At 39.0% G+C, this 115,343-nt stretch carries 110 protein-coding genes, 21 tRNA genes, 1 rRNA gene, 1 pseudogene, 1 riboswitch and 2 other annotated features (1 of these 136 running past the window's edge); of the genes and pseudogenes, 31 read left to right on the top strand and 102 right to left on the bottom strand.

What is annotated here, in order from left to right; all coding sequences use genetic code 11:
- The 3 genes from ald to M3610_RS15270 all read right to left on the bottom strand — a co-directional run.
- On the bottom strand, positions 1–516 hold the 5' end (the start) of the coding sequence (ald, locus tag M3610_RS15280) for an alanine dehydrogenase (protein ID WP_251460234.1). It extends 603 nt beyond the left edge of the window; the window shows 516 of its 1,119 coding nt (coding positions 1–516); it begins with the start codon at positions 514–516; the stop codon falls past the left edge of the window.
- A gap of 160 nt (positions 517–676) precedes the next feature.
- Positions 677–937 (bottom strand): hypothetical protein, encoded by a 261-nt coding sequence (locus M3610_RS15275; protein ID WP_251460432.1) that lies wholly within the window; start codon positions 935–937, stop codon positions 677–679.
- A 208-nt stretch (positions 938–1,145) separates the two neighbouring features.
- Positions 1,146–1,307 (bottom strand): hypothetical protein, encoded by a 162-nt coding sequence (locus tag M3610_RS15270; protein WP_180230122.1) that lies wholly within the window; start codon positions 1,305–1,307, stop codon positions 1,146–1,148.
- A 102-nt stretch (positions 1,308–1,409) separates the two neighbouring features.
- Between M3610_RS15270 and M3610_RS15265 the strand changes: the two genes are divergently transcribed.
- Together M3610_RS15265 and M3610_RS15260 are read left to right on the top strand one after the other, a co-directional pair.
- Positions 1,410–1,862, top strand: a complete 453-nt coding sequence (locus M3610_RS15265) for a universal stress protein (protein ID WP_251460232.1) — start codon at positions 1,410–1,412, stop codon at positions 1,860–1,862.
- Between the two features lie 321 nt (positions 1,863–2,183).
- Positions 2,184–2,498, top strand: coding sequence for a hypothetical protein (locus M3610_RS15260; protein WP_251460230.1), 315 nt, complete (start codon positions 2,184–2,186; stop codon positions 2,496–2,498).
- Positions 2,499–2,536: 38 nt separating this feature from the next.
- Here M3610_RS15260 and M3610_RS15255 read toward each other — a convergent pair whose 3' ends face one another.
- From M3610_RS15255 to sppA, 9 genes are all read right to left on the bottom strand, one after another.
- The gene (locus M3610_RS15255; RefSeq protein WP_251460228.1) at positions 2,537–3,049 is read right to left on the bottom strand and encodes a MogA/MoaB family molybdenum cofactor biosynthesis protein; all 513 of its coding nucleotides are present in this window, start codon (positions 3,047–3,049) and stop codon (positions 2,537–2,539) included.
- Positions 3,046–3,888 carry an EcsC family protein gene (locus M3610_RS15250; RefSeq protein WP_251460226.1) on the bottom strand — a complete coding sequence of 281 codons (843 nt, stop codon included), beginning with the start codon at positions 3,886–3,888 and terminating at the stop codon, positions 3,046–3,048. The genes M3610_RS15255 and M3610_RS15250 overlap by 4 nt, the downstream gene beginning before the upstream one ends.
- A gap of 115 nt (positions 3,889–4,003) precedes the next feature.
- Entirely contained in the window at positions 4,004–5,197 is a 1,194-nt protein-coding gene (locus M3610_RS15245; protein ID WP_098574458.1) for an acetate kinase, read from the bottom strand.
- Positions 5,198–5,429: 232 nt separating this feature from the next.
- Positions 5,430–6,413 carry a class I SAM-dependent methyltransferase gene (locus tag M3610_RS15240; RefSeq protein ID WP_251460225.1) on the bottom strand — a complete coding sequence of 328 codons (984 nt, stop codon included), beginning with the start codon at positions 6,411–6,413 and terminating at the stop codon, positions 5,430–5,432.
- Between the two features lie 115 nt (positions 6,414–6,528).
- The gene (gene tpx / locus M3610_RS15235) at positions 6,529–7,029 is read right to left on the bottom strand and encodes a thiol peroxidase (protein WP_098574463.1); all 501 of its coding nucleotides are present in this window, start codon (positions 7,027–7,029) and stop codon (positions 6,529–6,531) included.
- A gap of 182 nt (positions 7,030–7,211) precedes the next feature.
- Entirely contained in the window at positions 7,212–7,688 is a 477-nt protein-coding gene (gene ytfJ / locus M3610_RS15230) for a GerW family sporulation protein (protein WP_251460223.1), read from the bottom strand.
- 17 nt (positions 7,689–7,705) lie between these two features.
- Entirely contained in the window at positions 7,706–8,398 is a 693-nt protein-coding gene (locus M3610_RS15225) for a DUF2953 domain-containing protein (protein WP_098574469.1), read from the bottom strand.
- Positions 8,399–8,480: 82 nt separating this feature from the next.
- Complete coding sequence (locus tag M3610_RS15220) at positions 8,481–8,948, bottom strand: RDD family protein (RefSeq protein ID WP_098574472.1); 468 nt, start codon at positions 8,946–8,948, stop codon at positions 8,481–8,483.
- Between the two features lie 11 nt (positions 8,949–8,959).
- Positions 8,960–9,970 (bottom strand): signal peptide peptidase SppA, encoded by a 1,011-nt coding sequence (sppA, locus tag M3610_RS15215; protein ID WP_251460221.1) that lies wholly within the window; start codon positions 9,968–9,970, stop codon positions 8,960–8,962.
- A 164-nt stretch (positions 9,971–10,134) separates the two neighbouring features.
- On the opposite strand from sppA, the gene M3610_RS15210 reads away from it, so the two are divergent.
- Positions 10,135–10,938, top strand: coding sequence for an NAD kinase (locus tag M3610_RS15210; protein WP_098574477.1), 804 nt, complete (start codon positions 10,135–10,137; stop codon positions 10,936–10,938).
- Positions 10,939–10,992: 54 nt separating this feature from the next.
- Here M3610_RS15210 and rarD read toward each other — a convergent pair whose 3' ends face one another.
- From rarD to refZ, 7 genes are all read right to left on the bottom strand, one after another.
- Positions 10,993–11,925, bottom strand: coding sequence for an EamA family transporter RarD (gene rarD / locus M3610_RS15205; RefSeq protein WP_251460219.1), 933 nt, complete (start codon positions 11,923–11,925; stop codon positions 10,993–10,995).
- A gap of 189 nt (positions 11,926–12,114) precedes the next feature.
- Positions 12,115–13,701: an acyl-CoA synthetase MbcS gene (gene mbcS / locus M3610_RS15200; RefSeq protein WP_251460217.1), complete on the bottom strand. Its 1,587-nt coding sequence runs from the start codon at positions 13,699–13,701 to the stop codon at positions 12,115–12,117.
- Between the two features lie 170 nt (positions 13,702–13,871).
- Positions 13,872–14,078: an alpha/beta-type small acid-soluble spore protein gene (locus M3610_RS15195; RefSeq protein ID WP_088089259.1), complete on the bottom strand. Its 207-nt coding sequence runs from the start codon at positions 14,076–14,078 to the stop codon at positions 13,872–13,874.
- Positions 14,079–14,178: 100 nt separating this feature from the next.
- Positions 14,179–15,384 (bottom strand): tRNA uracil 4-sulfurtransferase ThiI, encoded by a 1,206-nt coding sequence (gene thiI, locus M3610_RS15190; protein ID WP_251460215.1) that lies wholly within the window; start codon positions 15,382–15,384, stop codon positions 14,179–14,181.
- Positions 15,385–16,527, bottom strand: coding sequence for a cysteine desulfurase family protein (locus M3610_RS15185; RefSeq protein ID WP_098574503.1), 1,143 nt, complete (start codon positions 16,525–16,527; stop codon positions 15,385–15,387). It abuts the gene before it with no gap.
- Positions 16,528–16,648: 121 nt separating this feature from the next.
- Entirely contained in the window at positions 16,649–18,337 is a 1,689-nt protein-coding gene (gene ezrA, locus M3610_RS15180) for a septation ring formation regulator EzrA (protein WP_098574506.1), read from the bottom strand.
- 170 nt (positions 18,338–18,507) lie between these two features.
- Complete coding sequence (gene refZ, locus M3610_RS15175) at positions 18,508–19,140, bottom strand: forespore capture DNA-binding protein RefZ (RefSeq protein ID WP_098574509.1); 633 nt, start codon at positions 19,138–19,140, stop codon at positions 18,508–18,510.
- Between the two features lie 158 nt (positions 19,141–19,298).
- Between refZ and M3610_RS15170 the strand changes: the two genes are divergently transcribed.
- On the top strand, positions 19,299–19,781 hold the full coding sequence (locus tag M3610_RS15170; protein WP_098574512.1) for a GAF domain-containing protein: 483 nt from the start codon (positions 19,299–19,301) through the stop codon (positions 19,779–19,781).
- A 350-nt stretch (positions 19,782–20,131) separates the two neighbouring features.
- On the opposite strand, the gene megL is transcribed toward M3610_RS15170, so the two are convergent.
- Positions 20,132–21,316, bottom strand: coding sequence for a methionine gamma-lyase (megL, locus tag M3610_RS15165; protein ID WP_251460208.1), 1,185 nt, complete (start codon positions 21,314–21,316; stop codon positions 20,132–20,134).
- 99 nt (positions 21,317–21,415) lie between these two features.
- Positions 21,416–22,846 carry a sensor domain-containing diguanylate cyclase gene (locus tag M3610_RS15160; RefSeq protein ID WP_251460206.1) on the bottom strand — a complete coding sequence of 477 codons (1,431 nt, stop codon included), beginning with the start codon at positions 22,844–22,846 and terminating at the stop codon, positions 21,416–21,418.
- Between the two features lie 380 nt (positions 22,847–23,226).
- Here M3610_RS15160 and rpsD point away from each other — a divergent pair, with 380 nt between their 5' ends.
- The gene (gene rpsD, locus M3610_RS15155; protein ID WP_026563299.1) at positions 23,227–23,829 is read left to right on the top strand and encodes a 30S ribosomal protein S4; all 603 of its coding nucleotides are present in this window, start codon (positions 23,227–23,229) and stop codon (positions 23,827–23,829) included.
- A gap of 108 nt (positions 23,830–23,937) precedes the next feature.
- Here rpsD and M3610_RS15150 read toward each other — a convergent pair whose 3' ends face one another.
- Both M3610_RS15150 and M3610_RS15145 read right to left on the bottom strand, forming a co-directional pair.
- Positions 23,938–24,864, bottom strand: coding sequence for a response regulator (locus M3610_RS15150; protein ID WP_251460204.1), 927 nt, complete (start codon positions 24,862–24,864; stop codon positions 23,938–23,940).
- A 6-nt stretch (positions 24,865–24,870) separates the two neighbouring features.
- Positions 24,871–26,100, bottom strand: a complete 1,230-nt coding sequence (locus M3610_RS15145) for a sensor histidine kinase (RefSeq protein ID WP_251460203.1) — start codon at positions 26,098–26,100, stop codon at positions 24,871–24,873.
- 207 nt (positions 26,101–26,307) lie between these two features.
- On the opposite strand from M3610_RS15145, the gene M3610_RS15140 reads away from it, so the two are divergent.
- A complete protein-coding gene (locus M3610_RS15140; protein WP_098574524.1) occupies positions 26,308–27,555 on the top strand; it encodes a cation:dicarboxylate symporter family transporter in 1,248 nt (415 codons plus the stop codon).
- Positions 27,556–27,672: 117 nt separating this feature from the next.
- Here the strand turns inward: M3610_RS15140 and tyrS are convergent, their stop codons facing one another.
- On the bottom strand, positions 27,673–28,926 hold the full coding sequence (gene tyrS / locus M3610_RS15135) for a tyrosine--tRNA ligase (protein WP_098574526.1): 1,254 nt from the start codon (positions 28,924–28,926) through the stop codon (positions 27,673–27,675).
- 47 nt (positions 28,927–28,973) lie between these two features.
- Positions 28,974–29,198 (bottom strand) — a binding site (T-box leader).
- A gap of 144 nt (positions 29,199–29,342) precedes the next feature.
- Here tyrS and M3610_RS15130 point away from each other — a divergent pair.
- Entirely contained in the window at positions 29,343–32,183 is a 2,841-nt protein-coding gene (locus tag M3610_RS15130) for a transglycosylase domain-containing protein (RefSeq protein WP_251460201.1), read from the top strand.
- Between the two features lie 67 nt (positions 32,184–32,250).
- Here M3610_RS15130 and acsA read toward each other — a convergent pair whose 3' ends face one another.
- Positions 32,251–33,969, bottom strand: coding sequence for an acetate--CoA ligase (gene acsA, locus M3610_RS15125; RefSeq protein ID WP_098574530.1), 1,719 nt, complete (start codon positions 33,967–33,969; stop codon positions 32,251–32,253).
- Positions 33,970–34,193: 224 nt separating this feature from the next.
- Between acsA and M3610_RS15120 the strand changes: the two genes are divergently transcribed.
- Genes M3610_RS15120 through M3610_RS15110 form a run of 3 tightly spaced genes read left to right on the top strand, consistent with a single transcriptional unit; the run spans position 34,194 to position 36,680 of the window.
- Positions 34,194–34,826 (top strand): GNAT family N-acetyltransferase, encoded by a 633-nt coding sequence (locus M3610_RS15120; protein ID WP_251460199.1) that lies wholly within the window; start codon positions 34,194–34,196, stop codon positions 34,824–34,826.
- A gap of 37 nt (positions 34,827–34,863) precedes the next feature.
- Positions 34,864–35,511 (top strand): acetoin utilization AcuB family protein, encoded by a 648-nt coding sequence (locus M3610_RS15115; RefSeq protein WP_098574535.1) that lies wholly within the window; start codon positions 34,864–34,866, stop codon positions 35,509–35,511.
- Positions 35,508–36,680, top strand: a complete 1,173-nt coding sequence (locus M3610_RS15110; protein ID WP_098574538.1) for an acetoin utilization protein AcuC — start codon at positions 35,508–35,510, stop codon at positions 36,678–36,680. The genes M3610_RS15115 and M3610_RS15110 overlap by 4 nt, the downstream gene beginning before the upstream one ends.
- Before the next feature lie 40 nt (positions 36,681–36,720).
- Here the strand turns inward: M3610_RS15110 and ccpA are convergent, their stop codons facing one another.
- The 5 genes from ccpA to M3610_RS15085 form a co-directional block, all read right to left on the bottom strand.
- A complete protein-coding gene (gene ccpA / locus M3610_RS15105) occupies positions 36,721–37,719 on the bottom strand; it encodes a catabolite control protein A (protein ID WP_026563283.1) in 999 nt (332 codons plus the stop codon).
- A 246-nt stretch (positions 37,720–37,965) separates the two neighbouring features.
- On the bottom strand, positions 37,966–39,045 hold the full coding sequence (locus M3610_RS15100) for a bifunctional 3-deoxy-7-phosphoheptulonate synthase/chorismate mutase (protein WP_098574541.1): 1,080 nt from the start codon (positions 39,043–39,045) through the stop codon (positions 37,966–37,968).
- Between the two features lie 253 nt (positions 39,046–39,298).
- Entirely contained in the window at positions 39,299–39,631 is a 333-nt protein-coding gene (gene ytxJ, locus M3610_RS15095; RefSeq protein WP_098574544.1) for a bacillithiol system redox-active protein YtxJ, read from the bottom strand.
- Positions 39,632–39,725: 94 nt separating this feature from the next.
- Positions 39,726–40,220, bottom strand: a complete 495-nt coding sequence (locus M3610_RS15090) for a YtxH domain-containing protein (protein WP_251460197.1) — start codon at positions 40,218–40,220, stop codon at positions 39,726–39,728.
- A gap of 22 nt (positions 40,221–40,242) precedes the next feature.
- A complete protein-coding gene (locus M3610_RS15085) occupies positions 40,243–40,704 on the bottom strand; it encodes a DUF948 domain-containing protein (protein WP_098574547.1) in 462 nt (153 codons plus the stop codon).
- A 224-nt stretch (positions 40,705–40,928) separates the two neighbouring features.
- On the opposite strand from M3610_RS15085, the gene M3610_RS15080 reads away from it, so the two are divergent.
- Positions 40,929–42,044 (top strand): aminopeptidase, encoded by a 1,116-nt coding sequence (locus M3610_RS15080; protein WP_098574548.1) that lies wholly within the window; start codon positions 40,929–40,931, stop codon positions 42,042–42,044.
- Between the two features lie 5 nt (positions 42,045–42,049).
- Positions 42,050–42,283, top strand: coding sequence for a hypothetical protein (locus tag M3610_RS15075; RefSeq protein ID WP_251460185.1), 234 nt, complete (start codon positions 42,050–42,052; stop codon positions 42,281–42,283).
- Here M3610_RS15075 and murC read toward each other — a convergent pair.
- The 6 genes and pseudogenes from murC to M3610_RS15045 form a co-directional block, all read right to left on the bottom strand.
- The gene (gene murC, locus M3610_RS15070) at positions 42,276–43,577 is read right to left on the bottom strand and encodes a UDP-N-acetylmuramate--L-alanine ligase (RefSeq protein WP_098574549.1); all 1,302 of its coding nucleotides are present in this window, start codon (positions 43,575–43,577) and stop codon (positions 42,276–42,278) included. The two genes, M3610_RS15075 and murC, sit on opposite strands and share 8 nt — an antisense overlap.
- Positions 43,578–43,813: 236 nt before the next feature.
- A complete protein-coding gene (locus M3610_RS15065; protein WP_483870109.1) occupies positions 43,814–46,057 on the bottom strand; it encodes a DNA translocase FtsK in 2,244 nt (747 codons plus the stop codon).
- A 467-nt stretch (positions 46,058–46,524) separates the two neighbouring features.
- On the bottom strand, positions 46,525–47,313 hold the full coding sequence (locus M3610_RS15060; RefSeq protein ID WP_251460427.1) for a DUF1444 domain-containing protein: 789 nt from the start codon (positions 47,311–47,313) through the stop codon (positions 46,525–46,527).
- A 145-nt stretch (positions 47,314–47,458) separates the two neighbouring features.
- Positions 47,459–47,797: pseudogene (locus tag M3610_RS15055) on the bottom strand (thioredoxin family protein); the annotation flags it as partial.
- 58 nt (positions 47,798–47,855) lie between these two features.
- On the bottom strand, positions 47,856–48,362 hold the full coding sequence (locus tag M3610_RS15050) for a DUF84 family protein (protein ID WP_251460179.1): 507 nt from the start codon (positions 48,360–48,362) through the stop codon (positions 47,856–47,858).
- A gap of 62 nt (positions 48,363–48,424) precedes the next feature.
- Positions 48,425–49,498 carry a M42 family metallopeptidase gene (locus M3610_RS15045; protein WP_098574553.1) on the bottom strand — a complete coding sequence of 358 codons (1,074 nt, stop codon included), beginning with the start codon at positions 49,496–49,498 and terminating at the stop codon, positions 48,425–48,427.
- A 179-nt stretch (positions 49,499–49,677) separates the two neighbouring features.
- Between M3610_RS15045 and M3610_RS15040 the strand changes: the two genes are divergently transcribed.
- On the top strand, positions 49,678–50,007 hold the full coding sequence (locus M3610_RS15040; RefSeq protein WP_251460177.1) for a PepSY domain-containing protein: 330 nt from the start codon (positions 49,678–49,680) through the stop codon (positions 50,005–50,007).
- Positions 50,008–50,048: 41 nt separating this feature from the next.
- Here M3610_RS15040 and M3610_RS15035 read toward each other — a convergent pair whose 3' ends face one another.
- Positions 50,049–50,891 carry a YtnP family quorum-quenching lactonase gene (locus M3610_RS15035; protein ID WP_098574555.1) on the bottom strand — a complete coding sequence of 281 codons (843 nt, stop codon included), beginning with the start codon at positions 50,889–50,891 and terminating at the stop codon, positions 50,049–50,051.
- Between the two features lie 97 nt (positions 50,892–50,988).
- Positions 50,989–51,630, bottom strand: a complete 642-nt coding sequence (gene trmB / locus M3610_RS15030; RefSeq protein ID WP_144555169.1) for a tRNA (guanosine(46)-N7)-methyltransferase TrmB — start codon at positions 51,628–51,630, stop codon at positions 50,989–50,991.
- 166 nt (positions 51,631–51,796) lie between these two features.
- On the opposite strand from trmB, the gene M3610_RS15025 reads away from it, so the two are divergent.
- On the top strand, positions 51,797–52,075 hold the full coding sequence (locus tag M3610_RS15025; protein ID WP_098574557.1) for a YtzH-like family protein: 279 nt from the start codon (positions 51,797–51,799) through the stop codon (positions 52,073–52,075).
- On the opposite strand, the gene M3610_RS15020 is transcribed toward M3610_RS15025, so the two are convergent.
- The 4 genes from M3610_RS15020 to thpR form a co-directional block, all read right to left on the bottom strand.
- Complete coding sequence (locus M3610_RS15020) at positions 52,076–52,849, bottom strand: phosphotransferase family protein (protein ID WP_251460169.1); 774 nt, start codon at positions 52,847–52,849, stop codon at positions 52,076–52,078. It lies immediately after the preceding gene.
- A 217-nt stretch (positions 52,850–53,066) separates the two neighbouring features.
- On the bottom strand, positions 53,067–55,199 hold the full coding sequence (gene pulA, locus M3610_RS15015) for a type I pullulanase (RefSeq protein WP_251460163.1): 2,133 nt from the start codon (positions 55,197–55,199) through the stop codon (positions 53,067–53,069).
- Positions 55,186–56,169, bottom strand: coding sequence for a diacylglycerol/lipid kinase family protein (locus M3610_RS15010; RefSeq protein ID WP_251460162.1), 984 nt, complete (start codon positions 56,167–56,169; stop codon positions 55,186–55,188). The genes pulA and M3610_RS15010 overlap by 14 nt, the downstream gene beginning before the upstream one ends.
- 11 nt (positions 56,170–56,180) lie before the next feature.
- Positions 56,181–56,768, bottom strand: a complete 588-nt coding sequence (gene thpR, locus M3610_RS15005) for an RNA 2',3'-cyclic phosphodiesterase (protein WP_251460160.1) — start codon at positions 56,766–56,768, stop codon at positions 56,181–56,183.
- Between the two features lie 167 nt (positions 56,769–56,935).
- On the opposite strand from thpR, the gene cysK reads away from it, so the two are divergent.
- Positions 56,936–57,865, top strand: coding sequence for a cysteine synthase A (gene cysK / locus M3610_RS15000; protein WP_251460158.1), 930 nt, complete (start codon positions 56,936–56,938; stop codon positions 57,863–57,865).
- A gap of 119 nt (positions 57,866–57,984) precedes the next feature.
- On the opposite strand, the gene dat is transcribed toward cysK, so the two are convergent.
- Positions 57,985–58,857 carry a D-amino-acid transaminase gene (gene dat / locus M3610_RS14995; RefSeq protein ID WP_251460156.1) on the bottom strand — a complete coding sequence of 291 codons (873 nt, stop codon included), beginning with the start codon at positions 58,855–58,857 and terminating at the stop codon, positions 57,985–57,987.
- 367 nt (positions 58,858–59,224) lie between these two features.
- Here dat and M3610_RS14990 point away from each other — a divergent pair, with 367 nt between their 5' ends.
- Together M3610_RS14990 and M3610_RS14985 are read left to right on the top strand one after the other, a co-directional pair.
- Complete coding sequence (locus tag M3610_RS14990; protein WP_081825309.1) at positions 59,225–59,446, top strand: DeoR family transcriptional regulator; 222 nt, start codon at positions 59,225–59,227, stop codon at positions 59,444–59,446.
- A 467-nt stretch (positions 59,447–59,913) separates the two neighbouring features.
- Positions 59,914–61,269, top strand: a complete 1,356-nt coding sequence (locus M3610_RS14985; protein WP_098574564.1) for an amino acid permease — start codon at positions 59,914–59,916, stop codon at positions 61,267–61,269.
- A gap of 54 nt (positions 61,270–61,323) precedes the next feature.
- On the opposite strand, the gene M3610_RS14980 is transcribed toward M3610_RS14985, so the two are convergent.
- The 3 genes from M3610_RS14980 to speD all read right to left on the bottom strand — a co-directional run bounded on the left by M3610_RS14980 (position 61,324) and on the right by speD (position 63,175).
- Complete coding sequence (locus tag M3610_RS14980) at positions 61,324–61,674, bottom strand: ArsR/SmtB family transcription factor (RefSeq protein ID WP_251460153.1); 351 nt, start codon at positions 61,672–61,674, stop codon at positions 61,324–61,326.
- Positions 61,675–62,100, bottom strand: a complete 426-nt coding sequence (locus tag M3610_RS14975; RefSeq protein ID WP_098574566.1) for an SRPBCC family protein — start codon at positions 62,098–62,100, stop codon at positions 61,675–61,677.
- A gap of 265 nt (positions 62,101–62,365) precedes the next feature.
- A complete protein-coding gene (speD, locus tag M3610_RS14970; protein WP_098574567.1) occupies positions 62,366–63,175 on the bottom strand; it encodes an adenosylmethionine decarboxylase in 810 nt (269 codons plus the stop codon).
- 173 nt (positions 63,176–63,348) lie between these two features.
- Between speD and M3610_RS14965 the strand changes: the two genes are divergently transcribed.
- On the top strand, positions 63,349–63,783 hold the full coding sequence (locus tag M3610_RS14965) for a Dps family protein (RefSeq protein WP_251460151.1): 435 nt from the start codon (positions 63,349–63,351) through the stop codon (positions 63,781–63,783).
- Positions 63,784–63,851: 68 nt separating this feature from the next.
- On the opposite strand, the gene M3610_RS14960 is transcribed toward M3610_RS14965, so the two are convergent.
- On the bottom strand, positions 63,852–64,571 hold the full coding sequence (locus M3610_RS14960; RefSeq protein ID WP_251460149.1) for a 16S rRNA pseudouridine(516) synthase: 720 nt from the start codon (positions 64,569–64,571) through the stop codon (positions 63,852–63,854).
- The gene (locus M3610_RS14955) at positions 64,561–66,192 is read right to left on the bottom strand and encodes a putative polysaccharide biosynthesis protein (protein WP_251460147.1); all 1,632 of its coding nucleotides are present in this window, start codon (positions 66,190–66,192) and stop codon (positions 64,561–64,563) included. Before M3610_RS14955 ends, M3610_RS14960 begins: the two co-directional genes overlap by 11 nt.
- Positions 66,193–66,398: 206 nt before the next feature.
- Between M3610_RS14955 and M3610_RS14950 the strand changes: the two genes are divergently transcribed.
- Positions 66,399–67,673: a BaiN/RdsA family NAD(P)/FAD-dependent oxidoreductase gene (locus M3610_RS14950; RefSeq protein ID WP_251460145.1), complete on the top strand. Its 1,275-nt coding sequence runs from the start codon at positions 66,399–66,401 to the stop codon at positions 67,671–67,673.
- A gap of 7 nt (positions 67,674–67,680) precedes the next feature.
- Here M3610_RS14950 and M3610_RS14945 read toward each other — a convergent pair whose 3' ends face one another.
- The 9 genes from M3610_RS14945 to M3610_RS14905 all read right to left on the bottom strand — a co-directional run bounded on the left by M3610_RS14945 (position 67,681) and on the right by M3610_RS14905 (position 75,704).
- Entirely contained in the window at positions 67,681–67,866 is a 186-nt protein-coding gene (locus M3610_RS14945; RefSeq protein WP_026563254.1) for a sporulation protein Cse60, read from the bottom strand.
- A gap of 198 nt (positions 67,867–68,064) precedes the next feature.
- Entirely contained in the window at positions 68,065–68,379 is a 315-nt protein-coding gene (locus tag M3610_RS14940; protein WP_098574572.1) for a rhodanese-like domain-containing protein, read from the bottom strand.
- 53 nt (positions 68,380–68,432) lie between these two features.
- Positions 68,433–70,850 (bottom strand): leucine--tRNA ligase, encoded by a 2,418-nt coding sequence (gene leuS, locus M3610_RS14935; protein WP_098574573.1) that lies wholly within the window; start codon positions 70,848–70,850, stop codon positions 68,433–68,435.
- The gene (locus M3610_RS14930; protein ID WP_251460143.1) at positions 70,847–71,059 is read right to left on the bottom strand and encodes a hypothetical protein; all 213 of its coding nucleotides are present in this window, start codon (positions 71,057–71,059) and stop codon (positions 70,847–70,849) included. Before M3610_RS14930 ends, leuS begins: the two co-directional genes overlap by 4 nt.
- Positions 71,060–71,081: 22 nt before the next feature.
- Positions 71,082–71,303: a binding site (T-box leader), on the bottom strand.
- 148 nt (positions 71,304–71,451) lie between these two features.
- Entirely contained in the window at positions 71,452–72,645 is a 1,194-nt protein-coding gene (locus M3610_RS14925) for an MDR family MFS transporter (protein WP_251460142.1), read from the bottom strand.
- Between the two features lie 357 nt (positions 72,646–73,002).
- Complete coding sequence (locus M3610_RS14920; RefSeq protein ID WP_251460140.1) at positions 73,003–74,454, bottom strand: ammonia-forming cytochrome c nitrite reductase subunit c552; 1,452 nt, start codon at positions 74,452–74,454, stop codon at positions 73,003–73,005.
- Between the two features lie 2 nt (positions 74,455–74,456).
- A complete protein-coding gene (locus M3610_RS14915; RefSeq protein ID WP_251460137.1) occupies positions 74,457–74,969 on the bottom strand; it encodes a NapC/NirT family cytochrome c in 513 nt (170 codons plus the stop codon).
- Positions 74,970–75,258: 289 nt separating this feature from the next.
- Positions 75,259–75,438, bottom strand: a complete 180-nt coding sequence (locus tag M3610_RS14910) for a glycogen biosynthesis protein GlgD (protein ID WP_251460135.1) — start codon at positions 75,436–75,438, stop codon at positions 75,259–75,261.
- On the bottom strand, positions 75,435–75,704 hold the full coding sequence (locus tag M3610_RS14905) for a YtzC family protein (RefSeq protein WP_098574578.1): 270 nt from the start codon (positions 75,702–75,704) through the stop codon (positions 75,435–75,437). Before M3610_RS14905 ends, M3610_RS14910 begins: the two co-directional genes overlap by 4 nt.
- A gap of 211 nt (positions 75,705–75,915) precedes the next feature.
- Between M3610_RS14905 and mnmL the strand changes: the two genes are divergently transcribed.
- On the top strand, positions 75,916–76,881 hold the full coding sequence (gene mnmL / locus M3610_RS14900; RefSeq protein WP_251460133.1) for a tRNA modification radical SAM protein MnmL/YtqA: 966 nt from the start codon (positions 75,916–75,918) through the stop codon (positions 76,879–76,881).
- Complete coding sequence (gene mnmM / locus M3610_RS14895; protein WP_251460130.1) at positions 76,878–77,450, top strand: tRNA 5-(aminomethyl)-2-thiouridylate-methyltransferase MnmM; 573 nt, start codon at positions 76,878–76,880, stop codon at positions 77,448–77,450. Before mnmL ends, mnmM begins: the two co-directional genes overlap by 4 nt.
- Positions 77,451–77,473: 23 nt before the next feature.
- Here the strand turns inward: mnmM and M3610_RS14890 are convergent, their stop codons facing one another.
- Together M3610_RS14890 and M3610_RS14885 are read right to left on the bottom strand one after the other, a co-directional pair.
- A complete protein-coding gene (locus M3610_RS14890) occupies positions 77,474–78,568 on the bottom strand; it encodes a tetraprenyl-beta-curcumene synthase family protein (RefSeq protein ID WP_285851248.1) in 1,095 nt (364 codons plus the stop codon).
- Positions 78,569–78,573: 5 nt separating this feature from the next.
- The gene (locus M3610_RS14885; protein WP_251460126.1) at positions 78,574–79,377 is read right to left on the bottom strand and encodes an alpha/beta hydrolase; all 804 of its coding nucleotides are present in this window, start codon (positions 79,375–79,377) and stop codon (positions 78,574–78,576) included.
- Positions 79,378–79,520: 143 nt separating this feature from the next.
- On the opposite strand from M3610_RS14885, the gene M3610_RS14880 reads away from it, so the two are divergent.
- A complete protein-coding gene (locus M3610_RS14880; protein WP_251460124.1) occupies positions 79,521–80,033 on the top strand; it encodes a gamma carbonic anhydrase in 513 nt (170 codons plus the stop codon).
- Positions 80,034–80,321: 288 nt separating this feature from the next.
- Here M3610_RS14880 and asnB read toward each other — a convergent pair whose 3' ends face one another.
- A complete protein-coding gene (gene asnB, locus M3610_RS14875; protein WP_251460122.1) occupies positions 80,322–82,226 on the bottom strand; it encodes an asparagine synthase (glutamine-hydrolyzing) in 1,905 nt (634 codons plus the stop codon).
- A gap of 247 nt (positions 82,227–82,473) precedes the next feature.
- The gene (gene metK / locus M3610_RS14870; protein WP_251460120.1) at positions 82,474–83,673 is read right to left on the bottom strand and encodes a methionine adenosyltransferase; all 1,200 of its coding nucleotides are present in this window, start codon (positions 83,671–83,673) and stop codon (positions 82,474–82,476) included.
- Positions 83,674–83,876: 203 nt separating this feature from the next.
- Positions 83,877–84,016, bottom strand: a riboswitch (SAM riboswitch).
- 247 nt (positions 84,017–84,263) lie between these two features.
- On the opposite strand from metK, the gene pckA reads away from it, so the two are divergent.
- Positions 84,264–85,850, top strand: a complete 1,587-nt coding sequence (gene pckA / locus M3610_RS14865) for a phosphoenolpyruvate carboxykinase (ATP) (protein ID WP_251460118.1) — start codon at positions 84,264–84,266, stop codon at positions 85,848–85,850.
- 32 nt (positions 85,851–85,882) lie between these two features.
- Here the strand turns inward: pckA and M3610_RS14860 are convergent, their stop codons facing one another.
- The 4 genes from M3610_RS14860 to M3610_RS14845 all read right to left on the bottom strand — a co-directional run bounded on the left by M3610_RS14860 (position 85,883) and on the right by M3610_RS14845 (position 88,542).
- Positions 85,883–86,836, bottom strand: coding sequence for a hypothetical protein (locus M3610_RS14860; RefSeq protein ID WP_251460116.1), 954 nt, complete (start codon positions 86,834–86,836; stop codon positions 85,883–85,885).
- Entirely contained in the window at positions 86,817–87,341 is a 525-nt protein-coding gene (locus M3610_RS14855) for an RNA polymerase sigma factor (protein ID WP_251460115.1), read from the bottom strand. Before M3610_RS14855 ends, M3610_RS14860 begins: the two co-directional genes overlap by 20 nt.
- A gap of 123 nt (positions 87,342–87,464) precedes the next feature.
- Positions 87,465–87,707: a DUF2584 domain-containing protein gene (locus M3610_RS14850; protein WP_098574589.1), complete on the bottom strand. Its 243-nt coding sequence runs from the start codon at positions 87,705–87,707 to the stop codon at positions 87,465–87,467.
- Between the two features lie 37 nt (positions 87,708–87,744).
- Complete coding sequence (locus M3610_RS14845; protein ID WP_251460113.1) at positions 87,745–88,542, bottom strand: alpha/beta hydrolase family protein; 798 nt, start codon at positions 88,540–88,542, stop codon at positions 87,745–87,747.
- Positions 88,543–88,716: 174 nt separating this feature from the next.
- On the opposite strand from M3610_RS14845, the gene M3610_RS14840 reads away from it, so the two are divergent.
- From M3610_RS14840 to M3610_RS14830, 3 genes are read left to right on the top strand one after another with little or no spacing between them, the layout of a single operon-like run.
- Positions 88,717–89,682: an ABC transporter substrate-binding protein gene (locus tag M3610_RS14840; protein WP_396953652.1), complete on the top strand. Its 966-nt coding sequence runs from the start codon at positions 88,717–88,719 to the stop codon at positions 89,680–89,682.
- Between the two features lie 20 nt (positions 89,683–89,702).
- Positions 89,703–90,479: an ABC transporter ATP-binding protein gene (locus tag M3610_RS14835; protein WP_098574591.1), complete on the top strand. Its 777-nt coding sequence runs from the start codon at positions 89,703–89,705 to the stop codon at positions 90,477–90,479.
- Entirely contained in the window at positions 90,460–91,266 is an 807-nt protein-coding gene (locus M3610_RS14830; protein ID WP_251460109.1) for an ABC transporter permease, read from the top strand. The genes M3610_RS14835 and M3610_RS14830 overlap by 20 nt, the downstream gene beginning before the upstream one ends.
- 24 nt (positions 91,267–91,290) lie before the next feature.
- Here M3610_RS14830 and ytkD read toward each other — a convergent pair whose 3' ends face one another.
- Positions 91,291–91,812: an RNA deprotection pyrophosphohydrolase gene (gene ytkD, locus M3610_RS14825; protein ID WP_311315826.1), complete on the bottom strand. Its 522-nt coding sequence runs from the start codon at positions 91,810–91,812 to the stop codon at positions 91,291–91,293.
- Between the two features lie 83 nt (positions 91,813–91,895).
- Complete coding sequence (locus M3610_RS14820) at positions 91,896–92,213, bottom strand: hydrolase (RefSeq protein ID WP_098574594.1); 318 nt, start codon at positions 92,211–92,213, stop codon at positions 91,896–91,898.
- Between the two features lie 202 nt (positions 92,214–92,415).
- Between M3610_RS14820 and M3610_RS14815 the strand changes: the two genes are divergently transcribed.
- Positions 92,416–92,673: a DUF6154 family protein gene (locus M3610_RS14815; protein ID WP_026563229.1), complete on the top strand. Its 258-nt coding sequence runs from the start codon at positions 92,416–92,418 to the stop codon at positions 92,671–92,673.
- A 113-nt stretch (positions 92,674–92,786) separates the two neighbouring features.
- Positions 92,787–92,948, top strand: coding sequence for a YtzI protein (ytzI, locus tag M3610_RS14810; RefSeq protein ID WP_098574595.1), 162 nt, complete (start codon positions 92,787–92,789; stop codon positions 92,946–92,948).
- A 41-nt stretch (positions 92,949–92,989) separates the two neighbouring features.
- Here the strand turns inward: ytzI and M3610_RS14805 are convergent, their stop codons facing one another.
- Positions 92,990–93,463, bottom strand: coding sequence for an S-ribosylhomocysteine lyase (locus M3610_RS14805; protein WP_026563228.1), 474 nt, complete (start codon positions 93,461–93,463; stop codon positions 92,990–92,992).
- A 140-nt stretch (positions 93,464–93,603) separates the two neighbouring features.
- On the opposite strand from M3610_RS14805, the gene yidD reads away from it, so the two are divergent.
- Entirely contained in the window at positions 93,604–93,831 is a 228-nt protein-coding gene (yidD, locus tag M3610_RS14800; RefSeq protein ID WP_098574596.1) for a membrane protein insertion efficiency factor YidD, read from the top strand.
- Here yidD and M3610_RS14795 read toward each other — a convergent pair.
- The gene (locus M3610_RS14795) at positions 93,828–94,400 is read right to left on the bottom strand and encodes a beta-class carbonic anhydrase (protein ID WP_251460107.1); all 573 of its coding nucleotides are present in this window, start codon (positions 94,398–94,400) and stop codon (positions 93,828–93,830) included. The two genes, yidD and M3610_RS14795, sit on opposite strands and share 4 nt — an antisense overlap.
- A gap of 211 nt (positions 94,401–94,611) precedes the next feature.
- On the opposite strand from M3610_RS14795, the gene M3610_RS14790 reads away from it, so the two are divergent.
- Entirely contained in the window at positions 94,612–95,547 is a 936-nt protein-coding gene (locus tag M3610_RS14790; RefSeq protein WP_251460105.1) for a metal ABC transporter solute-binding protein, Zn/Mn family, read from the top strand.
- A 60-nt stretch (positions 95,548–95,607) separates the two neighbouring features.
- On the opposite strand, the gene menC is transcribed toward M3610_RS14790, so the two are convergent.
- The 6 genes from menC to M3610_RS14760 form a co-directional block, all read right to left on the bottom strand.
- The gene (gene menC, locus M3610_RS14785; RefSeq protein WP_251460421.1) at positions 95,608–96,714 is read right to left on the bottom strand and encodes an o-succinylbenzoate synthase; all 1,107 of its coding nucleotides are present in this window, start codon (positions 96,712–96,714) and stop codon (positions 95,608–95,610) included.
- Positions 96,710–98,209 (bottom strand): o-succinylbenzoate--CoA ligase, encoded by a 1,500-nt coding sequence (locus tag M3610_RS14780; protein ID WP_251460103.1) that lies wholly within the window; start codon positions 98,207–98,209, stop codon positions 96,710–96,712. The genes menC and M3610_RS14780 overlap by 5 nt, the downstream gene beginning before the upstream one ends.
- 101 nt (positions 98,210–98,310) lie before the next feature.
- Positions 98,311–99,129, bottom strand: a complete 819-nt coding sequence (gene menB / locus M3610_RS14775; RefSeq protein WP_098576401.1) for a 1,4-dihydroxy-2-naphthoyl-CoA synthase — start codon at positions 99,127–99,129, stop codon at positions 98,311–98,313.
- Positions 99,130–99,143: 14 nt separating this feature from the next.
- Positions 99,144–99,971, bottom strand: a complete 828-nt coding sequence (menH, locus tag M3610_RS14770; protein ID WP_251460101.1) for a 2-succinyl-6-hydroxy-2,4-cyclohexadiene-1-carboxylate synthase — start codon at positions 99,969–99,971, stop codon at positions 99,144–99,146.
- Complete coding sequence (menD, locus tag M3610_RS14765; protein WP_251460099.1) at positions 99,972–101,720, bottom strand: 2-succinyl-5-enolpyruvyl-6-hydroxy-3-cyclohexene-1-carboxylic-acid synthase; 1,749 nt, start codon at positions 101,718–101,720, stop codon at positions 99,972–99,974. It lies immediately after the preceding gene.
- 1 nt (position 101,721) lies between these two features.
- Positions 101,722–103,125, bottom strand: a complete 1,404-nt coding sequence (locus M3610_RS14760) for an isochorismate synthase (RefSeq protein WP_251460097.1) — start codon at positions 103,123–103,125, stop codon at positions 101,722–101,724.
- Positions 103,126–103,488: 363 nt separating this feature from the next.
- On the opposite strand from M3610_RS14760, the gene M3610_RS14755 reads away from it, so the two are divergent.
- On the top strand, positions 103,489–104,424 hold the full coding sequence (locus tag M3610_RS14755) for a 1,4-dihydroxy-2-naphthoate polyprenyltransferase (RefSeq protein WP_098576404.1): 936 nt from the start codon (positions 103,489–103,491) through the stop codon (positions 104,422–104,424).
- Positions 104,425–104,459: 35 nt separating this feature from the next.
- Here M3610_RS14755 and M3610_RS14750 read toward each other — a convergent pair whose 3' ends face one another.
- The 27 genes from M3610_RS14750 to rrf all read right to left on the bottom strand — a co-directional run bounded on the left by M3610_RS14750 (position 104,460) and on the right by rrf (position 115,338).
- Positions 104,460–106,856 carry a glycogen/starch/alpha-glucan phosphorylase gene (locus tag M3610_RS14750; RefSeq protein ID WP_251460095.1) on the bottom strand — a complete coding sequence of 799 codons (2,397 nt, stop codon included), beginning with the start codon at positions 106,854–106,856 and terminating at the stop codon, positions 104,460–104,462.
- The gene (gene glgA, locus M3610_RS14745) at positions 106,846–108,297 is read right to left on the bottom strand and encodes a glycogen synthase GlgA (protein WP_251460093.1); all 1,452 of its coding nucleotides are present in this window, start codon (positions 108,295–108,297) and stop codon (positions 106,846–106,848) included. Before glgA ends, M3610_RS14750 begins: the two co-directional genes overlap by 11 nt.
- Entirely contained in the window at positions 108,294–109,325 is a 1,032-nt protein-coding gene (locus M3610_RS14740; protein ID WP_098576407.1) for a GlgC family sugar phosphate nucleotidyltransferase, read from the bottom strand. The genes glgA and M3610_RS14740 overlap by 4 nt, the downstream gene beginning before the upstream one ends.
- Positions 109,326–109,347: 22 nt before the next feature.
- Positions 109,348–110,493 carry a glucose-1-phosphate adenylyltransferase gene (locus M3610_RS14735; protein WP_251460091.1) on the bottom strand — a complete coding sequence of 382 codons (1,146 nt, stop codon included), beginning with the start codon at positions 110,491–110,493 and terminating at the stop codon, positions 109,348–109,350.
- Positions 110,435–112,384, bottom strand: coding sequence for a 1,4-alpha-glucan branching protein GlgB (glgB, locus tag M3610_RS14730; RefSeq protein ID WP_251460089.1), 1,950 nt, complete (start codon positions 112,382–112,384; stop codon positions 110,435–110,437). Before glgB ends, M3610_RS14735 begins: the two co-directional genes overlap by 59 nt.
- A gap of 723 nt (positions 112,385–113,107) precedes the next feature.
- Positions 113,108–113,179: transfer RNA gene (locus tag M3610_RS14725), tRNA-Glu, on the bottom strand.
- Positions 113,180–113,187: 8 nt separating this feature from the next.
- Positions 113,188–113,278: transfer RNA gene (locus M3610_RS14720), tRNA-Ser, on the bottom strand.
- Between the two features lie 3 nt (positions 113,279–113,281).
- Positions 113,282–113,356 (bottom strand) — tRNA-Asn (locus M3610_RS14715).
- Between the two features lie 8 nt (positions 113,357–113,364).
- Positions 113,365–113,441, bottom strand: a tRNA-Ile gene (locus tag M3610_RS14710).
- A 4-nt stretch (positions 113,442–113,445) separates the two neighbouring features.
- Positions 113,446–113,519: transfer RNA gene (locus M3610_RS14705), tRNA-Gly, on the bottom strand.
- A gap of 16 nt (positions 113,520–113,535) precedes the next feature.
- A tRNA-His gene (locus tag M3610_RS14700) sits at positions 113,536–113,611 on the bottom strand.
- A gap of 27 nt (positions 113,612–113,638) precedes the next feature.
- Positions 113,639–113,714: transfer RNA gene (locus M3610_RS14695), tRNA-Phe, on the bottom strand.
- 6 nt (positions 113,715–113,720) lie between these two features.
- A tRNA-Asp gene (locus M3610_RS14690) sits at positions 113,721–113,797 on the bottom strand.
- 2 nt (positions 113,798–113,799) lie between these two features.
- A tRNA-Met gene (locus M3610_RS14685) sits at positions 113,800–113,873 on the bottom strand.
- Between the two features lie 168 nt (positions 113,874–114,041).
- A tRNA-Ser gene (locus tag M3610_RS14680) sits at positions 114,042–114,134 on the bottom strand.
- A 19-nt stretch (positions 114,135–114,153) separates the two neighbouring features.
- Positions 114,154–114,230 (bottom strand) — tRNA-Ile (locus M3610_RS14675).
- Positions 114,231–114,246: 16 nt separating this feature from the next.
- Positions 114,247–114,323: transfer RNA gene (locus tag M3610_RS14670), tRNA-Met, on the bottom strand.
- Positions 114,324–114,343: 20 nt separating this feature from the next.
- Positions 114,344–114,419: transfer RNA gene (locus M3610_RS14665), tRNA-Ala, on the bottom strand.
- Between the two features lie 17 nt (positions 114,420–114,436).
- A tRNA-Pro gene (locus M3610_RS14660) sits at positions 114,437–114,513 on the bottom strand.
- A 6-nt stretch (positions 114,514–114,519) separates the two neighbouring features.
- A tRNA-Arg gene (locus tag M3610_RS14655) sits at positions 114,520–114,593 on the bottom strand.
- 22 nt (positions 114,594–114,615) lie between these two features.
- Positions 114,616–114,704, bottom strand: a tRNA-Leu gene (locus M3610_RS14650).
- Positions 114,705–114,714: 10 nt separating this feature from the next.
- Positions 114,715–114,786: transfer RNA gene (locus M3610_RS14645), tRNA-Gly, on the bottom strand.
- A 63-nt stretch (positions 114,787–114,849) separates the two neighbouring features.
- Positions 114,850–114,934 (bottom strand) — tRNA-Leu (locus tag M3610_RS14640).
- Between the two features lie 13 nt (positions 114,935–114,947).
- A tRNA-Lys gene (locus M3610_RS14635) sits at positions 114,948–115,023 on the bottom strand.
- 7 nt (positions 115,024–115,030) lie between these two features.
- Positions 115,031–115,106 (bottom strand) — tRNA-Thr (locus M3610_RS14630).
- Between the two features lie 30 nt (positions 115,107–115,136).
- Positions 115,137–115,212: transfer RNA gene (locus M3610_RS14625), tRNA-Val, on the bottom strand.
- A 9-nt stretch (positions 115,213–115,221) separates the two neighbouring features.
- Positions 115,222–115,338 (bottom strand): 5S ribosomal RNA (gene rrf, locus M3610_RS14620).
- Positions 115,339–115,343 lie beyond the last annotated feature (5 nt).

Genomic DNA, 115,343 nt, shown 5'->3' with positions numbered 1-115,343 from the left:
AATGGTAACAGTTCCTCTTTGGACCCCCGGGACACCAGATAAAAGAATTCCCATCCCCCCATGGACTTTTTCAAGGAATTGGGCACCTATTTGTGGTGCCATTCTGCCAGCTACCTCACTCATCGGCGTTAACAATGGTAAGCTTCTATTTGGCAGCTGCACCGTTTCATAGGCGATACCTATTACTTTTTGATCAATTAACGCCTTCGTTAATTCTGGTTCAGGTGCAAGATGTAAATATGTAAATAATATTAATCCTTCACGAAAGTATTTATATTCGCTTGGAAGCGGTTCTTTCACCTTCATCACCATTTCCATGGACCATGCTTCTTCTGCTGAATCTACAAGTTTTGCACCTGCTGATTCATAATCCTCATTTAAAAAACCAGATCCAAGCCCAGCTCCATTTTCAATAAAAACCTCATGACCAAATTTAACCAGGTTGATTACTCCGGCTGGTGTCATGGCTACACGGTTTTCATTATTTTTGATTTCTTTAGGTACTCCGATCCGCATGTACTTACCTCCAAATAAATTCAAATTAGTAAAATTAACCAAGACAATTTAATTATAACCTTTTTCCAAAGGAAGATGTAACTTCGTAACATTAACGAAGGAACATTAGATTTCGACAATAACTAAAGCAAAAGCTTTGCCAAATGGCAAAGCCCTTTTTTTAATAATACCAAGGATAATATGGGTATGGGTATGGCGGGTAGTAAGGATACCCGTATCCCCAACCTGGAGTTAATAAAGCACCTGCTGCTAAACCAGTTAAGAATGGGACCCCAAAGCCAAAACCAAATCCTGGGCGGCCAAAACCAAATCCAAATCCCGGGCGGCCAAAACCGAAACCAAATCCCGGGCGGCCGAAACCTCCATGGAAACCACCAAAATGTCCAAACCCTGGACGAATCCTTTCATCGTTAGGATCCATCACATTATAGTTCACGTCAATGTTGTTAGGCATTCCATACATTTCTGTGCTCATGTTTCTCCTCCTCATTTTTATTAATAGACACACTAAAGAATATGCATAAGTAAATGCATATTCTTGGGTATTTGCCCTTGATTTCGAAAATTCCAAGACATTTGTCCATAAAAAAAGAACTATCCCCTATAAGGACAGTCCGTACGACATTACATTAATTCTCGGTTCCTGCAAAATCATCACTATCAGCAATCGCTGTACCTTCGCCAATAAATCCACTGTTATATGAGTCCAAAATTAGCTGGCTAACTTCATTGGCACCATGCTCATTAAACTCAAACAAAAACTTTTTGTTTTGTTCATTTTTACCCATCATTCAATTCTCCTTTCCATTGAGGTTACCTCTATATTGTTCGAAAAGTTGCAACAGTTATTCCTTGTTAAATAATGTATAATTTAAGTAAGGAGATGATTAATCATGGGACTTAAATATAGAAATATTTTAGTCGCTATTGATGGTTCAAAAGAAGCTGATTGGGCTTTTAAAAAAGGGATTGAAATAGCCAAGAGAAATGATGCCACCCTATTATTAGTCCACGTTATTGACACTAGAACATTTGCATTAATTGAGGCTTATGACACGGTCGTTGGAGATCGAGCGGAAAAGGCTGCAAAAGATATGCTTGAAAATTACCGCAAGCAAGCCGAGGATGCGGGCCTAACTAAAGTGCAATATGAAATTGATTATGGTTCTCCAAAAATACGTATCCCAAGAGATTTAGCTAAAAAACACGAAGTGGATTTGATTATCTGCGGTGCAACTGGATTAAATGTTGTCGAGAGGTTTATTATCGGCAGCGTTTCTGAACATATTACTCGTTATGCACATTGTGACGTACTCGTAATTCGCACAGAAAAAGATATCGCCTAAGAGTCGAAAGCACGCAGCTGATTTTAAGCTTCGTGCTTTCTTTACAAATATACTGAGGTAAAGATTACTGTTGTTTTTGTACTCTGTTGATAGGAGTGGAAGGCACGAAGACTCCTGCGGGAGTACGGGTCAGGGGAGACCCCGCAGGCGCTAAAAGCGCCGAGGAGGCTCCCCGGCACGCCCGCGGAAAGCGAAGTGCCTGGAACGGAGATCAACAGACAAGTTTAACACAGCCCACAAATATTAAACATAGATTTGTAGTGAATGGGTGGTAAATCTATAGTAAAATAAAAAGTAGTCAGTCGGATTGGAGGCAATCGTATGGAAGAATATTTTTCTTTTGATCATCGTCTTGGTATTCCAGTACCCGAATTAACTTTGGAATGGGACCAATACAACGAGGAAACACAACAAAAGATTCTCTTTTACTGGGAACAAGTCCGCGGTTCGATCCCTGACCGGATTAGTGAACTTGAAACTGAAATTAATTTGAAACAAACACTTCTCTCCAATGAAAGTAATTTTCCACGTTCATGTCAACTGAACACGGAAATCGCAGAACTCGCTTCCATTATTAATGATTTATGGCTATGGTACCGAGCAAACGAAGTGCTTTCAACAAAAGCCCATCAATAGAAAACTCCCTTTCCATCGAAAAAGGGAGTTTTCTCTATTTAGAGGTCTTTTTGTATCTCGCTAACTACATGCCCTAGTTCAGGCAGAATTAATTTATTCATGGCGAGCTTCACGGCACCTGTGGAGCCAGGGGTAGAGAATACTGCTTTATTTTTTACCACACCAGCAATAGCCCTAGAAAGAATAGCTGCCGAACCAATATCTTCTTGAAAACTCAACATCCGGAATATTTCACCAAAACCGACAATCTCTTTATCAAGTAATTTTTCTACCGTTTCAATCGTTACGTCCCGCTTGGCAATCCCCGTTCCGCCATTTGTTAAAATGACATCAATTTCTTCCATTGCACATCCTTTTACGATTTCATCTTGGATGGGCTCAGCTTCATCTTTTACAATGACGTAATCAACAATCTTGTGTCCTGCATGTTCAAGCAATTCCATCATTAACTTTCCACTTTTATCTGTTTCCTTTGTTCTTGTATCACTAACTGTTATAACTTTGCAATTAACTTTTCTAGGTGCGGCCTTTTTATGTTCTTGAGTACTCATCCCATTAACTCCTCTTTTTCTCGTAGGTAACGTAGTTGATAATATTTATGAGCCACATCCGTTACTTTTCTAGTTAACTGATAATTTGCACTAGCACCAATGGCCATGCTGACAAGCGGTATTCCTTGAATCGTTTTTTTTCTGAACAGTGAAATGACCAGCGCTTTCATAAGTTGTTGAACCGGTTGTTCAAGCCAGGTGATATCAGTTATTTCTTCATTTCCTTCATAAAAATAATAGTCTTCCTGCGCCTCTAATTCTTCCATCAGCGAGGTCCAGCCTGCTCTTTGCAGTCTTGGAGGTAATGTAGCCGTGTGAAAGACCTTCAGAGAGGTCATCATTTCAAATGGGGTATTCACTTCCACCCCGTAAGTCATCGCTATTAATTGGACAACCCTTAAATTAATTACTGCTATCGCTGGTATATCTGTGCTTAATAGCAGTGGACCACCAGTCCCAGCTAACCCCCCTTGAGCAAAGGAATAAAACCGATGACGGGCAATTTGCTGCTCAGCAATATATTGTAATTGTTCAATGCTTAAATTTTTTAGATCTGCAATTTTTTCTAGATCCTTATAAAAGATTCGCCCCGATGAAAGAATTCTCTCCTTTGCATCCATTTGCAGCTGAGAACCTTGGATCATGCTATGTAAATGAAACAGCCAGCTATCGATCACTGAAAAGAATTGGCTTTGAACCTTTTCAGGCAATAATGAGAATGATTGCTGCAGAAATTTTTCATAGGTTAATTGGAAATCATTCGGCTCGAATTCAAATAAATTTCTTTCCCATTCCTGTATTTCATTCAAGACCATTGCTTCACGGTCTGTTAATGGCATGTTTGATTCCTCCCAGTGCAAGGCTTTCTTTTTCAAGTATATCATAAAGAATTACCTTGATAAAAAGACAAAAGACAAAAGCTATGCCCTAGCTTTTGCCTTTTAATAATATCGATTAATGAATGTTACCAAGACGTATAACGTCGCGGGCAATCATTACTTCTTCGTTTGTTGGGATGATTAATACTTTTACTGGTGAGTGTGGGTAGTTAATAAATGCTTCTTCGCCTCTAACTTTGTTAAGAGCTGGATCCCAATAAACACCCATAAATTCTAGACCTCTTAAAACATTTTCCCTAATGGTGTCGCTATTTTCCCCAATTCCTGCTGTGAAAATAATCGCATCGACACCGTTCATTCGTGAAGCATAAGAACCGATGTATTTATGAATTCGATTAGCAAAAACATCCAAGGCAAGTTTCGCACGCTCATTGCCTTTTTTCGCTTCAATTTCAATATCACGTAAATCACTTGAGAAACCGGACATGGCTAGCATACCACTCTTTTTATTAAGGACATCAAGTACTTCTTCAGCTGTTTGATTGGTTTTTTCCATAATATATGGGATCAATGCTGGGTCAATATTACCTGAACGAGTACCCATGGTCACCCCGGCCAGTGGTGTAAAGCCCATAGATGTGTCAATGGACATACCGCCTTCAATTGCTGCAATACTTGCACCGTTTCCTAAGTGACAAGAAATTAGACGCAATTGTTCAACAGGTCGCCCAAGAAGTTCTGCTGCACGTTGAGAAACATATTTATGAGAAGTTCCATGGAAACCATACTTACGAATACCATACTTTTCGTAGTACTCCATTGGTAAGCTGTATAGGTAAGAGCTGTCCGGCATCGTTTGGTGGAATGCCGTATCAAATACAGCTACTGCTGGAACATTAGGAAGTACGCTCATGAATGCCTTAATTCCTGTTAGATTGGCTGGGTTATGCAATGGCGCAAGTTCAGATAATTCATCAATTTTCTTTATTACTTCGTCAGTAATGAGCGCAGAATCATTAAATGTTTCTCCACCATGGACCACACGGTGTCCCATTCCAACAATTTCATTTAAGGATTTGATAATACCTAGAGTTGTTAATTTATCTAATAGCATTTTTACAGCTACTTCATGATCAGGAATATCAATTATTTCTTGGATTTTTTCACCATTAACCGTTATATTAAAAATTGAATCATTTAAACCGATTCTTTCGATTAATCCTTTTGTAATGACATCTTCACTTGGCATTTCAAACAATTGAAACTTCAAGGAAGAACTCCCCGCATTAATTGCAATAATTTTTGACATATTGTTACCGCTCCTTTTATATAACAACACTGGTTTGGCATTTTTTTTGAGTAGTACAACATTATTTTGCTCAAACCACTCTTGATTATTTTCATCCTTAATTGAATCATTGTGTATAGTTTATTTCAAGGCAAATTTCTCGTGGCAGCGGTTACATTACAAATGAAAATGTATTCTGATATTTCTTATTTTACAATATTAAAAAAGGATGAACCTAGAGAATAATCTCGGTTCATCCTTTGTTTTCTTGAAACCATTTATCCATTTTGAATAGTATTTTGTCCATCTCTACAGCACTTGAAAGATTTGGTAATTCAACCAGTAATGCTTGCTTAGGAGGCATTACACCTTCTCCTTTTTTTTGCAAGATAATGATACTTTTCGCTGTATTTTTATTTTTAAACATGCTTATTGGTAATTGGAGTAATCCTTGAACAATCACATGCTCTTTAAAAAATTCATGTAATTGTGGTGCTTGGTCACTTTCAAATAATCCATTAGGAATAAGAAAGAATAAATACCCGCCTGGCACTGTATGACGGACACTTTGTTCCATGAATAGATGATGAGAGTAAGTATGCCCTTCACTTACACTGACTTGATAATCTGCAGCTCTGACATCATTTGGATAAAAGCCTACGGGCAAATCTGCGATTACTGCATCAACAGGATCAATAAACATCGGTTCAAGACTGTCTTGATTGAAGAGTTGAATAGGATGAGCTTGTAAATTTGCATTAACATAGGCAAGCTTTATAAGAAGGTCATCAATCTCAACGCCGACAGAATCAATTTTTCTTTGAAGATGATTTAAAACAGTTGTTAGCAAATTTCCCGTCCCCACTGCTGGATCAAGCAAGCGGAAGTTTGACTGTTTCATAAATCTTTCAACTAAATAGCCAATAAGTATCCCAACAGAATCAGGTGTCATTTGATGGTTCGGTTGAACACTATCGTTCATGCCTTTTAAAATAGCCAGCTGAAAAGCTTTTCGAATTTCATCGTTTGAAAACTTTTCTAAATGAATCTGTTCATATTGTTTCTTCATTCTTTTTTCTGTTAGTTCGCTGACCTCATCTTGCAGGATTGATCCTTGGAATAAATTCTCTCCTGTCTCAGCGAGTGCCTCTAAATATGTACAATTTAATTCTTCCTGCAGAAGAAGTGCAGTTTCATTAAATAACGTAAACAGTTGTTCTACTGGAGAAACTCTCATTTGATCCCCACCCTCATTAATTTCCTTATTCATTTTAATGAGTATCGACATATTATACAAGTTTTAAGCATAGAAAAAGGCCCTGCAATACACAGAGGCCTTCTAAATCATTACATTATTTAGCTGCTTTAGCTGCTTCAAGTGCTGCTTCGTAGTTCGGGTGGTTGGTTGCTTCACTTACATATTCAACATATGTAACTGTATCGTTAGAATCAACAACAAATACAGCACGAGCCAACAGTCTTAATTCTTGGATAGCAACACCAAATGCTTCACCAAATGAGAGATCACGATGATCAGATAGTGTTTGCACATTTTCAATTCCACTAGCAGCACACCAGCGTTTTTGTGCAAATGGTAAGTCAACACTTACCGTTAATATTTTCACGTTACCTAAACTGTTTGCTTCTTCATTAAAACGACGTGTTTCCGCATCACAAACACCCGTATCCAATGAAGGGACAGAGGTAATTAAACGTACTTGACCTTTGGTACTTTCTAAGGTAACTTCTGACAAATCATTTGCCAATACAGTAAAGTTAGGTGCTTTGTCCCCTACCTTTACTTCATTGCCTAAAAGTGTAATTGGATTCCCTTTAAATGTTACATTTGCCATTTTACATCCTCCTTTGTCATGTTCAAGTTCTAGCGGATAATAGAAAACCGCTTCCCTTCAAATATGTACAGTGTAAATATATCTTTTCAAAATCTAATTTGCAATTAATAAGCTTTTGAATTTTCACATATTGCATGAAAAAAGTTAACCTTCCTCATCTTCTGGAAGATTAACCTTTTCTGCTATAATTCAAGTTCTTCTTTTGGTTTGTGCTCGTTTTTCAAACCTTGCAAACTATTTTGCTGTTGGCCTTGGTCCTTTTTTGAGAACATTTGCTGAATTTTATCTATCGCCTGTGGTGCCAGCTCTAATATTTTTTCATACAAATGAGTGCTTTCATCCAAATGCAGCATTTTTACGCCATGAGAGTTGACAATTAAAAAGGCAATTGGGGTAATCGAGACCCCGCCCCCGCTCCCGCCGCCAAATGGATGGGATGAACTTTGACTTTGACTTTGACCTTGCCCTTGACTTTGAGACCCCTCAAGCTTAAATTCACTACCACCTGCGGCAAATCCAAAACCTACTTTTGACACAGTCAGAATAACACTACCATCAGGGGTTTCAACAGGATCACCAATGATCGTATTCACATCAATCATTTCTTTAAGGCTTTCCATTGCAGTTGTCATCAAACCTTGAATTGGATGGTCAGACATGGCTGTTTCCTCCTTTTTCAAATGGATTTTGTTTTATCATTTGCAAAATTTGTTTTCTTTTTAAAGTGCGGAAGTCCGCCCCTCCAGAATATAAACAGTTTTAATCCTGCTAGAATAGCATGCCCGATACGAAACTGAATAATACATGTAAGTCTTGTTTGAATTACGGCTGCCTGAAAATGTGGAGTCACTGTTATTTTTGGCATTTCCTTCAGTTTTAAATAATGACTAATAAGACCTATGATACTCCCTTTAAATGCCCAAATGGCACCCGTTATCGTCCCTGTGTGTGCTGCATCTCCTAAACCTATCAAAGTATTCCACTCAAATCCTTTCATTGTAACTTTTTGAAAAAAATTCCTTACAATCCGATGCAGCCCAAATACATGATGCAGTAATTTTTTTGCATTTGATAAATTATTTTCAACTTCTTCAGCTGTGATTTGCTTGGAGTCTTCGCTAGTTGATTCAGTTGAGGAATCCCCCATTTTAGATTTACTTTTTACAACAATGCTAGGAGAATTATCATCCACTTTTATTAAAGGTACATTAATTGTATATTTTATTAATCCAAACCAAATCTTAAATTTTATCTTTAAATCATCATTGTCATTATGATGATAATAATTAATTAGTATTGTTAATTTAGTAAAAAGAATGAGAATGAAAAAGAGCAATAGAATTGATAAAACTACGAGCACCCAGAACACTTTCAATCACAACCTTTCAGCGGGTAGTATTTGCTTTTTCAAAAAAAAATAAACCTACCAACAAATGTTGATAGGTTTAAGATCACCGTTCCACATGTACGACCGTTGTGTCAGTGAATAGATCATGCAATCCTTGCTTTTTGGGTAAAAAAGCAATAATTATATATCCAACAATAATTGTTGATGAAATAAAACGGCCAATCCATTCACGAAAGAGAATCGTCCCCCATGTCATTTGGTCACTTCTTAAATCAACTACTTTCAATCCAAACACCATTTTTCCTAGCGTTTGATTTAGATACTTGGTCATTAGTACGAAATACAGGTAGAAGATTAACGCCGATATGATTGAGATTGGAGCAAACATGGACGATTCCGATAAAGAATAATTCACAATTCGAAAAACTGGTTTAATCAATATCCTAACGATACTTCCCACTACCACCAAATCAAGAAGATAAGCCCATAGGCGCATCCAGAAGCCCGCATATCGAAAGGAAAGTTCATCTTTTCTGTCGTTCGGGTATTCTTGATACTCATTCGTTTCCATGGATACTCCCCCTATTCCGCATACAGGTACATAAGCCGCGGAGAATTCGGTCTCGATAGAACCTTCAACAAGCCTGCCATTTCCATATCTTTACCCATTAATTTTTTTGCCTGCATTGTAAATAAGGATCCCAGCCCAAGTGAGTCTGAATAACGGACAACTTGTGCACCTTTAAGTTTCTCTTGTTTTTTCATATGTTTCACCACATCATCTAAGTAACCAAAACCATCAATTAACTGCAATTCCTTGGCTTGACGGCCATCATAGACACGACCATCCGCTATTTTTTTCACCTGCGTGATTGGGAGGTTTCGTCCCTCTGAAATAACTTTAACAAATCCTTGATATGAATTATTTATCATCGACTGTAAGATCTGTCGTTCTTCCTCGGTCATTTTTCTTGTTGGACTCATAATGTCCTTATGCTTACCACTTTTAATCGTAACGAAATCAACACCATATTTATCGGCAAGCCCTTTATAATTGACCCCTTCCATAATCACACCGAGACTGCCAGTCATTGTCTCGGGACTGGCATAAATCTTTTTAGCCGCTGTTGAAATATAATAACCTCCCGATGCAGCCATGGATCCCATTGAAATATAGACTGGCTTTTTGGTTTCTTTTTGGATTTCAGTTAATTTATCATGAATTTCTGCACTTTCAACCACTCCGCCACCGGGGGAATTGACTTTAATAATTATTCCCTTCACCGTATCATCTTTTTTAATATGGTTTAACTTTTTCATAAAGTCCTGATGATTGAAACTAGAGCTTTGCAGGATTGAACCTGTTTCCCCTGTATCCTGGATGACCCCATTTACATCAAGAATCACTATTTTCTTTAATTCATTCCCTTCATTGACAACCTCTTCTGTAAAAGGCTGTTCCGCAGAAGCCATAAAATCGGTGAAATTTGATTCCCATCCTTTAAAGGCAAAAGAGGATAAAAAATTAATGACAACCGAGATGAAGAATAACGCTGCTGCAATCCCTAGTGCGGCCCACCGCTTTCCATTCATAAATACGTAAGTCCCCCTTTTTGTTTATCTCAAAAAATCAAGTCCTATTTCATATTGTCTCAATAAAATGCTAAACTAATTTCAGACTAGCATTATTTCTTAGAGAAAATTTTTGTGATGGGGATAATGTTACAAAAATCTCATTAACTAGGGAGGTACATAATATGGAGAATAGACGCAATATTTACTTTTATCACAAACGCGATTCGGACATGCTGTCAAAAGTGGCTCCGCTTGTAGAAATAGCAAATCGATATGGATTTACAATTGTCACTGATTACCGAAACGCAAATATCATTGCTAGTGTCGGGGATGATGGAACATTTCTCCAAGCAGTTAGGAAAACTGGCTTCCGGGAGGATTGCCTTTATACGGGGATTTCAACCGAAGATAACCTGAGTATGTATTGTGATTTCCGAATTAATGATAGATCTAAAATGATTGATGCGATTGTCACCAATGAAAATGTAAAGGTGCGCCGTTATCCGTTAATTGAAGTAGAAGTTGATGGACAAGGGACGTTTCCTTGCTTAAACGAATTCAGTATTCGCTCTTCAATCATTAAGACACTAGTAGTAGATGTCTATATTGACCAGCTTCACTTAGAAACCTTCCGCGGCGATGGACTTATTGTCGCAACACCAACGGGTAGTACTGGCTATAATAAAGCGGTGAATGGTTCGATCGTTGATCCCCTTCTACCTTGCATGCAGGTGAGTGAAGTTGCCTCTGTTAATACCAATAATTATCGAACGCTAGGTTCCTCCTTTATTGTTGGCAGTGAAAGAACCCTTACGCTTAAAGTAATCTCTGAAGGTAATGACCATCCAACAATGGGCATGGATAATGAAGCATTAAGCATCCGTCACGTAGAGAAAATCAGTATAAAAATAAGTGATAAAAAGTTAAAAACTCTTAAACTAAAAGACAATTCCTTTTGGCAAAAAGTGAAGCGGTCTTTCCTTTAAAAACAGGCATTTCTCACAAAAAACCTTATCCAAGAAAGCGGATAAGGTTTTTCATTATATGCTAGTGCCCTTTTCTTTTCGCAAATGGAACCATTGTGCAGAAAATAGCTTTGTTTTTGATAAAGAATAAATCGTTAATGCGGACCATATGAACATAAAGGATAATAGCTGTATTTTTGAAAAATGTTCATGGTAAACAAATACGCCTAAAAGTAAGGTTAATGTTGGTGCAATATATTGGAGAAAACCTAATAATGATAAAGGGATCTTTTGTGCGCCTTTTGCAAAAAACAGGAGCGGTACTGCGGTTGCTATCCCTGCACCTATTAATAAAAGGTCGGTTTGTATCCCTTCCTTTAAAAAATCATTAGACCCATTAAGAAATAAGAAGCCTATATAAATCACAGCAATCGGTGTAATCACTAGAGTTTCTAAGGTTAACCCTACTTCAGAATCCACATTGATTAACTTTTTTGCTAATCCATATAATCCAAAGGAAAGGGCTAATACAATCGCAATCCACGGAAACTGCCCATGGGAAATAGAAATGATTAATACACCAATGGCTGCTAGGATAAATGAGACGTATTGATAAATCGTCAATTTTTCTTTTAGCACAATCATCCCTAATAAAATACTAATTAATGGATTGATGTAATATCCAAGGCTTGCTTCAATCATATGACCGCTGTTAACCGCCCAAATATAAATGAACCAGTTCACACTGATTAACAGGGAGGCAATCGTCAATGCAGCCATTTGTTTTTTATTTTTCGCAAACCCTTTAATTGTTTGAAGAAAAAGTCCCCATTTGTTGGTTAGGAGAAGAATGACGACCATAAAAATAAACGACCAAACAACACGACTGGCTAAAATTTCTTTAGCATTAACATGGTCTAAAAGCTTCCAATAGATTGGTAATAATCCCCAAAGTAAATAAGAAAATCCGGCATGTATGACACCTTTTTGTGTTTCTGTCTTATTCATATGTGTACGAGCCCCTATTCTTTCTAGTTTCGAAATAATTTCTATTATAACGCGAAACTTCATAAATAGGGGAAATTTTTGCTTTAAAGAAAGGCTGTGTTAAACCTGTCTGTTGATATCAACATTATTCTCTAACATAGCCTAAAGAAAAAAAGCAGACGAAATTTCGCCTGCTCGCTCCAACAAACTTTATGCTTGTTTCGCTCCCTCAAGTTCTTTTTTCCGAAGTTCAATCCGGCGAATTTTCCCAGAGGTTGTTTTTGGAAGTTCTGTGATATATTCAATTTTCCTTGGATACTTATATGGTGCTGTAAGCGTTTTTACATGCTCCTGTAATGTTTTTGTTAATTCAGGGTCGGAGGAATCAACATCTTCTTTTAAGACAACAAATGCTTTGACAATAAAGCCGCGAATCTCATCAGGACTTGCCACGACTGCACATTCCTTTACAAATGGATGTTTAACAAGTGCATCTTCCACTTCAAATGGTCCAATCGTATAGCCAGAGCTGATAATAATATCATCCCCACGGCCTTCAAACCAAAAATAGCCTTCTTCGTCCATCTTTGCTTTATCACCGGTTACATAATAATCACCGCGGAACTGCATTGCTGTTCTTTCCGGGTCTTTATAATAGTTTTTAAATAAGGCTGGCGTTTCTACATGGACAGCGATATCACCCACTTCACCGACTGCACACACCATGCCCTCTTCGTTTATAATTTCAACTCTGTTTCCAGGCGTCGGCTTGCCCATGGAACCAGATTTCAATTCCATTCCTTTGGTAACGCCTACAAGCAAAGTATTCTCTGTTTGTCCATAACCGTCACGGACATCAATATTAAAATGTTTTCTAAACGTGTCAATTACTTCTCGATTTAATGGTTCCCCTGCCGAGACAGCACTATGAAGATTTGGTAATTGGTAATCAGCTAAGTTATCAACCTTCGCCATTAGTCGATATTCCGTCGGTGTACAGCAAAGGACATTTACATCATATTTTTGGAGGAGACTCAAATATTTTTTCGGTTCAAATTTTCCGCTGTAAACTAAGCCAGTACCACCGGAGCCAAGAACGGATAAGAAAGGACTCCAAATCCATTTTTGCCATCCTGGGCCAGCAGTTGCCCAAACTGTGTCACCATCTTCAATACAAAGCCACTGTGGTGCAGCTGTTTTTAAATGTGCATAAGCCCAGCCATGTGTATGGACCACACCTTTAGGATTCCCAGTTGTTCCAGATGTATAGGATAAAAAGGCCATATCTTCTCTAAGGGTGTCTGCTTGTTCAAAGGATTCGGAAGCAGTTGCCATCTCAGTGTCCAAGTCAATCCAGTCCGGTTCACCTCCACCAATCGTAAATCTGAGCAATGGCTGGGTTTTGTTGATATTTTCAAATTGATCCGCGTATGGATAATGACTTATTACACCCTTTACATCACCGTGTGTTATCCGATATTGCAAATCCTTTTCCTTTAACATTTCCGAACTTGGAATAACGACCAATCCCGCTTTTAAAGCAGCCAAATAAACGACATATGCTTCAATGAGACGCGGTACGATGACAAGGACTACATCTCCCTTATTTAAGCCATTCCTAGCGAACACATTTGCTGCTTGATTCACTTTCCTCATTAATTGTTCATATGTAACTTGCTGGGTGTCACCTGCTTCACTCTCCCACTTTAATGCCACTCTGTTTGGATTCTTCGCAAAATGCTCCACTTCTGAGACTAGATTATACTTTTCCGGTGCAATCAAATCTTCCCGCTTCATGCTTCTCCCCCTAACAATATGTTATTTTTATCCCACAATATTAATTATACAAAATTATTAGATAATTTTAAATTATTATTCAGATACAATTATTTTTTACTATCTGGACCATAAAAAGAGAGCGTGGGGAAACCCCCACGCTCTCTGTAGCCATCGTATTAATTTTTTTATTAACGAGAGAATCCGCCGCCTAATTGTGATTCAGCCATTGCTACCAGACGCTTTGTGATTTCACCACCAACAGATCCGTTAGCGCGTGAAGTAGTGTCAGCTCCAAGATTTACACCAAATTCAGAAGCAATTTCATATTTCATTTGGCTTAGAGCTTGTTCAACACCAGGAACCAATAATTGATTTGAGTTGTTGTTGTTTGCCATGTGATATCACCTCCTTGTGAGTATAGAATGTGTAGAACTTAAGAACTTCATTCTATCTTACAATTGGTAATTGTTCACAAATTGTTCGAATTTTACCTTCTTAAAATAATTCGCTAAATTCTGAGTGCTGTTTTTGATCCGGTTTGACGACAATTGTCTCTGTCCCCTGTACTGCTTCATGGATCAAGGGTTCAAAATCAAAAAAACTTTCAAAATGCTGAACCTTTTCTCTTTTTGGCTTTGTTTTCGGTGAGGAAGGTACAAAGATGGTACAGCAATCTTCAAAAGGCCTGTTTGAGATTTCAAGTGTATCAATTTCTTGCGCAATTTTTATAATATCTGTTTTGTCCATTGTAATCAATGGCCGCAAAATAGGCGTATTGGTTACTTCATTGATTGCATACATACTTTCTAATGTCTGGCTCGCCACTTGACCTAGGCTTTCACCGGTAATAATCGCCAAACCTTCGTGTTTTTTTCGAATTTCATCTGTAATTCGCAGCATCATTCTTCTTGTGGATGTCATCGAGTAATTTTCTGGTATTTGTTCGCGAATCGTTTGCTGAATATTTGTAAACGGGACAATATGCAATTTCAGTGAGCCATATATTTCAGCTAGTTTTTTTGAAAGATCAATGACCTTTTCTTTTGCCCTTTCACTCGTAAATGGAGGACTGAAGAAATGGACTGCTTCGACTTCTACTCCTCTTTTCATTGCCATATACGCTGCAACTGGGCTGTCAATCCCACCTGAAAGCATGAGCATAGCTTTACCGCTTGACCCAACGGGAAGCCCGCCAGCACCTTGGATGGTTTGACATGATAGATAAATGGCTTCTTTTCTGACTTCAATTCGTAAATTAATATCAGGATTTTTCACATTCACTTTCAACCCTGGGATATTCTGCAATAAATAGCCGCCGATGGTATGATTGATTCCATCAGTATCCAACTCAAACGATTTATCCGATCTTTTAGGTGTTATCTTGAAGGTTTGTCCATCCCTATAAAGAGAGCGAACTAATTCTAGCGAGCTCTGCTTTAATTCCTCCAACCCTCTTTCTACCTTAATCGCAGGGCTAAAGGACTGGATTCCAAAAATATTCTCTAATTTATCAATAACTTCTTCGCAAGCTTCACCATTTAATAAGACATACATCCGGTCACGGCCTGCTTCCACTTTCACGTTCGGAAAAGGAGCAAGCGCGATTCTTACACTTTTTTTTAACTTATCAACAAATTTATTACGATTTCTGCCTTTTGTTGAGATTTCACCATAGCGTATTAGTATTCGTTCGTATTCCATTTATTTCATTACCTTCCTTAATTGGTCTGCAGATTCTTTGAAGCCTTCTAAAGCCGTAATTGCTTCTTCTATACTATTTTCAAAGGAAAGACTTATTCTGACGGCACTTTCCGCTAACGTCTCAGGAACACCCATTTCTAGAAGCGTCTTACTAGGCGATTTTTTCTTTGAGGAACATGCACTTGTTGTTGAAACATAGATGCCTTTCTGCTCAAGCGAGTGGATAAATACCTCCGACTTAATTCCTTTTAGTGAAAAATTTATGATATGCGGGGCTGCATGTTCATGTGGCGTATGAATTTGAACATCTTCTATTTCAGTTAATCCATTCCTGAGCATGCTTTGAATCTTCTTCATTCTTACTAACCCGGTTTCCGCTTTCGTTAAGGTCATCCTAAGTGCTTTGGCCATCGCAACTGCACCTGCCACATTTTCAGTACCACTGCGAAGTTTCCGTTCCTGATTCCCCCCAGAAAATAATGGAGCGAGTCTTGTACCTTCACGAATATAAAGGGCACCAGTCCCCTTTAAACCATGAAATTTATGGCCGGATATCGAGCAGAAATCCACCCTGCCTTCCTTTAGTAAAAGAGGAATTTTCCCTATACTTTGAACAGCATCCACATGGAATAAAATCGTCGGATATTTTTTTAATAGGTCACCAATTTCTTCTATCGGCTGAACCGTTCCCACTTCATTATTCACATGCATAATCGAAATTAAAATAGTATCTTTCCTAATCGCGCTTTCAAGGTCAGCGACACTAATCCTTCCATACCGGTCCACAGGCAGGTAGGTAATCTCAAAACCCTCCTGTTCAAGCTGTTCCATCGCAGATCGTACGGATGGATGCTCTACACTTGATGTAATCAAGTGGCGTCCTTTATTTTTATGCAATAATGCAGTCCCTTTAATTGCTAAATTATTTCCTTCAGTGCCTCCAGAGGTAAAATAAATCTCGGAGGGCTTCACCTTTAGGAGCTTGCTCACTTGTTCTCGTGCCTGGGATAACAACTTTTCTGCTTGTGCACCCATATTGTGTAGTGAGGACGGGTTCCCATAATATTCACTCGATACTGTAACAAAAGAATCTAACACTTCTTTAAACGGTTTAGTCGTTGCACTATTATCTAAATAAATCATTTTTTCTCCTCCGAACTTCCGAACCATTACACTTACAAAAATAAATCTTATCATAAAGATAAATAAAAGGAAAAACAAAAAACCGATTCAGCCAAAGAGTGCACTGATCGGTTTTAATTATTTACTCACTGACAAATGAAGCTTTTATTTTTTTCAAAGCATCGGGATCAATAACGTCCAGTGTTGCTGCCGCTCGTTCAAGAGCCTGTTGGTAATCATAATGTCTAAACGCAATTTCTGCTTCCTTTAAGCCTTTAGCTACTGCTGGGTACTGAGTTTTATATCGATTCCCATATTGAATAGCTTTTTCTGCAAGCATCACATTTTCTAATAGCTCAATCGTTGAATTAGTAAGTTTATCCACTGTTAAAACAGCAATTTCTAAATACTGATTTAATGCGGAAATGTTAAGCGGTTTTTCTTCAAGTTGGTATTTCACATTTTGAATACTCTCATTTGTATCCTCAAACAAATACTTATAATCCTCTGGTAAGCCTGGCACATTGCCCTTCGTCACGAGACGAACGGTCTCCCCCACTTTTTTAGTAAGTTCTTTAAGTGTCTCTCTTGCTTCAAATTCATCTTTCCTAAGGGCTTGGAGTTTTAAAGCAAAATCTTGCTGTCCCTCACGGATAATATCCAGCTGTTCTTTAATCTGAGCCAACTCTTCGCTTATGACACTTTGTGCTATTTCGTTTAATTTTACTTTTTCTATTAGGATTTCAAAATGTTTATAGACACTAGAAAGTTCCTTTTCCAGATGACGCTGTGTTTCAAAATCACTATCGGACAACTGGTAACTTTCTTGAACATGAAGGAGTTCACTTGAAAGATGACTATTTTCCTCATAGGCAGAAAGGAGGAGATCACTCGCAATTTGTTCATTTTTTAACACAAAATGCTTAGCATGAACTTCTTTTTCCAATTGATCGAATAGGATATCGATTCTTTCCTTTATTTCTGCTATACCTTCCACTGCCTCATCAATCTTCGTCGCTTCGATGAGTACTAAATTCTCAGACAGCTTTTCCTCTAAGCGTTTTAGCTCTTCATCCACGTTGATATGTTCTAAGTAATATTCTTGGCCAGACATTTCACGGTACCCTTCAAGAATATCGGATAGCTGATTCGGAAGAAGCGATTGACATTCAATTAATAGCTGCGGGATTAATTCCATATCTTTTTTTATCGTCCCCAGCTGACTTTGAATAGACAAAACTACTTCACGGGCTTCAAGATAATTACCTTGTTCCGTTTTTTCATCAAATTCCTGAAACTTTTGTGACACGCCATTAAGTTGTTCTTCTAAAGACTTTTCTGAATTGCCAAAACTGTGGCGGTGGGCAAGCAGCATTTTCTTAGATTCCCGATACTGATCTTTTAATCCCTCGATTTCAACACGGTTCTTTTCCTCGCTGCCAACCAATTCATGTAACTCTTCTAAAATACTTTTTATCTGATCCTCTGTTTCTTGTAACTTCCCTGCGATGGCTAGTTGGACACCTTTAGCTTTATTAAAACGATACTTATCTATGTACTCTTCTGCATCGAAAAGCATTTCTTCTAATTTAGGAAGTTGCACCGTAACAACCTCGTCCCACTGATTTCGCCAACGTTCGAAAAGCTCTTCCGTTTGCCCTGTCATATTAAGCAGCTTAACCTTTGACATTTCATCCAGTACTGGACGATTCATTAAATCGATTTTCCAAGCTTCCAATCGATCCATTTCCTTAAAGTACTTTTTCTTAATTAGATACCCTACTACGATTAAGGCCAGTATTAGGATAAAAAATCCAATGAAAAATTTCACAAGTAAGCCCCCTATTTCCAAAAACATTCTTTCCAAATGCAGTTATCGTACATCTATTTTAAATGAATCTAATAATGTTCTGTTCAATGCTATTATGATACCATGTAAACGACATTTTTTGACTATTAATTTCATTTTTTTTGTAAAATAAAAAAAAATAGCGATTGCCGCTATTTTACGACTGCCCCTAATTTCCTTGGCACATCCGAACATAATGTTTTATCAATCCATAAATTTATATCTTTTAAATATTTCTGTTCAAAAAATGGTTCATTAGGAAAAACATATAACACTTCCCTCATATAATGGGTGTTCATAAATGGCATCATAAGTAATCCTTTTAATTGAATAATTAAATAGGGAATCGAATGAGGACGAAACTCATTCCATTCAAAACCTCTCTCAAAGATTAATTGAAAATAGTATTTTTCTTTAAGTAAATAAGTAGACATGATTTCTCTTACTATTTGTGAGTCCATCGACATTTCTCGGTAAACCAAACTAGCCAATTTACTATTTTCACATTGATAGTGTAATAAATCCGCGACAATTCGTTTTAAACATTCCTTTGCTCCCCTTTCAATGGATGCATAGGCTTCTTCCATCTTACTAATATATTGTTCAAAAAAATGCGTAAAGCAATATTCTAATAGACCTGGTTTGTTTTCAAAATGGTAGGCAATGGTTGCCGTATTTACGTTAGCAAGACGGGCGATATCCCTTATGGACGTTCCTGTATAACCATTGGACGTGAACAATGTGATAGCAGCCTTTACTATTGCTTCTTTAGCATTTTTCTTCATAATAGTGGCCCCTTTCTGGAATACCCGATAATCCCCTTACTTAAAAATTCTTTGTTACACGACAGATTCCTTTATAAAAATATCGACAAAGTCTGCTTATATTCCTGTAAATTTGATAAAATACTTATATTAAATTGTTGAAACAAAGGGGAAATTTCATGTTTAACGTCGAAATGTATTCAGGGAGCCGCGAAGAAAATTATAATCTTGTCATAAAACAGTTGCATGCTCTCATTCATGATGAGGACAATCAAATCGCCAATCTTAGCAATGCAAGTGCCCTGCTGAATCAATTTCTTGATCGAGTTAATTGGGTTGGATTTTATTTAATGGATAAAAACCGACAGCTTGTCCTGGGGCCATTCCAGGGTCTTCCTGCGTGTGTCCGAATTCCGGTTGGTAAAGGGGTTTGTGGAACGGCTGCCTTAAAACAGGAAACGGTTCTAGTTGCTGACGTTCATCTGTTTCCAGGCCACATTGCCTGTGATGCTGCGTCCCAATCAGAAATTGTCGTTCCGTTGATAAAGGATGGAGAGCTACTTGGTGTTCTTGATATTGATTCCCCAGAAAAGAATCGCTTTGATGAGTTAGATCAACAAAAACTAGAAGAGTTTGTCGCTATTCTGGTTGAACATATATAGAGAGAGCACAGAGGAAGTTTCCTAATGGGATGCGTTTTCGGGTGCTTTATTATTAAAAGACAAAAGAATTGATGTATGAATGGGCATACGTCTTTTTCTTTATTCATCAAGGTTTCTTTCAGGTTAAGCACTCGAGCTAATAAATAACCGGAAAAATTCCGCTTATTTAGAAATTATCATTAAAAATAACCAAAATAGGCGGAGAGATTCCGCCTATTGACTCGAAAAACGTGAAAATGAGAGATTTTTGCCTTGCATAAGCGGAAAAACTTCCCTTATATACCCCGAAACCAGCTTCGTTATGCATTTAACAGGAAATTCTCCGCTTATTTACTTTTATGCTCTTTCTATTATATCTTATCCAGCGCTTGTTCGAGGTCTTCTTGAAGATCCTCCCATGCTTCTAGGCCAACAGATAGCCGCAGCAAGGTATCATCAAAGCCCATTTTTTTTCGTTCTTCCTCTGGTACAACTGCATGGGTCATCGTCGCAGGATGTTGGATTAATGACTCAGCATCACCGAGACTAACAGCAATTTTTATTAATTGGAGTTGATTCATCAACTGTTGTGCTGTTTCCTTTGTTCCCTTGATTGTAAAAGAAATAAGCCCGCCTGGTTGTTTCATTTGATTTTTTGCAATTGAAAAATCTTGATGCTCTGGATCGCCAGGAAAATAAACTGTTTCGATTTTCGGATGGTCTTTCAAAAATCGAAACAATTTCCTGGCATTTTCACAGTGGCGGTCCATGCGCAGTGGCAGTGTTTTCATCCCTCTTAATAAAAGCCAAGCATCAAAAGGTGAGATAATCCCACCAATGTCTTTTTGGGTCGTCTTTGATACTTGTCTAATAAACTCCTTCTTTCCAACGACAAGCCCCGCAATGACATCTCCATGTCCGCAGATATATTTGGTTGCACTATGAATGACAACATCGCACCCAAGTGTAAGAGGAGTTTGAATATAGGGGGAACAAAAAGTGTTATCCACCACAACAGGAATCCCTTTTTCATTGGCCACCCTCGCCACTAATTCCAAATCTACCAACTTCATTGTAGGATTTATCGGCGTTTCAATATAGATACATGCGGTGTTTGGACGGAGTTCTTGTTCTAATAAATCCGCTGAGTTCATTAAAGAAAAGTGGTGGTCTATACCATATTTCTCTTTTAATAGCTCTAACAAACCAAAGGTACAACCATATACTCCTTGTGAACAAAGAATATGATCCCCCGTCTTTGTTAAGGCCACTAACACGGCACTGACGGCTGCCATTCCAGACGAAAACGCTAAGCCCGCTTCACCTTGTTCAAGAACGGCGATCCTGTCTTCCAATATTTTCACGGTTGGATTTCCCAAGCGCGAATAAATAAATCCCTCTTCCTGACCAGCAAACCTTCTTTCCCCTTGTTCGGCGTTTGCAAAAGTGAAGGTGGATGTTTGATATAAAGGGGGAACTAAACTGTCTTGATGTTCATCCGCCTTGTAGCCTGAATGAATAACTTCCGTTTCAAACCGTGATTTCTTTTTCTCCATTTTTGATTCCTCCCGTTTGAAAACGTTTGCATTTTGTTGATTTATAATATGTCAGTTTGATAAATATCGTTAGGGCACTCTTCATATGAGTGCCCTCTCCTAACAAACTCTAATACTTTGCTTTTGAATGACAACCTTGTTCTTTCCTGTCCCCTTTGCAATATACAGTGCTTCATCTGCCCTTTTAAATAGGTAACTGTAGGCATCATCCTGCTCCTTATTCCAATAAGAAACACCACAAGACACCGTAATATGCGGCACAGAGGATTCAGCAATTTTTTTTACTAATCTTTCAGCTACAGCCGCTCCTTTGTCTAATCGAACTCCCGGAAGATAAAGAGCCAACTCTTCCCCACCCCAGCGGGCACCGATATCTTCTCCACGAATATTGTTTTTTATCAATTTTGCAACCTGTACTAGAACTTGATCTCCCACCTGATGGCCATATGTATCATTTATTTCTTTAAAATTGTCAATATCGAGCAGGATAAAAGTACCTTCTCCGGACTCTTTCATTGACCCCTGAATCCTCTCATCTAAAAATTTACGTGAATAGAGCTTTGTTAGATGATCGGTAATAATCATATGCTCCAACTCTTCTCTGAGCATGGAATTGGTTAGTGCAAGCGATGAATGATGAATAAGAGACTGAAGGAGTTTAAATGTATCAAAAGAAAAGAAATAGGGCTTTTGATGCATTACAATGGAAAAACCTTTTAATTTTTCGCTATGAATCATTGGTACTGCAAGAATCGAATGAAATCTTGGTGTATTTTTTATGTTTTGGAGGTTGAAATCTCCAATAAATAAAGGATTTTTTTCTCTTTCAATTTTTCCCTTTAAATAATCAATATAAAATTTGGCTTGTGGTGTGTAAAAGTAAGGAGTTGAACCTGGGAGTATTTTTACCTTAGCATGTTCGTTAGTGAATAAGAAAAATCCAACTTCTTGTGCATCAATGGATGAAATGATTTTTTCTGACATATATGACATTGTATCAACTAATCGCAAGTTAGAATTTAAGCAATGCGAAGTTTCGTTGATGAATTGCAAATTGGCGATTTCCTGCCTTGATTGTTGATAAAGATAGGCATTTTCCAAGGAACAACCCGCCGCACTCGCAAGTAAACAAATAAATTCCACCTCAAACTCATCGAATTCATCCGCGGCTGCTGACACTACCTGTAAGACACCATAGGTTACTTGTTTTCCTTTGAGGGGTGCATAAATAATCGCATGGTCACCAGTTGCAGAATACTCAAATTGAAGTTCTCCTGATCCATATGCTTTAATAGCTGCAATATTTTCACTATCATATTCAAGTTCAATAATCGGAAGTTCATTATGACTATATGTATCCTGTGAAAGTAATAGGGAAAAGGAGGAGTCAGGATATAATTCTTTCAAAATAACACATAATTCACCTAAAAGGTTCTCTACATCTAAAGATGAATGTAGTGTTTCTGTAATCTCTATTAATTGTTTGTATCTTTTTATTTGCCACTGTAAATCACACTCGAGAATATCCATTTAGGTTTCACCCGATCTAATTCCAGATATATACATAGTCTCTTAATTATAGTTAATGTTCAGACATTTTGGCGATATTAATTTGTATAAATTATTAACTTTTATTAAAATAATGTTTCTTACAAAATTCGTTTGTACTTATTCTTTAAAAATATTCTTGACTTTAGAGGAATAAAAATTATATAATACTTTTTGTGTAAAATATTGCAGCCTATTGTGTTCACTTTGAATAGTCTCATTTTATTCCTCATATTTAAATGATGGTGTATCTCGTAACCCTTAGCTGCAAGGGCGAAGGTGCATGAAAATAAAATGGCTGTCAAAGAGTCTCATAACGGTTTTTATTTTACCAAAATAAAAACACGAAGGAGGAGTCATTCATGGCTCGTTATACTGGCTCTAGCTGGAAAATTTCCCGTCGTCTTGGAATCTCTCTAAGCGGCACAGGTAAAGAATTAGAAAAGCGTCCTTACGCTCCTGGACAACATGGTCCAAACCAACGCAAAAAGCTTTCTGAATACGGATTACAATTACAAGAGAAGCAAAAGCTTCGTCATATGTATGGCGTAACTGAGCGTCAATTCCGTAATCTTTTTGATAAAGCTGGCAAATTAGCTGGTATCCACGGTGAAAACTTCATGGTTCTTCTTGAATCACGTCTTGACAACGTTGTATACCGTTTAGGTTTAGCACGTACTCGTCGTGGTGCACGTCAATTAGTTAACCACGGCCACATCTTAGTTAATGGTTCACGCGTTGATATCCCATCATTCCGCGTAACTCCTGGTCAAACAATCAGTGTTCGTGAAAAATCACGTAACCTTGATGTGATCAAAGAAGCAATCGAAGTAAACAACTTCGTTCCTGACTTCTTAACTTTTGATGCTGACAAATTAGAAGGTACTTTCACTCGCTTACCTGAGCGTTCTGAATTACCTGCTGAAATTAACGAAGCTCTTATCGTTGAATTCTACTCACGTTAATTGATTTGCTTATTAAACAGCAATCACAAAAACCCTAGAAGCGTTATATAACGCTTCTAGGGTTTTTTATTTTTACTTCGCTTAGTAGAGTATTCGAAATGAGAGAATCTACCTATGTGATAGTCTGCCTTTTGTCTCCATTAATAAAGCATAGAGGAATTTTTTGATATCGATTCGGGTAGTTGCTGTGTGGTTTTTTCCTTCCAGTTCGAGCATCTTCATTCTTACTTGGGTGTAGTCGAACAATTTGGATGAGTAGTACTCAAATGTTGGGTTGGCATAATCGGTTAATCCTAGTGAAGCAAGATGCTCGAGCACCTGTTGGAGGATTCGGCGGATCCGTTGTTCCACAGCCTTGGCTTCTTTTCTAATTTCCTCCGGAGAGACGGACGAACCAAGCCGCTTTTTGGCCGCTCGCTCATAAAGATCCTTCATAGGCGGGAGCTCCCGACTTCCCTCCATGTCCATTTGATGTAAAATTTCTAGAAGATCCAACAAATCCTTTTCACCGTTTTTGCCAACAATTCCAAGTTCAAGCAAGATGCTTTTGGCAGAGGACGGAAACATGGGTTGTTTACTTGGGAGTTCGTTCTCAATCTGCCGTTTTTTTGTATTATGCGTAGTTAAAAAGCTTAATGACTTTTGAATGTTATGAAGTGATTTTTCCAGTAAAAGATAGTCACTCACTTTCTTAATGACACTTACCACCTCAAGTCGGTTTATCGGCTTGGTGATATAATGCTCGACACCTAGGGAATACGCTTCACTAATCATATCCTTCGTTTCGACTTGGGAGATCATGATGATTTTTCCCCGAAAGGAGGGAGCAATTTCTCTGACTGTCTCAATCCCGTCCCTAATGGGCATGAGAAGGTCAATCATTAATATATCAACTTCCTGTATATCGAGGGTATGTGCATCTACTTCAGACCCGTCAGCTGCCTCCCCCACAACCGTACCCAATCCCTCTTCTTCAATAATATTGGATAACATCCCTCTGATAGTTGGGGTATCATCGACAATAAAAAATTTCACTGTATTTCACCCCTTTTTCATTAAATTCACAACCGGAAGCTGAACTTCAAAGGTGGTTCCTTTTTCTTTTGAAGACTCAATCAACTTAATTTTACCCTCAAGATCTTCAATGACATTTTTTGTGTAGGATAAACCAATTCCATTAGAAGCGATTCCTGCCTGGTCAAATTTCGTCGTAAAGCCAGGTTCAAAAATATACACTTTGTTCTTATTTGAAATCCCGTTTCCATTATCCTTTATAGTTATTTTGACTAGGTCTTGAACCTTTTCAGACGTTACCACAATCTGCCCCTCCTGATCGATGGCTTCCACAGCATTGGCGACAAGATTATTGATTAGGGAAAGGAGGATAAAAGTGCGGTACTCCGGATGGTCACCGGAAATTCTTACTTGGAAATCAATCGTTTTCCCAAGCAACTCACTATAATTTTTATTCGAGATAGTTGCAACAGAAATGATTTCCTGAATGTTCATAAAATCATCCAATTTTTCTTTGGTCATTAATTTGGACAAACCGGCATATATACGTTGATTATCTTTTTTAATCTCGTGTAATTCTCCGGCGATTTTCAACATCGCTTGTGCTTGATTCTGATTGTTTAGAGCTTTTAAATCACGATAAATTGCATAGCAGGCACTGGTTAAATTCTCCGCATCTTTCGCGGATTTTTCCAATTGAAACATTTCTACGTACAAATTTGAGACTAATAGTAAAACCTCTTCGGCCCTCTTTTTTTGCTGCTCTTCAGCCAACCTAGTTTCCCGCACTAAGATAGTATTGAAAAAACCGAGGACAAAGAAGCTGCGGATGATTGCTACCCCTATAATAATCAAGAAGCCCGAGGTTGTCATTTTCATATCGGTTGTAAAATGACGAATGGTCATTTCGGTAACATTCCCCAGGATTTCGAGCACCATGCCAAGCAGTCCAATAAGAAGCGGCCGATGATACAATTTCTTTACCTTGAAAATATGAAAAAACATGCCGAAGACCATGTAATAAAAAAACACGGGAAAATGGATAGGGAAATCGAATGAGCCAACCTGTACCTTGTCCAGCATAATCCGAAAACAAACAACTGCACTTCCCGTTAAAAAGCCGGCTAACACAGGATGGATTTTTCGAGACCATAACAAAATGAAGAAGAATACAGTTGTACTCATGCTGAATCTTAAATCAGCTCCGCTTAGGGGGTAAAACTTTAATTCTCCAGTAATGGGCACAGCAATAATCATAAATAAATACGCTAATAATTTATCGCGAATACAATTACTCCCTTTCTATCGTAAAAAAAATATTATAAATTGTAAAAATATTTTTATCCAATTTGTAGGTTTTTGTAGTTTATCGTAGTACTACAAGTATGATGTTAACGTTGGAAACGTTTACAGAATATACCCTACTCTAATACTATCAAAAAACTTACGATGGGAGAGAAGTGAATGAAAAAAATTAGTTTAGCATGGCAAATTTTTATTGGTTTAATTCTTGGGATTATTGTGGGTGCCATTTTTTTCGGAAATCCACATATTGAGGAATTCTTACAGCCTATTGGAAACATCTTTTTGCGATTAATTAAAATGATTGTCGTGCCGATTGTTATTTCATGCCTTGTTGTCGGTGTGGCTGGTACGGGAGATATGAAATCGTTAGGGAAGCTCGGGGGAAAAACACTCCTTTATTTTGAAATTATTACAACGATCGCAATCGTTGTTGGGTTATTAATCGCCAATGTTTTCCATCCAGGTACAGGCGTGGACCGTTCACAACTCGTTAAATCAGACATCAGCTCCTATGTAACGACTGAAAAAGCGACGGAATCACACTCCAAAATTGATACACTCGTGAACATCGTACCGACTAATGTGGTGCAGGCGTTCGCAAATGGGGACATGCTGGCTATTATTTTCTTCTCTGTAATGTTTGGACTTGGCGTTGCGGCAATTGGTGAAAAAGGTAAGCCGATTATCGCGTTTTTTAGGGGTACTGCTGATGCGATGTTCTATGTAACCAATCAGATTATGAAGATTGCTCCATTTGGGGTGTTTGCCTTAATTGGGGTTACAGTTTCGAAATTTGGGTTGGAATCATTAATACCGCTCGGAAAATTGGTAATGACCGTTTATGGAGCAATGATATTCTTTATTATTGTGGTCCTTGGCATTGTCGCAAAAATAGCCGGCTATAATATTTTTAAGCTATTAGCTTACTTAAAAGACGAATTAATTTTAGGGTATTCCACCGCAAGTTCGGAAACCGTCCTTCCGAAAATCATGGAAAAAATGGAGCGAATCGGCTGTCCGAAAGGGATTACTTCATTCGTGATTCCGACTGGCTATTCCTTTAATCTCGATGGTTCAACCTTGTATCAGGCAATTGCAGCACTGTTCATCGCACAAATGTATGGTATTCATATGAGCATTGGACATCAGATTACATTGGTCCTTATTTTAATGATTACCTCGAAAGGGATTGCGGGTGTCCCCGGTGTTTCAATTGTCGTCCTGCTTTCCACCTTAGGAAGTGTTGGTGTTCCTGTCGAGGGCTTGGCGTTTATTTTAGGCGTAGACAGGCTGCTGGACATGGCCCGTACATGTGTAAACATTGTTGGTAACTCACTAGCTGCTATAGTTATCACTAAATGGGAAGGTCATGAAGTTAAAGAACACATCGAAGAACAGGCTGCCTAAGCTGTCATATGGGAACAGGCACAACTAGTGAATATAGCTGGTTGTGCCTGTTTGGTTTTTTGCAAGGATTCTGTTCCAGCCCAAAAAAAGGGCTTTGAACCCAAAGCCCTTCTCCTATTAGTATTTGATTAATGTGTACTTCTTCTTACCTCTTCTAACAATTGTAAATTGTCCTTCGATCCGATCGGTTTCTGCTAATACATAAGCGGTATCTGTGATTTTTTCGCCATTAACTGTGACGGCACCATTTGAAATGTCTTCCCGTGCTTGACGCTTGGATGGAGAAATTTTCGCTGCAACTAAAAGGTCGACCAAATTCTCCTCATTTTGTGAAGTATATGCTGGTACATCTTTAAAACCCTGCGCAATTTCCGTCGCTGAAAGACTGCTTACATCCCCACTAAATAATGCCTGAGAAATTTTGATAGCCTGCTGTAAGGAATCTTCTCCGTGGATCAAACGAGTCATTTCTTCTGCTAATACCTTTTGGGCCTTACGAAGATGAGGCTCTTCCTGAACAGCACTTTCTAATTGTTCAATTTCCTCGTGCGAAAGGAATGTGAAAATCTTTAAGTATTTAACAACATCGGCATCTGCGGTATTAATCCAGAACTGGTAGAACTCGTATGGCGTTGTTTTTTCAGGATCTAACCAAATCGCACCGCTTTCCGTTTTCCCAAACTTAGTACCGTCTGCTTTGGTCACAAGCGGAATCGTTAACCCATATGCCTTCGAGCCTTCTGGTTGAACTTTACGGATTAATTCCAACCCTGTAGTGATATTCCCCCACTGGTCACTTCCTCCGATTTGCAATTTACAGTTATGGTTCTCATACAAATGAAGGAAATCCATCGCTTGTAAAATGGTGTATGTGAATTCAGTGAATGAAATTCCTGTCTCAAGGCGATTGGCAATAGTGTCTTTTGCAAGCATATAATTCACGCCGATATGTTTACCAATATCACGCAAGAATGTAACGACATCCATAGAGCCTGCCCAATCATAGTTATTAACCATAATAGCCCCATTTTCGCCTGCAAATTCGAAAATAGATTCAAGCTGCTTCTTAATTCCCGCTACGTTATCTTGAACTGTTTCAAGAGTTTGCAGCTTTCGTTCTTCGCTTTTTCCACTTGGGTCACCAATTAATCCTGTTGCTCCGCCAACTAAGACAATCGGACGGTGTCCATGCTGTTGAAATCTTCTTAATGTTAAAAACGGCAGTAAATGGCCGATGTGCATACTATCTGCGGTTGGGTCGACACCGCAATACAAAGAAATTGGCTCCTTACTTAAGGTATCCTTTAACCCCTCTTCATCCGTTTGCTGGTAAATAATCCCTCTCCAAGTCAAATCTTGTAATAAATCCATAAATATTCCCTCCAATAATGTAAAAAAATAAAAACGCCCCTGCAAAATGCAGGGACGTAAATTTACGCGGTACCACCCAGCTTGAGGAATAGGAACATTCCTCCAACTCATAAAATTAACGGTTTAGACCGTTCTCCACTACTGTCAATCAATCTTCACAGAGAAAGCTCAAGGACGTAATTCATTCTTCTATATGTATCAGCTTGCACCACCGCTGACTCTCTACAAACAGGGATAGAAGAACTACAGTTGGTTCCCTTCATAGCTTTTTATTAAATTAATGTATAGCTTTTTTTACCATAATTATAGTTACTTGTCAAACACAACTGGAAATTTCAGATAATGTAGAACTTTGTCAGTTTTTATACCTTTGATATGCTATAATGTATGTGATTTTAGATGAGGTGATACTATAGATGGTTGAAAAATTACAAGCATGGCTCGAAAAATCAAAATCCGTACTGAACATATTTACCCATAGAAAAACGGTTAAAAGTGCAAGAATCACATATCAAGTCGTTTGGAATCTGTTTCTCCTTGTACTAACAGTAGTAATTCTGGGTGGATCATTTGCAACAGGTGTCGGTGCTGGTTATTTTGCCTCACTTGTTAAAGATGAACCTGTCCGATCCTATGACAGCATGAAAAAGGACATTTATAACTACACGGAAACATCTGAGTTATATTTTGCTGATAATAAATATCTTGGAAAACTCCGTACAGATTTAGAACGAGAAGAAGTAAAGCTAGAAGATGTATCCGATTATTTGGTGAACGCAGTTGTTGCGACTGAAGACGAATACTTCTACAAACATAAAGGTGTCGTACCAAAAGCCGTATTTCGGGCAGTCTTCCAAGAAGTGACAAACTCCGCGGTACAATCCGGCGGTAGTACCTTAACACAGCAATTAATTAAAAATCAAATTTTAACCAATGAAGTTTCATTTCAAAGAAAAGCGAGTGAAATATTACTTGCACTTCGTTTAGAGAAATTTTTTGATAAAAAGGAAATTTTGGAAGCTTATCTAAACGTGTCTACGTTAGGAAGAAACTCGTCAGGACGAAATATTGCTGGTGTCCAAGCAGCGGCAAAAGGAATCTTTGGTAAAAAGGCAAGTGATTTAACACTACCACAAGCAGCCTTCATTGCAGGATTGCCTCAAAGCCCATTCGGATATACGCCTTTCACAAGAGAAGGGACGATAAAAGAACCAAAATATCTTGAACCAGGTCTTACAAGGATGAAAACGGTCCTAAAAAGAATGTTTGATGGTGGCTATATCACCCAAAAGCAGTATACAGAGGCCTCTGCCTATGATATTAAGAAGGATTTTATCAAACCTGTCGCAAATCCACTCGAAAAATATCCTTGGCTAACAGTCGAAATTGAAAAGCGTTCCACTGAAGTTTTAACTACCGTCTTAGCAAAAAATGATGGGATTTCAGAAAAAGAGTTAAAGAACGATGATAATCTCGCTTATAAATATCAAATTTTAGCTAGAAATGCTCTGCGTCAAAATGGATACAAGATTCATTCGACGATTGACAAAAAAATCTATGATGCTATGCAGAAGGTAAAGGATAATTATCAATATTACGGACCTGATAAACCTCAAGAAAAAAAGGATCCAGAAACTGGAGAGGTCAAAACGGTTATGGAACCTGCTGAGGTGGGAGCAGAGCTGATTGAAAACAAAACTGGAAAAATTATCAGTTTTGTGGCTGGAAGGAATTATGATGATCAACAGCTTAATCACGCAACCAATGCCATTAGACAAAACGGCTCCACAATGAAACCGCTTCTAGTGTATGCACCTGCGATTGAGTTAGGAAAAGCAGCTCCAGGCACACCGCTGCCTAACGTAGCATTAGCTTTAGCGCCCGGCAGAAGTGATCCATGGCCGCAAAACTATGACTATCGCTATAGCGGATTGGTTTCAGCACGATATGCTCTGGCGAAATCTTATAACGTTCCTGCTGTTAAACTATACAAGAGTATAGTAGAGCAGCGTCCTGCCAAGTATCTTGAAAAAATGGGATTTACCTCTTTACGAAAAGACGATTATACAAATCTAGCCACCTCAATTGGCTCGATGACAAATGGGGTAACAATTGAAGAAAATACCAATGCATTCAGCACCTTCGCTAACAATGGTAAATTTATTGATGCTTATATGATTGATAAAATTGTTGATAAAAATGGCAAGGTTATTTATCAGCATCAGGTAACACCCGTTAAAGTCTTTAAACCGCAAACAGCTTATTTAACCCTCGATATGATGCGAGACGTTGTTAAAATGGGAACGGCAGCAGGTGTTAGAAGCCAATTAAACTTTAACAGCGACTGGGCAGGGAAAACAGGAACAGGAAATCAATATATTGACTCCTGGTTTGTTGCTTCAAACCCTAATGTCACCTTTGGTCTTTGGAGAGGATATGATACACCAAAATCGCTTCAGACATCTGGAATGTCTTATAGTGCACGGACCAATAACTTATGGGCAAAGTTAATGAACGCTGCCTATAAAATTAGGCCAGATTTAATTGATCCAGACAAGTCATTTAAAATGCCAAAAGGAATCGTGAAACGCTCCTATTGTGCTGTTTCAGGAATGCTTCCTTCTGAAGCTTGTTCAAAAGCAGGTTTAATCGAAAGTGATTACTTTAATGTCAATAATGTACCTACAAAAGTAGACGATAGCTTAATTGAAGCAAACTATGTCACTGTAGGTGACAAAAAATATTTAGCCTTAGACTCTACACCAAAAGAGTTTTCCCAATTTGGTCTCGTCTTAAATCCTGATTTTATTAAGCGGATTGTTGGAAGTAACTTCCACAATTATAGTCAACTGATTCCACAGAAGGATCGTTGGGGAAAAATTCTTGTTTCAACCGCAAGAATGTACGATAACGGAAAAACTCCTGCTAGTGTTAGCGTAAACGCAAAAGGAAATACCATATCATGGTCAGCCTCAGGGGATAAGGATGTTGTTGGTTACCGCATCTATCAAGGTGGGGCAAGTGCTAAAAAAGTAGGAAGTGTAGTCAATGGCTCTAAGCGGTCATTTAAAGTGGGGACCGGATCTTTCTATGTAACGGCAGTTGATATTGCCGGCAGGGAGTCTGCTCCATCGAATTTAGTCGATGCAGGAGTGATTATACCAACGGAACCAACGAACCCCGTTGTACCGAATGACCCAAACGTTCCAGCTCAGCCGAATCAACCGACTAATCCGACTAATCCACCAACGCCGTAAATAATTAAAACGCACCGACTGCAATGTGTCGGTGCGTTTTATTATTTTCCTATTGTTCAGCTGGTTTTTAATCTTCCATCGTAGAAAGGTCACCAGTTGGAAGGTTTAGTTCCCATGCCTTTAGAACCCGTCTCATGATCTTACCGCTTCTTGTTTTTGGCAGTTTATCACGGAAGTCAATTTCACGTGGAGCAGCGTGAGCGGCTAGTCCTTTTTTGACAAACTGACGGATATCTTCTTTTAGTTCGTCTGTAGCTGAGTAGCCGTCCCGTAGTGCTATAAACGCCTTAATGATTTCCCCGCGAACTGGGTCTGGTTTACCGATGACACCAGCTTCTGCAACAGCAGGATGCTCAACAAGCTTGCTTTCTACTTCAAACGGTCCAACACGCTCCCCTGAAGTCATAATGACATCATCCACACGTCCTTGGAACCAGAAATAGCCATCCTCGTCCATATAAGCTGAATCGCCTGAAACATACCAATCACCTGGCATAAAGTAAGATTCATATTTCTCAGGGTTATTCCAAATTGTATGCATCATAGAAGGCCAGCCCTTTTTAATCGCAAGGTTCCCCATCCGGTATGGAGGCAGTTCGTTTCCTTGATTATCAACAATCGCTGCTTCCACACCTGGAATTGGTTTCCCCATGGAACCAGGCTTAATTTCCATACAAGGATAATTACTAATCAGCTGCGCACCAGTTTCTGTCATCCACCAGTTATCATGAATGCGCTTATTGAATACTTTTACTCCCCATTTAACTACCTCTGGGTTTAAAGGCTCTCCAACACTCAGGACGTGGCGGAGGCTGCTTAAGTTGAATTTCTTCACCAACTCATCACCTGCACCCATTAACATCCGGAACGCCGTTGGTGCACTGTACCAGACCGTTACTCCAAAGTCTTCAATCATTTGATACCAAGCTTCTGGACTAAACCGCCCTCCTACAATCACATTTGATGTTCCTGTAAGCCATGGTCCAAAGATTCCGTATGTTGTCCCTGTTACCCAGCCTGGGTCAGCTGTACACCAGTATACGTCGTCTTCTTTTAAATCGAGCACCCATTTTGCTGTTTGATAATGCTGAATCATGGCATTATGTACATGCAGTACGCCCTTTGGTTTCCCAGTAGACCCGGATGTATAATGCAGGATGAGACCATCGGTTCTGTCTACCCATTCAATTTGAAGATCTTTACTTGCAGATTCAAATTTTTTCAGAAAGTCAATGTATGGTCCTTGTTCATCTACATTCCCACCAATAAGGAAAATAGACTTAAGAGCTGGCAGCTCTTGAACAGGTACACGTTCCAACAGTTCAGGGGTGGTAACTAAAACCTTCGCCTCACTATCTTGCAAGCGGTCCCTGACAGCCCCTTCCATAAAAGCTTCAAATAATGGACCAACAATTGCCCCAAGTTTGATGGCACCTAATACCGTAAAATAAAGTTCAGGAGAGCGCGGCATAAAAATAAAAACACGGTCGCCTTTATCAACATCCCCGAATGTTTTTAACACATTGCCCGCTTTGTTTGATAGTTCTTTCATTTCCTTAAAAGTATACTTTTCATTTCTTGAACCATCTCGATAATATAGGGCTACTTTATTTTTCCGGAAGGTTTTCGCGTGACGGTCGATGGCCTCATAAGCCATGTTGACAAGACCTGTTTCACTCCATGTAAATTCCCCTTCCGTTTCTTTCCAATCAAAATCCCTATACTTTTCTTGATAATTTACTAGATTATGATCCCCTTGTACGACTGGTAACGCTTCCACTTTCATTCAATCTCCCCCTTTGAACTTATTTTAAAATTACTATAGTACAAATATATACTATTCGCAATTTTTTAAAAAGTAAATTATATACATTTTTTATTTTTACTTACTAAATGCCTAGAAAAATATTATTTTTATCTTACAGAAAATTTTGTGAAGTTACTTATCATTGATAGATTTTATGTATAATAGAATTAATATTGATGGATTTTCCCAAGGTAGGTGATCGTATGGAACACAAAAAGACATACAATGCCAAACAATTAAAAACACCCCATGGTTCTATAATTATTGAAGGACCCATTAATGCAGATAAACTGGCAGGATTTGATTTCCATGAAGACCTCATTGCATTCCGCCAGCCCCCGCAGCAGCATCAGGCCTTAATTGGAATAGCAAACCTTCCAGAAGGCAGAATTATTATTGCCAGACATCAAAATACTATTGTCGGCTATGTGACCTTCCTATACCCTGATCCGCTTGAACGATGGTCAGATGGCAAAATTGAAAATTTAATTGAACTAGGCGCAATCGAAGTCATTCCAAAATATAGGGGCTGTTCTGTGGGTAAAAATCTTCTTATCGTCGGCATGATGGATGATGCGATGGAAGATTACCTCATTATCACGACAGAGTATTATTGGCACTGGGATTTAAAAAGTACCAAATTGAATGTGTGGGAGTACCGGAAAATTATGGAGAAAATGATGAATGCAGGTGGTCTTGAATGGTATGCAACCGATGATCCTGAAATTTGCTCGCACCCTGCCAACTGTCTCATGGCACGGATGGGGAAAAGGATCGATCAAGAAACCATCCAAAAATTTGACCGCCTCAGATTTATGAACCGGTTTATGTACTAACTCAATGTTAAATGCTTATGAAAAGGAGGATGTTCAAATGATAATAGAACAAATTATGAAAACAGATGTCGCCACACTCCTTCCGACAGATACCATTGCAGACGCCATTCAATTAATGGAATCAAGAAAAATACGCCATATCCCTATTATCAACCATGAAAAACATTTAGTGGGCCTTGTAACAGTGGCAAAAATCCATGAAGCAACTCCATCTATTTTCCATGCCAATGAGCATCCAGAAGATATAAAAAAACCACTTAACTCAATTATGGAACGAAATGTTATTACCGGTCATCCCTTAGATTTTGTAGAGGAAGTAGCTGGCGTTTTTTATGAACATAAAATCAGTTGTCTTCCTATCATCAATAATGGGGAATTAGTCGGAATCGTGACTGAAACCGATTTACTTTGGACAATGGTGGAATTAACGGGTGCCCATCAGCCAGGTTCTCAAATTGAAATCAAGGTTCCTAATCTTGCCGGTAAACTTAGTGAAATAACCACTGTGATTAAGCAACGGAATGCAAATATTCTGAGTGTCCTCGTCTACCCTGATAAGTTGGATGATCAGTTTAAAATACTTGTGATTAGAGTACAGACAATGAATCCCACTTTATTAATTCAAGATCTTAAACAGGCTGGTTTTCACGTACTTTGGCCTAATCTGCCGGGGATTTCACTATGAGTGATAAGTGTTCCTTCGTATTTTCAGATGAGCTTCTGAAATACAAATTCAGTAATCAACATCCTTTTGACCAATTCCGGCTTAAATTAACAGTGGACTTATTGGAAAAGATGAATGCGCTTCATTCAGAAAATGTCATCCCGCCAAGAATAGCCTCTGATGAAGAGCTAGCCTTAATTCACGACATAAATTACATAGAAGCAGTAAAAAAAGCAGGCAATGGTCTATTATCTCCAGGAATAGCCGAAAACTATGGACTTGGTACAGAAGATACCCCTATATTCCCTAACATGCATGAAGCGAGCGCTTTACTTGTTGGAGGGACATTAACAGCCGTCGATCAAGTTATGACTGGAAAGGCTCTGCATGCTCTCCATTTAGGCGGAGGGCTGCATCATGGATTCAGGGGAAAAGCGTCTGGGTTTTGCGTGTATAATGACAGTTCGGTCGCCATCAAATATTTACAGGAAAAATATAATGCTCGTGTTTTATACGTGGATACTGACGCTCATCATGGAGATGGGGTTCAATGGTCCTTCTACGATGATCCCAAGGTATGCACACTGTCCATCCATGAGACAGGAAGATATTTATTCCCTGGCACTGGCAATGTAAATGAACGCGGTCAAGGGATGGGCTATGGTTATTCATTTAACATACCCGTTGATGCTTTTACCGAAGATGAATCTTGGCTTTACGCCTATACACATGCCCTTAGAGAAGTAGCTGATTTTTTTAGACCCGATGTGATTCTTACCCAAAACGGTGCAGATTCTCACTATTTGGACCCATTAACACATCTATCTTCAACCATGAAAACCTATCGGGAAATACCTAGACTAGCCCATGAAATCGCCCATCAATATTGTAACGGAAAATGGATTGCTGTTGGAGGCGGTGGCTATGATATTTGGCGTGTCGTTCCAAGAGCCTGGGCTATAATTTGGCATGAGATGACTGAAAACTCAAACTGTTATGGCCGTTTACCTCAAGAATGGATAGATACTTGGCAAAAAGAATCTCCAGTGGCATTACCAAAGGAATGGGATGACCCAGAAAATTTATATACCCCCATCCCGAGAAAAGCAGAGATTACCGAAAAGAATTTATTAACACTCGAAAAAGCTCTTTACCCAATTAGAAGCCAACAAAAAAGTGAGTCGATATAAAAAGATGGGTTGACCAAGTTTGGTCAACCCATCTTTACAATTATTTTGTTGAACGACGGTGTTCAATCCGGTGTGGAAGAACTACAATTTGATCTGATACCTTTTCTTTGTTCATCAATTTGGTTAAAAGTCGCATCGCAACTGCTCCAATATCATATAACGGCTGAACGATGGTTGTTAATTGCGGACGCACCATCAGTGACAGCCTTGTATTATCAGATGTGATAACCTCAAAATCCTCAGGAATTTTATAACCTTTGTCCTCTGCACCATGCACAACGCCAAGTGCCATTTCATCAGATCCAACCAAGATCGCCGTAGGTCTAGCTGAGATTTCCAGTAGTCTTTCGATTGCTTCAATCCCAGAGTCGTAGGTATAATCACCTTCAACGATAAGCTCCTCATTATAAGCAATGCCGGCTTCTTGTAATGCCCTTTGGTACCCTCTAAGTTTCTTGATTGTATTCTTAGGTTCATGAAGTGGACCCACGACAAAAGCAATATTCTTATGACCTTTTTCAATAAATTCCTTGATGGAGTCATATACCGCTTCCTCATAATCAATATTTACGGAAGGTATTGTGTTGGATTCTTCAATTGAACCCGCAAGCACAATTGGTACAGGTGATTTTTCAAATTCTTCGACATGGTCTGCTGTGATATTGCCACCCATGAATACTAGCCCGTCCACTTGTTTGCCAAGCATTGTATTAAGCAAATGTAATTCCTTGTCTTTGTTTTGATCTGAATTGCTTAAAATAATGTTGTACTTATACATTGTGGCAATATCTTCGATCCCACGAGCTAATTCTGCAAAAAAGATATTTGAGATATCGGGAATAATTACCCCGACAGTGGTTGTTTTTTTACTAGCCAATCCCCTTGCTACAGCATTCGGACGATAGCCTAGTCTTTCAATCACTTCTAACACTTTTTTCCGTGTTACTGGTTTAACGTTCGGATTTCCGTTTACTACACGGGAAACCGTAGCCATCGAAACATTTGCTTCTCTTGCGACATCATAAATTGTTATATTCACCTAATACACACTCTCCTAAAACGATCATTGTTTTCATTATTTTACAACAGGTTGTATAAACTTAATCATTTGTTTTTTGTTTTTGTTTGTGAGAACGTAAACAATCTTTAATATGTATTTAATCATACGATAAGAAGGGAAAAGCCGCAATTGCATTTGTCAACATTTTTTGCAAAAATACTAAATAATATCAAAAAAACCTCCTGCAATGAAGATGCAGAAGGTTTTTATTACTATTTCTTACAATTAAACCCGAACATAGTTGGATGCGAGAAGTTCGTTATAGAATTTATCAAACTGATTAAGATCCATTTGCTGCTTTTGATCGGAAAGCGCCACGGCCGGGTCTGGATGTACCTCAGCCATCACACCATCTGCACCAATTGCAATAGCGGCTTTCGCACACGGTAATAAAAGGTCTCTTCTGCCAGTAGAATGAGTTACGTCAACCATGACAGGTAAATGTGTTTCTTGTTTTAAAATTGGTACCGCTGAAATATCAAGAGTGTTTCTTGTGGCGCGCTCATAAGTCCTTATGCCTCGTTCACAAAGAATGATTTGGCTATTCCCCTGTGAGGCAATGTACTCGGCCGCATTAATAAATTCTTCGATTGTCGCCGCAATCCCTCTTTTTAACAATACAGGTTTATTTACAGAACCCGCTGCTTTTAACAATTCAAAGTTCTGCATATTACGTGCCCCAATTTGGATGACATCAATATAATCAATCGCCATTTCAATATCGGCAGGGCTGACAATTTCACTGATTACAGCCATATCAAATTCCTTAGCAACCCGTTTTAGGATTTTTAAGCCTTCTACCCCCAACCCTTGGAAATCGTATGGAGATGTCCTTGGCTTATAAGCTCCACCACGAAGAAGCTTTAAGCCTTTTTCTTGCATCGATTTCGCTACTGTTGCCACTTGTTCATATGATTCGACTGCACACGGACCAAATACGAAGTGTGGCTTGCCATCGCCAATCTTTTCACCTTTTAATGTTACAATGGTATCTTCAGGCTGTTTTTTTCTAGAAACAAGCAATGCCTTACTATGGTCATCCTGTTGGAGGTCAAGACCTGCTTTAAAAATCTCTTTAAAAATATGATCAATTGTTGAATTTTCAAAAGGACCATCATTATGTTCTTTAATAATATCAAGCATCTTTCTTTCACGGACTGGATCATAACGGTACACACCTTGGTTTTCTTTCACTCGGCCAATATCCTGAACCAGCTGTGCCCTTTCATTAATTAATCTTAACAATTCTAAGTTTAGCTCATCGACCCGTGCCCTCAATTGTTCTAATTCGATTTTTTTGCCCATCCTTCGTCCCCGCCTTTTCTTTTGCTAAACAGATCTTTCTGTTAAAAAGTTCTGAATGCATATATGTTCTTTTGTGAAAAGCTTAACGTGTACATTCAAATATATTCATCTTTATAATTAGGCTTATTATATCGGATATGTTTTTATTTGTCACTAATTTTTTCTTTAATGGTTAAACGCTTTTAAGCACTAAAGCATTGTGTATAATATTAGAACGAAATCTGCCCTTTATTTACCACAAACTTTAATGAATTTATTGATTTTCAGCAATAGCACCTGTTAGGGAGCGGTTTGTAATTTTCCAGTGGGAAGCATTCCATAATGGCTCCCCATTTGAAAATAGGATCGTTTGCGGTGATTCATGTTTAATTTGGAATTTTTCAGCCACCTCATTAGACAATGGACGAGAATCCTGAACAGCAAGGAAATAAGTAGGTACAGACTGATTTTCATTTGCAAACTTTTCATATTCCTTGTATGCTGCATGGCTAATAGGACATGTTAAACTGTGCTTTAAGAGAAAGAACTTACTCTCCTTTTTCAATACTTCATCAAATTGTTCAATGGAATCAATTTTCTCTAACATATGTACATTCCTCCAAAAATGAAATAAACGGTGAAGTAATTTTATCACTCCACCGTTTCTATCACAAATAAACTGATTCAATTCATCCATGTTTTTAAAGCTTAACCTTATTTTCTTCCTCTTCTAATGCCCTTTCCGCTTCCTCGAGTTTTTTTCTTATTTCAGTACTATCTAAGTGTCCAATTTCGATGGATTTCTTTGCTTTGCTCTTTTCTTTCAAGGGCTGAATGGGAATATAGGTTGATTCTGTTTCGTCCTCTCGTTCGCCTTGGTTGGTTATTTTCCCTTTAACCTTATCCAATAGTCCTGTAGATTGCAGGACGATTCCTTGGGACAGCGAGGAACTCTTAGAGACTAATTCATTACTTTTGCTCATTACATTTTCTTTCATTGTCGATGTCTTATCGATGATGGACCCAGCTTGGTTACTAAACGTATTCCGCAGATCTTTTCCCGATTTGGGAGCCAGAAAGAGAGCAACAGCAGCACCAACTACTCCTCCAATAATTGCACCAAGCAAAAAACTATTGGATGACTCCTCATTTCGAGTTTGATTCGTCTCTCTTGAATCAAATTCCCTATTTGACATCTTCAAATTCCTCCTCTAGTTCTTAATGGGATCTAACCTTCTTACCTTCATTTACGCTTATCTCACTTTTTTGTTGCTTTCTTGCCTGCCATTTATCCTTTAATTCTAGAATGACATTACTCCATTGCACAATTTGCGAAATTTTTTCTTTGCTTTCCTCAACTTGGATATCCACTGTTTTTGTAATATTTTTAAGTGTTCCATTGAATTTATTGACTGTTGTGCCCACATCTTTTACCGCATCTACAACGCTTGTTAAGCTTTCCGTTTTCTCTTTGAGATCATCTGCTAATGCGTTTGTTTTTTGTAAAAGTACGGTTGTCTCAGCTGTTACACCATCCAACTGTTTTTCCAATCCAGCTAAAGTTTTTGAAACGCTTGTAAGTGTAACTTGAAATGATTTGAGCGTTGTCGATAAAAAGATGACAAGCACAAAAAACGCGATTGCTATCAAGGCTACGCTTAAGTATAAAATTATTTGCATCGTGCACCTCCGCCTTAATCCTATCAATATGTATATCCCATCATGAAAAGATATAAACCTCGCTAATTATCTTATACTACTTCCATATTTTTGTCCTCTTTTCCTGCCGTTTCTTTAAAAAATTTCAACAAGTATGGGCTACAATAGTTTTATTTATCAACTTTAAGGCTTATTCGGTTACAATATGTGAGTAAGAACATTATTTTTTGTTGGAGGCGTAAAGTATGAAAGATCCTCGTATTGAAAAACTAGCAAAAAACTTAATTAATTATTCGGTCCAGCTCCAAAAAGGAGAAAAGGTTTTAATTGAGAACTTCGGGCTGCAGCGTGAGCTTGTGACCGCCCTCGTAAAGGAAGCCTACTTAGCGGGGGGATACCCTTTTGTGCTGTTAAAGGACCATCAGGTAGACCGCTCACTCTTATTTGGAGCTCAAGAAGAGCAATATAACATGATGGCCGAATTCGAAGCAAATGTAATGAGTAAAATGGATGCATACATAGGCCTTCGTTCCGGGGATAACATCAGTGAACAATCCGATGTCCCAGATGATAAAATGAAAATCCACGGAAATACGATTGGTAAAAAAGTTCATCGCGACATTCGTGTTCCAAAGACAAAATGGGTTGTTCTTCGCTACCCAACTTCTTCCATGGCTCAATTAGCTAAGATGAGTACAGAGGCATTTGAAGACTTTTATTTTGATGTTTGTAACCTTGATTACGGTAAAATGGATAAAGCAATGGATAGTCTGAAAGAGCTAATGGACCGAACAGACAAAGTTCGAATCACAGGTCCAGGAACTGACCTTAGCTTTTCCATTAAGGATATACCAGCCATAAAATGTGCTGGACGATTAAATATTCCTGACGGTGAGGTTTATACGGCTCCTGTTCGCGACTCAGTCAATGGCGTAATTACGTATAACACTCCTTCACCATACCAAGGGTTTACGTTTGAAAATGTGAAGTTAACCTTCAAAGAAGGGAAGATTGTTGAAGCGGAATCCAATGATTCTAGTCGGATTAATAAAATCTTCGATACCGATGAAGGTGCACGTTATATTGGTGAATTTGCTATTGGCGTTAATCCGTTCATTCTTAATCCAATGCAAGATATCTTGTTCGATGAAAAAATCGCTGGCAGCTTCCATTTTACACCTGGGCAATGTTATGATGATGCCTTTAATGGCAACCATTCCAATATCCACTGGGATATGGTTAACATTCAGCGGCCGGAGTATGGCGGAGGAGAAATCTATTTTGACGATGTCTTAATACGAAAAGATGGCCTATTTGTTCTTCCAGAGTTAGAGGTATTAAATCCGGAAAACTTAAAATAAAGGTTGTGTTAAAGGTTAATATTTATTTTGGCACTCTGTTGATTGGAGAGGAAGGCACGAAGACTCCTGCGGGAGTACGGGGCAGGGGAGACCCCGCAGGAGCAAAGCGACGAGGAGGCTCCCCGGCACGCCCGCGGAAAGCGAAGTGCCTGGAACGCAAATCAACAGACAAGTTTAACACAGCCAAAATAAAAGAAAGGATGCCAACAACTTGCTGGCATCCTTTCTTTATTATTTAGCTGACTGTTTTTCGTAGGATTCCTGGAACTTTTGAATGTCACCAGCACCCATAAAAATAATGACGCTATTGTCATAGTCATTTAAAACCGAAGTATGCTCTTCCGTAATGACTTCAGATCCTTCGATTCTTGCTTGAAGGTCCTTGATGGTTAGTTTCCCATGATTTTCACGAGCAGACCCAAAAATCTCACATAAATAGGCTTTATCTGCTTCTCTTAAACTTTTGGCAAAGTCTTCAAGAAACGCTTGAGTTCGCGAAAAAGTATGTGGTTGAAATACAGCCACAATTTTACGGTCGGGATATTTTTGCTTTGCCGCATCAATTGTTGCTTTAATTTCAGTCGGATGATGGGCATAATCATCGATTAATATTTGTGAACCGATTCTTTTTTCTGAAAATCTTCTCTTTACACCTTGAAAGGTAATTAATTCGTTCTTGACTATTTCTACACTAATTTCTTCATAATGACACAAACCGATAACGGCAAGTGCGTTTAATACACTATGATCGCCGAAAGTTGGAATAGTGAATGTGTCATAGAATGTATTACGAATGAAGACATCAAACGTCGTTCCAGTAGTTGTCTTCACAAGATTTTTTGCTTGATAATCATTTTCATCGCCAAAACCATAAAACAAAACGGGAACCTTTGCCTGAATTTTCTGAAGCTGTTCATCATCACCATAAGCAAATATTCCTTTTTTCACTTGGATGGCCATCTCTTGAAACGCTGAAAAGACATCATCAATATTTGCAAAATAATCAGGATGATCAAAATCTATATTCGTCATAATTGCATAGTCAGGGAAGTAAGACAAGAAGTGCCTTCTGTATTCACAAGCTTCAAATACAAAATATTCTGAGCCTTCTTTTCCTTTACCAGTCCCATCACCAATTAAAAATGATGTTGGCTTAGCTCCTTCCATCACATGGGCAAGCAGGCCTGTTGTAGACGTCTTTCCGTGCGCACCAGTAACTGCCACACTTGTAAAGTTTTGCATAAAGTCACCCAAAAAGCGATGGTAACGCACAATAGGAAGCCCAAGTTTCATCGCTTCCTGTATTTCCTCATGTGTATCCGGAAAAGCATTCCCTGCAATTATCGTCATTCCTGGCTTGATATTTTCCTTTTGGAAAGGAAGAATCGTAATCCCTGATTGCTCAAGGGCCAGTTGTGTAAAAAAGCGCTTTTCGACATCGGAGCCTTGCACCTGAAATTTCATATCATGTAGAACTTGTGCGAGTGCACTCATTCCAGACCCCTTTATACCGACAAAATGGTAAATAGTCATAGAAGAACCTCCAACAACGTCTATCTGTAGAACAGTATATGACATCTGTCTGTATTTGCTAACAAGAAAACAGAGAGCTATTGTACACTATAAATAATTTCAATAACCTCTAAAAAACATATTTAATTATTATATCATTAATCACACTGAAAAACTATTTGTAAACAAATTCTTTAGATTCTGACTAGTTATTTCACTATATATTATTTGTCCTAGTCATGAAAGAATACTATCAATTAATTATTTGCATTAGCCTCTAAAATCGATTCTAAATCTGCATGGGTAATTAATACTTCACGCGCTTTGCTTCCATTTGCACTAGTAATATAGCCACTAGTCTCAAGCATATCCATCAATCTTGCTGCACGATTATAGCCTATTTTAAAACGCCTTTGCAGACTTGATGTTGATGCTCCGCCTTGATCAATGATAAATTCACAGGCCTCATAAAAAAGTTCATCTTCTGTTTCCGATACTTGAGCTTTTTTCAATAATTCCTCTTGCTCAAACAAGTAATCTGGTTCTCGCTGTTCCCTTACATGACCTACGACCAGATCAATTTCTTCATCCGAGACAAACGTTCCCTGCAAACGGACAGGCTTAGATGAGCCATTTTCTAAAAATAGCATATCACCGCGGCCGAGTAACTTTTCTGCCCCACTAATATCTATGATTGTGCGTGAATCCACTTGGGAAGAAACAGAAAAGGCGATTCGGGTAGGAATATTGGCTTTAATTAAGCCAGTTATTACATCCACTGATGGCCTTTGTGTGGCGACTATTAAATGAATCCCACACGCTCTTGCTTTTTGAGCAATTCTACAAATAGCTTCTTCCACATCTGCTGGTGACATCATCATTAAGTCAGCTAATTCATCAATAATAATCACAATAAATGGAAGTTTGTCCGCATACTGTTTATGCTTTATTGCCAGTTCGTTAAAGCGATTAATGTCACGAACACCGGTATGGGCAAACAATTCGTAGCGTCTTTCCATTTCATCGACCGCCCATTTTAAAGCAGCTGTCGCCGCCTTAACATCCGTAATAACTGGACTGACAAGATGCGGAATACGGTTGTATGGTGCGAGTTCGACCATTTTTGGATCAATTAATAATAGCTTTAAGTCTTCAGGACTGGCTTTAAAAAGTAAGCTAACTAAAATCGTGTTAATGCACACACTCTTCCCTGATCCTGTTGCACCAGCAATCAAACCGTGCGGCATTTTCTTTAAGTCTGTGACAATCGGCTTTCCGGCAATATCCAGACCAAGCACAGCTGTTAAGGGAGAGCTTGATTCTTTGAAAGTACTACTTTGAATTATTTCGTTAATGAATACAGGACGTGACTTTTGGTTGGGAACTTCAATCCCAATCGTATGCTTTCCTGGGATGGGGGCCTCCATCCTAATATCTCTAGCAGCAAGGCTTAACTTAATATCATCCGTTAAATTGGTAATTTTGTTTACCTTAACACCTGGCTCCGGCTGAACTTCAAAACGAGTTACCGAAGGACCCTGTGTTACATTAACGACACTAGCGCCCACATTAAAGTTTTTTAAGGTTTCGTTTAATATTTCCTCTTGCTCTAATAACCATTTCATATCATTCCCCACTGTCACAGGAGGGTTTAGCAAACTAGATGTTGGCAGCACATAATCACTATCATCTGGTTTATCTTGGATGACTTCTTCCTTTTTTGGGAATAGGTCAATCACTTGGTTATTTTGTTCAGGAGGCACATGTTCTTGTGACCGCACAACTTGTGCTTCCGATCCCCTATTTTTCTTTCGCTCTTCCCATTTTTGTTTATCTTGTTTTAACATCATCACATTAAATGGCAAATGGGAACGCTTTGGTACTGTGGATTCTGGTGCTGCCTCTGGTTCTGAGATGATCTCTAATCCTGAGTTGGTCTCTGGTTCTGAGATGATCTCTAATCCTGAGTTGGTCTCTGGTTCTGAGATGATCTTTAATCCTGAGTTAGTCTCTGGTTCTGAGATGATCTCTAGTTCTGATTCGGACTCTGGTTCTAATAAGGTCTCTAGTTCAGGTAAATCCTCTTCTGCATCATTTGAATCGTTTGCTGCTGCTATTAATTCTTTAACCTCTTCATATGAGTTTTCATCCAGTGCTTCTACTACGGTTTCTTTTTGAATCATTTCTCCAGAAATTGTTTCCACTTCGAAAATTTCTATGTCAATTTCTGATTGTTTAGTGATTTCTATTTCAGTTGTCATCACTTCTGAAGCAGTAGGACTGTCAATCAGACTTCCTTCATTCTCTTCTAAAAAGCGGCTTAATTCATGCTCGACAATTTTATCCGTATTCTTGGGCCGATTAAACCCAAAAACGGGAGAAGGAATTTCTGTCGGTTGGAAGGTACCGTTCTTCTTCAGAGATGGTTCTTTTTTAAGTTTAGGCATTTCCTGAATTACCGTTTGAACTTCTTGCTTTTCCTTAATGATTCTCTTGGGCATTTCCTGTTTTACCATTTGAACTTCTGGCTTTTCCCTAATGATCCGCTTAGGCGGTTCTGGGTGGGAATTTTTTCTTTTTTGTCGTAATGTTTGTTCTTTTTCCTTTGGTGTTTCCTTAAGTTTTGGCGGATGAAAAGGATGATTACTGCCTTTTGGGTACTGATAGGACACCTTGGTCTCTAAATCCTTAAAATTTTCTTTTTTGTTTAGAAACGGCTGGCCTTCTTGTTTATGTATTAAGTAACTCTCAAATTCATCATCTTCTTCTTTTCTTAATTTTTGAAATAGGTTTTGGAACCAGCTCAAAACTATCACTCTTTCTACTAACTACTTTAAATCTATCACTTTATTTTATCAGTTTTTTAGATTTTATCGACATAATTCTTATAAATGAGGCAAAATACACCCTGTGAAAATAGTTCAATGAAAAAAGATCACTGTGAATGTGATCCTTCATCTATGTTTAATTATTTGTTTTTTCCTAAAATAAAAATGGGTTCTAATTCACCATTTTCATATAAAAATGATAAAGCTGTTATTGGTACATGACCATTTGCAAAAAAGCTCATGGCCATCTGTGCCATCACATCATATCCTCGATCATTACGAATATCAGCAATAATTAAAACATCCTGGTGTGGAACAGCTAGCACCATTGTCCCCGTCATCTTCTTTTGGAATTCATTTAAGAACACCTTATTTAAGATCCGGCTCGCATCGTATCCATCATTTGTGTTTAAAAAGTAAAAGCTATTTCCTGCAACTTGATCCTCTTTTAGGGGAGTAGAAAGGGATCTCGCATTAAATAAAGCAATTTCCTTAATTCTGTTTGCTTCCCAGCCCTCTTTTGCCATAATACGAGAGTCGATTAACCGATAGGTGTTGCCTTGGTCATAGGCATAATAAATTTTTGTTTCAGCTGTGTGCTCGTCAATTAAAAATGGCACCCCCTCTTCTGCCTCCTTTGGGAAGGATGAGGAGCGAATGACGGGGAAGATTTTCCTCTCATGATCGGTTAACTGAACTGTGTCCTCCATCGCACGAAGCCCTTCTTCAATATAATAAACGACTTCATCGATGGCTTTCTCCTTTTCGATATGCCATTTGGCAATAATCCCAGGTAAAGCGACTGTTATACCTTTTCCTGACTCTTTGCTTTCAAAGCGCAATTGGTCCTTCTCTCGATCATAGGTAATCACCCGATCTTCACGAGCCAGGCGTCTCTCTAATTCGGTTTTCATTTTTCTGCTATCCATTTTCATTTTAAATTCCTCCATTTTAGGAGCTGCTTTTCTATTTTACAGGAAAAACCCTCCATCTCAAAGTGATGGAGAGTTCTAAATAATTTTGGTTCTGCTAAAACTTGTATTGATTTCTGCTCCAATCAGCAGTGGTTAAAAATTATTTTAAACCTGAGATAAAGTTTTCTATTTCTTCTTGTGTCTTTCGGTCTTTGCTTACGAATCGGCCTAGTTCATTTCCGTCTTCGAATGCGATAAAGCTTGGGATTCCGAAGACATCTAATTGCTGGCATATATCAATATACTCATCTCGATCAACATGAATAAATGTATACTCATTAAATTTTGATTCTATTTCTGGTAAAATCGGCTCAATAATTCGACAATCTGGACACCAGCCTGCTGAAAACATGAAAATTGTTTTTCCATGATCGCGCAGTTGTTCAAATTGCTCAACTGACTCTAAATTCTTCAAATTCAACGCCTCCGTTAGAATCTTTTGCTCATTTTCATGGCTATCTTCTTAAATCATAGCAGTAGACTACTTTTCAGTCCAATCATCTGCCCCTTTTGTATTGTCCCACTAACAGGTTCATAACATGAGTGAACATTTCAGAGCGATTTACCATTCCGTTAGTAAAAATACCAACTGCTCCCTCTTGTTTCCTTACATTTTTACTGTTCGCATAATCTTCCATAACTGGTCCGAGTTCTTCACCCGCCCTTAATCGGACCGCAACTTCTTCCGGAAGTGGGATCCTTGCCCCGCCGGCAATAATCGGTTCTCCATCATTGGCTGCAAGTGCTCCCCAGTTACATATAAATAATCCGTAACTGGTTTCTTGTACACCTCCTTCAAGTCCAATCCCAATATCACCACTTCCTAGGTTTAAAGCACCTTTTGCCCGATTAATAGCACCTTTAATTGTTTCCTCATCGGAAAACGGCTGCTCATTAACACCTGATGGGATGTCTAAGTCAACAAACTCATGGTCCTCAGCAGTAAAACAATTTTTCACCGCACTAATTTTAGCAGGATTCTTTGACCCAATGATAATTTTCATGATGATATTTACTCCTTTTAACAAAGTAAAGGGAGCATAAAATGCCCCCCTAAAAAGGTAACCTAACTGTTAGCTTTAATCGTATCAACCGTTGTTTTGTCACACGCTTTGACTAGTTTAACAATTAGTTCTTTCGCAGCTGCATAATCATCCACATGAACGATTGAGGCATGGGTATGAATATAACGTGAGCATATTCCAATAACCGCACTAGGAATACCTTCATTTGATTGATGAACCCGGCCGGCATCTGTTCCTCCCTGCGAAACAAAATATTGGTAAGGAATTTTATTCGTTTCAGCTGTATCGAGGACAAACTCTCTCATCCCGCGATGCGTGACCATTGTCCGGTCAAGAATGCGAAGCAATGCCCCTTTACCTAATTGGCCAAACTCATTCTTATCACCCGTCATATCATTTGCCGGACTTGCATCCAGTGCAAAAAAGATATCCGGGTTTATCATATTTGCAGCAGTTTGGGCACCACGTAAACCAACCTCTTCTTGAACCGTTGCCCCTGAAAATAGTGTATTTGGTAAAGTCTCATCTTTTAATTCCTGCAGTAACTCGATAGCTAAACCACAACCATAGCGGTTATCCCATGCTTTGGCTAATATTTTTTTCGGATTGGCCATTGGTGTAAATGGACAAATTGGCAGAATTGCCTGACCAGGCTTAATCCCTATCCGTTTGGCATCCTCACGATTATCTGCGCCGATATCTATCAGCATATTTTTAATTTCCATTGGTTTATTACGCTTTGCATCGTCTAAAAGATGTGGAGGTATCGAACCAACGACACCAATGACTGGACCATTATTGGTCATCACTTGAACACGCTGAGCAAGAATTACTTGACTCCACCAGCCACCAAGAGGCTGAAAGCGAAGCATGCCATTTTCCGTAATCGCTGTCACCATGAAGCCTACTTCATCCATATGACCTGCAACCATGACCGTCGGGCCTGTCTCTTCTCCTCTTTTCATGCCAAAAATACTGCCCAGATTATCTTGAACAAGCTCATCTGCGTATTGAGATAATTGTTCTCTCATAAATTTTCTGACCAAATGTTCATTTCCGGGAGCACCAGGAAGTTCTGTTAGTGTTTGAAAAAGTTTTAAGGTTTGATCGTTCATTTTTTGAGCTCCTTTAGGTTTCTCAGATTTAATTATGTATATTATAATTTTACAAAACTTTGAGTTCTCTTTCCATCAATTGAATTTAATATTAGTAATAGTATGTTCCTTATCCTTAAATACGATATACTGAGAAGAGAATCCTATCTTTTCCAAATTTTATCTTTGGGAGGTCCTTTATGAATTGGAAGTCATTTCTCCTTGGTGCAGCGGTCGGGTTGATTAGCGGATATGCTGCCAAAGAAATCATTTATGGTAGAACAAATGTATCGCCCGAAAAAGTATTAGAACAAGTAAAAAGGCAATTTACTAAGAATGGACCAATCAATGGTTCATGGATACATATGGAAGCAGAGCCGTATGAAAAACAGCACATCGATTACCTCGTCTATAAAGGCGGTATTTCTAAAAACAATAATGGGACAACAGAGCAATTCGAATTCATTGTAGATGCCCAAACTGGTACCCTTTTGGATATTCGGTCTTTGTCCAACGAACTTGTTTCATAGTAAAAATAGCCGTACCTGAATGGTTACGGCTATTTTTTTACTTAATTTTCTCTTTTAATACTTTCAACAATTTGCTTTCCTTCTGTATCCCATTTCACTGCCCGGTAAAAAGCATCATGATAAAAACTAAACCATGCGTGATTCCGTAATCCGTATGGAAGCCATTTTTCCTTTGCTGCAATCGAAGTCATCGGATAGTCGTCATAAGCCATCACCCATAACACTGGTTGATGGGCATGAGTTGCCATCAGATCAGCCATATGAATCAACATTTCTCCCCGATCCTCTATAATAAGGATGGAATGTCCGTTACTATGACCGCTGGTATGAACCAAGGTCAGCGCCCCTAAGTTCCATTTTTCTTCAAAAGGAACTACCTGCGATTCAATCGCTTCCCAGTTTTCTTTCCAATATGTATTTTTCGAGCGGATATTAGGGTTACGCATTTCATCCCATTCTACTTGTGATGTAATGATTTTTGCATTGGGAAAGGCTGAAACGTATCGTCCATTTTCTAGTTTTGTCAAGCCGCCTGCATGGTCAAAATGCAAATGAGTCATCAAGACGTAGTCGATATCTTCTGGATGAAAACCTAACTTAGCTAAAGATTCATCCAACTCTGATTCTTTCGTTACACCGAAATTTCTTAATTGTTTTTCTGATAATTTCCCTTTACCAATTCCTGTTTCAACTAAGAAATTTTTCCCATCCATTTGAATGAACATCGGATCCGTTGGTAATTCAATTTGATTTCTTTCATTGGACGGGTATTTCTTCGACCACATTCCTTTCGGTACAACCCCAAACATAGCCCCGCCATCTAAATTTGTTACTCCTCCTGATAACCAGGTTAGTGTCACACCGCCAACTTTTACTGTTTCCAATCCTTCTGCCCCCTTTGCCCATTTTCTATATATTAACATTTTGTATATACTTGAAGAAATAAAAAGAACAGTTCACTAATGAACTGTCCTTAAAAAGTTAGTTTTGATATTTTACTTCACAGCGATAAATACGGCTTCCTTTTTCTGAGAATTTCTCTTCATACTCTGTCATGATGTTACCTTCATAATCACTTTTATGAAGATCTAGACTGATGTACTTTAATAACAATCCATACTCTGAAAAGCTAATTAAGGAATGTTCAAATAAGCCTTGATTGTCTGTTTTAAAATGGATTTCACCACCATCAACCATAATATCCTCATAAAGCTTTAGGAAATCCTTATATGTTAATCTTCTTTTTCTATGACGATATTTTGGCCATGGATCAGAGAAGTTTAAATAGACCTGGTCCACATCATTTTTGGCAAAATATTTCGGCAAATCCACTGCATTTACATTAAGAAGCCTTAGATTCGGTAAATCCGCTTCAATTAATCGTTCTAAAGCAGTAATGATGACACTGTCGTATAATTCAATACCAATATAATTTATCGTCGGATTCGCTCTAGCCATTTCCGTAATAAATTGACCTTTGCCTGTACCCACCTCAATATGCAGCGGCTGATCGTTATTAAATACTTCATGCCATTTTCCTTTATATTCTTCAGGATTGGCAACAATATATTGTGGATGCTGCTCTATTTTTTCCTTTGCCCAAGGTTTATGTCTAACTCTCATTTATGACACTCCTAATAATAATTTTGTTCGTTACATATATCATGCACCATTTTTCAGTACAAGTTTAACTTAATGGAAAATAAGATCATGAATAAACAAAAAAAGAATTCACAACCTAACAGTGTGAATTCTTGTTTTTAAATAACACTTGAGAGGGTGTCCATTCATGCCATTAAGTCATGATGACCAAGTCACTTTATTAAAAGATATATTAAACAATCATCAAACCGATTGCTGTGGGTCCGTTGCCGAATGTGAACAATTAGAGCGATTGGTGAAATCTCTAATGGTAAACACCGAGGTGGATCAAAATGTTAAGAATATCTTACAGGAAGTATATCAATACAGCCACCATGGAGTTGGTACTGCTGATTTGGATCAACATATTTTATCTAACCAAGCAAACTTATCAAGCTGGGTAAGTAATATTGACCAATTTTCCTGATTAGAGGATTTCACCCAAGAACTTTATCCATTTGTTCATTTCTTCCAAGCGATTTTTATTTTTATACCATTGAATTGAAGAAAGCGTCTGAATGGTAACATACCATTTCATTCGTAACTTTAGGTTATCGGTCAGCTCTTTGCCGTACATGCCTAACCAATCCTGCCAATTCTCTTTTGGAATATACCAATATAGGAGCAATCCTAGGTCAATGGCGGGGTCGGCGATCATTGCCCCGTCCCAATCAATCAAATACAACTGGTTGTCTTCTGCAAGCAGCCAGTTGTTATGGTTAACATCACCATGACAAACCACTTTCTCATCGCAATAGACATTTAATGCTTCCTTTTTTAAAAAGCTCATTGCATTTTGCACTTCAGGCAAGGAAAGTATCTGCTCATCTAACTCATTTACCACCGATTTCAATATAGGCTCTGGATGTAATGGAGAAGTCTCTATCCGGCTTAACATTCCCAGCATTGGCTCTGAGCAATGAATCTTCTTCAGCAGTCTTGCCACAAGTTCTTGATTCATTTCTGACGGCTTTAGTTCTCTGCCGGGAAGCCACTGCTGTGCAGTAATTACATCTCCACTTTCCAACCTTTTTGTCCAAACAAGCTTTGGGACAATGCCTTCTGCTGAGAGTACAGCAAGGAACGGAGACGAATTCCGCTTCAAAAAAAGCCTTTGGTCTTGATATTTTGCATAAAAGGCTTCACCTGTTTTGCCTCCAGCAGGGGTAATTTCCCACTCTTGTCCTAGTATATGATCCAAAATTGCTCACCTTCAATTTATGCCGTTCTTATGGGCTTATTCCTCTATATTTAGAGGTATAACCTGCGTTGCCGGAAGGTCTTATATTACCACAGTTTCATCAACAGCTTTTATTTTTTTGAAATAAAAAAAAAGCTATTGAAACCATTGCACACAATAGCCATCTTATTAAATTTTATCTCGGATTACCTTTTTTCGTCAAGTATATCTGCAGAAACTATTTTTTTAGCAAAACATTTATGGAGACTGACTCAATACTCAATTCTTTCCTATACATATTCCGCCCGGCAGTAATCCCTGCGTTTACATCATCAACTAAGACCGTCCAATCCCCGTCAGGTAACGTTATATTGTGCTCTTTCGTGGTGGGATTGATTAGTAAAATTAGTTCGTTATCCCCTATAAACCTATATCCTAACAGTGGTGAAGCTAATGGCATTTGGCGGATATTTGATCGGATTTCTGCAGAAGTTCTCATTCGGAAACAAGAAAATTTCTTACGTACTTGAATAAGTCCTTTTACATATTCTACATTATCTTTATATATAATTTTTCTTTCCCAGTCCAGTTGATTGATTTCATCAGAGGAACGATAACTATTCCCCTCCCCCTTTTTTGTTCGAAAGAACTCTTGGCCACTGTGTAGAAAGGGGACTCCCTGGGACAACAAAACAATCGCTGTAGCGAGCCGATGATACTTTATTCGTAACGAATCATCAGCATCGGGGAGACATGCTTGAAGTTTATCCCACATCGTGTGGTTATCATGACATTCTACATAATTTAATGATTGAAAAGGTTCATTAAAAGTACCCGGCCCTTGTTTAGTAAAACCGATGCTCCCAGTTATCACTTCATTAGCTGCCTCGAGGTAATGGTCATTACCTAAGGCAAAGCCTTTATCAAATAAGTTAAATGAACTTCCCTTTATAGAATCACGAAATTTATCATTGAATTGAGCAATACGTGGCATTTTTGCCTGATTTCCAATTGTTGCTTTCTGCTCTGCTGGAAGTGGTGTATTGAGGTTCCAGCCTTCACCGATGATGATCGTCCCTGTTGAATGCCTATCGCAAACTTTCCTTACCTCTTTCATGGTCTCCACATCCAAGATCCCCATTAAATCAAAGCGGAACCCATCGATATGATATTCTTCCAACCAATATTGAATGGAATCCACAATATATTTTCTGACCATTTTGCGTTCTGAAGCAATATCATTTCCTACTCCCGTACCATTTGAAGGAAGTCCGATCTCGTTATGACGAAAATAATACCCGGGAACCACCTTTTCAAAGGATGAGGTCTCACGAACATATACATGATTATATACGACGTCCATGATTACTCTAAGACCAAGACTATGAACTTGATCAATTAACTGTTTTAATTCGATGATTCTTGAATATGGATTGGCAGGATTCGTTGAATAGCTTCCTTCAGGGGCATTGAAATGAAGAGGATTGTATCCCCAATTATATTCCTTATTTCGATGCAGTTCATCCACACCAGCAAAATCATGGAAAGGAAGGAATTCAATATGGGTAACACCTAGGTCTTTAATATACGCTAACCCCGTGGGTTCCCCATCCATTCCTTTTGTATTTTGCTCACCAGCACCTAGATACAGACCCTTATTCTTCACACCACTTTTAGGATGAATCGTTAAATCCCTTATGTGGGTCTCATATATAATGGCATCCACTGGATTTTCAATTTTAGGTAAGTTAGGACGCGTTCGCTGGGTTTCGTCAAATCTTACAATCACTCCAAGTTCTCCATTAACGGTCACAGCTTTCGCATAAGGATCCACAGCCTCACGCCATTCTTGATTGACTAAGATTAGAAAACTATATTGATAGAGCTCTAAATCACGGTTAACAGCTACGGTCCAAATGCCGTAATCTTCTCTTTTCATTTTTACAATTTCTGAAAAAGTACTATTAGATGGACGTAACTTTAATTTAACCTGGGTTGCGGTGGGTGCCCAAAGCTTAAACCGGGTTAGCCCCGGTTGGAAGGTAACACCGAGATCCTTTCCGTCATAATAAAATTTCTCGTCAAATTCCTCTGTTCGAATCACGGCACCAATTTGGAGGTCAGTTTTCCCTCCATGCTCATCGATAATTACATATTGTTTTTCAAAGGAATACTCTTTTGAAAATTCGCAAATATATTTCATTTTATTATCTATATGTCTCTTCTCGATGATTTTCAATGGATGTTCTTGAAAATCACTTGTAATCGAAAAGGAGGATGACAATCCGTGATGATAGGAAAGAGGTAGAAGAATCGTAATGATCTTCATCTCATCTAGATAGGCGAAGAAATTTCGGTCAGTAGCAATCATTCGAGTCCCTCTCTTTCATCTCCACTTCTTTCGGATGACTTCTTCTTGTTAACACTTCCAGAGCGCTTACTTGAAGATCTATCTTAAATGGTGTAAATCCGATATGCTCTCCATCTGCATGAACAAAAAGTTTTGTTGGAGAATGGATGGATACACTCCTGCCCTTATAAGTTTTCACTTCTTTAAAATGGGTGTGTTTTCCCCAAAATACACTTATAAAAACAAGCAGCAGTTTCCATCGTGATAATTGATGGACCACGGTAATGTCAAAAAGGCCATCATCTGGTTCAGCATCAGGGGCAATTTTCATCCCACCGCCATAATAGGGTTGATTCGAAACAGTTACAAACCATGTCTGTTCAAATATATGCTTTTTCCCGTCAATTGATAAATCAATTGTAGTGGTTTTATAAGTAAATAATTTTTTTAACAAAAAATAAACATAAACCATTCTACCCATCGAGAGTTTATTTAATATGGCTTTCATCCGGGATTGATTTACTTCATAGGAAATGAGGGCATCAAATCCAGCACCCATGTTATTAATAAAAAAGCGCTCATTTGATTCTGCCAATTTAATTTTCCCGATATCGATTGACAAACCCTTTTGTTTTGCCAGACGGAGTATTACTGCTATGGCTTCAACAGGATCAACAGGAATTTGAAAACCTCTAGAAAAGTCATTTCCAGACCCTCCAGGAATAAATCCTAGTGTAATTTTATTATCGTTGACTGCCCCATTCATCACCTCGTGCATCGTTCCATCTCCACCCACAGCAATAACAATCTTTTGCTCAGAAGTCTTTTGCACAATTTGCGTGGCAAGAATCTTTGCATGTCCAGGGTATTCAGTAAAAAATGCAAGGTAATTTACATGATTAACTTTTAGTTGGTGCTCCACTCTTTCCCAAATCTTAAAGCAATGACCATTGCCAGCTTTGGGATTAATAATAAAGTATACTTGTTTCATACTACCAACCTTTATTTATTTAATGTTTTTGTGCTGGTTAAAGGATATGTTTTAATTGCTTCATACTTTGGTGTTTTGTTCAGGTGTGTTTGATAAAGCACCACATCAACAGCATCAAATGAAAGGGGCGTAGGCTGGAGCTCTTCCCACAGTTTAAGCATTTCGTTTTGGAAAGGATGTTCACCTATCCATTTTCTCGCAAGAGTAATATGGGGACGGAATGGTCTTGTTTCCAGTTGGAACCCTGCCAGCTCACAAGCGGAAAATACTTTTTTTCTAATAACTTGTAAATGTGTGCTTTCCTCTATACCGGCCCAAAAAATACGGGGAGAAGTCACACTACCGAAAATACCAAGCTTGTTGATGTTCAATGCTAGTGTTTTCTCATCGCTAAGGGCAATTTTAACGTTTTTAACTGCTTCTGTTAATTTATCTGACGGTGCACCACCAAGAAACGCTAGGGTTATATGTAAATCCTGATCATGGACCCAGCGACTAAACGGGATCATGTCTCTGATTTTTTCCACATGGTCTTTCATCACTAGTTTTGTATGCTCTGGTATTCTTACGGCAAAGAAATAATGGGGGCGTTTTTCCATCGTTATGTTCCCTCCTATAAATAATTCTAGTCTATTTTGTCCTAAATGTATCTATTAGCAGACAGACAATTAGCCGATTTTTTTACAAAGTGTTAATTTTTATTTATTATTAGTTATGAATTAAGTAATAGTTATTTACTTCAAAGGATGGAAAGGACGCGGGCCTCTTGAAAGTAGTCAATAATATAGCTGAACTAATCGGAGATACACCACTTGTTAAACTAAATCGATTAGCACCTAGGGGGGGGGCATCGGTTTATCTAAAGTTAGAATACTTTAACCCTAGTAAAAGCGTAAAAGACCGTGCTGCATTTAATATGATTGTTGAAGCTGAAAAGGCTGGGAAATTAACCACAGGTTCCACGATTATCGAACCAACAAGTGGAAATACAGGGATTGGCCTTGCCATGAATGCTGCTGCACGAGGATATAAATCGATTATCATCATGCCAGATACGATGACGCAAGAAAGAATCAGTATTTTAAGGGCATACGGTGCGGAAGTTGTCCTTACACCTGGAGATGAAAAAATGCCAGGGGCCATCAAAAAAGCCATCGAATTAGCTAACGAGATTCCCAATAGTTTTATTCCAATGCAATTTGAAAATCATGCGAACTCAGATGCACACCGTCATACTACCGCTGTAGAAATCATTGAAGCAATGAACGAACTTGGCAAACCGCTTGCTGCCTTTGTTGCCACCGCTGGAACAGGTGGGACCATAACTGGTACAGGCGAAACCTTGAAAGCACATTTTGAAAATATATCTGTCCACGTGGTGGAACCAAAAGGCTCGCCTGTTTTGTCAGGCGGAAAACCTGGTAAGCACAAACTTGTTGGAACAAGTCCAGGGTTTATTCCAGACATTCTTAATCAGGATGTTTATGATGAAATCCATCAAATTAATGATGAAGATGCCTATGATATTGCACGCAGGTTGGCTGTAGAAGAAGGAATTCTTGTCGGGCCATCCTCAGGCGGGGCTTGCTTTGCAGCGATAGAAGTTGCCAAACGATTAACCCCTAATGATGTCGTTGTATGTATTGCTTGCGATACAGGCGAAAGATACTTATCGAGCGATTTGTTCCAGTTTTAAAAATAATAAGTGGGCGTTCTTTTATTAGGGAAAAAAGTAGTTCATTTTTCCCCCTAAAGGAACCAAGCATATGGATTAAAGAGTAAGACGTGGACACTTCTGTGTACACGTCTTAATTCCTAATGAAGAATTTTGTCATTAAGTGCTCCGCATTGTTTTTCAATTTCTAACTCAAAACGTTCCTGCAGTAATTTTGTGACAGGACCAGGCAAACCATCCCTTACACGCTTCCCATCCACTTCAATAATTGGCATTACCTCTGCGGTCGTACTTGAAAGGAACACTTCCTCAGCATCTATAAGTTCATCAAGTGTAAATGTTCGTTCCTCAACAACAATGTTATTTTTTTCGCAGACATGCAAAATAACATCTTTTGTAATTCCTTTTAAAATTAAGTTATCCGACTGATGTGTGATTACCCTTCCATTTTTAACCATATAGATATTTGATGAACTTCCTTCCGTCACATTCCCGCTGCGATGTTGAATTGCCTCAAAGCAATCGGCTTCGGCAGCTTTTTGCTTCGCTAATAAATTTCCAAGCAAATTTAAACTTTTTATATCACAGCGCAGCCAGCGTATATCATCTGTAACGATTGTTCTTACGCCCATCTTCAAACTCTCTAATGGCCTAGACACTTCCTTCGTATATGCTACTAAACTTGGCCTCACATTTTCTGTTGGGAAAGCATGATTACGAAGGGCAACGCCTCTTGAAATTTGCATATAAATCGTTCCTAACTGAAGGTTATTTTTCTCAATCAGTTCTTCCAGCAAATTTGTTAATTGATCCATTGTGTATGGGAGTTGGATGCCGATACTATCTAAACTTTTCAATAAACGATTTAGATGTTCGGTTACTGTGAACATTTTTCCGTTGTAGACACGGATCACCTCGTACACTCCATCCCCAAATTGATAGCCTCGGTCTTCTACATCCACCTTTGCCTCGCTTCGCTCAATTATTTTTCCATCCATGATTGCATATTTCATTCTCCCATTTCCCCTTTATTTTTTATTCGCTGTGTTAAAACTAAAAATTCAAATAATTTGTCATAATCCATACATTATAACCCATAACCTATAGTAAGAGTACTACAAGGGAGGGAGAATATCCGAACAATTTTTGTTAATTTTTGAAGATTATTTTGTAAAATAAAGTATATTGGTGGAAATTTTCAGTTTTTGTGGTTACAATAAGGATAGATGGACACCATCTAAGTATCCACAGTAAACATCCATAAAAAGGAGTTGTCTGCGCGGAAAAGAAAACTACATATTTCTTGAAGAGGAATCTTCAAACAGGCTGTCGGTAGAGGGATTAAGCCATAGGTTTGAAAAAAGGATAGGGAGTGGTTTTTTGAAACCTTCGACTAACCGGATGTTAAACCGCATCAAATGTATCTACATGTTTATTCGCAATAATGGAACAGTCACAACGCAGGAACTTGTAGAGGAATTTGGTATCACTCCTCGCACCATACAACGAGATTTAAATGTCTTAGCCTATAATGACTTGGTAATAAGCCCAAGCCGCGGAAAATGGACGACTACACAAAAAAGGGTTAAAATGTCTTCTTAAAACGAAAAGTAACGTAAATGGATAGCATAAAAAAGCACACGAGATACTCTCGGTGCTTTTTGTTTGTCAAAATATTAAGTCCTGCCATGTACATGATTAGTGATTTTGTTATATTCTTGTTCACTTATGATGCCGAGCTTTCTAAAAACATATGAATACATGAAAATTCTCCGCTGCAATCGAGGGGTAATAAACATATGCATCATCCTCCTAATTTACTTTATTTATATTCGCCTCTTCAAACAAAGTTTCCTTCAACCAAAAAAAATTCTTCTGGTTAATATTTAAACTGTTATCAAAATTCCCAATGAAATAATGCGATCGTCCAGGTCAAAATAGGGATATGGCTTAACTGCTCAGTCTCTCGACTCCAATTGACAGATTTAAATAGTATGGTAGTATATTATTATAGAAAAATACTTTAGCGCTTAAAAGCGTTTAAGCAAAAAAGTTTAATAGGAGAAGATATGAAAAAAAATCATCAGAACTTACAAAAAGGATTATTATCAAGGCATGTCCAGTTTATTGCTTTGGCTGGTATGATTGGGACGGGGATATTTAAAGGCAGTTCCGATACATTAGCCATTGCTGGACCTAGTGTAGTCGTGGCCTATTTACTTGGCGGTCTATTACTTTTTATCATAATGGCTGCCCTTGGGGAAATGGCACTTGCTTTTCCAAATTTAAATGTACAGCATTTAGTAAACAAAGCATTTGGTTTCCAAGTTTCTTATATCGTCGGATGGCTGTACTGGATCAATTGGACTCTTGTTACGATTGTTGAATTACTAGCTGCGGGAAGTTTTCTACAATTTTGGTTTCCTACGATACCTTTATGGCTGTTAAGTTTCCTATGTGCAGTTGTAATCGTAGGAATCAATTTAACTCAAGTAAAAAATTATGGGGAGCTTGAATTTTGGTTTGCAGGGATTAAAATCATTGCACTTGTGGCCTTTATTATCTTAGGCTTTTCACTCCTTTTTGGTATTATTCCTAGCTCGATTCAGGACCCACTCTCTAACTATACAGCTAATGGCGGATTTTTCCCGCACGGAATAGGTGGAATGTTCAGCGCATTTTTAGTAGTCATGTTTTCTTATGGCGGTGCGGAATTAATCGGGGTAGCTATAACCGAAACAAAGGATGCCGAGCGAGTATTGCCAAAAATTATTAAAGGTGCCGTATGGCGTGTCATGATTTTTTATATTTTACCAATTCTAATCATTTGTGGACTCATGCCTTGGGACAAAGTTACTGGTACAGACAGTCCCTTCGTTCAGGTCTTTAGCGCAACCGGATTACCGGGAGCAGCACATATTATGAACTTTGTCCTTTTGACAGCTGTTCTATCGGCTGCAAATTCAGGAATCTATGCGACATCAAGAACACTATTTTCGATGGCACAAAGTGGTGTTGCGCCTAAGGTTTTTGCAAAACTCTCCGCAAAGGGAATCCCATTAACAGGAATTTTCCTTACGAGTGTCTGTATACTAGCAGGAGTTTTTCTAGCTTATTTAACACCTAGTCAGGTTATCGGCTATCTTATGACCATTCCAGGATTTACAGTCATGTTACTCTGGAGTAGTATTTGTGCAGCGCAGTTAAAATTAAGACCACTTTACAAAAATCAACCAGCGTTCCAAATAAAATGGTTTCCATATACGACCATTTTCGCACTTGCATCTTTAAGTATTATCTTTATTGGATTTGTGTTTAATCCAAATAATATTATTGGTTCATCGGTAAGCCTAACAATAATAGGCTTGCTAATCATCCTCTCATTTCTTGTTAGAAAAAATGGGTTGAATGAAATTACTGTTTAATATGAACTTAAAAAGGCCACCAAATATTGGTTGGCCTTTTTTGCTTTTTCAATCTCAATCCTTTGGATCCGTTGGCGTATCTTGATCATCTGACTCTACAAATAGCCTGAGTGCTGATAATTTATTTTCCCAAAATAGCTCAAAATATTGGAGCCAATCTTTTAATTCATATAAGGGTTCTGGCTCCAGCTTGTACCTTGTTTCCCTGCCAGCTTTTCGTTCCTTAACCAGCCCCGCCTCCGCTAAAACACGAAGATGCTTAGACACGGCGGTACGGCTTATCGGGAAGTGTTCACTTATTGCATTTACGGGCATCTCTTCCTTGCTAAGCAGTTTTAACAGCTTTCTTCTTGTTGGATCAGCGATGGCTTGAAAGACATCATGCTTTGCCGAGGAAGCCGCCATTTATGCCTCAACATATCCCTGCAATTTTTTCACAATACCTGCCCAGCCCTGATTCATATGATCACGGATTGGAGTATGCGGTTGACCAAATTCAGTGACTTTATTCGCGTCCCAACCTCCATGGATTAATGTTAACTCCGTTTTATCATCCAGTTCTTTTAATTCAAATGTTAGTGTCCAATCTTTCCCCCAATTAAAGGATAGACGGTTTGGAGGATCAACATGGGTTACCTTACATGGCGACATGCCAAATTGCGCTGCATTTAAATGAAACTCATGTCCCTCAACTGCCTGTAGATCATTTGGCATAAACCAGGCACTTAGACCCTCTGCAGTCGCTACTGCATCCCATACTTTTGCAATCGGAGCATTATAAACAACCGTATACTTTATATCCTCTAATGTTGCCTGTGACTCGTTACTCATATTAATTGCCTCCTCGAATTTTGCTGCGATATTTTTCAATACGAAACCATTTGGTTTCATATAAAGACTATATAACACCATTTGGTTTCACGTCAAGCGATTTTTTTAAGGCTGCTAACCCCTCCGTGACCTTCGTCTTTATTCTGACATGATTTAAGTCACGTAGACTCCTTCTACGTGACCTTAGTCTTAATCAATTACTTTTTGAGTCACCCTAAGACCCGACAACACCTCTGTTCCAGTGAACTTAATATTACTGCTCCTGTTATTGAACAATATTTTTCCCATAAAAGATTTCATCCATCTCTATCTTTAACCGCTCAGTGATTTCAATATGTTCTTCAGGTGTTAAAGTGTCTTTGCTATATCCAAATAAATAATTATTTAAATCGAATTCACGCAGTTTGCATTTCGTGTGAAAAATATGCTCCTGATAGACATTGACGTCAATCATATCGAATAGTTCACCAACATCTTCCGGGATATAATTCTGAATCGAATTGATTTCATGATCAATAAAGAGCTTGTGTCCCGATTTATCCCGTGTAAACCCGCGCACACGGTAATCAATTGTCATGACATCCGTTTCAAACGATCTAATTAAGTAATGAAGAGCCTTAAGCGGCGAAATCTCCCCGCAAGTGGAAACATCAATATCCGCTCTAAATGTACTGATTCCTTCATCGGGGTGAAATTCAGGATATGTATGAACCGTGATATGGCTCTTGTCTAACTGCATAACCACCGATTCTGGCAGTGGTCCCGGTGATTCTTCAAATGATTCATCTGGTGCATTCGCAACCGGCCCCTCAGAAACCAACAGGGTCACACTCGCCCCAGCCGGTTCAAAGTCCTGACTCGCAACATTTAATACATGGGCACCAATGATATCTGAAACATGCTTTAATATATTTTGCAGCCTTTCCGCACTGTATTGTTCATCAATATACTTTAAATAAGCTTCACGCTCTTCCCTCGTTCTCGTAAAACAAATGTCATACATATTAAAGCTTAACGATTTCGTTAAGTTATTAAAGCCGTGTAACTCAATTGCCTGCTCGTGTGTAAGTTTCATGACAGTTCCCCCTTAATATTAAGGTATCCTTTTCAAGTAAATATTATTAAGATACCCAGAGAACCGTATAGTTAATTATTTTTCTCCTTATTTATAATAATTATAATTTAATATTTACTTTTAAATAATATGTGTTATAATTAATTCAGATAATAAATTAGGAGGAATGTTAAATGACAGTCGAACAAATGCTCAACCTACAAATCGCTAACTGGAATGTCCTATATACTAAATTACATCGTTTTCACTGGTATGTGAAAGGTCCTCACTTCTTTACCTTGCACGGAAAATTTGAAGAATTATATGAAGAAGCAGCCGCTTCCATTGATGAATTTGCAGAACAATTATTAACGATTGGAGGCCGTCCTGTTTCTACCCTAAAAGAGTATCTTCAACTTGCAACGATTGAAGAAACGAACGAAACACTAACAGCTGAGGAAATGGTACAAGCAATCATCCATGACTTTTCATTACTCATTGATGAGTTAAAAGTTGGAATGGAAGTGGCCGAGCAAAATGATGACGAAGTCACTAGCGACATGTTTTTAGGCTTAATTGGAAAACTTAAGAAACATAACTGGATGTTACAATCTTTTTTACAGGCTTAATACTGTAAGGACAAGCTATAAAAAGAGAAAAAGCAGCTTCAAATGAGGCTGCTTTTTCATATATAAGTCTATTTCACTTGATAATTTCTGAGTAACTCCACTTCTTCATCTGTTAGTTCTCGATATTCACCTAATTCAAGTGTCTTATCGAGTGGTAATGGACCCATCGAAATCCGTTGGAGATAGACTACTCTTTTCCCAACAGCTTCAAACATTCTTTTCACCTGATGAAATTTCCCTTCAGTGATTGTTAATTCAATGTCGGATCGGATGCCAGACTTTAAGATTTTCAATTCACCTGGCTTGGTTTCATAGCCATCATCCAAGGTAACGCCGTTAGCAAACGCTTCAATATCTTCCTCAGTCACTTCACGATCAATGACCGCAAAATACGTCTTCGGAACATGCTTTTTCGGAGAAAGCAAACGGTGGGCCAATTGGCCGTCATTGGTGATTAGCAGCAACCCTTCAGTATCCTTATCCAATCGTCCAACCGGAAAAGGCTCATAAACTTGGTCTTCGAGTTCTAATAAATCGATGACTGTTTCGGTCGAACTATCTTCTGTAGCAGATAAGACTCCTTGTGGCTTATTCATCATCAAATAAATAAATTCTTTGTATTCGATAATTTCTCCGTTTAAGGTGACAGTTTGTAAGGATGGATCCACATGCTGTTTTGCATCTTTTACTACCACATCATCCACTTTAACCGCACTGCTTTTTAATAGTTGCTTAACTTCTTTTCTGCTTCCATAGCCTAGGTTTGCAAGCATTTTATCAATTCTCAACGCTTCTCTTCCTCCCAGGTAATTTTAATTTGTTCATGATCCGATCAAGTTTATCTCCAAATAAACGGGTCGCAAGTCCTGATTTTAAGCCAAGATAAAAATAAATTCCAGCTCCCACTGCAGCACAAATAACAATTATTATAACGGATTGAACTTTTAATGCTGGAGAAAGGAATAACAATAATAGTTTGTACATTAATTCTGTACCCACCCACATGAATCCGGCAAAGATAACAATTAACATGCTTCTCCTCCATACAAATCGGAATGGATAGCGGGCATATATCTTAATAACAATAAAATTGATGAGGATGGCTGCAACATATCCAAGTGTTGTTGCTAATACTGCTCCTCTTGTTTCCATCATTTTTATTAACGGAATATTTAGAGACAGTTTAATTAATAATCCGACAAGTAAACTTAACACCGTAAATCGTTGTTCGTTGATTCCTTGTAATATGGCTGCAGTAACAGAATATAAGGAAAAAAGAATGGCTACAGGTGCGTATGCCCTTAATACTTCCGTACCAATTACATCATGCTGATAAAATGCTGTATATACAGGTTCTGCCAATAATGAAAGACCAATAGCTGCAGGTAATGTTAAAAATAACAGGACCTGAAATGTCTGATCTAACTGTTGGTTTAAGCTTGCTCCCTCCCCTTCAACGAAGGCCCTCGTTATACTTGGTACAAGGGTTAACGAAAATCCTGTTGCCAGAGACACTGGAATAATGACAATTTTATGGGATTCAAAGTTCAAAATAGAGAAAAAGGATTCTGCAAATTTCGCTTTCCCGATTTCTGCCATTGCCTGACTAAAGGTGAATTGATCAATCGCCTGAAATAAAGGGTTGGCAATCCCCACTAACACGAACGGAAACGCATAAATAAGAATTTCCTTATAGATATCCTTAAGAGAGATATCTATTGTGCCCTTATCCTGTGAAAGGAGTTCGTCTAAATACGGTTTTCGTTTATACCAATACCAAAATAAAACAAATAAACCGCCAATCGCGCCAATAAAGGCAGCAAACGTCGCCACACTTACCGCTGTTACCATTTTTCCATGAAAAATATGTAAGACGGCAAAAGCTCCTAGAAGGGTAAAGGCAATCCTGACAATTTGTTCCACAACTTGTGAAAGTGCAGAGGGGCCCATCGATTGATGCCCTTGAAAGAATCCTCGAATGAGGCTCATAAATGGAACAACAATTAACGCAAAGCTTACAGCTCGCATAACCGTGGTGACCGAATCTAAATTAGCCTTTTTATCACCAACACTCATTTCCGCTAATGTCGGTGCCGCAAGATACATCACTAAGAAAGCCATAATCCCTGTTAACATCATAATGACTAAACCCGATTTAAACAGCTTCCTGCCAACTGCATACTCCTCTAAAGCATTATATTTTGAAATAAATTTCGAAACGGCGAGCGGCACCCCGGCTGTTGCAACGCTAATAAAAATCGTATACGGTACATAGGAAAACTGATAAAGCGTAGTTCCTTCCCGACCGACAATTTGAAAGAATGGTATAACATAAATTAAGCCGATAACCTTTGAAAGAATCGTTCCTAGCGTTAATATAAATGTTCCTCTTAATAGCTTAGACTGCATAAAATCCCTTCCTACCTGAAGAAATACGTGCGCTTCTTCACATATATAAATCGACTATTTTTTGCACACTATAGTAGTGTACAACTTCTTGTCCCCAGACGCCACTAACAACCAAGTGAAATTTATGAAAATATGGGCACTTTCGTTTTATTTTGATGATAAATGTTTATAATGGAGTGATGGATTAATAAAAAGTTGGTGTAAATATGGAATATGATGTTATTGTCATCGGCGGCGGCCCATCAGGTTTAATGGCCGCTATTGCCGCTGGTGAAAAAGGCGCAAAGGTCCTTTTAATAGATAAAGGTGACAAACTTGGCAGAAAACTAGCGATATCTGGCGGCGGCCGCTGTAACGTGACCAATCGCCTGCCAATAGAGGAAATTATCAAGCACTTGCCTGGAAACGGGAAATTTTTATATAGTGCTTTTTCTATCTTTAGTAATGAAGATATTATTAAATTCTTTGAGAAATTAGGAATTGCCTTAAAGGAAGAAGATCACGGCCGGATGTTTCCAGTCTCTAATAAAGCACAGTCCGTTGTGGATGCATTACTAAATCAACTAGAAAAACTTCATGTACGTGTCTTTACAAATAGCCCTGTCCGCGAACTCATGTATGAGGATGAGCGTGTTTCAGCTGTGGTACTTAAGGACGGACAAACCATATCTGCACAATCCGTCGTGATTGCTGTCGGAGGAAAGTCTGTCCCTCATACAGGTTCGACGGGTGATGGCTATGCCTGGGCTGAAAAAGCGGGCCATACCATTACTGAACTTTTTCCCACCGAGGTTCCAGTGACCTCGAATGAACCATTTATAAAAAACAAAGTCCTTCAAGGGTTGTCGTTAAGAGATATCGAATTAAGTGTCTTGAACCCAAAGGGTAAGCCCCTCATTTCTCATCGAATGGATATGATTTTTACCCATTTTGGACTAAGCGGTCCTGCTGTACTTCGCTGCAGCCAGTTCGTGGTGAAAGCGATGAAGAAATGGAAGTTACAAGAAGTAACCATGAGCCTTAATGTCTTACCAGATAAGAAAGAGGAAGAAGTTTTTCAAGAAATTCTCTCACTTGTAAAAAGCGAGCCTAAGAAAAGCATTAAAAATACACTCAAAGGGCTCGTCCCTGAACGGTACCTCCTGTTTCTATTAGACCAAAATGGAATCGATCCTGCTGAGCAAGCTGGAACGATTTCTAATGAAAAAATACGCAGTTTTTCCAAGAGTTGTAAGCAATTCCTAATTAAAGTTAATGGCACCCTGCCACTTGAAAAAGCGTTTGTCACGGGCGGCGGTGTGTCAGTTAAAGAAATTGAGCCGCAAACGATGGGCTCGAAACTTATGAATGGTTTATATTTTTGCGGTGAAATCTTAGATATCCATGGGTACACCGGAGGGTATAATATTACTTCTGCACTTGTAACCGGAAGATTAGCTGGTAGTAATGCAGCCATATATGTAAAAAATAAAAAGGTCTGACAAGTTGTCAGGCCTTATAAATAATCATCGCTGAAAAACAATAAATCTGTTCCTCTTCTTCTTCCTCTGCCATTGCTGCCACATTATATTTAATATCAAGCAGACTTGTTTCATCCAGTCCCTTTAAAAAACGATTCATTTCCTTTTCCAGATCCTTCTCATGCTCCCGATCAAACAACTTCACCTGTATCAATGTTCTCTCCCTCTCTTTTTTTACTACTATTCTTACCACTTTTCTGAAATTTTAAAAATTTAATCATTATAAAAAGCTAAGATTATTTTGAGTGGAGGCTTTGATACAACTACTGGTGGTACTTAATGAATACCTACATTGCCACCAGCAGACTTGATTTGCCGCCGCACAAAAAAAACGATTCCATTGTGGAATCGGTTATTCTGTGTATTCTGTTTCACCAGTCCAAGAGAGCATGCCGCCTACCATATTACGAACCTTATAGCCTTGATCCTGCAAATAATGGCAGACATTTCCGCTTCTTGCGCTGGAGCGGCAGATAAAGATATATTCTTTATCCTTGTCAAAGTAGTCGAGTTTATCAGGGATATCTCCCATGCGAATATGCTTTGCTCCTGGGATCATCCCGAAAACGACCTCATGATCTTCCCTTACATCGACTAGCTCAAGTTTTTCCCCTGACTCAAGCTTCTTTTGTAATTCTTCTGGTGTAATTGTTTGAATTTCTTCCATTAAGTCCATCCCCTTTAGGAAAAACAGCCCCGAAAATGGGGCCATTCTATAGATTAATTTGCGACGATATTTACAAGCTTGCCAGGAACAGTAATGACTTTGCGGATTGTTTTCCCTTCAATTTGTTCCTTAATTTGGGCATCCTCCATTGCGATTCCCTCAAGAGACTCTTTGCTTGCATCCACTGGTACCAAAAGCTTTGCTTTTACTTTACCATTGACTTGAACAACAATTTCAACTTCATCATCTACTAGTTTTGCCTCATCATAGGCTGGCCATGCTTCGTAAGATATTGTTTCACTATGACCTAACTTCTCCCAAAGCTCCTCAGCAATATGCGGGCAAACAGGTGCAAGCATTTTAACAAAACCTTCAATATATTCTTTTGGCAGTACGGTTGCTTTATAGGCCTCATTTATAAATACCATCATCTGTGAGATCGCCGTATTAAATCTTAAGCCTTCGTAATCCTCAGTCACTTTCTTCACTGTTTGATGATAAACTTTTTCCAAATTAGAGGCTTCTTCATTTACTTGAATCTTTGGATTTAATTCCCCGTTTTCTTCAACCAATAAACGCCAGATGCGATCTAAGAAGCGGCGGGAACCATCTAGTCCATTTGTTGACCAAGCAATTGATGCATCAAGCGGTCCCATGAACATTTCATAGAGGCGAAGGGTGTCAGCACCATGGCTGCCGACGATATCATCAGGGTTTACGACATTCCCTTTTGATTTACTCATTTTTTCATTTCCCTCACCTAAAATCATGCCTTGGTTAAATAACTTTTGGAATGGTTCTTTGGTTGGAACTACACCAATATCATACAGGAATTTATGCCAGAAGCGCGCATAAAGTAAATGTAAAACTGCATGTTCTGCCCCGCCAATGTAAATGTCAACAGGAAGCCAGTGGTTTAATTTTTCCTGAGAAGCAAGTGCTTGATCATTTTTCGGATCAATGTAACGTAAATAATACCAGCAGCTGCCTGCCCATTGCGGCATTGTATTGGTTTCACGACGGCCCTTTTTACCGGTTTCTGGGTCCACCACGTTGACGAAATCAGAAATAATTGCCAGCGGAGATTCCCCTGTTCCAGATGGTCGAATTTCTTTCGTTTTTGGTAACATCAATGGAAGCTGATCTTCAGGAACCGCAGTCATTGTGCCATCTTCCCAATGGATAATTGGAATCGGTTCGCCCCAATAACGCTGGCGGCTGAATAGCCAGTCACGCAAACGGAAAGTGACTTTCTTCGTTCCGATTCCCTTTTCTTCTAACCAAGCAATCATCTTTTGAATGCCTTCTGCTTTATCCAAGCCATTTAAGAATTCAGAGTTAATATGTTCACCATCGCCAGTATAGGCTTCTTTGTCAATATCTCCACCAGCGACAACGGCTTTAATCGGCAGGTTAAATTCTTTAGCGAATTCATAGTCACGCTCATCATGAGCTGGAACTGCCATAATTGCCCCTGTACCGTAACTTACTAATACATAATCAGCGATCCAGATTGGCATTTTTTCACCATTTGCAGGATTGATGGCATATGCCCCAGTGAATACGCCTGTTTTCTCTTTTGCAAGATCGGTACGCTCTAAATCGCTCTTTGTTTTCACTTTATCCAAATAAGCATCAACCGCAGCACGTTGTTCAGCTGTTGTGATTTTATCAACAAATGCATGTTCAGGAGCAAGCACTGCATAGGTAGCACCGAATAAGGTGTCAGGGCGTGTAGTGAATACTGTGAATGTCTCATGGTGGCCTTCAATCGAGAAAGTTACTTCTGCACCTTCCGAGCGGCCGATCCAGTTACGCTGCATTTCCTTTAAACTTTCCGGCCAATCAAGTTCTTCTAAGTCTTCAAGTAAACGATCACCATAAGCTGTGATTTTTAACATCCATTGCTTCATCGGACGGCGTTCAACTGGGTGTCCGCCACGCTCACTTTTGCCATCAATGACTTCTTCGTTTGCGAGAACTGTTCCAAGCGCCGGACACCAGTTTACCGCAACCTCATCAATATATGCTAAACCTTTTTCGAATAACTTTAAGAAAATCCATTGGGTCCATTTGTAGTATTCTGGGTCAGTAGTATTAACTTCACGATCCCAATCATAAGAGAATCCTAATGATTTAATTTGGCGGCGAAACGTGTTGATATTCTGCTCTGTAAATTCTGCAGGGTCGTTACCCGTATCTAGTGCGTACTGTTCTGCCGGTAAGCCGAACGCGTCCCAGCCCATTGGATGAAGCACATTGTATCCCTGCATCCGCTTTAAGCGGGAAAGAATGTCGGTAGCTGTATAGCCTTCAGGGTGTCCTACATGTAGTCCGGCACCTGATGGATATGGAAACATATCTAAAGCGTAGAATTTTCTCTTGTCATATTCTTCGCTTGTTTTAAATGTTTTTTCTTCTTCCCATTTCTTTTGCCACTTCTGTTCGATGTGATTATGATCGAAACTCATATCTGTTGCCTCCTTAAAATAAAGGCTGTATTAAACTTGTCTGTTGATTTCCGTTCCAGGCACTTCGCTTTCCGCAGGCGTGCCGGGGAGCCTCCTCGTCGCTTTGCTCCTGCGGGGTCTCCCCTGCCCCGTACTCCTGCAGGAGTCTTCGTGCCTTCCACTCCAATCAACAGAGGGCTAAAATCAACATTTAACTTTAACACAGCCAAAATAAAAAAACCCCTCATCCCAAAAAGGGACGAGAGGATTGTATGTATCTTCCCGCGGTACCACCCACATTAGTGTTGTCAACACTCGCTTCATTCATCCTTAACGCGGAAAACGGCAAGCCTTACTATTCCTTCACGCTTGCAACTCAAAGGCGAGTTCATGATGTACCCGGTTGACTTTCACCAGCCGTCAACTCTCTAAGTGCGGATATGAATCATTACTACTCCTAATCACAGTCATTTCAATATAAAGTATTACGGTTATTGTAATAAATTTTCAACAAGTATGCAAGGCAAACTAGCGCCTAAATTCAGGATAGTCAAAATATCGGGATAATAAACAAAAAGACAAAGAAGAGTTACTTCTTCGTCCGCGTGGAATGGACAAATAACTAGATTTGTCCATGGACGGTGCCTGACACCATTTTTGTTTTTAGACCTCGATCGTAAAGGAGTGTTGTGATGATTGCGATGAGGAATAACACTATTAGTACAATGAATAGTGCTGATATGTTGTACATGTCTACGATTATTCCGCCCATTAGGGGACCAATCATTCTGCCGCCTGTGGCCGTACTGTTGACGATTCCTTGGTAGAAGCCTTCACGTCCCTTCGGTGCCAGGTTAAAGGCAACTGTTGGAACCGCCGGCCAGATAAACATCTCACCAATTGTTAAGATAATCATCCCAACTAGAAACCCAGAGAACAGCGTTGCCTGCCCTGCAACTAAAAATGAAACAACGAAAATACCAATTCCAATAATCATTTGCAGTTTAAGTGATGCTTTCAGATGCTTCATTACACCATTTAAGAATGGTTGGCCAATGACAATTAGGGCACCGTTGATCGACCATAATAGACTATACTGTGTTAATGAAATATTAATTTCCTGTGTATAGGTGGCAATCGTTGTTTGCCACTGTACATAGGCAACCCAGCAAAGCAAATACCCTGTACACAGTATTAATAAGGCATACAGTTTTTTTCTATTTTTTACAATAGGAACATTTATATCGTTAGTTGCCGGTTTTCCTGACTCTCCTGAAATTCCTTTATAGCCAAATAGCGCTATAAGCAAAAAGAGGACGTACATAATAGTATTGGCTAGGAAGATGAGTTGAAAGGAATAAGCGGCAACAATCCCGCCAAGGGAGGCCCCCAAGGCTACCCCAAGGTTTTGGGCAACATAAATGGCGTTAAAGGCTTTCCGTCCACCTTCAACCCAAACGACCCCTGCCATTGCATACATCGACGGAAAAATAATACCGGTACCGAATCCAATAATGATTTGGAAGACAATATAGGCAGGCCAGCCATGCCAAAAAGTTAAACCGATGAGTGCTGCAAGAGTAATCGAGATTCCTATTAAGATAGATTTGTAGCCGCCTATTCTATCAAATAGGCTGCCGCCATATAGGTTACCAATCACACTTGCGCCTGAATTTAGCATTAGGACTATTCCAGCAATCGATAAGGACTTACCCAGGTGATCATGTATATAAATTGTATTTAAAGGCCACAGAAATGATGAGCCTGTGACATTAACGACCATCCCTATTATTAAGAGCCATAAGGCACGTGGCATGTATAAAACGCCCCTTTACATATTACAATTTCAATTACCAAGGATATATTCTATTATTTTTTCTTGGGGCGCGCAATGCTTTTTGTTTTCCAGTGCAATGGGGAGAGGTATGGAGATTTGGTATTCCCTCTGAATCGATCCAGGATTCCGTCAAACTGGATTGGATTTCGCCGAATTGGCCCAGGATTTCGCCAAACTGGATTGGATTTCGCTGAATTGGCCCAGGATTTCGCCAAGTTACCCAATCATTTCGCCAAATTTAAAGAAGATATCGCCAAACTCAATTTCTCCTCAAAAAAACCATAAGAAAAAAACACTGTAAATGAAACAGTGTTTTCCTGACCAAAATATTTAAGGTTATTTCTTTGGTACTCCTGGTACTACCGGTGCTTGTGCAGGGAAATAACTATTCACTGCGGCATCTTTTTTCTTATCATTTTCTGTTTCGTCGAAAACAGCCTTTTTCACTTTTTCAATTTCCTTGTCTACCTCTTCCATGTCAACGCCTTTTTTAACAAGCTCTTCAGTTGCAAGCCGGACCGCTTTGTTGGATTGAACAACAGATTCTCTTAAGGAATCCATCGATCCTTGTGGATTATGAAAACCGGCCGAGTTTTCAGCTGCGATAATATCCCAGAACCATTGGCCCTTCCGAACAAATTCCTGCGCTTGCTTGATTTTCTCCTGATTTACACCTGAAGTAATCATTTTATTTACATAATAGTGTGATGTCGTGGAAATATCCTGTGCATCGTGTAATGCACTAACATTTGCTTCTTGAATTTCAAGGACACGGTCCTTCAATTTATCTAAATCACGGTCGCCATGACACTGACCGCATGAAGTTTGCATGGTTTTAAGCGGTGAAGTCCACCAGTGTGAGGTGATTTTTCTTTTTCCATCGACACGCTCATATGGCATATGGCAGTCAGCACAAGATACATTCGCTTTGCCGTGTGTACCTGATGAATGTGTTTCATATTCGGGGTGCTGTGACTTTAACATCGGCGTCCCAGAAATATTACTAATCCAATCCTTCTCAAAACCTTTTTCTTTCGCAATGGTGCTGTAATACTCATACATTTCTTCAGGTTTAAAGCCTTTTGTCCACGGGAATGTTACTTCACTATTATCGGCTGCAAAATAATACTCCACGTGACACTGGCCGCAAACATAGCTGCGCATATCGTTTTTGGTTGGATTGGATGTATCTACGCCTTTCGCTTGTAATGCCTTATAGAAGCTTGGACGAGTGACACGCAAATCCATTGTTTTTGGATCATGACAATCCGAACAGCCTATGGGCGAGTGCCCCATCTCCTCCCCTTTTGGCCAAATATCTTTATTAAAATTAGCACCCCAGTAGTGGTCGCCCATTTCCTCAATCATCTTTGGAACAGCTGTCGATTTACAAGTGTAACACGAGCCAACCGATTTATCGGTAATTCGTTGAATACTGCGTATATCTTCTAAGGCGTATGTATGTCCACGTTCTTCGTTATATTCCGTTGCAAATCCATATCCATTAAAGAGGATGGGTAACAAAGGCTCTTTATCCTTTTCAAATTTGCTGCGTTTTTCAGAACCGCCATAAGTAGTATCTTCCATCTTTTCATTCTTTTTGTAACTATTATATTGAAGTGGAAATAAGTCCTTAAACGCTTCATTACGAATTTCATCGGCTGCGAGTCCTGTAGTCTTCTTCCCTGTAGCTGATGCCGTTTTCTCAGTAGATCCATCGCTGCACCCAGTAAGGATCAAAACCATCGCTAGCAGGAGAAGATATGCCCCATATCGAAAGCTTCCCATTTCTAAAATCCTCCCTTATTTTCTAATAACTCTCCTGAAACAGGCGGCTTATTATAACGATCATCTTTAAAGCCTTTCCCGTGTGGTACTGTTTTGTGACAGGAAATACATTTTTCCTTTGCATCATGCGATATATTGCTAAGTGTACTTTTATGACAAGAAATACAGTTGTCATTCATAATTTTTTCAGTTCGTTCGGTCGCTTCAATCACATCCGGAATCTTCTTTGTTCCGAGTGTATTGAAATAAATATGTGTCATCCCTGCGCGGCCTTTAAAAAATAATTTCCCCACTTCACTTTTATGAGGCAGATGGCAGTCATTACACTGTAAATCCGAGTGAGTTGAATCCATAAAAGACTTATGTACGGATTTCATCGTATGACAGTTTTGACAAAAACCAGGAGAATCCAAGTAGGCCATTGTTTTTACAGTGGAAAAAGATAAAAACACACCAATCAGCAGCGCCAGCACAATTAAAAACTTTTTGTCCATTTTAAGGAATCTTTTTAACATTTCCTCACCTCCCATTCTTTTTCTTTTAGTTTTTCTGCATCGTAATCCTGAGTGGTCTACAACCTTATTTAAACCATGATATAAAAGGGCAAAACTGTGACGCACATCACATATATATCACTACTTGTTACCGACCTGTGAACAAGCGTTTCCTTCTATTTTCAAGGTGTTTTTAATGTAATATTGTTATTCCAAGTGATTTTTTGCACTTTTATAAAAAATTTTCGGAAAAATTATTTATAAAAAAAAGAACCCCTCAATGAAAAAAATTGAGGGATTCTTCCTTGTTTTATGAAGATTGGTCTTTTTCTTGGTGGAATTTGGATTTTACAGGCTGCCCACCGGATTTTTCATAATTCTTCTTGGCTTGCTTAACAAGATCGAAATCTTGCCCCAGCTCTAAATCTTGATTATTAATTCCATTTCGGGTTTTCTGTTCAGGATTTTGTTGCTTAGAACGCTTTTTCAAAGGTTTTCCCCCTCTAGAACCATGGTATTCTGAAGCTGCTGCAGCTGGAGTCTCATTCTATGGAGCTGTTCCCGTTGCTGCGAGTTTGCACTATGTGCCATTTTAGCAATGTCTTGATAAGTATCTTCAAGCTGCTGCAGCGCCTTTGTGTAATCATCGTCATTATAATGCTCTTGGAGACTACTTTGTTTGTATTGTTCTTGGGCAAAGCGAACTGTGTCCTCAACCTGTTGCATTAATTCGTCCATAGAGTCGCGAGTAGCCATTTAAGAACCCCTTTCTATAATAACTGGAAGCCCCGTGTGAGAAGCATAATGCTTCATTTCTTATTTTGTTCTCCATTTTCTTTCCTATAACATAAACAGTTGAATAATTATTACCAGCCAGTTCCGTAAATAATTACATTTGGATAAGCTAGCCACTACATGATAAAATTGATGTTATGCGCTTTTTATTTTTTATAAGGAGGTTTTCTGATTGGTTCAGATGAGACCTTTTATATATGCTTCTGATGATAAACGCTACCATACTTGGAATTACCACTTGCGCCAAGAATTTGGTCATAAGGTGTTTAAAGTCGCGCTTGATGGAGGCTTTGATTGTCCGAACCGGGATGGCACTGTCGCACACGGAGGCTGTACGTTTTGTAGTGCGTCAGGTTCTGGAGATTTCGCCGGTAATCGAGTAGAATCCCTAGAAACTCAATTCAATAACATTAAAGAAAAAATGCACACAAAATGGAAAGATGGGAAATACATGGCCTACTTTCAGGCATTTACAAATACCCATGCACCAGTAGATGTACTTCGTGAAAAATATGAATCCGTTCTGGATCAGGAAGGCGTCGTGGGTTTATCGATTGCCACGCGTCCTGATTGTCTGCCAGATGATGTGGTCGAGTATTTAGCGGAACTGAATGAACGAACCTATTTATGGGTTGAACTTGGTCTTCAGACAGTCCACGAACGGACAGCCTCACTCATCAATCGTGCCCATGATTTTCAATGTTATAAAGATGGGGTAAACAAGCTAAGAAAGCATGGGATTCGCATCTGCTCCCATATAATCAATGGATTACCGCTTGAGAACTACGACATGATGATGGAAACTGCTCATGAAGTAGCCAAATTAGATGTTCAAGGAATAAAAATTCATTTGCTCCATTTGTTAAAAGGAACGCCCATGGTCAAGCAATATGAAAAAGGAATGCTCGAGTTTATGTCCCAAGATGACTATGTAAAGTTAGTATGTGACCAATTAGAGATTTTACCACCCGAGATGATTGTTCATCGGATAACAGGAGATGGTCCCATTGATTTAATGGTTGGGCCGATGTGGAGTGTGAACAAGTGGGAAGTCTTAAATGCCATTGATGCGGAACTGAAAAAACGAGACAGCTGGCAGGGGAAATTTTATCAAGGTCAATTGGTGAAGTATTTATGAAAATAGACAAGGTTCTTCCGTTTGCGAAAAATCTACTTAAAAAAGCGGTACAACCTGGCGATGTTGTGATTGATGCGACAGTTGGAAATGGCTATGATACAGTTTTCTTAGCAGAACTTGTTGGTGCCTCCGGTCACGTATTTGGGTTTGATATTCAAGAGAAAGCGATTGCCGCAAGCAAGGAACGTTTGATTAATCAAAGCCTGTCTGAGCGAGTTACACTGTTTCACTCTGGGCACGAACAGCTATCCCAATTAATTCCTAACAACTATCAAGGTAAAGTAACTGGTGCAATTTTCAACTTGGGATATTTGCCTGGCAGTGATAAAACGATAGTTACTCAACCTGAAACAACGATTAATGCTCTGCAACAACTACTGGAAATGATTGCTCCCGAAGGAATCATCGTTCTCGTTATTTATCATGGCCACAAAGGAGGGGCTGAAGAACGTGATTCCCTGCTTGATTATTGCCAAAAAATTGACCAAAAAACAGCCCATGTGCTCCAATACCAATTTATCAATCAACAAAATAGTCCAGCTTTTATCATTGCAATCGAGAAAATATAAAAACCAGGCCTAAGCGCCTGGTTTTATTTTGAAATTAACCTTGTAACAAAAGCTGGGACTGATTTTTGCACTGAACGGTAGGCAAGACCATTGAAATAGAAGAAATAGCTAATCCAACCGCCCGTTTTAATCATACCTTTGGCTAATTTTCGCACGTTTTTCTGTTTGCGAACCTTGGCATCGGATAAATAAATACCCAGCAGACCACGATTAATCAAGCGATGAAAATTTTTGTGAGGGAGAAATTCCGTGTGCCGATCTGCTTCAATCATAAAATGATTCAAGCGTTGAAAAAGGATTTCCTCATTACGATAATAAGTACAAAAGTTTAAATCTCCCCCAATAAGGTCTTCTTCTTGATCAATAAAATAATCTAAAAGAATATGTAAGCCCTGAATATATGGAAAGTATCCATTTCGAATATTATCCGCATCACTCAACTGAAAATCATTACGATGTGCATAGGACACAAGGCAAAAAATCCCTAAGGTAGAACCCGAACAAGCTGAAAATTCATACCATTCCATATCAGGTAAGTGAGGTTGGTTCTTTTGAAACCATTTTTCAAGACGTGGGACCCGTTCCTCATGGATGACATGTTTATGAATTTGCAGTTCACAATAGTATTGGCATAGCTCAAGCAAATAATCTTTAATTCCTTCATAATTCTTAAGATCTCTTAGGACAGAGCGGCAGGTTTCCGATAAATCATTTAAATAATTATCATCGTCCTGGTCTTCACGGAGCCGGTAATAATTTTTCTTCTCTGCCTTAAGGACGAGTGCATCTGCCATGGATTCATGGAGCGCTGCAAAATCCTCAGGGTCCAGTGAGGTAGAACGGTCACAAAGATTATCCAAATAATCACTAATTGTTTGATAAGCAACGATAAATTTTATCGCTTTTTGATAATCCCCTTTTGCGGTTAGTGCAAGGATAGCACCACCCTCGCAATGGAACGTTTTATGATTGATACTTGCAAGGGCCTGAGTCCTCAGTTCGTCGTTTGGGATTTTTTCGGCACGGCTTTTCCAATAAGCCAATTCTTTGTGTACTGCTGGAAGTATTTTGCTGTATACCCTCGACATAAGGGTGATTGGCCTCATTAAAACCGACAACCTTTCTAAACAATATAACCGATTGCTTTTAATTGACTATAAACAAAATCCTTTGCGTATTCAAATACCACTTCGCGCTCCGGTTCATTAAAAATCTCATGGTAGCATTTCGGCCATTCCTTAAATCTTTTTTCCGAAAGTGGTACATGATTGAACCACTCTTTTACGGTACTTTTATTGACTATTTTGTCATCGCCCGCTTGCATGACTAGCATGGGGATGTCTTGTGTTTTTTCAAGCGCCTGAAAGGCCTCTTTCATGGCACTTACTAATTCCCGATACCATCGAACCGATACCTTGGTTACATAAAGGGTATCATTTGAATCCGCTTCACGGACCTCTTCGTTTCTTGTTGCCATTTGGACCGATAATCCAGAATTGATCCGAAGTGAAGGAAAAACCACATTCAGACCATGCGATAGGATATCTAGAATTTTAGATGGGGTATGAACTAACCCTAAACACGGCGATGAAAGAATCACTCCAGCGACATTCAGCTTCTCTTCCTGTAAGAGCCGGATTGAAATTAATCCTCCCATACTGTGACCAAGTAAGAAAACTGGTAAATTATAGCGGTAGGCTGCCTGAATCCAATCCTTTACTTCAAAGATATAATCATCGAAGGAATGAATATGACCGCGGTTTGCCCTTGTTGTCATCCCCTGGCCCGGAAGGTCTGCCATAATCACATGAAATCCGGCAGAACGCCACATTTCGATTAGCCAGCCATAACGGCGGTGATGCTCCATCGCACCATGGACCATCACAATTACTGCCTTGGCTTCCCCTTCTGCTTCCCACTTCCACATAAAATTCCTCCCTAGAGTAGTTTTAACCAATTAGTGAATGAATTCCAATGCACAAAACTTCACTAATTTAAAAAAGACGAATTATTTTTAAATGCCTCCTACTTCCGCTAAAATAATATCATCATGGAAAAGGAGCGAGAAAAATGATCTATCCTTATAAAGATAAGTATCCTCACATAGCGGATAATGCTTTTATTGCCGACTATGTGACAATTACTGGTGATGTTGTAATTGGCGATGAATCAAGTGTCTGGTTTAATACTGTCATTAGAGGGGATGTCGCCCCAACCATCATCGGTAAGAAAGTAAATATCCAAGATAATTCTATATTACACCAAAGTCCCAATAACCCGCTAATTTTAGAGGATGAAGTGACTATTGGACACCAGGTAATTTTACACAGTTGCATCATTAGAAAAAAAGCACTCATCGGAATGGGATCGATTATCCTTGATAATGCTGAAATTGGTGAAGGTGCATTTATTGGTGCTGGCAGTCTGGTTCCCCAAGGGAAAAAGATCCCGCCTAATACCTTAGCATTTGGCAGACCCGCAAAAGTTATTAGAGAATTAACACCTGAAGACATTCAAGATATGGTAAGAATCTCTAGAGAATATGCAGAAAAGGGACAATATTATAAGTCCATTCAACCATAATAATAAAGCGCAAGCGCCCTGGTCAGCGGCGTATGGCCTCCTCGAAAGAGCTAACGCTCTTTCTTCGTGCGATGCTTATGCTGCCGAAGCCTTCCTTGTGGAGCGCTCCAACTGAGATAAAGGAATCACGAAGAGCGATAGCGCATTCGTGCTTGACTTATCGTAGGGAGGAGAGCGAAGGACACTAGCCGCTAGGGTGCTGGAGCTAGACAGTAATCTAAGTTCAAAAACTTATACTTTCTTATCATTAAATAAAAGCACCCAAGAACACTTGGGTGCTTTTATTCATTAATTTTTCGATGATTGCAATGCTTTTTCTAAAGAATAGTCCCGTTGAAATGAATAGACATCTTCCACATACACTTGATGCCAAACCATAAACATCAGCACAGTCCAGATTTTCCTGCTGTTATCTGCTTTGCCTTGGCTATGATCTTCAAGCAATTGAAGCACATAGGTTTTATTGATCAAATGATCGGTGTTGCTTTCACGGATGATTTTTTTGGCCCAATCGTTCATTTCATTCTTCAACCAGTGACGGATTGGAACAGGGAAACCTAGTTTCTTACGATCTAGCACATGGGCAGGCACGATGCCTTCAGCGGCTTTACGCAAGATATATTTAGTCGTTCCATGAGCTGTTTTCAGGCTAGTTGGGATTTTTGACGCCACTTCGAAAACCGCTTTATCGAGGAATGGCACACGTAATTCTAATGAATGAGCCATGGTCACTCTATCCGCCTTCAATAAAATATCACCGCGCATCCAAGTATGAATATCAATATACTGCATCCGATCAACCGGATCGTAGCCCCGCGATTCGGAGTAAAGAGGCTTCGTAATATCCTTATAATCTAATCCTTCACGGTAGACATTTAATAGTTCGCGTTTCTCTTCTTCCAAAAACATTTTTGCATTACCGATATAACGATCCTCCATTGGCGTTACACCACGTTCAATAAAGCTTTTTCCTCTCATTCCTTCAGGCATCATGCCTGCAATCCCTTTTAAAAGCACTTTTCCTGCTCTAGGGATTTTATTAAATACCTCTAATGATTGCGGTTCACGATAAATATTGTAGCCGCCAAATAATTCATCCGCCCCTTCACCAGACAGAACAACGGTTACGTGCTTTCTTGCCTCACGAGCAACAAAATATAACGGAACGCAAGCAGGATCGGCAAGCGGGTCATCCATATGCCACATGATTTTTGGAATTTCATCCATGTATTCCTGAGGGGAAATCACATAACTGATATTTTCAACGCCAAGTTTCTCAGCTGTCTCTTTTGCGACATCAATTTCACTGAAACCATCATGCTCAAAGCCAACAGAGAAGGTTTTAATGGCAGGGTGAAATTCTTTAGCAATGGACGCAATGATGGAAGAATCAATCCCGCCTGATAAGAATGAACCTACTGGAACATCACTGCGCATATGCATTTTGACTGAATCAAAGAGGACATCTTTAATTTCTTTTATAAAATCAGGCTCCGCTTTTTGAACCGGTTTGAAATGTGCCTTCCAATATCTTTTAATTTCCATTGGTGAGCCAATTTTTTTTGTAAAATAATGACCTGGTTCTAATTTCTTTATTCCATCAGATAAAGTGTTTGGTTCTGGAACAAATTGATAGGTTAAATAATGCTGCAATGAATCATAATTGAGCACATCATTTTCAAGACCCAACAAAATACTCTTTTTCTCAGACGCAAAAAACGTTCTGTCACCATCTTCAAAATAAAAGAACGGTTTAATTCCAAAAGGATCACGTGCCCCATAAAGACTTTGCTCTTGTTTATCCCAGATAACGAAAGAGAACATTCCACGCAGTTTTTCAACGGCCTTTTCCTTTAAATGGCTGTAAAGAGCAATAATAACCTCTGTATCAGAACTTGTTGCAAACGTTAAACCCTCAGCTAATAGTTCTTCACGCAGCTCAACATAGTTATAAACTTCACCGTTAAAGATAATCCAGTAGCGTTCATTTTCATAGGTTAACGGTTGATGACCGCTCTCAATATCAATGATACTTAAACGTCGGAATCCAAATTGAATATGATCATCATAATAAAAACCATCATCATCTGGACCACGATGAGTGATAATATCGTTCATATTTTTAAATTGTTGTTTTTGTACTTCACTATAGTTTTGTGTTGTATCGTGTACACAACCTATAAAGCCACACATTATGTACCTCACCTCTTCTAAATATCCCTAAATAAAGGATTTAATCCAAAAAACATACTCTCTAATACTACCACTTTTTTTTGAAAAAATGCACTGTGAACAATAGGTAAATTTACTATCCCCATTTTTTACTTCTTTTGACCTGTATAAACATTTCATTTTAGTCAAATACCGATTAAATGTGCAGGTAATTAGACGTACAAATAAAAACGGGAGTTACATGTCATATGTAACCCCCTCTTTCTATTTAAATATTTGCTTGCGCTCGTAATGCTTCTACTTTATCCGTACGCTCCCAAGGCAGGTCAATATCTGTACGGCCAAAGTGACCATAGGCTGCTGTTTGTTTGTAGATTGGACGACGTAGGTCCAGCATGTTGATGATTCCAGCAGGACGGAGGTCAAAGTTTTCACTCACCAGGTCCACTAGAATATCTTCGTTTACTTTACCAGTACCAAACGTATCCACAGCGATGGAAACCGGTCGTGCTACACCAATCGCATAGGCCAGTTGAACTTCACATTTTTCAGCAAGACCAGCAGCGACAATATTTTTAGCTACATAACGAGCGGCATATGCAGCGGAACGGTCCACTTTTGTCGGATCCTTACCTGAGAAAGCACCGCCGCCATGACGAGCATAACCACCATACGTATCAACGATAATTTTACGGCCTGTTAAACCTGCATCCCCTTGAGGGCCGCCAATAACGAAACGTCCGGTTGGATTAATAAAATATTTAGTGTTTTCATCGATAAGCTCTTTTGGTACGACAGGGTTAATGACATATTCCTTCAAGTTACGTTGAATTTGCTCTAACGTTACTTCTGGGTTATGTTGAGTAGAAATAACAATGGTATCAATCCGTACCGGTTTATCATTCTCATCATATTCCACCGTTACCTGGGTTTTTCCGTCTGGTCGAAGGTATTCAAGGACATTATCTTTCCGAACTTCTGTTAATTTACGAGCAAGCTTGTGTGCAAGTGAGATTGGAAGCGGCATAAGCTCTTTCGTTTCATTACATGCAAAACCAAACATTAACCCTTGATCTCCTGCTCCAATTGCTTCAATTTGCTCATCAGACATTTGACCTTCACGAGCCTCCAAAGCTTGGTCAACACCCATCGCAATGTCTGGAGACTGTTCATCAATAGATGTTAAAACGGCACATGTCTCGGAGTCAAATCCATATTTCGCACGATCATATCCTATCCCTTTAATCGTTTCACGAACGATTTTTGGAATATCCACATATGTAGATGTTGTGATTTCCCCTGCCACTAACACTAATCCAGTTGTTACTGAAGTTTCAGCCGCAACACGAGCATTAGCATCCTTTGCTAAAATAGCATCTAAAATGGAATCAGAAATTTGGTCACAGATTTTATCTGGATGACCCTCAGTAACTGATTCAGAAGTGAACAAACGCGCGTTTCTTGACATCTGAATTCCTCCTTTATTATGAGATCACGAGGATTTTTTTCGAAGGTTACAGGTATACTTCTTAAACCTCGAGAATTTGATACGGTACTCATTCCCTTAGTATGTAATAAACAAAGGATTTTTATTAGAGACTCATTTCATAAAAGGACTTATAAAAAAACAAAAAACCTTACCATAGAGGAAAGGTTGTTTTCGGCCTTTCGCTCTTATCGTTCAAGGCATTAGCCTTGCGTCAGATTAGCACCTTCGCATTTGAAAAGGACCTTTTAAAGTGGTTCATCTTTTCATACTGCAGGTTGCTGGGTTTCATTGGGCCTGTCCCTCCACCAGCTCAGGATAAGAGAGTATCCGTTCAACTTAGAATAATATCATACTGGGTAACAATGTCAATGTATTTTTTAGAAATATCTTCCTCAAAAAATGGGAAAAATACGGTGTAAGTCATTAACCTTTTATAAAATTTTTTTATATCTTCATTTAAAGTTTTAAAATATATAAATTCAGATTAATAGGATACATTATTTCAACTAATGTGTTATACTTTTTGTATTATTAACAACATAAAACTTAGACAAAGGAAGGTCTCATTAATGAATTCTGTTGATACTCCTAATGAATTAAATCAATTGTTGAATGAAAGTCATGTTCATGTACAATTATCTGTTCCACAGTTAGTTGAAAAAGTCTTAACCCGTCATGAAGGGGGACTAACTTCTACTGGGGCAATTAGTGTCGCTACTGGTAAATATACTGGCCGATCTCCACAAGATAAATTCATTGTTGTAGAAGATTCAACGAAAAATAAAATTGAATGGGGCACGACCAATCAACCAATTTCCGAGCCGGTTTTCACAAAGCTTTATCAAAAGGTCATTAATTATTTACAACAGAAAGATGAAATCTTTGTTTTTAAAGGCTTTGCTGGTGCCGATAAAAAATCGCGTTTACCTATCAGGGTTATCAATGAATTAGCATGGCAAAATTTATTTGTACACCAGTTATTTATTCGCCCGACAGAAGAAGAGCTGCTTGAACATGATGCTGGTTTCACTGTTATTTCTGTCCCTAATTTCAAGGCAAATCCGGCAATTGATGGCACAAATTCGGAGGCCTTTATTATTGTATCATTTGAGAAAAGAATTGTTCTAATCGGTGGAACAGAATATGCAGGCGAAATGAAGAAATCTATTTTCTCAGTCATGAACTATCTGCTTCCGGAAAATAATATTTTTTCCATGCATTGTTCTGCCAATGTTGGTCTTGAAGGCGATGTTGCATTATTTTTCGGCTTATCTGGTACTGGAAAAACCACTTTATCCGCGGATCCAAATCGTCGATTAATTGGTGATGATGAGCACGGCTGGTCATCCAACGGTGTCTTCAATATCGAGGGAGGCTGCTATGCAAAATGTATTAATCTTTCTCGTGAGAAAGAGCCGCAAATTTTTGATGCGATCCGCTTTGGAACGGTATTAGAAAATGTTACCTTGAATCAAGAATCCAGAATCCCTGATTATGATGATGGCACATTAACAGAAAATACACGTGCTGCTTATCCAATTCATGCGATTGATAATATTGTTCAACCAAGTATTGCTGGACATCCAAACACTATCATTTTCTTGACGGCTGACGCTTTTGGTGTATTGCCTCCTATTTCAAAACTCACTAAGGAACAAGCAATGTATCATTTTTTAAGTGGTTATACTTCAAAACTAGCTGGAACAGAGCGTGGAATTACCTCACCACAAGCTACCTTCTCTACCTGCTTTGGTGCACCATTCTTGCCGTTGCCTGCAACTCGATACGCCGAAATGTTAGGTGAAAAGATTCTTGAGCACAATGCGAATGTATTTCTTGTGAATACAGGCTGGACCGGCGGTGAATATGGGGTGGGGAATCGGATGAAACTTTCCTATACCCGTGCTATGATCCAGGCGGCGCTTGAAGGGGAACTAAATCATGTAGAAACAACCAAGGATAAAATTTTCGGCTTAAATATTCCTCTTCATATTGCGGGAGTACCAGATGAAGTTCTTCAACCTAGTAAAACATGGTCTGATCCGTTTGCTTATGAGAAGAAGGCAGAAGAATTAGCAGCACAGTTCCGAGAAAACTTCAAGAAATTCACAAATGTCTCAGAAGAAATTGAACAAAAAGGCGGACCTCTCGCGTAAGCGAAAAGCGCCCTATTTTTTCAAAGCCCATATCAATTCGATATGGGCTTTCTTACTTCTACCGCTTCTGATTTATTTAATAAAGTAAACCGATATTTGCCGCTTTTTTTCAGTTGGAAATCTCCCTTGTAAATAGAAATCTTTTTTCCATCGGTAGTGATATAATCGGTCTTATCTTTAAAGGTAAAGGTGGATTCTTCTGCATTTTCTAAGTCAAATATCTCTAATTCAATTTCAGGTGGAAGGTTTTCCCCCTCTACCTCAATTGCAGCATCTTCATAGAAACCTGCGTATAAAACCTCTTGGGAAATCATTAGAGTGGAATCACCTATCTTGATATAAGGCTCCATAACATAAATTGAAAATTCACCGACCTTTTTATTGCCGGCCATAAATTCAAGATTATATTTTCCGGAAAAAGGAAATGGTTTAAAACTTGTCATTGCATGACCATCTGCCCCATACATCCCCCCTGATATTACGGCTGTTGCAAGATGTTCTTTGACTCCTGTTTTTACATGGGTTGCCGTTATGTTTAAAGGTTTGTTGGCAAAATCCTTTTCATAGTCACCCCATAAATAGACTGATATTTTTGAAACACTCCTTTGATCCTTCGCTATCCACTCCAGTGGAGCAAGCAGGCTAACCTTGTTTGGTATTCCAAAATTGCTATCTGGATAATATGGTGTGCCACTCTTATCCATTAAAGCAAAAAACTCGCCCTTTTTTACAACTTCTGTCTTTACAGATCCCGAATTGCTTAAATCTTCACCATGGCTTGTAAAATAAAGGATTGGAGCAATTATCGCCAACATAAATAGAGCTGCTAATGCCGCTAGTCTTTGAAAATTAAATCGCCTGCTTTGTTTCCGAGTGCTTTCCTCACGAATTGTTTTAAGAAAAGCGTTTCTCTGCTTTGCAGTTAACTCATGCTTTGGAAAATCAGCCATCATTTCCAGTAATTCTTTATCCTTCAATTGACTCAAAATACTCCCCCCCTTTTAAGCGTTCATTTAGTTTTTTCACTGCCCGAAAAAAAGTAACATTCACTTTATTCTCCGTCCAGCCAAGGACTTGACCTGCTTCTTGGGATGAAAGTTCTGCAATACCTCTTAATAAAATTACATCACGATAGGTGGGCTTTAATTCATTAATTGCTTCATACAAATAGGCATATTCCATTTTCCTAACAATTTTTTCCCCTGTATCTTGTTCATGAAGCTTAGGGGATTCATAATCTAAAATCTGTTTAAGTCTGTTCCAAACAGATTTCTTCCGGTAAAAGTCTATTGCTGTATTTCTTGCAATTGATATCAGCCATGTTTTCGGGCTTGAATCATTTTTAAATTGACTTAAGGCTTTTAATGCCCGTAAAAAAGTCTCCTGGACCAAATCATCTACATCCACCGAGCCTGTATAATAAACTAGATAATTGGTAACATCCTGCTCATATTGAATAAACCATTTCTCTATTTGATGGCCGCGCTCCAATCCAATCCCCCTTCCCAAAAACCTTAATCCTAATAAATCTATTAATAAGACGAATGTATCGAAAGTTTATTACACATTAATCATATTTTTTTCAAAAAGAAAAAGCAGGTGGCAAAACCCTGCTTAGTTCGTTGAATTTAATGAGATTAATTGGTATGTGATGGTCGTGCTGTTATTCTGCAGCTCAACTTTTTTAATGATTGCTGTACCACTTGAATCACTATCCATTGTTTTTCTTACATCAATCGGAATCTCAATGGGATAAAGTCTATACCCTTCTTTTTCTAATGTGAAGACATTTTCCTCTACTCGTATCTCTCTTCCTTTTGTCACAATCATCGTATTTAACTCAAGAGGCATACCCATATCTTTGATCCGCTCCTCTGCTTGTTTTACCTTTATATTAACATCTTTTACGTTGACTTTTCATCCACTTTGATAGATCTGAAACGACTTTTCTATTTACTTCAGGAGGGAAGTAATGTGTAAACTCATCAAAATACCAGCAATCGACTGGCTTTTCTAATTCTCTCAGCCTTCTTTCCAGGCGATAGGCATGCTCCACTGAGACATTACCGTCATTTACACCATGGATAATTAGGACTGGAGCGGTCAGTTTTTCTAAGGAATAGATTGGGGTTCTGTCTTGATAACGTTCCGGATATTTCTGTGGGGTCCCTCCAATCACACGTTTCATCATTCTTCGTAAATCCTTCCGTTCCATATAGGTAAGGGACATATCACTGACTCCTCCCCAGGTAACTACAGACGCGGTTTCAGGGAATTCGATCCCAGTCAAGAGTGCCATGACTCCACCACGCGAGAACCCAAAAATATGTACGTTAAGAACCCTCGGCAAAGATTTTAACAGCCAAAAGGCCGCAAATGCATCTTCCCGATCGTTTCCGGCGAAGTCCTCATTGCCCTCTCCGCCCTGATTGCCACGATAATAAGGCGCAAAAACAATGAAACCTTCAGCGGCAAATTGAGCAATCCGTGCGGGTCGAACTTTGCCCACATTTTTGATGCCTCCCCGTAAATAAAGGAATCCATCATACTCACCTTCCCCTATTGGTTCTGCCAACATTCCTTTGACTCTTAATCCATTGGAAAGGTAGGTGATGACCTTTAATTCAACAGATGGATTTGGAGAAGGAAACCGCATGATCTCAACGATTTTCCCTTCATTGTTTTGGTTCATCTGCACAACTTCCCTCTTTTTATCAAATTATAACACTTTGGCATTCACACATTTTTCTCCCGTTCATACGATATCTTAGGCAATTAGCCCAGATTTTTTATGAAATATAAGGAGGCTTGCTTCATGAAAAAATCATTAAAATTCAGTTTCTCCTTTCTGCTCATCACTATACTTATGTTCTCACTAGTGGCTTGTAATAGCACCACAAAGAATGAAACCAAGAAACTTGAAAAGGTTCGAATCGCTGAAGTTACTAGGTCCATCTTCTATGCCCCGCAGTATGTTGCCATAGCAAAGGGATTTTTTAAGGCTGAAGGTTTAGATGTGACACTAACAACAACGCCAGGCGGCGACAAAACCATGACTACATTAATTTCCGGAGGAGCTGACGTTGCTCTGGTTGGATCGGAAACCTCAATTTATGTATACGCGCAAGGCGCAAATGACCCGGTCATTAATTTTGCCCAATTAACACAGACAGATGGTACATTCCTCGTTTCTAGAGAAAAAATAGATAATTTCTCATGGGATCTCTTAAAAGGAAAAACCTTCTTAGGTCAACGTAAAGGCGGCATGCCGCAAATGGTTGGCGAGTTTGTTTTAAAGAAGCATGGCATTGATCCACATAAAGATTTGAACTTAATCCAGAACATTGATTTTGCTAATATTGCCAATGCTTTTGCCTCAGGAACTGGCGAATTTGTGCAATTATTTGAACCAACAGCAAGTATTTTTGAAAAAGAAGGCAAAGGTCATATAGTCGCTTCCTTTGGGAAAGAATCTGGCCATGTTCCCTATACCACGTTTATGTCCAAGGAGAGCTATATGAACAAAAATAAAGAAACAATTGAAAAGTTTACTAGGGCAATTTACAAAGCACAAAAGTGGGTAGAATCACACAGTGCCGAAGAAATTGCCAAAGCAGTCGAATCATTTTTCCCGGACACAGACCTAGCTATTATGACCACCGTTGTGGATCGCTATAAAAGTCAAGGTTCCTTTGCCACAGATCCAGTTCTCGACCAAGCCGAATGGGAGAATCTTCAAAACATCATGAATGAGGCGGGAGAACTTCCAAAAGAAGTAGATCATCAAACACTTGTAAACACAAAGATAGCTGAAAAAATTATTAACGAATAAAGGAAAGGGAGGCCGTCTCCATGAATTTTTTGTCCGTCCAAAATATTCATCATACCTATTTTACCAAAGCCTCGGCTGCCACGGCCCTCTCCGATATTTCATTAACCGTTGAGGAGGGGGAGTTTGTCTCCCTTCTTGGCCCTAGCGGCTGTGGTAAGACGACTCTGCTCTCCATTATCTCTAGTTTGCTTAAACCTACCCAAGGTACGGTCTTATTAGAGAATAAGCCTGTAACAACCACCAAAAACCAAATCGGTTACATGCTCCAGCAGGATTATTTGTTTCCATGGAAAACGATTGAAGAGAATATTCTGTTAGGACTGAAATTATCGAAGCAGTTGAATGACCAAACAAGAGCGAAGGCCATGAGCCTGTTAGAGCAAATCGGATTAACCGGTGTGGAAAAACAAATGCCTAGGCAGTTATCAGGGGGGATGAGGCAGCGGGTAGCGCTCGTCCGTACCCTTGCCACAGAACCAAAGCTGCTTATGCTTGATGAGCCCTTTTCTGCTCTCGATTATCAAACTAAATTGAAACTGGAGGACCTAGTCTCGCGCACATTAGATGAATTTGGCAAAACCGCCATTCTTGTGACACATGATATTGGTGAAGCGATTGCCATGAGTGATCGGGTCTATTTACTTTCTCCAAGTCCAGGCAGGATTTATAAAACATTTACGATGCCCGATGAACTAAGAAAGATCTCCCCGTTTGAAGCTAGAAATCATGAAGCATTTTCAAGCATCTTTCAAACCATATGGAAGGAGTTGGAGTCACTTGAGCGAGAAAAAGAATAAGCTGGAACTCCTCCATAGAAACTATATTCAATCGTTGATAGTGGAAAAACGTTGGGTTAGATTTTATCAAGCGATTATTTTTATCATCTTTTTCGCAAGCTGGGAATTTTCTAGTCAAAAACAGTGGATTGACCCGCTTCTTTTCAGTTCTCCATCAAAAATTTGGAACTTATTTTTGGAAAAGATTAACGATGGAACTTTAGTTAACCATATTGGGGTCACCCTCACCGAAACTGTACTAGGATTTATTCTGGGCACACTGCTTGGTACCATTTTAGCGGCAATCCTTTGGTGGTCACCAATGATTTCAAAAGTGCTTGATCCGTATCTTGTCATATTAAATGCTATGCCAAAAGTAGCTTTAGGGCCGATATTGATTGTGGCGCTTGGTCCAGGATATCCATCGATTATTGCCATGGGTGCGATTATCTCCGTCATCATTACCACGATCGTTGTTTACACCTCATTCAAAGAGGTAGATCCAAATTATCTAAAAGTGCTTCAAACTTTCGGAGCTAGCCGTTTACAATGCTTCAAGGAAGCAATCCTCCCTGCTAGTTTTCCGACGATAATATCTACCTTAAAGGTCAATGTCGGCTTATCATGGGTCGGTGTAATTGTTGGGGAATTCCTTGTATCCTCGAGAGGGCTTGGCTATATGATTATCTATGGCTTCCAAGTTTTTAATTTTACCCTCGTTTTCTTATCACTCATGATTATTGCCGTATTTGCCACTATTATGTATCAGCTCGTTGAATTATTAGAGAAAAAACTTATCAAGGAATAGCGGATTGGTTATAAGTACTTTCTGCTATTCTTTTTGTTCTTTTATCCTTTGGATGTGTTTCACACATTGCTCAACAACCTGGTCTTTCATAATAAAACTGTATGTTTCCCCAAAACGTTGAGTTAATATATCCCCCTGAACAAGTACTGGACCATCGGTTTCGTAATAACCAGACGTTTTTTCTATCCTTTTTACCTTCCCCCAAAAGACCGTTTTCACAAAGGACTTCTCTGGATCGAAAATTTTATACTCAGCCAAAAATATAAGCTCAGTTAATATTGCGCCAGTCTCCTCAAAAGCTTCTCGTTGCGCTGCCTCTTCAAGGGTTTCACCTGATTCCATCTTACCTCCTGGAAATTCAAGGCCTCTTTGTTTATGGTTGGTCAACAACCATTCATCTCCATGTTGGCAGATAACCAACACATGTTTGGCCTTCTCTTGAAAAGAATTTGGACTAAAAGACAGTTCAACTTTATTCCCATTTGCATCTAAAAAATGTATCATTCTAAATTCCGCCTCAATATTTGTTGCTCTTATTATAATCAAAAAAAGAAAAATCCTAAAGGAAGGATTTTTCTTATAAAATACTTTTTAAAAATAAATTTTTTTACCTTGGTAAAATATTTATTTTACCTTGGTAAAATATTCATGCTTTCAATGTGGCTTTTTGCTTCTTCATCACCCAGCTTATGCAACATTCCATACACTTGTTGGAGTGTACTATCGTAAGCATCGTTTTCACGATCGTAATGATACTCGACATATGGTACGTGGGCTCGAAAGAAGTTCTTCCATTCGGTCGAATAATTTTGATTAAATAATTCACGGAGTTGCGTAATTTCTTCATCACTTGCCTGAATTTTATAACTCCATGTTGAACTTGTAGCACTTTGCGAAATTTCACCGCTCCCTACATCAATATAATAGGTTTTCTTTTGCTCATCCATTATGTCATCCCCTTTTACTCTTTAGTAATTTGCAAATAGAAAAAATTTATTCTCTGCCAAATTTCGATTCATTTTTTAGAAATGAATACGATATAATAAACATACAACATAAGAAACAGATTTTTCTGTCAATTTACAAAAACGGAAGTTAGAATTATTTTATACTTAAAAGGGAAAAGAATATAACAAGGAGGTGTACTGAATGAAATTAGTCGATGAATTGTATGAAATGTACCGTAATAAGTTAACCGGTGACGAAGAGGATATCGATATGCTGGCATTTGCCTTTTTAGAAGAAATGTCACATGAGGATTTACTAGCGTTAATCCAAGACATGGATAAACAGGAATTATATAATCTAATGGGCATTTATTTAATTGAAAGTTTAAAAGGTAAATTTGCCCAAGAAGAGTACGGCCAGCATCGCACGAATACTTATCATCCTCGAAATATTCATTGATTATACATAATAGTGTAGAAACGGAAGCCAAAACAGAGGGCTTCCCTTTTTCTTTTCTCAATAAAACATCAAATCATGATACAATAGAGGAAAAAAGGAGGTAGCCTATACACATGTATGTAGTAGCCGTAATTTGTATTATTATTGTGTTCGTAGTTCTATTTCTAGCCGTGGGCACCACTTCTAAAGCCTATACTTATAAACATACGGTCGATCCATTAGAAAATAACCCGCATCTTGAACAGGAAAAAAATCAGGATGAAAACAAAGCTTAAAAAAATTCCTATTCACATCGAATAGGAATTTTTTTAAATCATCATGCAAAAACTTGCTTGAGGTCTTCTTTGCTTTGCTCGAGCCAGAAACGCATTAAACGCTTGGCACCTTCTAGGTCATGTAGTTTTGCTTGACCACATTGTCTTTCATTCGCAGCTGGAATTTCAATAATTTCAAGGGCATCTTTCATTGTATCTTCCATAAGATCAATGATTTCTTCCACAGTAGGTTCACCGCTAACGACTAGGTAGTAACCTGTTTGGCAGCCCATTGGTGAAATATCAATAATATCAAAGTGGTCATACTTCTCAGAATGCTTACGAAGATTAAAAGCAAGCAAGTGCTCTAATGTATGAATCACATCTGGTTTCATCGCCTGTTTATTGGGCTGGCAAAAACGAATATCATATTTATTAACAACACCGTCACTACCAACTTTGTGAACACCACAATGTCTCACATAAGGGGCTTTAACCGCGTTATGGTCTAAATCAAAGCTTTCAACTGAAGGCATCGATATCACTCCTTTTTTTATCTACTAGTATCATACAATAAATTCCGAGTTTTTTCATCTACTTACATTTATTTAACAATTTAGACGTTCCTATTAAATTATGGTATGTTGTAGATAATTGTAATAAAGGAGTGTTCCAAATGGTAAAAAAATTTTTCCTTGCGATTATTCGTTTTTATCAAGTTGCTATCTCACCGTTAAAACCACCCACCTGCCGCTTTTATCCGACATGCTCTCATTATGGGGTAGAAGCCATTCAACGGTTTGGTGCCTTAAAAGGCGGCTGGCTTACGCTCAAAAGAATATCGAAATGTCATCCGTTTCATCCGGGAGGGTTGGATCCAGTTCCCGAAAAGGATTCACATTAATTTTGATAACCATCCACAATAAGATCCAGTTTTCCTGTTTTAGGGTCAATAACTAAACCATGCACAGGAACATCCTTCGGCATTAACGGATGATTTTTAATAATTTCTACGCTGTGTTCTACACTTTCGGTTACACTATCAAACCCATGCAGCCAATTTTTTATATCAATTCCGGAGTACGTAAGCGTATCAATCGTTTCTTGGGATATTCCACGTGCTTTCATACTTTCAAGCACTGGTTCTGCCTTTAACCCGCTCATCCCGCAATCATAATGAGCAATCACCAAAACCTCTTGAGCCTTTAATTGATACAGGGCAATTAATATACTTCTCATCACACTGCCAAATGGGTGTGAGAGCAGTCCCCCGGCGTCTTTAATTAATTTCGCATCACCATTACCCAAGTTTAATGCTTTGGGTAATAGTTCGAGCAGCCTAGTATCCATACATGTTAGGATGACCATTTTTTTATTCGGATATTTGGTTGTTTCATACCTTTCATATTCATGGTTTTCCACAAACTTTTCATTAAAGTCTAGAATCTCACTCAGCAATTTTGAGTTATTCAAGATAACCACCCTTCCTTTGTTTCTTTCTAAGCATACCTAATTTTTGATAGTTAGACAAAATTTTATACTTGCTTTTAAGGAAAATATTTTGTAAGATACTTATGGAAATCGGAATCGTTCCGTATTATGTAGTTATTATTTTTCAGAATTCAAAAAATTTTCGATAATAAATCGTAATAAATCCGATTTATAAACATATGAAGGAGTTCCTATGAAAAAAATCATCCTTTTCCTATCTATTCTATTACCATTAAGCCTACTGATGTCTGCGTGTTCAAATGGTAAAGAACAAGTACAAAAAAATAAGGACCAGTTAACCATTTATACCACTGTATTTCCACTTCAATACTTTACTTCGCAAATAGGTGGAAAATATGTAAATGTTAACACGATTTATCCACCTGGGGCCGATGAACATACATTCGAACCTTCCCAAAAGGATATGATGAGGTTAGCTGATTCAGACTTATTTTTCTACATCGGGCTGGGGCTTGAAGGGTTTGTAGAAAATTCAAAAGAAACATTGAAAAATGAGCATGTTAAACTAGTACCTACTGCAGAGGACATTAATCTCCCAAAATCAACCGATACACATGATGAGGGGGAAGAGCATCATGATGCAGATGTCAATCCACATGTATGGCTTGACCCCATTTACTCTAAGGATATGGCTGCTGTCATCCGGGATGCATTAATTAAACAGATGCCGGAGCACAAAGATCTATTTAATAAAAATTTCCAACAACTTTCCCTCAAGTTAGATGAACTTAATACGAATTTTGAACAGACAATTACAAAGGCAAAACATAAAAAGATCATCGTTACACATGCAGCGTTTGGATATTGGGAAAAACGATATGGAATTGAACAAATTAGTATATCAGGACTTTCGACTGCCAATGAACCAACGCAAAAAGAGTTAGAAAAAATCATTACCCTTGCGGAGGGTGAAGGATTACACTATATGCTATTCGAACAAAATGTCCAATCGAAACTTGGAAACATCGTTCAAAAAGAAATTGGAGCCAAAGCATTACCTATTCATAACCTTGCTATTTTATCAAAAGACAATATTAAAAACAAAGAAACCTATTTTTCGTTAATGAATCAAAATCTTGAATCATTAAAAACAGCTTTAAACAACTAAATCGATAAAAAAATGAACCAGTTCCTTAACTGGTTCATTTTTTATTAACATCCTTCATCACTAAAAAGTTATGATATCCTTCCATTGCAAGACTTGCTGAAGTCGTTTCTCGTTAATCTCAAAACCGATCCCAGGACTCGATGGTACGGCTACAGAACCGTTTTGAACGTTAACTTCAGGAGTTATGATGTCCTCTTCCCAAAAGCGATTAGATGCAGAAATATCCCCTGGGATTGAAAAGCCTGGCAAGGAGGCAAGTGAAATATTATGGGCCCGTGATATACCGAATTCAATCATTCCCCCGCACCAGACGGGTATCCCCTTTTCAAAGCAATAGTCATGAATATGTTTCGCTTCATTCAAACCACCCACCCTGCCCACTTTAATATTTATCACTTTGCAACTTCCGAACTCAATTGCTTTTCGGGCATCATCAAAACTGCAAATACTTTCATCTAAGCAAATCGGTGTTTTGATTTCCTTTTGAAGCAACGCATGTTCCAAGATATCATCATTGCTTAGGGGCTGCTCAATCATCATTAAATTGAAGTCATCGAGTGCTTTAATTCGATCCATATCAGCTATTGTGTAGGCAGAGTTCGCATCTGCCATGATTGCCAAGTCAGGATACTCACGGCGAATGTCAGATAGGAAAGAATAGTCTAGTTTTGGATTAATTTTTACTTTAATGCGCTGATACCCTTCCTGAAGATATTGCTCAATCTGTCGGAGCGCCTTTGTAGTAGAATCTGTCGCCACCACGACACCTGAAGCCACAACCGAACGGGTACCTCCAAGGGTTTTTGACAATGGCTGCGAAGTACTCTTAGCATATAAATCCCATAAAGCCGTTTCTAACGCAGCTTTTGCCATATTGTTCCTTCGTAATGAACTAAAAAGCTGAGATGATTGTGCAGGATGGTCGATTGGATTCTTTTGAAGAAGTGGAACTAGAAAATCAGTTAACATATGTAAAGATGTTTTAACTGTTTCTTCCGTATACCAAGGAGTCGAAAAAGCAACACCTTCACCAAAGCCTGAAACACCATCTGAATTGGTTATTTTAATGATTATCCCTTCACGAACCTTTACTGCGCCTAAATGGGTCAGAAACGGATCTTTTAACGGCATTTCAATGACATTTATTTCGATGGAGGTTATCTTAATCAACGGGTAAGCCCTCCTTCACCCATTCACGGAGCTCCCTGCGAAGTAGTTTCTTGGAGGCATTTCTCGGCAGTTCCTTCGTAAAATAAAATGCTTTTGGCACTTTATATTTGGCCAATTTCTGTTGGCAAAATTGTTTAAGTTCTTCACCTGAAAGGTTCGCTCCACTTCTTGTCACAATAAATGCTACCGGTATCTGTCCCCACTTCGCATCCTCTGTATGTGTCACACCTGCCTCGCTCACATTAGGGTGTGACAGTAATGCAGCCTCTATTTCTGCGGGATAAATATTTTCTCCCCCTGAAATGATTAAGTCTGAACGCCGGTCGAGAACAAATAGGAATCCCTCATCGTCTAGGTAACCAATATCACCGGAATGAAACCAACCATTCCTAAGCTTCTCTTTTGTAACATCCGGACGAAATAAATAGCCTGGAGTAACATTGGGACCTTTAATGACAATTTCACCAGGAATACCCGGTAGAGCTGCATTTCCATCCTCAGTTATAATTTGAATTTGCGATGGAAACAATGGTTTCCCCGCCGAACCCAACCTAGTCAAACTGTATTCTGGTGCAAGGGTAACAATTTGTGAAGAAGATTCAGTCATGCCATAAGTTTGGAATACAGGGATCTCTTTTTCAACACATGCTTGAAGTAATGGGAATGGTGCGGGTCCCCCTCCAAGAAGCATACAGCGGAATTGTTTGGGAAGGCGGCGTTCTTGAAGAGCTTCAACGATTCTTGTCAACGTGGTTCCAACAACAGACATAATCGTCACCCTCTTGTCATTGATATCAGCAATTGTCCTTTCCACATCAAAATGGTCATGAAGAACTATTGGCATGCCATAAATGACACTGCGCATTAAAATGGAAAATCCGCTAATATGAAATAGTGGAACATTACAGAGCCAGCAATCCCCGTCGATAAAGCCTAAATTTAAGGCTGAACCTACCGAACTCCACCAGTGATTACCATAGGTTTGGATGACCCCTTTGGGATTACCTGTAGTCCCTGATGTATACATAATGGTACATATATCGCCAAGCGATATCTCTTCAAGAATAGTCGGCTCGTGTGTGGCGCTTGAAAATATCTCGTCTATTGTTATGGTTTTCAGCGCAGGGATTTGGTTATTTATGAAAGTTTTTGTTTCAAAAAAAGAATTATCAAGAATGAATGATACCGCCTTTGAATCGTTAAGCTGCCAGGAAAGTTCCGATGGAGAGAGGCGGTTATTCAGTATCACGGATCTAACTCCTAATAACTGAAGGGCAAATAATATGACAACTGTATCAATATTGTTTTTTAATAATAGACCAACATAGTGGTCTTTTTGAACACCTAATCCTTGTAGTTTCCCAGCGGCCTGATAAGATCGTTGATAAAGTTCTTTAAAAGTTACCACTTCTTCCTGGAAATAGATAGCAGTTCGTGCAGGGGTTAGAAACGCTCTTTTCTTCAAAAAATTAGGCATCATTTCGTTCTGCATAACGGTTCACCTTTCTTCATCTGACTAACTAGTGCCTTACTTACTTTCCTACGAAAAACAGCCTGATGGAAATCATCCATCAAGCTGTTGTAAACTAACGATCAAGGAAAACGCGGGAATTTCCCAAAGTCAGGCTTACGTTTTTCTTTAAAGGAATCGCGCCCTTCTTTTGCTTCATCAGTTGTGTAGTAAAGCAAGGTTGCATCCCCAGCAAATTGTTGTAGACCAGCCAAGCCGTCTGTATCTGCATTCATAGCGGCTTTTAAGAAGCGCAGGGCTGTTGGACTTTTCTCAAGAATTTCATTACACCATTGAATTGTTTCTTCTTCTACTTTCTCAAGTGGGACAACGGTATTAACCAAGCCCATATCAAGTGCTTCTTGGGCATTATATTGACGGCATAAATACCAAATTTCGCGAGCTTTTTTATGACCAATGATTCTAGCAAGGTAACCAGAGCCATAGCCGGCATCAAAACTTCCAACCTTTGGTCCAGTTTGTCCAAACACAGCATTATCAGCAGCAATCGTTAGGTCACAAACGACGTGAAGAACATGTCCTCCGCCAATCGCATATCCTTTTACCATTGCGATTACAGGTTTTGGAATCACACGTATTAGACGCTGAAGGTCAAGAACATTTAGACGAGGAATCTGATCTTCCCCCACATATCCTCCATGTCCGCGTACACTTTGGTCTCCACCTGAACAAAATGCTTTATCTCCAGCACCTGTTAAGACAATAACCCCAATACTTGCATCATCACGCGCATAGGCAAATGCGTCAATTAATTCAGAAACTGTTCTCGGTGTAAATGCATTATGTACATGTGGTCGGTTAATGGTAATTTTGGCAATACCATTGAATGTTTCATATAAAATTTCTTCATATTTGCGTCCTGCAATCCATTCTACTGTCAAAATAATCTCCTCCTTTATTTATTTTCATTCGACAAAAAGTCACTTACTATTGTACCAAACTTTTCAGGTTCTTCCACATGAATTGCATGCCCGCTATCTTCAATCACTACCCAAGAACTATTTTTTAGCTCCTCCATCATATGACTGGCAATTGAACAGAACTTATGATCCTCCGCACCTGTTAAAAGCAACACTTCACAAGTAAGTTCATTTAACTTGCCCCACCAGGATGATTGGGACCCTGTTCCCATCCCAACTAAACTGTTGGCTAGGCCATTGGGCGAATTTTTCAAACGCTGTTTCCTAATCTTTTCTTGAGTTTCCCGCGGGAGGCCCTTCATGGTGACAAAAAGGGGAATCTCTTCCCAATAATCCACAAATGCAATGATTCCATGTTCCTTAATAAAGTTAGCAAGTTCGGCATCTTTCATACGGCGATGTTGTTTTTCGTCCTCCGTCGCTAAGCCCGGTGATGCACTCTCAAGTATTAATTTTCGAACACGCCCTGGGTACAAAAGGGCGAAGGTTAATGCAAGTCTTCCACCCATGGAATAACCAAGTAGATCTACTTGCTCAATCCCCATATGATCAAGGATCGTGTTTAAATAAGAAACAGCGGCATCCATTTGATATCGGCTCAGCTCCTCGGGAGACTCTGTTTTTCCGTGCCCAATAATATCAGGGATAATGAGCATTGTCGACTTTCCCCAGCATTCATGAAATGGAGCCCATGTGGTAGAGTCTCCCGTAAAGCCGTGCAGCAAAACAAGTGGAACCTGGCCAAGGCCGCCGTTACCGCAAACTTCGACATAGTGACGATTCCCATCGATAACGATATACATTTATTGTTCACCTTTGACAAAGTTTGATATTTCCTGGGAAACATTGCCCCAAAATTCGCGGTGTTCGTCACGATTCCTCTCTCTGTTGGTAACTATTTCATATACATTTATCCCTGTCGAATGGATGGATTTCCTTATTTCTACTCCAAAATGGTCCCAATCCTCAATCTTTATGTAATTACCATTAAACATTTTAACAGCATGCTCAAAATTAATTCCGAGCGGAGTACCAAACAACCGTTCGAAGTTTTTCGGATGCTCTGATTGCGGGAGAAAGGAGAAGATTCCTCCGCCATTATTGTTGATAAGAATAATATTAATATTTATATTGTACAGTTTTGCTGCAATCAGCCCATTTAAGTCATGGAAAAAGGTTAAATCACCTAGGACAAGGTACAAGGATGAGGAGTTTAATGCGGCACCCAAGGCAGTAGAAACGGTACCGTCAATTCCATTTGCCCCCCTATTTGCCATTACTTTAATTTGTTTATGATTGTTAAGAAAAAAGCTATCTAAGTCGCGGATTGGCATACTATTACCTACAAATAGTGCAGCTCCTTCAGGAAGCATTTCAGCTAATTGATAGAACAGCCTGCCTTCACTTAAATCCGATATATCGCTAAGCGATATCATCGTATCTTTTGATAGTTGGTTAACCCTTTTCCAAGCTGTTAGAAAATCGGAAGAGGATTTCTCTACTGTATATTTTTCTATTTTCTCGCAGAATAACGATTCATTACAGAAAATCATATTTGTTGATAACGATGCTGGATCACGCCAGCCGCTGCCGCCATCAATCACATATTGTTCTGCGTTTCCATTTTCTTTTATAAAAATTGTTAATGCTTTTGAAATGGGCATTGCTCCAAATCTAAGAATAACATCCGGCTTTAAGTAGACTTTTGCATCATCGTTTCTTAAAAAGGTATCATAGGCTTCAATGATATTTTCAAAGCTATGTTTCCCGCTTCTTAACTGTGACAAGGGGTCAGCAATTATTGGGAAGTTTAGTTTTTCAGCTAGCCGTGTTACAGCCTCAGGAAAAATATCATCGACAATATTTCCACAAACAATAATTCCTCTTGTTGTTTTTGACAGTTTTTCGGCAATTTCTTTAAATTGTTCCTCCGCGATTGTCAAATCACCTGTATGGACTTTCACATAACCGTTTGGACGTTCACGAAGCTGGAAGAGGGCATCATCCAGCTTGGGTACTAATGGTTCCCTAAAAGGAAAATTCAAATGAACAGGACCAGACGGTGCACTTTTCGCAATCGCTACCGCTCGCGCACAAATCGTACGCGCATAACGAATGATTTCATCACTTTTTTCAGGTAAAGCCATTTCGGAGAACCATTTTACATGTTTCCCATATAAATGGATTTGATCGATTGCTTGTGGAGCACCTACTTCTCTGAGTTCATGCGGCCGATCTGCCGTTAACACAATCAAAGGCACTCGTGCATAACGCGCTTCCACAATCGCAGGGAAATAATTCGCGGCAGCCGTACCTGACGTACAGAGGATTGCAACTGGCTTATTTAAAGACTTGGCTATTCCTAAGGCAAAAAAAGCAGCTGAGCGTTCATCTACATGTATATGAACATTAAGTTCTGGATGCTCTGCCATAATCATCGCCATTGGAGTAGACCGTGAACCTGGGCTGACAACCACATCAGTTACTCCCGTGAAAATAAGTTCTGAAACAATAGCTGCTATATAGGCTGTTAATGATTCTTGATGCTGCATATCAATTTCCTCCAAGGGCTCGGAGCATAGGTTTAAATTTCAAACTCGTCTCCAAATATTCACTTTCTGATTCAGAATCTGCTACTACTCCGCATCCTGCGAATAACGAAACTTCTTCCCCCTGAATAAGTCCAGAGCGAATGGAAACAGCAAATTCACCATTTTTCCTGTAATCCATCCAGCCTAATGGAGCGGCGTAGAAGCCACGATCCAGCTCTTCTACTTCTCTAATCTTAACAACTGCTTCCTCCTTCGGAAGTCCGCCCAGCGCAGGTGTGGGATGCAGTCTTTCCACCAATAACATTAATGAAGCATCCTTATGACATTTTCCGACCACTGGGGTATAGAGGTGCTGAATATCTCTTATCTTCATTAACTGTGGTTTTTCAGGCAGAATAATTTCTTCGCATGATTCCTCCAGAGCCTCTTTTATCATTTCCACAACAAAACCATGCTCTTTTAGGTTTTTTTTGTCATTTAATAACATCTGACCCAATTTTAGGTCTTCCTCTTCTGTTTTGCCACGTGAGATGGAGCCAGCAAGACAAGTGGAATACACTTCATTTCCTTGCTTTTTCACGAGTCTTTCTGGCGATGCACCAATAAAACAATCCCCATTTGATTCAAACGCAAATATAAAGCTCTCATGCTGCTGCATATACAAATTATTTAGGACATTCTCTGCCATAACTTGATCGTCAAACACAAGCCTCAATTCGCGAGCAAGCACAACCTTTTTTAGGGGACCATCTGTTAATTCCTTCACAACTCCATCAACAGTTTTCTTCCACCTTTCAGGTCCAATCTCTTTCATTTCTAGAAGTGCAGCAACCGACTTTTTGGGGTCACTTTGATGGAGAGCATTTAAAATTTCATTTCTCTCTTCGCTTACCTTTTTAAATAAGTAAGGATCCTCATGAGGAGTACAAACCGTATTAGTTGTTAAGAACGTTTGACCATCAATGATACTTAATAAATATTTCGGCAGATGGAACAAAGAATTAGCGTACTTCGACCAAAGGACGGTTTTTTCTTTGCAGGGGTCAAACGAAAAGCCGCCGAACATGACTGGACCTATCCCCATTTCAGTATATGGATTGAAAATAAGGCAGTCCCTTAAAAATTTCTCCCATTCCTCTTCAACATGAAAAAAGCGGTCAGAATCCTGATCCGACTGAATCTGTTTAGAAATCCCGAGTCCAATAAGTACGGTTTCATCTTCTGGGTCCTTCCAAAAGAAGCGTTCACCGCGAAATTGTTCTTTTCCTATATTAAAAAATGATAGTGGGTTTATCGTGTCCATTTTATGAACTTCACTAATTAAAATGGGCCGGCCTAGTTCTTTTGCGCGTTTGACAGCCAAAAGACCTCGTTCCATTATTTCCAACTCTTGAATGGTAATCAAACAAATCCCTCCAAAACAGCCGAAATGACTGTTATCCATTCATATTAATGCAATTTTTAGCATACTACCTACATTGTAAAGAAGTCAGTATTACTTGTCACTAACAATCCTGCTTCATTCCCTATTATATCTTAAGATTTCACCTTATTGATAAAATCCGCTCTCTCATTGAATTTTTCATTTTTATCATTTTCCCACCAACCATTCAATAATAATCAAACAGGTATAATCTTCTAAATTTGATAGGAAAAATTAATTGACACTAATCCTTGAATTACATACACTTAGTTTTGGGCATGGCCCATTTAACATTGAACCTAACCTTTTATATAGAGAAAGAAACTTAAAAAGGGAGAGAAGAATATGCAACCAACAATACAGAAGAGTTCTGAACCTGCAGTTGAATCAAACCGCGGCTTTCAAGTATGGTGGCAAATGACCCGTCCCCATACATTAACTGCTGCATTTGTACCAGTTCTGCTTGGTACAGCCCTATCCCTTAAACATGGGAACATTCATTTTGGGCTATTTTTTGCCATGCTCATTGCGAGTTTATTGATTCAAGCTGCAACCAATATGTTTAATGAATATTTCGATTTCAAACGCGGGCTAGATACAGCTCAATCCGTAGGGATTGGCGGAACAATCGTTCGTGATGGAATCAAGCCAAGAACAGTCCTAAACCTTGCTTTTGTCTTTTATGGAATTGCCCTATTATTAGGGATCTATATATGCGCCAACAGCAGCTGGTGGTTAGCGGCTGTGGGGCTGATTTGTATGGCTGTGGGTTATTTTTATACTGGAGGTCCGTTCCCAATTGCTTATACACCATTTGGTGAAATTCTTTCAGGTTTCTTTATGGGGATGCTAATTATTTTAATCTCCTTCTTTATTCAAACGGGAACAGTCAGCACCACGAGCATTCTCGTCTCAGTTCCAAGTATGATATTAGTTGGGATGATTATGTTATCAAATAACATTCGTGACCTGGATGGAGACAAAGAAAACGGACGTAAAACAGTGGCCATTCTATTAGGAAAGAAACGTGCCATTTACTTATTAACAGGGATGTTCACTTTTTCCTTTCTTTGGGTCTTAGGTCTGATTATTTTCGGTGTTTTGCCAGTTTGGACAGCACTTGTGATCCTTAGCGCTCCAAAGGCAATTAAAGCAACTAAAGGCTTTATTGAAAACACGATTCCAATTAAAATGGCACCAGCCATGAAAGCAACCGCACAAACAAATACCATATTTGGGTTTTTATTAGCGATTGGAATATTCATTGGACACTATCTATAAGAAAAAAGCTTCTGCAATGGCAGAAGCTTTTTTTTTTAATGCAGAGGCTTAATCCCCCATATATCATCAGCGTATTCCTTAATGGTACGATCGCTTGAGAAGTAACCAGCTTGGGCGATATTTCTTAAGCTCATTTGCTGCCAACGTAATCGATCAGTAAATGTTTCACCAATGGAACGTTGTATGTCCGCATAGGATGCAAAATCCTTTAAGACAAAATATTGATCATTTTCCTGAAGGAGCGAATCAAATATCGGTTCAAATTCATTATAGGCCCCAGGGAAAAATCCATTAACTAGTTGATCTACTGCTTGGCGAATCCGACTATCATGGTGGTAATATTCATCGGATTGATAACCGCCGAACTGGTAGTAGTGTAGAACCTCATCAGCCGTTAATCCAAACGTGAAGATATTGTCATTACCCACCAATTCACGAATTTCAATATTTGCACCATCTAAAGTACCTACCGTTAATGCACCATTAATCATAAATTTCATATTTCCTGTTCCAGAAGCTTCCTTACTAGCCGTAGAGATTTGTTCACTGACATCTGCTGCAGGAAAGATTTTTTCCGCAAGTGACACTCGATAGTTTTCCAAAAAGATCACTTTCATTTTATCACCAATTACAGGGTCATTGTTTACCTTTTCCGCTACAGAATTTATTAATTTGATGATCTTCTTGGCATAATAATAGCCTGGCGATGCTTTGGCACCAAAAATAAATACTCTAGGGACAACAGGGTAGCTTGAATCTTCCTTGAGTCGGTTATACAGATGCATGATATGTAAAACATTTAAAAGCTGCCGTTTATAAGCATGCAGACGCTTTACTTGTACATCAAAAATAGCACCAGTATCCACCGCAGTTCCCGTCTTTTCAAGAATAACTTTCGCAAGTGTTTGTTTGTTTTCATTTTTTATTTTTAAGAGTTGATCCAAGAACGAGGAATCATTTTCATATTTAAGCAGTTGGGAAAGTTCTGTTGCTTGATAGGTCCAGTCGGAACCGATGGATTCTGTAATGAATGAAGATAATTTTGGATTTGCTTTTAACAGCCAGCGCCGATAGGCAATTCCATTTGTTTTATTGTTAAATTTCTCAGGAAACAATTGATAAAATTGATTCATCTCACGTTTCTTTAAAATTTCGGTATGCAGCTGTGCCACACCATTAACACTAAAACTTCCGACAATGGCTAAATGAGCCATTTTCACATAATTGTCTGCAATAATGGCGAGTCCCTTAATCCGATCCCAGTCCCCCGGAGATTGTTCCCATAGCTCATGGCAAAACCTTTCATTGATTTCTTCTACAATCATATAAATCCTTGGCAGCAGCGGTTGGAAAATATGTATCGGCCACTTCTCTAAAGCCTCAGACAATGTCGTATGATTCGTGTAGGAAATTGTTTGTTTGGTAATATCCCATGCCTGTTCCCAATCATATCCTTCTTCATCAAGCAGAATTCTCATTAGTTCTGGAATAGCTAAAACAGGGTGGGTATCGTTGATATGAATACAGATGTGTTCATGAAGTAGGTTCAAACTGCTGTGTTGCTTCCGATAACTCTTTAAAATAGATTGGATACTGGCGGATACTAAAAAGTATTGTTGTTTCAAACGTAAAATCTTTCCTTCATCATGGGTATCATCAGGATATAGGAACTCAGAGATCATTTCCGTTTCCCGCTTATATTTTAAGATATCCTTATGTAAGGAAAATTGGGAGGGTTCGGCATTCCAGAGTCTTAATGTATTAATTGTTTTTGACTGATACCCAATAACAGGCATATCGTGAGGCACGGCCGTAACCGTTTCTGCATTTAGATGATGAAAAACAAGCCGGCCGTTTTCCATCTTCGCCTCTACCTTCCCCCAAAAGGGAATTTTAATAGAACTATCGGTTTTGCGTATTTCCCATACATTCCCATTCTTTAGCCATTGTTCCGGTAATTCAACTTGATACCCATCAACAATCTTTTGTTCAAATAAACCATGTTTATAACGAATTCCATGACCATGGCCAGGTAGACTTAGTGAAGCTAATGAGTCTAGAAAACAGGCGGCTAATCTTCCTAAGCCGCCATTTCCTAAGCCTGCATCTGCCTCAAATTCCTCTAACTCACCTAAATCTATACCTAATTCCTTCAATCCAACCTGCACGGTTTCTTCCACACCGAGATTGATCAGATTTTGTCTAAGTAATTTCCCCAATAAATATTCAATGGAGAGATAATAAACCTGCTTTCCCTTGGTAGCCAGATGTTTTTCGTTTGTAGTTATCCAATCACCACTAACAAATTCACTTATCATGGTCCCAAGGGTTTGATAATGGTCTCTGGCTGAGCTATCTGAGAAACTCTTTCCACATACCATTTCAATCCTTTTTAGAAAGGTTTCTTTAAATTCGACCGTATTAGAAAACATGTGTTTCACTCCTTGCAACGATCTCAGAATATAATTGATTATAGCTATATGCTGACTGTGCCCAGCTATAATCCATTTCCATTGCTTGTTTTACAATGGAGCTCCACGATTTTGAATCATGGTAAACATTTAGAGCGCGTTTAATCGTATAGAGCATATCGTGGGCATTAAAATTCGAGAAGGAAAATCCGTTTCCTTTTCCTGTAAATTCGTTCCAAGAGTTTATTGTATCATTTAAACCGCCTGTTTCCCTAACAATCGGGATAGCACCATATTTCATTGCAATCAATTGTCCAAGCCCGCAAGGTTCGAATTGGGACGGCATTAAAAACAAATCCGCTGCTGCATAAAGTTTATGGGCAAGCCCTTCATTAAATCCAGTATGAACTCTTAACTTTTCGGGATAAATCCGAGCCGCTTGTCTTAGATGTTCTTCATATTCATAATCCCCTGTACCCAATACAATTACCTGAAGGTCCTCCTGCAAAATTTCACGAAGAACACACTTAACTAAATCAAGGCCTTTTTGCTTTGTGAGTCTTGTAATCATCACTAACAAAGGTGTACGTGACGACTGTGGCAAACCAAAGTGATTTTGAATCTCACTTTTATTTACTGCCTTTTTCTGATGATGATTAACCGTATAGGTTTGATAAATTAATGGATCTTTTGCAGGATTATAAAAATCTTCATCAATTCCGTTTAGAATCCCAATCAAGTCCTCTTTTCTTGCTCTTAATAATCCATCTAATTTTTCACCATAGGCGGGAGTTTGAATTTCCTCTTTATAGGTTGGGCTAACGGTCGTAATTTTGTCCGCTGCAACAAGTGCACCCTTCATATAATTAATATTTCCGAAAAACTCTAAGTGACCGGAATGGAAGGAATTATAATCCATTCCTAACAAATCTCCTAATACCTCCCTCGGAAATATCCCTTGGAATTGCAGGTTATGAATGGTAAACACCGTTCGAATGTGACCGTATCCTTTTCGTTTATTATATTCTTTCCGTAAAAGGTATGGAATCATTGCAGTATGCCAATCATGGCAATGCAGAACATCGGGATAAAAATTAAGTTCCTCTATTGCTTCTAAAATTGCTCGATTAAAATAAGCAAATCTTTCCCCATCATCGAAATATCCATATAAACCTTCCCGTTTGAAATAATACTCATTATCAACGAAATAGAAGGTAACTCCTTGATAGGTAAGCTCCTCTATACCACAATATTGATTTCTCCAACCTACAGAAACGGTGAACTCTTTCACCTGTTTCATTTCACTCTTAAATTCATCTGCAATGGTTCCATACTTTGGCAGAATGACTCTAACATCAGTTCCCAAGCTCTTTAATTCTTTTGGAAGGGAACCTGCAACATCGGCCAATCCTCCCGATTTTGCAAATGGTCCACATTCCGAAACTGCAAATAATACTTTCACGAGTTCATCAACGCTCCTTGTTTGGTCCCTTTACGAATTACAAATGGTGATTGCATTGTGCCGGACAAATGAGTTCCGGCCTCTACTTTAACGTCTTTGTCTAAAATTACGGAATCAAGATAACAGTTCTCTTCAATTTGGCACTTCTGCATGATGATGCAGTTCTTAATAACTGCACCTTTGCCAATCTTTACTCCTCGAGAAATAATACTATTTTCTACCAAACCATTGATTACACAGCCATTGGCAATCATTGAATTTTTTACTTCAGACCCCTTTACATGCTTCGTTGGTGGTTCATCCTTAACTTTAGTAAAGATTGGCTGATCTTTTGGAAATAACTGTTGCCAAACCTCAGACTGCAATAAATTCATACTAGTAGAAAAATAGTTTTCAATTGAATCTATCATCACGGCATAACCGTCATATTCATAGTGACAAACAGAGTAAAGATTTTGAAGGTCATTAACCACGTCCTTCATACATGTGTACCCTGTTTCATTTCGTGTTTCAATTAACTTAATTAGCAGGGATGTTTTAATTAAGTACATTTCCATTGAACCTCCATCTTTATGATGGATTTCCGTGATGTCACAGCCAGAACGACTATGCCAATCTAGAATTGGTCTAAAGTTCATGTTGAACACGGTATAACAATTAGAAATGATGGCGTACTCTTGTGTACTGCGATAAAAAAAGTCTAAATTCGCTGCAAAATTTTCAAACGAGCCGATTTTATTTCCATCAAAATCAACAATTGGTGAAGGGAAAAAGAAAAGACCATCCCGTTTTCTGTTTAAATCCCAATTCTTACCGGAACCCAAATGATCCATAAGCGAACGGTACTGCATTTTTGGAAATATAGCTACACTACGAATACCTGAATTCACCATATTCGACAGTACAAAATCAATAATCCGGTAACGGCCCGCAAATGGCAGGGCAGCGAGTGAGCGATGCGTTAATAGATCCTCTAAATCGTCATGATATGTTGTGGCGTCAATTACACCTAAAAGCTTTCTTTTCAATCAAAGTCCCTCCTGAATTTTATTAAAAAGCAGGGTATAGCCCGCTTAACATTTCATTTGTAACCAAAATAATCTCATCATCAAAAGAGCGAATAACGGTTCCATCTGGAACCTTTACATCTTCTTGAACAATCGCTTTCTCAATCAAACAATTACTGCCAATAATCGCATCAGGCATGATAACAGACTCTTTAATAATCGTTCCTTTTCCGACCGTCACCCCCTGAAAGAGAACAGAGTTATCAACTTCCCCCTCAATCGTACACCCTTCATTAATAAGTGATTCTTTTACAATTGCATCAGAAGAAATATATTGCGGCGGCTGGTTTGGATTGACTGAATAAATTCTCCAATCGTGATCAAATAAATCTAAATCACAATCTTCACTTAGCAAGTCCATGTTAGCTTCCCAAAGGCTTTTAACTGTACCGACATCTTTCCAATATCCTTTAAACGGATAAGCAAATAATTTCTTATTTTCCTCTAAAAGCATCGGGATTACATCTTTACCAAAATCATGACTGGAATCAGGATTTCGTTCGTCCATTTCTAAATATTCTTTAAGTATATTCCAGCTAAAAATATAAATGCCCATTGAAGCAAGATTATTCTTCGGATTGTCCGGCTTTTCTTCAAAATCGACAATTCTTAAATCCTCATCCGTATCCATGATCCCAAAACGGCTGGCTTCGTTCCATGGAACTTCTATTAAGGAAATTGTTACATCTGCTCTTTTTTCAATATGGTACTCCAGCATACTCTCATAGTTCATTTTGTAAATATGGTCACCTGATAGAATGAGAACATATTCAGGCTGGTATTGTTTGAGGTAATTAAGGTTTTGATAAATGGCACTGGCCGTACCCGTATACCATTTTACTTCTGATGATTCAGCATATGGTGGTAAAACAGTTACCCCGCCATCCTTTCGATCAAGATCCCAAGCACTTCCAATTCCAATATAGGAATTTAATAATAATGGTTGATATTGTGTTAACACCCCAACTGTATCAATATTAGAATTGGCACAATTACTTAATGGAAAATCAATAATCCGATACTTTCCTCCAAACGGAACTGCAGGTTTTGCGAGATCCTTTGTTAATGAGTTAAGTCTGCTCCCTTTTCCTCCTGCTAATAACATGGCTACGCACTTTTTCTTTGCCATTACCTTTTCTCTCCTTTCGCTTTTTAACCGGTCTGATGATTTGAAATCCAAACGCAGGAATTGCTATATTAATTGAATGCGGCTGGCCATGGTATGGCTCATCTGCAGCTATGATTGTCTTTTTATTAACTAATCCAGCCCCGCCGTATTCTTCATGATCACTATTGAAAATTTCGCGGTATTCACCACTTTTAGGAACACCGATTGTATAGACAGGATAACTAACGCCTGTGAAATTACAAATAACAACTAAAGTTTCATCTTCCTTTTTCCCTTTTCTTATAAATGAAAAGATAGATTGTTCATTGTTATTTGCATCGATCCATTGGAATCCTTCTTGCAAACAATCAAGTTCATAGAGGGCCTTAGATCGTTTATAAACTTTTGTTAGGAACTTAACATAGGCATTTAATTTTTGATGCATTTCATAGTCCAATAAGTTCCAATCAAGCTGCTCTTTATCTTTCCATTCAGCAAACTGTCCTAATTCAAAGCCCATAAACAGAAGTTTTTTTCCTGGATGAGCAAACATGTAACCTAACAAAAGCCTTAACTGTGCAAATTTTTCCCAATAATCTCCTGGCATCTTATCTAATAATGACTTTTTTCCATGAACCACTTCATCGTGTGAAAACGGAAGCATAAAGTTTTCTAAAAAGGCATATAAAAATGAAAACGTTACCTTAGAGTGAACATGTGACCGAAGAAACGGTGGTGTTTCCATGTACTCCAACATGTCATTCATCCAGCCCATATTCCATTTATAATCAAAGCCAAGTCCACCGTAACTAACTGGGGCTGTCACATTGGGATATTCGGTTGAGTCCTCCCCTATCATTACAAAATTGGGATCATGTTCATGGACTTGAGTATTTAATTTTTTCAAAAAGTTAATGCCAAATGGATTCTCTCGTCTTTCATTCGCGGCGTTTGGCCAGTATATGATATTTGCTACTGCATCCATTCGAAAGCCATCAATATGGAAATAATCAATCCAAAATAGTGCATTGGAGATCAGGAAACTTTGTACCTCACCTTTTCCCAGGTCAAAGTTTGCTGTTCCCCATACAGCATTTTCTCGATCACTTTCGGTTGAATAGGAATAAATGTGCGTCCCATCAAAACGGTAAAGTCCATGCGCATCCTTGCAATAATGACCAGGAACCCAATCAAGAATGACTCCAATCCCATGTTGATGCATTTGATCAACAAATTCTCTAAATTCATCTGGTGTCCCATATCTGGACGTTACCGAGAAATAACCAATTCCTTGATAGCCCCACGAGGCGTCCAACGGGTGCTCAACAAGCGGTAATATCTCAATATGGGTAAAACCATGTTCCAATACATATGGAATTAGTTCTGCTGCCAGTTCTAAATAGGTTAGATACTCCCCATTTTCTTTCTTTTTCCAAGACCCTAGATGCACTTCATAAATCACGGCCGGCTCTGAAAGAAGGGGCTTTTTTCCTCTTCTAGTCATCCATTGATTGTCATGCCATTTATAATTTTCTAATGAATAAACAATCGAAGCTGTATTGGGTCTTAATTCAGAATAAAAAGCAAATGGATCTGATTTAAGCAACTTCTCACCTGTTTGTGAGAATATTTCATACTTATAAATCTTTCCGGTTAGATCCCTGTTTACAATTAGAATCCATACTCCTTCATCGTTAACCCTTTGCAATTCATACCCTTTACCATTCCAGTTATTAAAATCCCCCGTTAGCCTAACTGCAGAAGCATTAGGGGCCCATACGCAAAATCGTGTATAAATTTTATCGGAATTCTTAAAGATATGAGCGCCAAAAAGCTGATGACTTTGAAAATAATTTCCTTCATGAAATAAATGCAACTGATAGTCAGTCGGAAAAAACGTATTCACTGTCATGGCTCTCCTCATCCTCAATGAAAATATGTATTTCAAAGTCCAATTATAAGTGTATTTAATCAATATTTCTCATAATACTTTTTTATCTTTTCTGACAATAATCGATATATTTTCCTATCAAAACACAACATTCCTCACATTTCGACATCATTCCACAATATATCTATCATTAATCGCCAAAATATTATAAAAATTTTTTTAATTTTTTTCACAAAAAGTTATTTTAATTTTAATTCAAAATATGTCTAAATCGCATAGATGTAAGCGTTATCAACGTATTTTTTGGAAATTAGAATCGAAATTATTATTTTGATATAATTTTAGAGTAGTAAGATATCCTTTTTCAGGTTAGTATATTGGACTCGTATTTGGGTAAATTTGGTTAGAAGATACAAGAATTAGATGAGAATTTTCAAAAGGGAAAATATAATATGGAGAGATTATTCCACTAGTTCTCTTTAAGGATGATTGGATTGTGGTAAACATTTTACTGCTTTTTTCATATTAAAATTGACAATAACAATTATAGACTGCATAAAATGGCCTTTTCTCCATATGGGCGTCAATCGACTTGATTGGCTACCTAAAGCGGCCTTGGTCCACCCTTACAGTCGTCAATCACTTTAAGCTTGCAGCCTAGAGATTAAATTAGTTTAGCTATCTTTTAAAAGAATTTTACACAAAAAAAAGACTGATAACTTAATTGTTATCAGTCTTTTCGTATGACCCCTACGGGACTCGAACCCGTGTTACCTCCGTGAAAGGGAGGTGTCTTAACCGCTTGACCAAGGGGCCATAAGATATGGCGGAGAAGGAGGGATTTGAACCCTCGCGCCGGTTACCCGACCTACACCCTTAGCAGGGGCGCCTCTTCAGCCACTTGAGTACTTCCCCGTTTGGCTCCGCAGGTAGGACTCGAACCTACGACCGATCGGTTAACAGCCGATAGCTCTACCACTGAGCTACTGCGGAACAATATATGGTGGGCCTAAATGGACTCGAACCATCGACCTCACGCTTATCAGGCGTGCGCTCTAACCAGCTGAGCTATAGGCCCATATTGGAGCGGGTGATGAGAATCGAACTCACAACATCAGCTTGGAAGGCTGAGGTTTTACCACTAAACTACACCCGCATATAATAATTTATTATGGGGCGACTGATGGGAATCGAACCCACGAATGTCGGAACCACAATCCGATGCGTTAACCACTTCGCCACAATCGCCATAATAATATTGTTTTAAAACAAAAATGGTGGCTCAGGACGGAATCGAACCGCCGACACAAGGATTTTCAGTCCTTTGCTCTACCGACTGAGCTACTGAGCCAACATATGGCGGTCTGGACGGGACTCGAACCCGCGACCTCCTGCGTGACAGGCAGGCATTCTAACCAACTGAACTACCAGACCAATTGCGGGGACAGGATTTGAACCTGCGACCTTCGGGTTATGAGCCCGACGAGCTACCAGACTGCTCCACCCCGCGACAATAGAAATTATTAATTTTGGAGCATGCTCCATATCTTGTTTCTAACCGCCCCGATTTCAGAAAGCTTATTCGAGAAGCAGCTCAATCGTTGCGCTGAGGATGATTCGAAGAAGCATATTCGAACGTGCTCCACCCCGCGACAATAGAAATAAGTTATAATATCTATGGAGGAGGAAGAGGGATTCGAACCCCCGCGCGGTATGACCCGCCTGTCGGTTTTCAAGACCGATCCCTTCAGCCAAACTTGGGTATTCCTCCAAATTAAATATAAAACTAATGGTGGACCTTGTAGGACTCGAACCTACGACCGGACGGTTATGAGCCGTCTGCTCTAACCAGCTGAGCTAAAGGTCCAAGTTAAGATAATATTTGGTAGCGGCGGAGGGGATCGAACCCCCGACCTTACGGGTATGAACCGTACGCTCTAGCCAGCTGAGCTACACCGCCATACTATCATGTAAAATTATTGGTGGAGTCTAGGGGGATCGAACCCCTGACCTCCTGCGTGCAAAGCAGGCGCTCTCCCAGCTGAGCTAAGACCCCATTGATTATAAGAAGCATGGTCGGGAAGACAGGATTCGAACCTGCGACCCCTTGGTCCCAAACCAAGTGCTCTACCAAGCTGAGCTACTTCCCGTAAAAGTGCGCCCTGAGAGATTCGAACTCCCGACCTTTTGATTCGTAGTCAAACACTCTATCCAGCTGAGCTAAGGGCGCATATGAATTTAATTAACTTAAATGGTGCCGAGGACCGGAATCGAACCGGTACGGTAGTCACCTACCGCAGGATTTTAAGTCCTGTGCGTCTGCCAGTTCCGCCACCCCGGCATTAGTAGAGAGCGGAAGACGGGATTCGAACCCGCGACCCCCACCTTGGCAAGGTGGTGTTCTACCACTGAACTACTTCCGCATATCAAGGGAAGTTATTTTGCTATTGCAAACAACTTTGTTTATTTTACTTCGTAAAAAAACTTGGTGCGGGTGAAGGGAGTCGAACCCCCACGCCTTGCGGCGCCAGATCCTAAGTCTGGTGCGTCTGCCAATTCCGCCACACCCGCATATTCATTTAAATGGTGAGCCATGAAGGACTCGAACCTTCGACCCTCTGATTAAAAGTCAGATGCTCTACCAACTGAGCTAATGGCTCATACAAATGGTGCCGGCGAGAGGACTTGAACCCCCAACCTACTGATTACAAGTCAGTTGCTCTACCAATTGAGCTACCCCGGCAAATAGTATGGAAAAGTATTAAAGAAAATATGGTGGAGGATGACGGGATCGAACCGCCGACCCTCTGCTTGTAAGGCAGATGCTCTCCCAGCTGAGCTAATCCTCCATTTTTACAGCCTGGCAACGTCCTACTCTCACAGGGACGCGTGTCCCAACTACCATCGGCGCTGAGAAGCTTAACTTCCGTGTTCGGTATGGGAACGGGTGTGACCTTCTCGCCATAATTGCCAGACCATA

It is taken from the genome of Neobacillus sp. MER 74, from assembly GCF_023714155.1.
This window is presented reverse-complemented; position numbering and strand designations above follow the sequence as displayed.

Coding starts and splice junctions, on each gene's coding strand:
- M3610_RS15120 (WP_251460199.1), top strand. CDS start 34,194: ATGGAACACAAAAAGACATACAATGCCAAACAATTAAAAACACCCCAT.
- rpsD (WP_026563299.1), top strand. CDS start 23,227: ATGGCTCGTTATACTGGCTCTAGCTGGAAAATTTCCCGTCGTCTTGGA.
- M3610_RS15240 (WP_251460225.1), bottom strand. CDS start 6,413: ATGAGAGTTTCTCCAGTAGAACAACTGTTTACGTTATTTAATGAAACT.
- M3610_RS14980 (WP_251460153.1), bottom strand. CDS start 61,674: ATGGCGGCTTCCTCGGCAAAGCATGATGTCTTTCAAGCCATCGCTGAT.
- M3610_RS15060 (WP_251460427.1), bottom strand. CDS start 47,313: ATGGATAGCAGAAAAATGAAAACCGAATTAGAGAGACGCCTGGCTCGT.
- rarD (WP_251460219.1), bottom strand. CDS start 11,925: ATGAATAAGACAGAAACACAAAAAGGTGTCATACATGCCGGATTTTCT.
- M3610_RS14950 (WP_251460145.1), top strand. CDS start 66,399: ATGGAATATGATGTTATTGTCATCGGCGGCGGCCCATCAGGTTTAATG.
- M3610_RS15250 (WP_251460226.1), bottom strand. CDS start 3,888: ATGCCATTAACAGACCGTGAAGCAATGGTCTTGAATGAAATACAGGAA.
- ytfJ (WP_251460223.1), bottom strand. CDS start 7,688: ATGTCTGACCATCCAATTCAAGGTTTGATGACAACTGCAATGGAAAGC.
- mbcS (WP_251460217.1), bottom strand. CDS start 13,701: ATGAAGCGGGAAGATTTGATTGCACCGGAAAAGTATAATCTAGTCTCA.
- M3610_RS14845 (WP_251460113.1), bottom strand. CDS start 88,542: ATGAACCAAAACAATGAAGGGAAAATCGTTGAGATCATGCGGTTTCCT.
- M3610_RS14885 (WP_251460126.1), bottom strand. CDS start 79,377: ATGTGGAAGTGGGAAGCAGAAGGGGAAGCCAAGGCAGTAATTGTGATG.
- thpR (WP_251460160.1), bottom strand. CDS start 56,768: ATGGAAAAACGCCCCCATTATTTCTTTGCCGTAAGAATACCAGAGCAT.
- M3610_RS15090 (WP_251460197.1), bottom strand. CDS start 40,220: ATGTCAAATAGGGAATTTGATTCAAGAGAGACGAATCAAACTCGAAAT.
- M3610_RS14835 (WP_098574591.1), top strand. CDS start 89,703: ATGAATTTTTTGTCCGTCCAAAATATTCATCATACCTATTTTACCAAA.
- speD (WP_098574567.1), bottom strand. CDS start 63,175: ATGAAACTTACACACGAGCAGGCAATTGAGTTACACGGCTTTAATAAC.
- refZ (WP_098574509.1), bottom strand. CDS start 19,140: ATGAAGAAAAATGCTAAAGAAGCAATAGTAAAGGCTGCTATCACATTG.
- M3610_RS14815 (WP_026563229.1), top strand. CDS start 92,416: ATGAAATTAGTCGATGAATTGTATGAAATGTACCGTAATAAGTTAACC.
- M3610_RS15160 (WP_251460206.1), bottom strand. CDS start 22,846: ATGGATATTCTCGAGTGTGATTTACAGTGGCAAATAAAAAGATACAAA.
- M3610_RS14790 (WP_251460105.1), top strand. CDS start 94,612: ATGAAAAAAATCATCCTTTTCCTATCTATTCTATTACCATTAAGCCTA.
- leuS (WP_098574573.1), bottom strand. CDS start 70,850: ATGAGTTTCGATCATAATCACATCGAACAGAAGTGGCAAAAGAAATGG.
- sppA (WP_251460221.1), bottom strand. CDS start 9,970: ATGAATGGAAAGCGGTGGGCCGCACTAGGGATTGCAGCAGCGTTATTC.
- M3610_RS14850 (WP_098574589.1), bottom strand. CDS start 87,707: ATGGGTATGCCTCTTGAGTTAAATACGATGATTGTGACAAAAGGAAGA.
- asnB (WP_251460122.1), bottom strand. CDS start 82,226: ATGTGTGGCTTTATAGGTTGTGTACACGATACAACACAAAACTATAGT.
- M3610_RS15195 (WP_088089259.1), bottom strand. CDS start 14,078: ATGGCAAACAACAACAACTCAAATCAATTATTGGTTCCTGGTGTTGAA.
- M3610_RS15045 (WP_098574553.1), bottom strand. CDS start 49,498: ATGAACGATCAAACCTTAAAACTTTTTCAAACACTAACAGAACTTCCT.
- M3610_RS14880 (WP_251460124.1), top strand. CDS start 79,521: ATGATCTATCCTTATAAAGATAAGTATCCTCACATAGCGGATAATGCT.
- M3610_RS15220 (WP_098574472.1), bottom strand. CDS start 8,948: ATGGAAACGAATGAGTATCAAGAATACCCGAACGACAGAAAAGATGAA.
- pckA (WP_251460118.1), top strand. CDS start 84,264: ATGAATTCTGTTGATACTCCTAATGAATTAAATCAATTGTTGAATGAA.
- murC (WP_098574549.1), bottom strand. CDS start 43,577: ATGACTATTTACCATTTTGTCGGTATAAAGGGGTCTGGAATGAGTGCA.
- megL (WP_251460208.1), bottom strand. CDS start 21,316: ATGGAGAAAAAGAAATCACGGTTTGAAACGGAAGTTATTCATTCAGGC.
- M3610_RS15115 (WP_098574535.1), top strand. CDS start 34,864: ATGATAATAGAACAAATTATGAAAACAGATGTCGCCACACTCCTTCCG.
- menH (WP_251460101.1), bottom strand. CDS start 99,971: ATGTATATCGTTATCGATGGGAATCGTCACTATGTCGAAGTTTGCGGT.
- M3610_RS14915 (WP_251460137.1), bottom strand. CDS start 74,969: ATGTTAAAAAGATTCCTTAAAATGGACAAAAAGTTTTTAATTGTGCTG.
- M3610_RS14905 (WP_098574578.1), bottom strand. CDS start 75,704: ATGGCTACTCGCGACTCTATGGACGAATTAATGCAACAGGTTGAGGAC.
- M3610_RS14820 (WP_098574594.1), bottom strand. CDS start 92,213: ATGGATGAGCAAAAGAAAACCTATTATATTGATGTAGGGAGCGGTGAA.
- M3610_RS15085 (WP_098574547.1), bottom strand. CDS start 40,704: ATGCAAATAATTTTATACTTAAGCGTAGCCTTGATAGCAATCGCGTTT.
- M3610_RS15040 (WP_251460177.1), top strand. CDS start 49,678: ATGAATTGGAAGTCATTTCTCCTTGGTGCAGCGGTCGGGTTGATTAGC.
- M3610_RS15100 (WP_098574541.1), bottom strand. CDS start 39,045: ATGGGCAAAAAAATCGAATTAGAACAATTGAGGGCACGGGTCGATGAG.
- M3610_RS14755 (WP_098576404.1), top strand. CDS start 103,489: ATGCAACCAACAATACAGAAGAGTTCTGAACCTGCAGTTGAATCAAAC.
- yidD (WP_098574596.1), top strand. CDS start 93,604: ATGGTAAAAAAATTTTTCCTTGCGATTATTCGTTTTTATCAAGTTGCT.
- M3610_RS15010 (WP_251460162.1), bottom strand. CDS start 56,169: ATGAAACAAGTATACTTTATTATTAATCCCAAAGCTGGCAATGGTCAT.
- M3610_RS15170 (WP_098574512.1), top strand. CDS start 19,299: ATGTTTAACGTCGAAATGTATTCAGGGAGCCGCGAAGAAAATTATAAT.
- M3610_RS14965 (WP_251460151.1), top strand. CDS start 63,349: ATGACAGTCGAACAAATGCTCAACCTACAAATCGCTAACTGGAATGTC.
- M3610_RS14985 (WP_098574564.1), top strand. CDS start 59,914: ATGAAAAAAAATCATCAGAACTTACAAAAAGGATTATTATCAAGGCAT.
- pulA (WP_251460163.1), bottom strand. CDS start 55,199: ATGATTGCTACTGACCGAAATTTCTTCGCCTATCTAGATGAGATGAAG.
- M3610_RS15260 (WP_251460230.1), top strand. CDS start 2,184: ATGGAAGAATATTTTTCTTTTGATCATCGTCTTGGTATTCCAGTACCC.
- M3610_RS14805 (WP_026563228.1), bottom strand. CDS start 93,463: ATGCCTTCAGTTGAAAGCTTTGATTTAGACCATAACGCGGTTAAAGCC.
- metK (WP_251460120.1), bottom strand. CDS start 83,673: ATGTCAAGAAACGCGCGTTTGTTCACTTCTGAATCAGTTACTGAGGGT.
- M3610_RS15255 (WP_251460228.1), bottom strand. CDS start 3,049: ATGAGTACTCAAGAACATAAAAAGGCCGCACCTAGAAAAGTTAATTGC.
- tpx (WP_098574463.1), bottom strand. CDS start 7,029: ATGGCAAATGTAACATTTAAAGGGAATCCAATTACACTTTTAGGCAAT.
- ytzI (WP_098574595.1), top strand. CDS start 92,787: ATGTATGTAGTAGCCGTAATTTGTATTATTATTGTGTTCGTAGTTCTA.
- mnmM (WP_251460130.1), top strand. CDS start 76,878: ATGAAAATAGACAAGGTTCTTCCGTTTGCGAAAAATCTACTTAAAAAA.
- M3610_RS14940 (WP_098574572.1), bottom strand. CDS start 68,379: ATGGAAGAAATTCAAACAATTACACCAGAAGAATTACAAAAGAAGCTT.
- glgB (WP_251460089.1), bottom strand. CDS start 112,384: ATGACAGTGAATACGTTTTTTCCGACTGACTATCAGTTGCATTTATTT.
- M3610_RS14955 (WP_251460147.1), bottom strand. CDS start 66,192: ATGCAGTCTAAGCTATTAAGAGGAACATTTATATTAACGCTAGGAACG.
- tyrS (WP_098574526.1), bottom strand. CDS start 28,926: ATGGATTTATTACAAGATTTGACTTGGAGAGGGATTATTTACCAGCAA.
- M3610_RS15185 (WP_098574503.1), bottom strand. CDS start 16,527: ATGATTTATTTAGATAATAGTGCAACGACTAAACCGTTTAAAGAAGTG.
- M3610_RS14975 (WP_098574566.1), bottom strand. CDS start 62,100: ATGAGTAACGAGTCACAGGCAACATTAGAGGATATAAAGTATACGGTT.
- M3610_RS14735 (WP_251460091.1), bottom strand. CDS start 110,493: ATGGCAAAGAAAAAGTGCGTAGCCATGTTATTAGCAGGAGGAAAAGGG.
- M3610_RS15025 (WP_098574557.1), top strand. CDS start 51,797: ATGCCATTAAGTCATGATGACCAAGTCACTTTATTAAAAGATATATTA.
- dat (WP_251460156.1), bottom strand. CDS start 58,857: ATGAAATATGCAATCATGGATGGAAAAATAATTGAGCGAAGCGAGGCA.
- M3610_RS15245 (WP_098574458.1), bottom strand. CDS start 5,197: ATGTCAAAAATTATTGCAATTAATGCGGGGAGTTCTTCCTTGAAGTTT.
- M3610_RS15140 (WP_098574524.1), top strand. CDS start 26,308: ATGAAAAAAATTAGTTTAGCATGGCAAATTTTTATTGGTTTAATTCTT.
- trmB (WP_144555169.1), bottom strand. CDS start 51,630: ATGAGAGTTAGACATAAACCTTGGGCAAAGGAAAAAATAGAGCAGCAT.
- thiI (WP_251460215.1), bottom strand. CDS start 15,384: ATGGAATACGAACGAATACTAATACGCTATGGTGAAATCTCAACAAAA.
- M3610_RS14750 (WP_251460095.1), bottom strand. CDS start 106,856: ATGTTTTCTAATACGGTCGAATTTAAAGAAACCTTTCTAAAAAGGATT.
- M3610_RS15270 (WP_180230122.1), bottom strand. CDS start 1,307: ATGATGGGTAAAAATGAACAAAACAAAAAGTTTTTGTTTGAGTTTAAT.
- M3610_RS14920 (WP_251460140.1), bottom strand. CDS start 74,454: ATGGGAAGCTTTCGATATGGGGCATATCTTCTCCTGCTAGCGATGGTT.
- M3610_RS15065 (WP_483870109.1), bottom strand. CDS start 46,057: ATGCCCAAGAGAATCATTAAGGAAAAGCAAGAAGTTCAAACGGTAATT.
- M3610_RS15110 (WP_098574538.1), top strand. CDS start 35,508: ATGAGTGATAAGTGTTCCTTCGTATTTTCAGATGAGCTTCTGAAATAC.
- acsA (WP_098574530.1), bottom strand. CDS start 33,969: ATGAAAGTGGAAGCGTTACCAGTCGTACAAGGGGATCATAATCTAGTA.
- M3610_RS15130 (WP_251460201.1), top strand. CDS start 29,343: ATGGTTGAAAAATTACAAGCATGGCTCGAAAAATCAAAATCCGTACTG.
- M3610_RS15145 (WP_251460203.1), bottom strand. CDS start 26,100: ATGATTATTGCTGTGCCCATTACTGGAGAATTAAAGTTTTACCCCCTA.
- M3610_RS14925 (WP_251460142.1), bottom strand. CDS start 72,645: ATGCCACGTGCCTTATGGCTCTTAATAATAGGGATGGTCGTTAATGTC.
- M3610_RS15080 (WP_098574548.1), top strand. CDS start 40,929: ATGAAAGATCCTCGTATTGAAAAACTAGCAAAAAACTTAATTAATTAT.
- M3610_RS15275 (WP_251460432.1), bottom strand. CDS start 937: ATGGATCCTAACGATGAAAGGATTCGTCCAGGGTTTGGACATTTTGGT.
- M3610_RS15050 (WP_251460179.1), bottom strand. CDS start 48,362: ATGAAAATTATCATTGGGTCAAAGAATCCTGCTAAAATTAGTGCGGTG.
- ytxJ (WP_098574544.1), bottom strand. CDS start 39,631: ATGTTAGAGAAAATTGATTCCATTGAACAATTTGATGAAGTATTGAAA.
- menD (WP_251460099.1), bottom strand. CDS start 101,720: ATGCAGCATCAAGAATCATTAACAGCCTATATAGCAGCTATTGTTTCA.
- M3610_RS14780 (WP_251460103.1), bottom strand. CDS start 98,209: ATGCAGAACGAAATGATGCCTAATTTTTTGAAGAAAAGAGCGTTTCTA.
- M3610_RS14840 (WP_396953652.1), top strand. CDS start 88,717: ATGTTCTCACTAGTGGCTTGTAATAGCACCACAAAGAATGAAACCAAG.
- M3610_RS15265 (WP_251460232.1), top strand. CDS start 1,410: ATGGGACTTAAATATAGAAATATTTTAGTCGCTATTGATGGTTCAAAA.
- M3610_RS15210 (WP_098574477.1), top strand. CDS start 10,135: ATGGAGAATAGACGCAATATTTACTTTTATCACAAACGCGATTCGGAC.